This window comes from Catenulispora sp. MAP12-49, assembly GCF_041262705.1.
Taxonomy (GTDB): domain Bacteria; phylum Actinomycetota; class Actinomycetes; order Streptomycetales; family Catenulisporaceae; genus Catenulispora.
The window spans coordinates 112406-224948 of the sequence record NZ_JBGCCP010000018.1 but is presented as its reverse complement, the minus strand read 5'-3'; the positions used below and the strand labels follow the sequence as shown (position 1 = coordinate 224948).

At 70.9% G+C, this 112543-nt stretch carries 100 protein-coding genes and 1 pseudogene (2 of these 101 cut by a window edge); 60 read left to right on the top strand and 41 right to left on the bottom strand.

Going from position 1 to position 112543, the window contains the following annotated elements; all coding sequences use genetic code 11:
- From ABIA35_RS29620 to ABIA35_RS29605, 4 genes are all read left to right on the top strand, one after another.
- A protein-coding gene (locus ABIA35_RS29620) for a sugar ABC transporter permease (protein ID WP_370342144.1) crosses the window boundary here: on the top strand, positions 1 to 662 show its 3' portion. It extends 265 nt beyond the left edge of the window; only the last 662 of its 927 coding nucleotides appear in the window; its start codon lies off the left edge, out of view; the stop codon is at positions 660 to 662.
- A gap of 73 nt (positions 663 to 735) precedes the next feature.
- A complete protein-coding gene (locus tag ABIA35_RS29615) occupies positions 736 to 2394 on the top strand; it encodes a glycoside hydrolase family 13 protein (RefSeq protein ID WP_370342145.1) in 1659 nt (552 codons plus the stop codon).
- A 26-nt stretch (positions 2395 to 2420) separates the two neighbouring features.
- Positions 2421 to 3473 (top strand): LacI family DNA-binding transcriptional regulator, encoded by a 1053-nt coding sequence (locus ABIA35_RS29610; protein ID WP_370342147.1) that lies wholly within the window; start codon positions 2421 to 2423, stop codon positions 3471 to 3473.
- Positions 3474 to 3542: 69 nt separating this feature from the next.
- The gene (locus tag ABIA35_RS29605) at positions 3543 to 4430 is read left to right on the top strand and encodes a carbohydrate kinase family protein (protein WP_370342149.1); all 888 of its coding nucleotides are present in this window, start codon (positions 3543 to 3545) and stop codon (positions 4428 to 4430) included.
- Positions 4431 to 4509: 79 nt separating this feature from the next.
- On the opposite strand, the gene ABIA35_RS29600 is transcribed toward ABIA35_RS29605, so the two are convergent.
- Positions 4510 to 5355: an SDR family NAD(P)-dependent oxidoreductase gene (locus ABIA35_RS29600; RefSeq protein ID WP_370342150.1), complete on the bottom strand. Its 846-nt coding sequence runs from the start codon at positions 5353 to 5355 to the stop codon at positions 4510 to 4512.
- Positions 5356 to 5408: 53 nt separating this feature from the next.
- Between ABIA35_RS29600 and ABIA35_RS29595 the strand changes: the two genes are divergently transcribed.
- Positions 5409 to 6233 carry a LuxR C-terminal-related transcriptional regulator gene (locus ABIA35_RS29595; protein ID WP_370342151.1) on the top strand — a complete coding sequence of 275 codons (825 nt, stop codon included), beginning with the start codon at positions 5409 to 5411 and terminating at the stop codon, positions 6231 to 6233.
- 82 nt (positions 6234 to 6315) lie between these two features.
- Positions 6316 to 6708, top strand: coding sequence for an SCO5389 family protein (locus ABIA35_RS29590; protein ID WP_370342152.1), 393 nt, complete (start codon positions 6316 to 6318; stop codon positions 6706 to 6708).
- Positions 6709 to 6738: 30 nt separating this feature from the next.
- Here the strand turns inward: ABIA35_RS29590 and ABIA35_RS29585 are convergent, their stop codons facing one another.
- The 3 genes from ABIA35_RS29585 to ABIA35_RS29575 form a co-directional block, all read right to left on the bottom strand.
- Positions 6739 to 6996 carry a hypothetical protein gene (locus tag ABIA35_RS29585; RefSeq protein ID WP_370342154.1) on the bottom strand — a complete coding sequence of 86 codons (258 nt, stop codon included), beginning with the start codon at positions 6994 to 6996 and terminating at the stop codon, positions 6739 to 6741.
- A gap of 174 nt (positions 6997 to 7170) precedes the next feature.
- Complete coding sequence (locus ABIA35_RS29580) at positions 7171 to 8925, bottom strand: NAD-binding protein (RefSeq protein WP_370342155.1); 1755 nt, start codon at positions 8923 to 8925, stop codon at positions 7171 to 7173.
- Positions 8926 to 8954: 29 nt separating this feature from the next.
- Entirely contained in the window at positions 8955 to 10712 is a 1758-nt protein-coding gene (locus ABIA35_RS29575; protein WP_370342156.1) for an acyl-CoA dehydrogenase family protein, read from the bottom strand.
- A gap of 115 nt (positions 10713 to 10827) precedes the next feature.
- Between ABIA35_RS29575 and ABIA35_RS29570 the strand changes: the two genes are divergently transcribed.
- Together ABIA35_RS29570 and ABIA35_RS29565 are read left to right on the top strand one after the other, a co-directional pair.
- Positions 10828 to 11115 carry a hypothetical protein gene (locus tag ABIA35_RS29570; protein WP_370342158.1) on the top strand — a complete coding sequence of 96 codons (288 nt, stop codon included), beginning with the start codon at positions 10828 to 10830 and terminating at the stop codon, positions 11113 to 11115.
- The gene (locus ABIA35_RS29565) at positions 11112 to 11366 is read left to right on the top strand and encodes a hypothetical protein (RefSeq protein WP_370342159.1); all 255 of its coding nucleotides are present in this window, start codon (positions 11112 to 11114) and stop codon (positions 11364 to 11366) included. Before ABIA35_RS29570 ends, ABIA35_RS29565 begins: the two co-directional genes overlap by 4 nt.
- A 58-nt stretch (positions 11367 to 11424) precedes the next feature.
- Here the strand turns inward: ABIA35_RS29565 and ABIA35_RS29560 are convergent, their stop codons facing one another.
- The 4 genes from ABIA35_RS29560 to ABIA35_RS29545 all read right to left on the bottom strand — a co-directional run bounded on the left by ABIA35_RS29560 (position 11425) and on the right by ABIA35_RS29545 (position 15647).
- Positions 11425 to 12225, bottom strand: a complete 801-nt coding sequence (locus ABIA35_RS29560) for an ABC transporter permease (protein WP_370342160.1) — start codon at positions 12223 to 12225, stop codon at positions 11425 to 11427.
- The gene (locus ABIA35_RS29555) at positions 12206 to 13147 is read right to left on the bottom strand and encodes a 2-aminoethylphosphonate ABC transporter permease subunit (protein WP_370342162.1); all 942 of its coding nucleotides are present in this window, start codon (positions 13145 to 13147) and stop codon (positions 12206 to 12208) included. The genes ABIA35_RS29560 and ABIA35_RS29555 overlap by 20 nt, the downstream gene beginning before the upstream one ends.
- Positions 13144 to 14370 (bottom strand): ABC transporter ATP-binding protein, encoded by a 1227-nt coding sequence (locus ABIA35_RS29550; protein ID WP_370342163.1) that lies wholly within the window; start codon positions 14368 to 14370, stop codon positions 13144 to 13146. The genes ABIA35_RS29555 and ABIA35_RS29550 overlap by 4 nt, the downstream gene beginning before the upstream one ends.
- Before the next feature lie 74 nt (positions 14371 to 14444).
- Positions 14445 to 15647, bottom strand: coding sequence for a 2-aminoethylphosphonate ABC transporter substrate-binding protein (locus ABIA35_RS29545; RefSeq protein WP_370342164.1), 1203 nt, complete (start codon positions 15645 to 15647; stop codon positions 14445 to 14447).
- 339 nt (positions 15648 to 15986) lie between these two features.
- Here ABIA35_RS29545 and ABIA35_RS29540 point away from each other — a divergent pair, with 339 nt between their 5' ends.
- From ABIA35_RS29540 to ABIA35_RS29525, 4 genes are read left to right on the top strand one after another with little or no spacing between them, the layout of a single operon-like run.
- The gene (locus tag ABIA35_RS29540) at positions 15987 to 17453 is read left to right on the top strand and encodes an aldehyde dehydrogenase (RefSeq protein WP_370342165.1); all 1467 of its coding nucleotides are present in this window, start codon (positions 15987 to 15989) and stop codon (positions 17451 to 17453) included.
- Positions 17438 to 18367: a CoA transferase subunit A gene (locus tag ABIA35_RS29535; RefSeq protein ID WP_370342166.1), complete on the top strand. Its 930-nt coding sequence runs from the start codon at positions 17438 to 17440 to the stop codon at positions 18365 to 18367. Before ABIA35_RS29540 ends, ABIA35_RS29535 begins: the two co-directional genes overlap by 16 nt.
- A 14-nt stretch (positions 18368 to 18381) precedes the next feature.
- The gene (locus ABIA35_RS29530) at positions 18382 to 19344 is read left to right on the top strand and encodes a CoA-transferase subunit beta (RefSeq protein WP_370342168.1); all 963 of its coding nucleotides are present in this window, start codon (positions 18382 to 18384) and stop codon (positions 19342 to 19344) included.
- Positions 19337 to 20170 carry a citrate/2-methylcitrate synthase gene (locus ABIA35_RS29525; RefSeq protein ID WP_370342169.1) on the top strand — a complete coding sequence of 278 codons (834 nt, stop codon included), beginning with the start codon at positions 19337 to 19339 and terminating at the stop codon, positions 20168 to 20170. Before ABIA35_RS29530 ends, ABIA35_RS29525 begins: the two co-directional genes overlap by 8 nt.
- A gap of 771 nt (positions 20171 to 20941) precedes the next feature.
- On the opposite strand, the gene ABIA35_RS29520 is transcribed toward ABIA35_RS29525, so the two are convergent.
- The 3 genes from ABIA35_RS29520 to ABIA35_RS29510 all read right to left on the bottom strand — a co-directional run bounded on the left by ABIA35_RS29520 (position 20942) and on the right by ABIA35_RS29510 (position 23073).
- Positions 20942 to 21151: a cold-shock protein gene (locus ABIA35_RS29520; RefSeq protein ID WP_012786341.1), complete on the bottom strand. Its 210-nt coding sequence runs from the start codon at positions 21149 to 21151 to the stop codon at positions 20942 to 20944.
- Between the two features lie 330 nt (positions 21152 to 21481).
- Complete coding sequence (locus ABIA35_RS29515; RefSeq protein WP_370342170.1) at positions 21482 to 22009, bottom strand: NUDIX domain-containing protein; 528 nt, start codon at positions 22007 to 22009, stop codon at positions 21482 to 21484.
- A gap of 59 nt (positions 22010 to 22068) precedes the next feature.
- Positions 22069 to 23073 (bottom strand): MBL fold metallo-hydrolase, encoded by a 1005-nt coding sequence (locus ABIA35_RS29510; protein WP_370342172.1) that lies wholly within the window; start codon positions 23071 to 23073, stop codon positions 22069 to 22071.
- Positions 23074 to 23273: 200 nt separating this feature from the next.
- Here ABIA35_RS29510 and ABIA35_RS29505 point away from each other — a divergent pair, with 200 nt between their 5' ends.
- From ABIA35_RS29505 to ABIA35_RS29490, 4 genes are all read left to right on the top strand, one after another.
- Positions 23274 to 24740, top strand: coding sequence for an aldehyde dehydrogenase (locus tag ABIA35_RS29505; RefSeq protein WP_370342173.1), 1467 nt, complete (start codon positions 23274 to 23276; stop codon positions 24738 to 24740).
- A gap of 3 nt (positions 24741 to 24743) precedes the next feature.
- Entirely contained in the window at positions 24744 to 24998 is a 255-nt protein-coding gene (locus tag ABIA35_RS29500) for a ferredoxin (RefSeq protein ID WP_370342174.1), read from the top strand.
- 94 nt (positions 24999 to 25092) lie between these two features.
- On the top strand, positions 25093 to 26034 hold the full coding sequence (locus tag ABIA35_RS29495; RefSeq protein WP_370342175.1) for a GNAT family N-acetyltransferase: 942 nt from the start codon (positions 25093 to 25095) through the stop codon (positions 26032 to 26034).
- A gap of 97 nt (positions 26035 to 26131) precedes the next feature.
- Positions 26132 to 27115: a small ribosomal subunit Rsm22 family protein gene (locus ABIA35_RS29490; protein ID WP_370360000.1), complete on the top strand. Its 984-nt coding sequence runs from the start codon at positions 26132 to 26134 to the stop codon at positions 27113 to 27115.
- Positions 27116 to 27153: 38 nt separating this feature from the next.
- Here ABIA35_RS29490 and ABIA35_RS29485 read toward each other — a convergent pair whose 3' ends face one another.
- The gene (locus ABIA35_RS29485) at positions 27154 to 27792 is read right to left on the bottom strand and encodes a TetR family transcriptional regulator (protein WP_370359999.1); all 639 of its coding nucleotides are present in this window, start codon (positions 27790 to 27792) and stop codon (positions 27154 to 27156) included.
- A gap of 258 nt (positions 27793 to 28050) precedes the next feature.
- Here ABIA35_RS29485 and ABIA35_RS29480 point away from each other — a divergent pair, with 258 nt between their 5' ends.
- From ABIA35_RS29480 to ABIA35_RS29470, 3 genes are read left to right on the top strand one after another with little or no spacing between them, the layout of a single operon-like run.
- Positions 28051 to 29373, top strand: a complete 1323-nt coding sequence (locus ABIA35_RS29480) for a glycosyltransferase family 4 protein (protein ID WP_370342376.1) — start codon at positions 28051 to 28053, stop codon at positions 29371 to 29373.
- Between the two features lies 1 nt (position 29374).
- A complete protein-coding gene (locus ABIA35_RS29475; RefSeq protein ID WP_370342179.1) occupies positions 29375 to 30088 on the top strand; it encodes a class I SAM-dependent methyltransferase in 714 nt (237 codons plus the stop codon).
- The gene (locus tag ABIA35_RS29470) at positions 30085 to 31227 is read left to right on the top strand and encodes a prenyltransferase (protein ID WP_370359997.1); all 1143 of its coding nucleotides are present in this window, start codon (positions 30085 to 30087) and stop codon (positions 31225 to 31227) included. The genes ABIA35_RS29475 and ABIA35_RS29470 overlap by 4 nt, the downstream gene beginning before the upstream one ends.
- Positions 31228 to 31326: 99 nt before the next feature.
- Here the strand turns inward: ABIA35_RS29470 and ABIA35_RS29465 are convergent, their stop codons facing one another.
- A complete protein-coding gene (locus ABIA35_RS29465; protein WP_370342182.1) occupies positions 31327 to 32922 on the bottom strand; it encodes a serine/threonine-protein kinase in 1596 nt (531 codons plus the stop codon).
- 112 nt (positions 32923 to 33034) lie between these two features.
- Between ABIA35_RS29465 and ABIA35_RS29460 the strand changes: the two genes are divergently transcribed.
- Positions 33035 to 33514, top strand: a complete 480-nt coding sequence (locus tag ABIA35_RS29460) for a cupin domain-containing protein (protein WP_370359996.1) — start codon at positions 33035 to 33037, stop codon at positions 33512 to 33514.
- A gap of 69 nt (positions 33515 to 33583) precedes the next feature.
- On the opposite strand, the gene ABIA35_RS29455 is transcribed toward ABIA35_RS29460, so the two are convergent.
- Complete coding sequence (locus ABIA35_RS29455) at positions 33584 to 34039, bottom strand: lectin (RefSeq protein WP_370342185.1); 456 nt, start codon at positions 34037 to 34039, stop codon at positions 33584 to 33586.
- Between the two features lie 148 nt (positions 34040 to 34187).
- Positions 34188 to 34943: a DUF899 family protein gene (locus tag ABIA35_RS29450; RefSeq protein WP_370342186.1), complete on the bottom strand. Its 756-nt coding sequence runs from the start codon at positions 34941 to 34943 to the stop codon at positions 34188 to 34190.
- Positions 34944 to 35113: 170 nt separating this feature from the next.
- On the opposite strand from ABIA35_RS29450, the gene ABIA35_RS29445 reads away from it, so the two are divergent.
- Complete coding sequence (locus ABIA35_RS29445; protein ID WP_370342187.1) at positions 35114 to 35533, top strand: YciI family protein; 420 nt, start codon at positions 35114 to 35116, stop codon at positions 35531 to 35533.
- 82 nt (positions 35534 to 35615) lie between these two features.
- On the top strand, positions 35616 to 36956 hold the full coding sequence (locus ABIA35_RS29440) for an RNA polymerase sigma factor (protein WP_370359995.1): 1341 nt from the start codon (positions 35616 to 35618) through the stop codon (positions 36954 to 36956).
- A 4-nt stretch (positions 36957 to 36960) separates the two neighbouring features.
- Here ABIA35_RS29440 and ABIA35_RS29435 read toward each other — a convergent pair whose 3' ends face one another.
- Positions 36961 to 37581, bottom strand: a complete 621-nt coding sequence (locus ABIA35_RS29435; protein WP_370342190.1) for a class I SAM-dependent methyltransferase — start codon at positions 37579 to 37581, stop codon at positions 36961 to 36963.
- A gap of 50 nt (positions 37582 to 37631) precedes the next feature.
- Between ABIA35_RS29435 and ABIA35_RS29430 the strand changes: the two genes are divergently transcribed.
- Both ABIA35_RS29430 and ABIA35_RS29425 read left to right on the top strand, forming a co-directional pair.
- Positions 37632 to 39878 (top strand): acyl-CoA dehydrogenase, encoded by a 2247-nt coding sequence (locus ABIA35_RS29430; protein ID WP_370359994.1) that lies wholly within the window; start codon positions 37632 to 37634, stop codon positions 39876 to 39878.
- A 62-nt stretch (positions 39879 to 39940) separates the two neighbouring features.
- Positions 39941 to 41134 carry a lipid-transfer protein gene (locus ABIA35_RS29425; RefSeq protein ID WP_370342191.1) on the top strand — a complete coding sequence of 398 codons (1194 nt, stop codon included), beginning with the start codon at positions 39941 to 39943 and terminating at the stop codon, positions 41132 to 41134.
- 16 nt (positions 41135 to 41150) lie between these two features.
- Here ABIA35_RS29425 and ABIA35_RS29420 read toward each other — a convergent pair whose 3' ends face one another.
- A complete protein-coding gene (locus ABIA35_RS29420; protein WP_370342193.1) occupies positions 41151 to 42338 on the bottom strand; it encodes an ROK family protein in 1188 nt (395 codons plus the stop codon).
- A gap of 212 nt (positions 42339 to 42550) precedes the next feature.
- Between ABIA35_RS29420 and ABIA35_RS29415 the strand changes: the two genes are divergently transcribed.
- The 6 genes from ABIA35_RS29415 (at position 42551) to ABIA35_RS29390 (ending at position 53640) form a co-directional block, all read left to right on the top strand.
- Entirely contained in the window at positions 42551 to 43951 is a 1401-nt protein-coding gene (locus ABIA35_RS29415) for an ABC transporter substrate-binding protein (protein ID WP_370359993.1), read from the top strand.
- Between the two features lie 2 nt (positions 43952 to 43953).
- Positions 43954 to 45393, top strand: a complete 1440-nt coding sequence (locus ABIA35_RS29410) for an ABC transporter permease subunit (protein ID WP_370342196.1) — start codon at positions 43954 to 43956, stop codon at positions 45391 to 45393.
- Positions 45390 to 46277 (top strand): carbohydrate ABC transporter permease, encoded by an 888-nt coding sequence (locus ABIA35_RS29405; RefSeq protein WP_370342197.1) that lies wholly within the window; start codon positions 45390 to 45392, stop codon positions 46275 to 46277. The genes ABIA35_RS29410 and ABIA35_RS29405 overlap by 4 nt, the downstream gene beginning before the upstream one ends.
- A gap of 63 nt (positions 46278 to 46340) precedes the next feature.
- A complete protein-coding gene (locus ABIA35_RS29400) occupies positions 46341 to 47426 on the top strand; it encodes an ABC transporter ATP-binding protein (RefSeq protein WP_370342199.1) in 1086 nt (361 codons plus the stop codon).
- A gap of 89 nt (positions 47427 to 47515) precedes the next feature.
- Positions 47516 to 50818: an FtsX-like permease family protein gene (locus ABIA35_RS29395; RefSeq protein ID WP_370359992.1), complete on the top strand. Its 3303-nt coding sequence runs from the start codon at positions 47516 to 47518 to the stop codon at positions 50816 to 50818.
- Positions 50818 to 53640 carry a hypothetical protein gene (locus ABIA35_RS29390; RefSeq protein WP_370359991.1) on the top strand — a complete coding sequence of 941 codons (2823 nt, stop codon included), beginning with the start codon at positions 50818 to 50820 and terminating at the stop codon, positions 53638 to 53640. Before ABIA35_RS29395 ends, ABIA35_RS29390 begins: the two co-directional genes overlap by 1 nt.
- Before the next feature lie 145 nt (positions 53641 to 53785).
- Here the strand turns inward: ABIA35_RS29390 and ABIA35_RS29385 are convergent, their stop codons facing one another.
- The 3 genes from ABIA35_RS29385 to ABIA35_RS29375 form a co-directional block, all read right to left on the bottom strand.
- Positions 53786 to 54493, bottom strand: coding sequence for an HAD family hydrolase (locus ABIA35_RS29385; protein ID WP_370342203.1), 708 nt, complete (start codon positions 54491 to 54493; stop codon positions 53786 to 53788).
- Between the two features lie 213 nt (positions 54494 to 54706).
- Complete coding sequence (locus ABIA35_RS29380; RefSeq protein ID WP_370342205.1) at positions 54707 to 56581, bottom strand: glycoside hydrolase family 15 protein; 1875 nt, start codon at positions 56579 to 56581, stop codon at positions 54707 to 54709.
- Positions 56582 to 56696: 115 nt separating this feature from the next.
- Positions 56697 to 57950 carry an Ig-like domain-containing protein gene (locus ABIA35_RS29375; RefSeq protein ID WP_370359990.1) on the bottom strand — a complete coding sequence of 418 codons (1254 nt, stop codon included), beginning with the start codon at positions 57948 to 57950 and terminating at the stop codon, positions 56697 to 56699.
- A 152-nt stretch (positions 57951 to 58102) separates the two neighbouring features.
- On the opposite strand from ABIA35_RS29375, the gene ABIA35_RS29370 reads away from it, so the two are divergent.
- The 8 genes from ABIA35_RS29370 to ABIA35_RS29335 all read left to right on the top strand — a co-directional run bounded on the left by ABIA35_RS29370 (position 58103) and on the right by ABIA35_RS29335 (position 68771).
- Positions 58103 to 59488 carry a hypothetical protein gene (locus ABIA35_RS29370; RefSeq protein WP_370342207.1) on the top strand — a complete coding sequence of 462 codons (1386 nt, stop codon included), beginning with the start codon at positions 58103 to 58105 and terminating at the stop codon, positions 59486 to 59488.
- Between the two features lie 10 nt (positions 59489 to 59498).
- Complete coding sequence (locus tag ABIA35_RS29365) at positions 59499 to 60578, top strand: glutamate ABC transporter substrate-binding protein (protein ID WP_370359989.1); 1080 nt, start codon at positions 59499 to 59501, stop codon at positions 60576 to 60578.
- A 120-nt stretch (positions 60579 to 60698) separates the two neighbouring features.
- Complete coding sequence (locus tag ABIA35_RS29360; protein ID WP_370342210.1) at positions 60699 to 61949, top strand: hypothetical protein; 1251 nt, start codon at positions 60699 to 60701, stop codon at positions 61947 to 61949.
- 41 nt (positions 61950 to 61990) lie between these two features.
- Positions 61991 to 64279 carry a tetratricopeptide repeat protein gene (locus ABIA35_RS29355; RefSeq protein ID WP_370359987.1) on the top strand — a complete coding sequence of 763 codons (2289 nt, stop codon included), beginning with the start codon at positions 61991 to 61993 and terminating at the stop codon, positions 64277 to 64279.
- Positions 64276 to 65655, top strand: a complete 1380-nt coding sequence (locus ABIA35_RS29350) for a PP2C family serine/threonine-protein phosphatase (RefSeq protein WP_370359986.1) — start codon at positions 64276 to 64278, stop codon at positions 65653 to 65655. Before ABIA35_RS29355 ends, ABIA35_RS29350 begins: the two co-directional genes overlap by 4 nt.
- 19 nt (positions 65656 to 65674) lie before the next feature.
- Positions 65675 to 66994, top strand: a complete 1320-nt coding sequence (locus tag ABIA35_RS29345; RefSeq protein ID WP_370342214.1) for a VWA domain-containing protein — start codon at positions 65675 to 65677, stop codon at positions 66992 to 66994.
- An 80-nt stretch (positions 66995 to 67074) separates the two neighbouring features.
- A complete protein-coding gene (locus tag ABIA35_RS29340) occupies positions 67075 to 68061 on the top strand; it encodes an FHA domain-containing protein (RefSeq protein ID WP_370359985.1) in 987 nt (328 codons plus the stop codon).
- A gap of 110 nt (positions 68062 to 68171) precedes the next feature.
- Positions 68172 to 68771 carry a hypothetical protein gene (locus ABIA35_RS29335; RefSeq protein ID WP_370342217.1) on the top strand — a complete coding sequence of 200 codons (600 nt, stop codon included), beginning with the start codon at positions 68172 to 68174 and terminating at the stop codon, positions 68769 to 68771.
- Positions 68772 to 68954: 183 nt separating this feature from the next.
- Here the strand turns inward: ABIA35_RS29335 and ABIA35_RS29330 are convergent, their stop codons facing one another.
- From ABIA35_RS29330 to ABIA35_RS29320, 3 genes are all read right to left on the bottom strand, one after another.
- Positions 68955 to 70802 carry a phosphodiester glycosidase family protein gene (locus ABIA35_RS29330; protein WP_370359984.1) on the bottom strand — a complete coding sequence of 616 codons (1848 nt, stop codon included), beginning with the start codon at positions 70800 to 70802 and terminating at the stop codon, positions 68955 to 68957.
- A 149-nt stretch (positions 70803 to 70951) separates the two neighbouring features.
- Positions 70952 to 71860 (bottom strand): GlxA family transcriptional regulator, encoded by a 909-nt coding sequence (locus ABIA35_RS29325; RefSeq protein ID WP_370342379.1) that lies wholly within the window; start codon positions 71858 to 71860, stop codon positions 70952 to 70954.
- A 4-nt stretch (positions 71861 to 71864) separates the two neighbouring features.
- Complete coding sequence (locus tag ABIA35_RS29320; RefSeq protein WP_370342219.1) at positions 71865 to 72482, bottom strand: isochorismatase family protein; 618 nt, start codon at positions 72480 to 72482, stop codon at positions 71865 to 71867.
- A gap of 346 nt (positions 72483 to 72828) precedes the next feature.
- Between ABIA35_RS29320 and ABIA35_RS29315 the strand changes: the two genes are divergently transcribed.
- From ABIA35_RS29315 to ABIA35_RS29295, 5 genes are all read left to right on the top strand, one after another.
- Positions 72829 to 74115, top strand: a complete 1287-nt coding sequence (locus ABIA35_RS29315) for an extracellular solute-binding protein (protein ID WP_370342220.1) — start codon at positions 72829 to 72831, stop codon at positions 74113 to 74115.
- A gap of 22 nt (positions 74116 to 74137) precedes the next feature.
- Entirely contained in the window at positions 74138 to 75076 is a 939-nt protein-coding gene (locus tag ABIA35_RS29310; RefSeq protein ID WP_370359983.1) for a carbohydrate ABC transporter permease, read from the top strand.
- Positions 75073 to 75966, top strand: a complete 894-nt coding sequence (locus ABIA35_RS29305) for a carbohydrate ABC transporter permease (RefSeq protein WP_370342223.1) — start codon at positions 75073 to 75075, stop codon at positions 75964 to 75966. Before ABIA35_RS29310 ends, ABIA35_RS29305 begins: the two co-directional genes overlap by 4 nt.
- An 81-nt stretch (positions 75967 to 76047) precedes the next feature.
- Positions 76048 to 76368, top strand: a complete 321-nt coding sequence (locus ABIA35_RS29300) for a Crp/Fnr family transcriptional regulator (RefSeq protein ID WP_370342224.1) — start codon at positions 76048 to 76050, stop codon at positions 76366 to 76368.
- Positions 76369 to 76413: 45 nt separating this feature from the next.
- The gene (locus ABIA35_RS29295) at positions 76414 to 76620 is read left to right on the top strand and encodes a hypothetical protein (RefSeq protein ID WP_370342226.1); all 207 of its coding nucleotides are present in this window, start codon (positions 76414 to 76416) and stop codon (positions 76618 to 76620) included.
- A gap of 573 nt (positions 76621 to 77193) precedes the next feature.
- Here ABIA35_RS29295 and ABIA35_RS29290 read toward each other — a convergent pair.
- The 4 genes from ABIA35_RS29290 to ABIA35_RS29275 all read right to left on the bottom strand — a co-directional run bounded on the left by ABIA35_RS29290 (position 77194) and on the right by ABIA35_RS29275 (position 82354).
- On the bottom strand, positions 77194 to 78174 hold the full coding sequence (locus ABIA35_RS29290; RefSeq protein WP_370342228.1) for an acyl-ACP desaturase: 981 nt from the start codon (positions 78172 to 78174) through the stop codon (positions 77194 to 77196).
- A 183-nt stretch (positions 78175 to 78357) separates the two neighbouring features.
- Positions 78358 to 79980, bottom strand: a complete 1623-nt coding sequence (locus tag ABIA35_RS29285) for an acyl-CoA synthetase (RefSeq protein ID WP_370342229.1) — start codon at positions 79978 to 79980, stop codon at positions 78358 to 78360.
- Positions 79981 to 79989: 9 nt separating this feature from the next.
- Positions 79990 to 81111, bottom strand: coding sequence for an acyl-CoA dehydrogenase family protein (locus ABIA35_RS29280; protein ID WP_370359982.1), 1122 nt, complete (start codon positions 81109 to 81111; stop codon positions 79990 to 79992).
- Positions 81112 to 81163: 52 nt separating this feature from the next.
- Positions 81164 to 82354, bottom strand: coding sequence for an acyl-CoA dehydrogenase family protein (locus tag ABIA35_RS29275; protein WP_370342232.1), 1191 nt, complete (start codon positions 82352 to 82354; stop codon positions 81164 to 81166).
- Between the two features lie 163 nt (positions 82355 to 82517).
- Between ABIA35_RS29275 and ABIA35_RS29270 the strand changes: the two genes are divergently transcribed.
- A complete protein-coding gene (locus ABIA35_RS29270) occupies positions 82518 to 83195 on the top strand; it encodes a DUF5336 domain-containing protein (RefSeq protein WP_370359981.1) in 678 nt (225 codons plus the stop codon).
- Between the two features lie 21 nt (positions 83196 to 83216).
- On the opposite strand, the gene ABIA35_RS29265 is transcribed toward ABIA35_RS29270, so the two are convergent.
- Positions 83217 to 83672 carry a pyridoxamine 5'-phosphate oxidase family protein gene (locus ABIA35_RS29265; protein ID WP_370342235.1) on the bottom strand — a complete coding sequence of 152 codons (456 nt, stop codon included), beginning with the start codon at positions 83670 to 83672 and terminating at the stop codon, positions 83217 to 83219.
- A gap of 27 nt (positions 83673 to 83699) precedes the next feature.
- Between ABIA35_RS29265 and ABIA35_RS29260 the strand changes: the two genes are divergently transcribed.
- On the top strand, positions 83700 to 84638 hold the full coding sequence (locus tag ABIA35_RS29260; RefSeq protein WP_370342236.1) for an oxygenase MpaB family protein: 939 nt from the start codon (positions 83700 to 83702) through the stop codon (positions 84636 to 84638).
- 184 nt (positions 84639 to 84822) lie between these two features.
- Positions 84823 to 85158, top strand: a complete 336-nt coding sequence (locus ABIA35_RS29255) for a luciferase family protein (RefSeq protein ID WP_370359980.1) — start codon at positions 84823 to 84825, stop codon at positions 85156 to 85158.
- Here the strand turns inward: ABIA35_RS29255 and ABIA35_RS29250 are convergent.
- Complete coding sequence (locus ABIA35_RS29250) at positions 85155 to 86159, bottom strand: sigma-70 family RNA polymerase sigma factor (RefSeq protein WP_370360003.1); 1005 nt, start codon at positions 86157 to 86159, stop codon at positions 85155 to 85157. The two genes, ABIA35_RS29255 and ABIA35_RS29250, sit on opposite strands and share 4 nt — an antisense overlap.
- Positions 86160 to 86339: 180 nt before the next feature.
- On the opposite strand from ABIA35_RS29250, the gene ABIA35_RS29245 reads away from it, so the two are divergent.
- Positions 86340 to 87059, top strand: a complete 720-nt coding sequence (locus ABIA35_RS29245; protein WP_370359979.1) for an SDR family NAD(P)-dependent oxidoreductase — start codon at positions 86340 to 86342, stop codon at positions 87057 to 87059.
- Between the two features lie 121 nt (positions 87060 to 87180).
- Here the strand turns inward: ABIA35_RS29245 and ABIA35_RS29240 are convergent, their stop codons facing one another.
- Positions 87181 to 88065 carry a TIGR03619 family F420-dependent LLM class oxidoreductase gene (locus ABIA35_RS29240; RefSeq protein ID WP_370359978.1) on the bottom strand — a complete coding sequence of 295 codons (885 nt, stop codon included), beginning with the start codon at positions 88063 to 88065 and terminating at the stop codon, positions 87181 to 87183.
- 122 nt (positions 88066 to 88187) lie between these two features.
- On the bottom strand, positions 88188 to 89819 hold the full coding sequence (locus ABIA35_RS29235) for a Rieske 2Fe-2S domain-containing protein (protein ID WP_370342241.1): 1632 nt from the start codon (positions 89817 to 89819) through the stop codon (positions 88188 to 88190).
- A gap of 94 nt (positions 89820 to 89913) precedes the next feature.
- Between ABIA35_RS29235 and ABIA35_RS29230 the strand changes: the two genes are divergently transcribed.
- The 3 genes from ABIA35_RS29230 to ABIA35_RS29220 all read left to right on the top strand — a co-directional run bounded on the left by ABIA35_RS29230 (position 89914) and on the right by ABIA35_RS29220 (position 93795).
- Positions 89914 to 90987, top strand: a complete 1074-nt coding sequence (locus ABIA35_RS29230) for an LLM class F420-dependent oxidoreductase (protein ID WP_370359977.1) — start codon at positions 89914 to 89916, stop codon at positions 90985 to 90987.
- A 79-nt stretch (positions 90988 to 91066) separates the two neighbouring features.
- Positions 91067 to 92623: an acyl-CoA carboxylase subunit beta gene (locus ABIA35_RS29225; RefSeq protein ID WP_370342244.1), complete on the top strand. Its 1557-nt coding sequence runs from the start codon at positions 91067 to 91069 to the stop codon at positions 92621 to 92623.
- Between the two features lie 14 nt (positions 92624 to 92637).
- A complete protein-coding gene (locus tag ABIA35_RS29220) occupies positions 92638 to 93795 on the top strand; it encodes an acyl-CoA dehydrogenase family protein (protein WP_370342245.1) in 1158 nt (385 codons plus the stop codon).
- A gap of 73 nt (positions 93796 to 93868) precedes the next feature.
- Here the strand turns inward: ABIA35_RS29220 and ABIA35_RS29215 are convergent, their stop codons facing one another.
- Complete coding sequence (locus tag ABIA35_RS29215; RefSeq protein ID WP_370359976.1) at positions 93869 to 95098, bottom strand: serine hydrolase domain-containing protein; 1230 nt, start codon at positions 95096 to 95098, stop codon at positions 93869 to 93871.
- Between the two features lie 101 nt (positions 95099 to 95199).
- On the opposite strand from ABIA35_RS29215, the gene ABIA35_RS29210 reads away from it, so the two are divergent.
- Entirely contained in the window at positions 95200 to 96348 is a 1149-nt protein-coding gene (locus ABIA35_RS29210; RefSeq protein WP_370359975.1) for a damage-control phosphatase ARMT1 family protein, read from the top strand.
- Between the two features lie 96 nt (positions 96349 to 96444).
- On the opposite strand, the gene ABIA35_RS29205 is transcribed toward ABIA35_RS29210, so the two are convergent.
- A complete protein-coding gene (locus ABIA35_RS29205; RefSeq protein WP_370342249.1) occupies positions 96445 to 97014 on the bottom strand; it encodes an NADPH-dependent FMN reductase in 570 nt (189 codons plus the stop codon).
- A 207-nt stretch (positions 97015 to 97221) separates the two neighbouring features.
- On the opposite strand from ABIA35_RS29205, the gene ABIA35_RS29200 reads away from it, so the two are divergent.
- The 3 genes from ABIA35_RS29200 (at position 97222) to ABIA35_RS29190 (ending at position 100016) form a co-directional block, all read left to right on the top strand.
- Positions 97222 to 97626 (top strand): winged helix-turn-helix transcriptional regulator, encoded by a 405-nt coding sequence (locus ABIA35_RS29200; protein ID WP_370342250.1) that lies wholly within the window; start codon positions 97222 to 97224, stop codon positions 97624 to 97626.
- A 72-nt stretch (positions 97627 to 97698) separates the two neighbouring features.
- Complete coding sequence (locus ABIA35_RS29195; protein WP_370359974.1) at positions 97699 to 99699, top strand: acetoacetate--CoA ligase; 2001 nt, start codon at positions 97699 to 97701, stop codon at positions 99697 to 99699.
- A gap of 47 nt (positions 99700 to 99746) precedes the next feature.
- Positions 99747 to 100016: a hypothetical protein gene (locus tag ABIA35_RS29190; RefSeq protein WP_370342252.1), complete on the top strand. Its 270-nt coding sequence runs from the start codon at positions 99747 to 99749 to the stop codon at positions 100014 to 100016.
- 48 nt (positions 100017 to 100064) lie between these two features.
- On the opposite strand, the gene ABIA35_RS29185 is transcribed toward ABIA35_RS29190, so the two are convergent.
- Both ABIA35_RS29185 and ABIA35_RS29180 read right to left on the bottom strand, forming a co-directional pair.
- Positions 100065 to 100274 (bottom strand): hypothetical protein, encoded by a 210-nt coding sequence (locus ABIA35_RS29185; RefSeq protein WP_370342253.1) that lies wholly within the window; start codon positions 100272 to 100274, stop codon positions 100065 to 100067.
- Positions 100275 to 100345: 71 nt separating this feature from the next.
- Positions 100346 to 101125, bottom strand: coding sequence for an HAD-IIA family hydrolase (locus ABIA35_RS29180; protein WP_370342254.1), 780 nt, complete (start codon positions 101123 to 101125; stop codon positions 100346 to 100348).
- Positions 101126 to 101514: 389 nt separating this feature from the next.
- Here ABIA35_RS29180 and ABIA35_RS29175 point away from each other — a divergent pair, with 389 nt between their 5' ends.
- Positions 101515 to 101742: a hypothetical protein gene (locus ABIA35_RS29175; protein ID WP_370342256.1), complete on the top strand. Its 228-nt coding sequence runs from the start codon at positions 101515 to 101517 to the stop codon at positions 101740 to 101742.
- Positions 101743 to 101842: 100 nt separating this feature from the next.
- Here ABIA35_RS29175 and ABIA35_RS29170 read toward each other — a convergent pair whose 3' ends face one another.
- A complete protein-coding gene (locus ABIA35_RS29170; protein WP_370342257.1) occupies positions 101843 to 102580 on the bottom strand; it encodes an MgtC/SapB family protein in 738 nt (245 codons plus the stop codon).
- A 164-nt stretch (positions 102581 to 102744) separates the two neighbouring features.
- Here ABIA35_RS29170 and ABIA35_RS29165 point away from each other — a divergent pair, with 164 nt between their 5' ends.
- Positions 102745 to 103407: an acyltransferase gene (locus ABIA35_RS29165; RefSeq protein WP_370342258.1), complete on the top strand. Its 663-nt coding sequence runs from the start codon at positions 102745 to 102747 to the stop codon at positions 103405 to 103407.
- Between the two features lie 194 nt (positions 103408 to 103601).
- Here ABIA35_RS29165 and ABIA35_RS29160 read toward each other — a convergent pair.
- The 3 genes and pseudogenes from ABIA35_RS29160 to ABIA35_RS29150 form a co-directional block, all read right to left on the bottom strand.
- A pseudogene (locus ABIA35_RS29160) lies at positions 103602 to 104405 on the bottom strand (glycosyltransferase 87 family protein); the annotation flags it as partial.
- A 156-nt stretch (positions 104406 to 104561) separates the two neighbouring features.
- On the bottom strand, positions 104562 to 106313 hold the full coding sequence (locus ABIA35_RS29155; protein WP_370359973.1) for a GMC oxidoreductase: 1752 nt from the start codon (positions 106311 to 106313) through the stop codon (positions 104562 to 104564).
- A gap of 76 nt (positions 106314 to 106389) precedes the next feature.
- Positions 106390 to 106914 (bottom strand): hypothetical protein, encoded by a 525-nt coding sequence (locus ABIA35_RS29150; protein ID WP_370359972.1) that lies wholly within the window; start codon positions 106912 to 106914, stop codon positions 106390 to 106392.
- On the opposite strand from ABIA35_RS29150, the gene ABIA35_RS29145 reads away from it, so the two are divergent.
- Together ABIA35_RS29145 and ABIA35_RS29140 are read left to right on the top strand one after the other, a co-directional pair.
- Positions 106913 to 107236: a L,D-transpeptidase gene (locus ABIA35_RS29145; protein ID WP_370359970.1), complete on the top strand. Its 324-nt coding sequence runs from the start codon at positions 106913 to 106915 to the stop codon at positions 107234 to 107236. The two genes, ABIA35_RS29150 and ABIA35_RS29145, sit on opposite strands and share 2 nt — an antisense overlap.
- Positions 107237 to 107379: 143 nt before the next feature.
- Positions 107380 to 108816, top strand: coding sequence for a GuaB1 family IMP dehydrogenase-related protein (locus ABIA35_RS29140; protein ID WP_370342381.1), 1437 nt, complete (start codon positions 107380 to 107382; stop codon positions 108814 to 108816).
- Between the two features lie 81 nt (positions 108817 to 108897).
- On the opposite strand, the gene ABIA35_RS29135 is transcribed toward ABIA35_RS29140, so the two are convergent.
- The gene (locus ABIA35_RS29135) at positions 108898 to 110652 is read right to left on the bottom strand and encodes a YibE/F family protein (RefSeq protein WP_370359969.1); all 1755 of its coding nucleotides are present in this window, start codon (positions 110650 to 110652) and stop codon (positions 108898 to 108900) included.
- A gap of 307 nt (positions 110653 to 110959) precedes the next feature.
- On the opposite strand from ABIA35_RS29135, the gene ABIA35_RS29130 reads away from it, so the two are divergent.
- Both ABIA35_RS29130 and ABIA35_RS29125 read left to right on the top strand, forming a co-directional pair.
- Positions 110960 to 111292, top strand: coding sequence for a YnfA family protein (locus tag ABIA35_RS29130; protein ID WP_370342262.1), 333 nt, complete (start codon positions 110960 to 110962; stop codon positions 111290 to 111292).
- A 23-nt stretch (positions 111293 to 111315) separates the two neighbouring features.
- Positions 111316 to 112056, top strand: a complete 741-nt coding sequence (locus tag ABIA35_RS29125; protein WP_370342263.1) for an MBL fold metallo-hydrolase — start codon at positions 111316 to 111318, stop codon at positions 112054 to 112056.
- Between the two features lie 17 nt (positions 112057 to 112073).
- Here the strand turns inward: ABIA35_RS29125 and ABIA35_RS29120 are convergent, their stop codons facing one another.
- On the bottom strand, positions 112074 to 112543 hold the 3' portion of the coding sequence (locus ABIA35_RS29120) for an Ig-like domain-containing protein (protein WP_370359968.1). Its footprint extends 415 nt past the window's final position; only the last 470 of its 885 coding nucleotides appear in the window; its start codon lies beyond the right edge, outside the window — the gene reads right to left on this strand; the stop codon is at positions 112074 to 112076.

Genomic DNA, 112543 nt, shown 5'->3' with positions numbered 1-112543 from the left:
ACACCCAGGTGCTGAACGACACCGACTTCCTCACCTGGTTCCGCAACTCGCTGATCATCTCGCTGGGCACCATGGTCCTGGGCGTGTTCATCGCGGCCACGTGCGGCTACGCCGTCTCCCGCATGCGCTTCCCGGGCTTCCGCGCCACGATGTGGCTGCTGCTGGTGGTCCAGATGTTCCCGGTCGCGGTGCTGATCGTGCCGCTGTACAACATCATGTCCAAGCTGCACCTGGTGAACTCCTTCGCCGGGCTGATCCTCGTGTACTGCACCACCGCGGTGCCGTACTGCGCGTGGATGCTCAAGGGCTACTTCGACACCATCCCGATCGACATCGACGAGGCCGGCAAGGTCGACGGGCTCTCGCCGTTCGGCACCTTCTGGCGCCTGGTGCTCCCGCTGGCCCGGCCGGGGCTGGCCGTCGTCGCCTTCTACTCCTTCCTCACCGCGTGGGCCGAGGTGGCCTTCGCCAACACGTTCATGCAGAGCACGGACAAGTACACGCTGGCCGTGGGCCTGCGGACCTTCGTCTCGCAGTACACCGACCAATGGGGCCTGATGACCGCGGCGTCGGTGCTGATCGCGATCCCGGCCGGCGTGATGTTCCTGCTCGTCCAGCGCAACCTGGTGGCCGGCCTGACCTCCGGCAGCGCCAAGGGCTGATGCGCGCACACCGTTCGACTATCTCTGCGTTCGACTATCTCTGCGTTCGACAAAATCTGGGGCACGTGAGTTCATGACAACCGAGACACTCGCCGTCGAAGCCGGCAGGCCGGCCGAATCCGGCGCCCGGCGCACGGACTGGTGGCGCGACGCGGTGATCTACCAGGTCTACATCCGCTCGTTCGCCGACTCCAACGGGGACGGGGTCGGCGACCTGCCGGGCATCCGCTCCCGGCTGCCGTACCTGGCCGACCTCGGCGTGGACGCGCTGTGGATCACGCCGTTCTTCTCCTCGCCGATGGCCGACTTCGGGTACGACGTCGCCGACTACCGCGCCGTGGACCCGGTCTTCGGGAACCTGGGCGACTTCAAGGACCTGCTGACCGACGCGCACGCCCGGGGCCTGCGCATCATCGTCGACCTGGTCCCCAACCACACCTCGGACCGGCACGCCTGGTTCGTGGAAGCACTGGCGGCGCCGGAGGGGAGCGCCGCCCGCGACCGCTACATCTTCCGCGAGGGCCGCGGCGAGCACGGCGAACTCCCGCCGAACGACTGGGAGTCGGTCTTCGGCGGCCCGGCCTGGACCCGGACCGTGAACCCCGACGGCACGCCGGGCCAGTGGTACCTGCACCTGTTCGCCCCCGCGCAGCCGGACCTGAACTGGGACCTGGACGAGGTGCGCTCGGAGTTCCTGGACGTCCTGCGCTTCTGGCTGGACCTGGGCGTCGACGGCTTCCGCATCGACGTCGCGCACGGCATGGTCAAGGCGCCGGGCCTGCCGGACGTCGGGCACGCCGACCACGTCGAGATGATCGGCAACGCGGTCCTGCCGTTCTTCGACCAGGACGGCGTGCACGAGATCTACCGCTCCTGGCGGCTGCTGCTGGACTCCTACGACGGCGAGCGCATCGGCGTGGCCGAGGCGTGGGCCCCGACCCCGGAGCGGCTGGCGAACTACGTCCGGCCGGACGAGCTGCACCAGGCCTTCAACTTCGACTTCCTGGGCCGGCCCTTCGAGGCCGCCTCCCTGCGGACCGCCATCGACCACTCGCTGGCCACCGCCGGCTCGGTCGGCGCGCCCTCGACGTGGGTGTTGTCGAACCATGACATGAAGCGGCACGTCACCCGCTATGGCGGCGGCGCCGTGGGCCTGGCGCGGGCCCGGGCCGCGGCGCTGCTGATTCTGGCGCTGCCGGGATCGGCGTACATGTACCAGGGCGAGGAGCTCGGGCTGCCGGAGGTGCTCGACATCCCGGTCGAGTTCCTGGTGGACCCGCAGGGCATCCAGTCCGGCGACCCCTCGAAGGGCCGGGACGGCTGCCGCGTGCCGCTGCCGTGGACCGGCGAGGCGCCGACCTACGGCTTCGGGCCCCGGGGCTCGACGGCCTCGTGGCTGCCGGCGCCGGCGTCCTGGGGCGAGCTGTCCGCCGAAGCAGAGTCCGGCGATCCCGCCTCGATGCTGGAGCTGTACCGCTCGGCGCTCGAGCTGCGCCGCCGGCTGCCGGAGCTCGGGGCCGAGACCGACGACACGACCCTGGTGTGGCTGCCCGCGCCCGACGGCGTGCTGATGTTCCGGCGCGGAGACGGGTTCGTCTGCACGGTGAACACCGGATCCGTGCCGGCGACGCTGCCCGTTCCGGGCACGTTGCTCCTGGCTTCCACCGAAGTGCCGGCCGCCGCCGGCAGCACGACATTGCCCGCCGACTCGGCCGCCTGGTGGCGGATCTAGCATTTTCCAGGACGGGGAGCGAAAGAATGGGCGCCATGACGGACAACGCCGCACTGCCTTCCACCGCACGACTCGCGGACATCGCCGCGCAGGCGAAGGTGAGCGAGGCGACGGTGAGCCGCGTGCTGAACGGCAAACCGGGGGTGGCCGCGGCCACCCGGCAGGCGGTGTTGGCGGCGCTGGACGTCATGGGCTACGAGCGGCCGACCCGGCTGCGCCAGCGGACCGCGGCGCTCATCGGGCTGATCATCCCGGAGCTGGACAACCCCATCTTCCCGGCGATGGCCCAGGCCGTGGAGCGGGCCCTGACCCACCACGGCTACACGCCGGTGCTGGCGACGGTCTCGCCCGGCGGCGCCACCGAGGACGACCTGGTGGAGCTCTTGATCGAGCACGGCGTGGCCGGCATCGTGTTCGCCTCCGGCCTGCACGCCGACACCACCGCCTCGCGCGACCGGTACCACCGGCTGTCGGACCGGGGCGTGCCGTTCGTCCTGATCAACGGATTCGCCGAGGGCATCGCGGCGCCCTTCATCTCCCCGGACGACGCCCTGGCGGCCCGGCTGTCGGTGAACCACCTGGCCGACCTGGGCCACGAGCGCATCGGCCTGGCGGTCGGCCCGAAGCGCTACGTCCCGGTGATCCGCAAGATAGAGGGATTCACGGCGGCGCTGCGCGACACGCTGGGGGTTTCGAACCCCGAGGAGTTCGTGGAGTACTCGCTGTACGGCTTCGAGGGCGGCCGCGCGGCGGCGGCGAAGCTGCTGGACAAGGGCTGCACCGGGATCGTCTGCGCCTCGGACATGATGGCCCTCGGCGCCATCGCCGAGGTGCGCGCCCGCGGCATGGCCGTCCCCGGCGACATCTCGGTGGTCGGGTACGACGACTCGCCGCTGATCCCGTACACCGACCCACCGCTGACCACGGTGCGCCAGCCGGTCGCCGCCATGGGCGCGGCCGCGGTGCGGGCGCTGCTGGAGGAGGTCGGCGGCGGCCACGCGCCGCACACGGAGTTCGTGTTCGCGCCGGAGTTGGTGGTGCGCGGATCGACGGGGTCGGGGCCGCGGGTGCGGCGGTAGGCAGGTCACTCAGGTCACTGAGGTCACTGAGGTCACTGAGGCCAACCACCGAGGGCGGGGTGCTTCGCGATGTCACAGGATGCTGAGTTCGATGTCATGGTGGTCGGCGGCGCGGGGATCGACACGATCGTCCGCGTCCCGGACCTGCCGCTGCCGTACGCGGACTCGCTGATGGTGGACCCGATCGAGTCCTACGTCGCGCACACCGGGACGGCCGTGGCGCTCGGAACAAGAGCGTTGGGCCTGCGGGTGAAGTTCGTGGACTTCCTCGGCGAGGACACCTTCGGCGATCTGGTGCGGCGCCGCTTCGACGAGGAGAAGCTGGACTTCTCCTGGCTCCCGTCGGCCGCCGGCACCACCCGCGCGGTGAACCTGGTGTCGGCCGACGGACGGCGCATGTCGTTCTATGACCCGCGCGGCGTGCCGGGGCAGCGGCTGCCGGAGGACTTCTACGAGGGCTGGCTCGCCCGGACGCGGCATGTGCACGTCTGCATCACCGGTCACGCGCGGCACGTCCTGCCAGTGGCCCTGCGCCACACGGCGACGATCTCCACGGACCTGCACGACTGGGACGGCGTCGCCGACCACCACAAGGACTTCGCCTACGCGGCCGACCACGTCTTCATGAGCGCCGCGAACCTCGGCGAGCGCCGCGACGCGGTGCTGACCGAGGTGCTGGCCCGTGGCCGCGCCCGGACCGTCGTCGCCACCGACGGCGCGCGCGGTGCGTACCTGGCGTTGCCGGACGGGATCCGGCACTTCCCGGCCGTCACCCCGCCGGCCCCCGTTGTGGACAGCAACGGAGCCGGGGACGCGTTCGTGAGCGGGTTCATGTCCGGGGTGCTGCGCGGGGTGCCGGTGGAGGAGTGCATGCGGCGCGGGCTGCTGGCCGGGGCCTTCGCCTGCACAGTCCACGGGACGGCGGAGCGGTTCGCGACTGAGACCGATCTGTGTTGATGCAGATCAGTGCTGAAGCAGAACTGTGCTGATACAAATTCAGTGCTGATGCAGATCTGACCTGAGACAGAACCCTGCCTCACGCCGTCATGGCCCGCCCGAGGTGCTCGGTCGCGTCCAGATCGGCGCCGACCGCCGCCAGCTTCCCGCGGATCGCGTCCACCGCGTCGTTCCCCAGCGCGAGGCGCAGCGGCGGCTCCTTCCACTCCAGCACGTCCAGCACCGCCGCGGCGGCCTTCGCCGGGTCGCCTTCCTGCGCGCCGTGGCTGGTCGGCAGGCCGTCGCGCGTCGCGCCGGCGGTGGGGTCGTAGTCCGCGATGCGCGCGTCCACCGCCTGGAGAGCGGCCGGGGCGGCGAAGCCGGTGCGGAAGGCGCCCGGTTCGACGATCAGGACCTTGATCCCCAGCGGCGCCACCTCGGCGGCCAGGGCCTCGCTGGCCAGTTCCAGGGCGCCCTTCGCGGCGCTGTAGGCGCCGACGCCGGGGAAGGAGAGCATGCCGCCCATGCTGGTCAGCTGGACGACAGTGCCGCTGCGGCGGGCCCGCATCTGCGGCAGGACCAGGCGGGTCAGTTCGAGCGGGGCGAAGAACATCACTTCCATGGTGTTGCGGAGTTCGGCCTCGCTGGTCTCCTCGATGGCGCCGACGATGCCGAAGCCGGCGTTGTTCACCAGGACGTCGACGCGGCCCGCGGCTTCCACGGCGGCGGCGAGGTGCTCGTGCTTGCTCACATCGAGTTCGACCACTGATACGCGTCCGGCGGAGGCCGCCGCCAGCTCGGCCATCGTCTCCGGGCGTCGGACGGCGGCGACCACCTCGTCGCCGGCGGCCAGGGCGGCGTGGACCAGGGCGAAGCCGAAACCGCTGTTGGCTCCGGTGATGAACCAGCGGCGGGGGGTGCGGATTGCGTCTGTCATGGTGTCCATCTTGGGACGGCCCGGGTGGCCGCGGTATGGCCCGAAGGTGGAACATCGGAAGCGTGACCATCGCGCTGCCCGGCCCCGCGCCGCGTCCCCGTCCCCTGCCCACCGCGGAGCCGCTCAGCCCGGAGGACTACCGGCGGGTGGTCGGGGTGGTGGAGGCCGTGGACCGCGCCGGGGATCTGGCCGAGTTCCGGGAGCGGCTGGTCACGGCGTTGCAGAGCTGGTTCGGCTACAACGGCGTGACGGTGTTGCACGGCGACACCGCGGCCGAGGCCGTCGAGAGCGGCTGCGGGGTGCTGGCCGGCTATTCGGCCGAGTTCCTGCGCACGTATGACGCCGAGGGCTGGGAGCGGCGCGACCCGTTCCGCGACGAGGGCTTCCTGCGGCGGCTGGGCGAGATCGGCGTGGTGCGGCTGACCGATGTCGCCGAGGGCTCCCGCTTCCGGGACGAGTTCCTGCTGCCGCGCGGGATCGCCGACAAGGCCGCGATGCTCATCGACGCCGCGCCGTCCGGGGTGCTCTGGGTCGGCCTCGCCGTGCCGGTGCCGGCGCCGGTACAGGCGGCGGGGGCGGCCCGCGTCCCCGACCGCGATCTCGCCGTGCTCCACGTGCTGCGCCGGCATCTGGCCCCGCTGGCCGCCGAGCAGCTGGCGCGGCACCGGGCGCGCGAGGCGACGCGGGGCGACTGGGACCTGACGCCCCGGGAGTGGGACGTCGCGGACCTCGCCGCGCAGGGGCTGACCAACCGGCAGATCGCCGCGCGGCTGTTCATCGGCGTGGACACCGTGAAGAAGCACCTGACGCGCGTCCTGGCCGCCACCTCTTGCGGCAGCCGGACCCAGCTCGCGGTGCTGTTCACCGCGCGCGACACGCCGAGCTGACGAAAGCGCGGGCCCCGGTTCCCGGCCCCGGTCTATCCTTCTTTTGAAAACGACATTCATTTTCGAGAGAGGAAGCCCCAGCATGTCCCTGGACGTCGCACCCCGCCTGCTCGAGCAGGCCGAGGCCGGAGAGGTGGACCAGACCGCGTTCGCCGACACCGTCGCGGCCTCGCTCCCGTACGCCCACACCATGGTCGAGAAGCTCGCCGCGGAACTGCACGCCGACCCCGCCAAGCAGTTCGCGGACAACCAGATCGCCCCGTCCGAGGCCGAGCGCGGCCAACTCCTGCGCGCTCTCGCCTCCGATTCCATCCGCGGCAGCCTGGAACGGCGCTTCGCGGTGAAGCTCGCCTTCCAGAACTGCCACCGCGTCGCGGTGTTCCGTCCGGAGGCCGCCGACTCGGAGGCGTACCGGCGTTTCACGTCGGAGCGGTCGCAGATCCTGAACCAGTCGCCGGAGTTCCGGGACTGCTGAGGACCGACGCCTCGGGGATGGCCGAACGGGTCAGGCGATGAGGGTGGCCAGGATGACCGCCAACATGACCCAGATCGCCGCGGTGAGCAGAGAGCACACCAGGCCGGCGACGGCCATCCCCGTACCGGTCCAGCCGGGCTTGGAACCCTGCGATATCCCGGTCAGGCTGAAGACGATCCCCAGGATCGCGAGCAACGGCGCCAGCAGCGACGCCCAGAACAGCAGCAGGCTGAGAATCCCGAGCACCATGCCGGTGACCGCGAGACCGCTGGTCTGCTTCCGAAGCATCGGCGGCCCGTAGTAGCCGCTGGTACAGCTGGGATACACGGGATACATCTGCTGAACCGAGCGCCCTACGGGAGCGAAACCACCGTCCGGCGGGGCGAACCCCTCAACGCCGGAATCCGTTCCGCCTCCCAGGCTCTCGCTCACAGTCGTGTTCCTTCCTTGTCAGCCTCAGCCTCAGTCTCCTGATTCCTGCTCCGCTTCCGTATTCCCCTCATTCCCGTCTCCGACGCGCCCTGCCAGAGCGCCGAAACCGGCCCGCGTGGCCGCCAGGATCAGCCGGTCGCCGGCCGCGAGCTTGCGGCCGCGGTCGGCCCCCGACCAGTCGAACGTCGTGCTCCCGGCCCGCCGCACCGCCAGGACCCGCGTCAGGCCCGGCTTGTCCAGGCCGCGCTGCTCCTGCCCGGCCAGTTCGGAGGCGGCCTCGACCGCGACCTCGGCGATCAGCAGGACCTTGCGATACACCGACAGCGTCCCCAGTACCTCGCGCCCCATCATCGCGGCGGCGAAGGCCGGGGCGGCGAGGTAGGACACCGAGCGGGAGGCGGTGTTGCCGAACTCCTTGTAGACGTGCGAGGCGAAGTCGTCGTCGAACAGCCGCACCACCACCCGCACCTCGGGGTTGATGGCCCGGGCCTCCAGCGCCGCCTCCAGGTTGGTCACGTCGTCGCCGGTGACCGCCACGACCGCGCGGGCCCGGCCGATCTGGGCGCGGCGCAGGGCGTCGTCGATCGGCCGGTCGCCGACCACCGCCGGGACGTCCAGACCGCGCGCCGCCGCGATCCCGCGGGCGTCGGCGTCGCGCTCGATGCCCACCACCGGCACGCCGAGCTCGCGGAACAGCGCCGTGACCCGGGTTCCGGCGTTGCCCAGGCCCACCACCACCACGTGCCCGCGAAGGCCGGTGCTCGGCTGCCGGGTGCGCACGTTGCGCCGGGTCGCGGTGCTCTCCACGAACACCGCGGTCACCACCGGCATCAGGACGATGCCGGACAGCGTGATCGCCACCTGGAACAACCGCTGGAGGTTCCCGCCGACCGAGCTCGGCTGGCCGTAGGTGTCCGGGACCGCGGACCCGGCGACGTCGAGCAGGGACTCGTACAAAGCCCAGCCGAACGGCCGCGCCAGCAGCCAGATCCCGGTGAACGACACCGCCAGCGTGGCCACCGCGGCCATCAGGATGGTGCGCAGCTTGGCGCTGGTGAAGAACTTCAGCGTGTCCGACGCGCGCCACAGCAGCCGCGCCGCAGGTGAAGCTTTGTATACGTTCCCTTGCACGACCATGTCGGTGACGTCCAGGAACTGCAACGCCGCGTGCCGGGGCGAGCGCTCCTGCAGCAGCATCCACTCCTGGGTGCGGCTGCGCGCCGCCGCCACCGGCAGCACCTCGATCTCGGACTGCCGGTCCCGGTCTATGCCGTCGGCGATCAGGAACGGCGTCTGCCGCATGTCGATGTCCGCGCCGATGGCCACCCGCAGCGCCCGGCCCCCGGCGCTGACCGACTGCGGGCGCTGCAGGGCCGCGTTGACGAACGCCGGCGCGGCGGTGGCCGAGGCCGACAGCACCGTGCAGTTGTCCACCAGCTGCGCGATGTGGACGCCGAGCCGCTGGTTGAACATCCGGATCACGACCCTGATACCGGGGCGCAGGGCCGCGGCGCGCATGGCGGCGTGGATGTTGGTCCGGTCGTCGCCGTCGACGAACGCGATGGCCTGCGCCTGGTCGATCCCGGCCTGGCGCAGGGCCTCCTCGGACACGTAGGCGTCGGCGATCGTGTTCTCCGCGCCGAGCACCTTGGCTATCTGGATGGTGTACGGCGTCTCCTGGGCGGGCACGATGGCCGCCGTCCGGACGCCGTACTGCCTGGTCAACTCGACGGTGAGCCGGTTGGCGAGAGCGTTGCCCCCTACCACGATGAACAAGTCCCCCATGCGGGGATGGTAGAGGGCTCCGGTGAACTTTAGGGGCGCATCTCGTAAGCGCCGGACAAAGCCGCCACCCGGTCCCACATCCGGCCGAACCGCGCCTCGTCCACCACCGGCTTGCGCACTGCGCCCAGCGCCCACGCCTGCTGCTCGGGCGTCGAGGACGCCTTGCCGTGCAGGGCGACGGCGTACTCGGAGAAGTCGCGGACCAGGAAGTCGAAGATCTGGTCCACGACCTCCTCCTCCAGCCCGGTCAGCCGCGCCTGCTCCAGCACCAGCTGGCCGTAGACCACGAGCGTGAACAGGTGCCCGACGTTGAGCAGGAAGTCCAGGTCCTTCTGCTGCGCGTCGTCCGGCGGGCAGGTCGCCAGGAACTGCGTCAGCGCCTCGGCCTGCTCGGTGAACCGCGCGACGTTCGGCACGCCGGCCGCCTCGCGGTACGCGGCACGCCAGTCGTGGAAGCGCACCTTGCCCAGCCCGCGCGCCGGACCCTGCTGGAACAGGAAGGAGTCGTCGGCGGCGTCGGAGCGCGTCGGGACCTCGGGGTAGTCCTGCGGCGCGCTGTGCTCAATGCCGTCAAAGACGCGTAGATAGTTCGGCATGAACTTCAGCACCAGCGCGAGGTTCACGTGCACCGTGCCCTCCAGCTTCGGCAGGGCCCTGATGTAGTGCGTGGCGCCGTTGAAGTAGGTGTCCTTCTCGAACCCGCGGGCCGCGATCACGTCCCAGAGCAGGTCCACGACGCGCTCGCCCTCGGAGGTCACCTTCATCTTGGTGATCGGGTTGAACAGCAGGTAGCGCCGGTCCTCGGCGTTCGCGGTCCGGAAGTAGTCGACCGCGCGGGCGCTGAACAGCTTCATGGCGACCAGGCGCGCGTAGGCGTCGGCGAAGGAGGCGCGCACGTGGCCGAAGTCGGTGACCGGGTGGCCGTACAGGATGCGGTTGTGGGCGTGCGTGATGGCCTCGTAGAACGAGTGCTCCGCGATGCCCACCGAGGCCGTGCACAGGTTGAACTTGCCGACGTTGACGGTGTTCAGCGCGGCGCTGAACGCGTCGGCGCCGGCGTGCAGGATGTCGGCCTCGGTGACCGGGTACCCGTGCAGCTTGAACTCGCTGACGAACATCTGCGAGTCGACGACGTTCTGCACCAGCTCGAACTTCTCGTGCCGGCTGTCCACGGCGAAGAAGACGTAGCCGTCGGGCCCCTCGACGTCGGCCCGGCGCCCGAAGACGGAGACCAGCCCGGCCACGTTGCCGTTGCCGATGTAGTACTTGCCGCCGGTGGCGGTGTAGCCGCCGTCCCCGTCCGGGGTGAGGATCATGTCGGTCGAGTAGACGTCGGCCCCGTGCTCCTTCTCCGACAGGCCGAACGCGAAGACATGGCCCTCGTCGAGCAGCCGCGCGGCCCGCTCACGCGCGGCGGCGTTCTCCGACATCCACACCGGCCCGAGGCCCAGCACGGTGACCTGCCAGGTGTACCAGTACGGCAGCCCGTAGAACCCGAGGATCTCGCTCAGCGCGGCATTGCGCGCGGTGTCCCACCGCTGCGCCGGTGCGGCCGGGCCGAAGGCGTCGGTCGCGGGGGTCTGGAAGGTCGCGAAGAGCTTCTCCTTCGCGGCGAACTCCAGGAAGTCGGCGTACCAGACCCGGTCCAGGTCCTCGGCGAGCAGGCGCCGCTTGCCGCGCCCCTCGAACCAGTCGACGACGGCCGTGAGCAGCCGCTGGGTCTCCTCGTCGAAGCGCGAGAAGTCGAGGGTGCGCGGGTTGAACAGCGCGGCCGGGTCTGAAGTCATGAGGGAATGCTACCAGCGGGTAACTTTCCTGGTGCGGTGCCGCATGAGGGCGACACGGGGGTGTTGCGGGTGTCACAGTGGAGGTGGCTGCGGATCGGCAAGAAAGGGAAGAAAGATGGCTCAGTACACGGTCCGTCTACCCCGCACGATCGCGGCGGTCCGAGAGGCCCTGCCGGAGGATGAGGTCGCCGAGTTCAACGCGGCCATCGAGGCGGCCCTCATCGACGAACTTCCGGAGACGTTCAAATACTGGTTCATGATCGCCGTCCTGAACAAGGCGGGCCGGCTAGAGGATTTCCGGTCGAACCGGAGCCTCGCAACCGGTCACGGCATCCCCGTCGATGAAGCGTTCCCCGGCTTGCGGGAGCGCTGGGAGCGGGAGCGGCACCAACAAGCAGCATGAGGTACAGCCTGGTCTTCGAGATGGTGGCGACTGAGATCATCGCCACATTGCCCGAGGTTCCGCATGAACTGTTCACGTTGGCGTGTTTCGACATCGTCGATGCCCCGTACGGGCAGGGCGGCGTCCCCAAGCAAACATCTGATGGAGTCATCAGGCGCGCTTGGGCGGTTGGCGACATAGGGCTCATCGAATATCAGATCGATGAGAAAGCCCGCGTAGTCACGATCATCAGCGTTACGTACGTGCAGTAGCAGGAAGGAGCTCCGAGGGCCCGGTGGCGACCCGGGCCCTCGGTTCCTTCCGCCGAAGTCACCGATAGTTCGCGCGTGTCCGAATCCGCGAGAACACCAGCAGCACCGCCAAGGTGATCGTCATCATCACCGCGGTCACCGCTGCCGCGACGAACTGGTGCCCGCGGTCGTCCAGCGCGTAGATGCGCAGCGGCAGCGTCGTCCAGTCGGCCGAGTACACCATCGCCGTGGCGCCGAGTTCGCCCATCGACAGCGCGAAGCACAGCGCCAGCGAGCCGGTCAGCGCCGGCAGCAGCAGCGGCAGCTTCACCCGCAGCAGCGTGTAGTACGGCCGCGCGCCGAGCGAGGCCGCTGCTTGTTCGAACGCCGGGTCCAGGCGCGTCACCGCCGCCGAGACCTGCTGGAAGGCGTAGGCCGTCACCAGGATCGCGTGCGCCATCACCACGATGGTGTTGGTGCCGTTCAGCAGCACCGGACCCTGCGAGAACGCGACCAGCAGCGCCAGGCCGACGACGACCGACGGGACCGCGATCGGCAGCATGAACACCGTCTGGACCAGCGTCTTGCCGACGCGGTTGTGGACCGCGTTCAGGGCCAGGGCCGCCCACGTCCCGACCACCAGCGCGATCACGCTGGACAGCAGCGCGGTGATCAGCGAGGTCTCCAGGCCGTCGAGCGGGTCGGTGTGGAAGGCCGCGGTGATGTTGGAGAACGTGTAGGAGGAGGGGAAGGCGCCGTTCCACTGCCGGGTGAAGGCCGCCAGGACCAGCACGCCGAACGGCAGCCCGAACAGCAGCAGGAAGAAGAACCCGAAGACCGCCCAGGCGATCCTCTGCGATCTACGCGTGTACAGCAGCACGGCGGCCTCCAGACATCCGGGCGAGCAGGACGCGGTAGCCGGTGAACAGCGCCAGCGACAGCACGATGTTGATGACGGCCAGGGCGCACGCCCCGGCGTAGTTGGTCTGCTCCTTGGCGAAGTTCTCGATCAGCACCGGGAGCGTCTGGTACTTGGCGCCGGTGAAGGAGACGATGCCGTACTCGTTCATCGTCAGCATCAGCACCAGCGAGCCGCCGGCGAACAGCGCGGGCAGCGCCTCGGGCAGGATCACCTGCACGACGACGCGGCCGGCCCGGGCCCCGAGCGAGGCGGCGACCTCCAGCTGCCCGGTGTCGATCTGCGAGAACGAGGTCAGCAGCGGCCGCATCACGAACGGCGTGAAGTAGATCAGCTCTGCCAGCCAGATGCCCCACGGCGAGTACTCGACGAAGTTGATCGGGGTGTCGTGCCGCCCGCCGGTCAGCGAGGCGGCGATGTGGTTCACCATGCCGACCCGGCCGTACAGGAACATGATCGACACGGTGATCAGGAACGACGGGAACGACAGGAACACGTCGATGAAGCGCGACACCGCCTTCGCGCCGGGGAACGGCACGAACGCGATGATCAGCGCGAGCAGGAAGCCCAGGACGAGGCAGCCGGCCGTGGAGTAGACGGCCATCTGGATCGTGTTCTTGATGACGGTCCGAGTTCCCGGGTCCTTCAGGGTGTCGGAGAAGGACGTGGTCACCTTGAAGGGATTGCTCGGATCCGGCGGGCTGCCCTCGATCGCCTGCTTGACCACGAGGTAGAGCGGATACAGGAAAGCCGCGCCGAGCAACAGGACCGGGGGAGTGGACCAGAGCCAGGCGGCGGAGCGGCGGGGCTTGTTGGCGAGCGCCGCGCCGCGGTTGCCGGGCGTCACCGGCGAGGCGGGAGGGAGTTCGGTGACGGCGGTCATCGGGCGCCGCCATCGGCCGGAGCGGGGACTGGAGCGGCGTCGGCCGGTCCGCCGGCGTTCGAGGCCGGAGCGGCGCTCGGCGAGCCGGTCGCGCCAGCCGGAATCAGCACCGCGTCCTCGGCCGAGAAGTGCAACCACACCTCGTCACCGATCACCGGCGGATTCCGCAGCTCGTTGGTGTCCAAACGCACCTCGTGGCCGTGCACGTCGGTGAAGATCCGGTGCGCCGAGCCTCGCCACTGCACCTCGGTCACCGTCCCGCTGAACGCGTTGTCGTGGTGCTCGGCGGCGGCCAGGCCCAGGAAATGCGGCCGCAGACACAGCGTTCGCTGCTCCCCGGCCCCCGCCGGCTCGGCGCAGGTGGCCAGTACCGGATCCGTCCCCTCTGCGATCCGTACGCTGGCCCGGAACGAACCGTCCTCGTGCGGCGCACACTCCGTCACGGTCACCGGCAGCAGGTTCGAGTTGCCCACGAAGCCGGCCGCGAACTCCGTTCCGGGCCGCTTGTACAGCTCCCGGGCCGTGCCGACCTCGACCAGCCTCGCCTCGTTCATCACCGCGATGCGGTCGGCCAGGGTCAGGGCCTCGATCTGGTCGTGCGTGACATACAGGATGCTGACATCCGGCAGTTCGCGGTGCAGGCGCGCCAGTTCCGCGAGCATTCCGCTGCGCAGCTGTGCGTCCAGCGCCGACAGCGGCTCGTCCAGCAGCAGGACCGAGGGTTCGATGGCCAACGCCCGCGCGATCGCCACGCGCTGCTGCTGACCGCCGGACAGCTCGCGCGGGTAGCGCTTGGCGTACTGGGCCATGCCGGTCATGCGCAGGGCCTCGGCCACGCGGCCGGGGATCTCAGACTTGGAGACTTTCTGTGCCTTCAGCCCGAAGGCGACGTTCTGCTCCACGCGCATGTGCGGGAACAGCGCGTACTGCTGCACCACCATGCCCAGGCCGCGCTTGTACGGCGGCAGGTCGGTGACGTCGCGGCCGCCGGCGTGCACGCGGCCGGACACGGGCCGGACGAAGCCCGCGACCGCCCGCAGCGCGGTGGTCTTGCCCGAGCCCGAAGGCCCGAGCAGCGCGACCACCTCGCCGGGGGCGACGTCCAGCGTGAAGGAGTCGAGCACGACGGTTCCGTTGTAGGCGACTGTCACGTCGTCGAAGCGGATGCCTCCGGATCTGGGTGCTGATCGTCGGGCCGATGGGTCGGCTTCGGTGGCGGCCATGCTGACTCCTGCTCAAGAAAAACAGTCGAGAAATACAGTCGAGAAAAGCAGTGCGGAAACGGTTGCTGGCGCGCTCAGCTCGGGGTGCCGGTCGCGGCGTCCCAGGCCTTCACGTCGCTGTTGTAGTTCTGCGCGACCTGGTTCCAGTCCACCGGGAACACGGTCACGCCCTGCATCAGCGTGTTCAGGGCGGTGTAGTGGTCGTCGGTGGGCTTGATGTCGGTGCGGGCCGGGAAGCCGTAGGCCACCTTGGAGGCGTCCAGCTGCGCGGTCTCCGAGAGCAGGAAGTCGATCAGCTTCTTGCCGTTGCCGGCGTTCGGCGCGCCCTTGACCAGGCCGGCCATGTAGGGCAGGGAGAAGGTGCTGGGCTTGCCGTCGTTGCCGGCCGGGAAGAAGATCTTGTTGTTCGGGTACTGCGTCGTGCTGTCGACGTAGTTCATCTGTACGTCGCCGTTGGCCACCAGCAGGTCGCCGGTGTTGACCTTGCTCTCCAGGGCGCCGGTGGACTTGGACGGGCCGACGTTGTTGGACTGGAGCTTCTTGAAGAAGTCCCACGCCGAGTCGCGGTCGTCGCCGAAGGCGTGGATCGCCGCGATCATCACCGCGGTGCCGTCGCCGGCCACGCCGGGCGTGGAGTACTGGAGCTTCTTGGCGAACTTCGGGTCCAGCAGGTCGTTCCAGGTCTTGGGCGGGCCGTCCGGCAGCGCCTTGGTGTTGTAGATGAAGGACAGGTAGTTGCCCATCACCGCCTCCCACTCGCCGTTCTTGTCCACCAGCGAGGGGTCGACCTTGTCGACGCACGCCGGGGCGTAGGGCTGGAGCAGGCCGGAGGCCTCGGCCTTCTGGATGAAGGGCGGCAGGGTGACGATGACGTCGGCCTTCGGGTTCGACTTCTCGGAGTCGACCTTGGTCTCCACGCCGCCGGAGCCGTCCTCGGAGTAGTTCACGTGGATGCCGGTCAGGGCTGTGAACTTCTTGAATTCCTGGTTGTACCAGTTGTTGTCGTCCTTGGTGTCGTACAGACCGTCGGCGCTGTAGATGGTCACCTGCCCGCCGGAGCCGTCGGCCTTGGCCGGTGCGGTGGGCGCGGCGGCGCCGAGCGCCGGGCAGGAGGTGGCCGCGGCCGCGGCGGAGGTGGCGGTGCTGCCGCCGGTGGCAGCAGCCGCGGAGGAGCTCTTGGAGGAGGCACAGGCCGTCAGCCCGGTCAGTGCCAGGCCGCCGACGGCGATCAGGGCGCCGGCGCGGCGGATGCGCGGGCGGGACAGTACGTGCGACATTGACGAACCCTTCTAGGGGAATCTCCATGGACAGCGTGACCCAGAGCCAAGGTCTGCAAGTGACCGAAAGGTGATTTCCGAGTGGTCGTCGCAGGTGCTCCGTGAACCGCAGTTTTCCCTCGCGCACATAAGCCGCCAACCGCCGTACCGGCTATGGCGGCTATAGCGGAAGGCCTTGCCGCAGGCAGGTACGACAGGTCACCCCGGGGTTAACGCACTGTTCATCCAATTGCTCGCTGATGTGCTTCGATGCGTTCGCCGCCGCATAGCGTGCCGCTATCACTTCCATGCGGAAGAGCGGTCTTGGCGGATGCCCGCGCCTATCCCAAGGTAGGAACCATGGTTGATCATCTCCCTGTCCGCCCCGACCACCTCGGCAATTTCGTCGGCGGGGTCTGGGGCCCGGCCGCGGCCGGCGGCACCCGGGCCGACGTGAGTCCCGGCGACACCTCCGACGTGCTCGGCCGCTTCGCCGACTCCACGGCCGCCGACGCGGTGCGCGCGGTGGACGCCGCCGAGGCCGCCCTGCCGGCCTGGCGGGCCCTCGGGCCGATCAAGCGCGCCGAGTACGTGCGCAAGGCGGAGCGGATCATCGGCGAGCGCGAGGACGAGTTCGCCCGGGCGATCAGCCGGGAGCAGGGCAAGCTCTACAAGGAGGCGCTGGGCGAGGTCCGGCGCGGGATGGCGATCCTGGACTTCACCGCCGGCGAGGGCCGCCGGCTCAACGGGTACACCACGCCGGCCGAGGAGCCGCGGACCGTCGCGATGACGTTCCGGCAGCCGATCGGCGTGGTCGGGCTGATCACGCCGTGGAACTTCCCGCTGACCATCCCGATCTGGAAGGTCGCGCCGGCGCTGGTGGCCGGATGCACCAGCGTCCTGAAGCCCTCGCCGTTCACCCCCTACTCCGCGGCGCTGCTGGTGCAGGCCTTCGCCGACGCCGGGGTCCCCGACGGCGTGCTGAACCTGGTGCAGGGCGACCGGGAGCCGGGCGAGGCGCTGACGAACGACCCGCGCGTGGCCGGCATCTCCTTCACCGGCTCGCTGCCGGTGGGGCGCGCGATCCACATCGCCGGCGCCGGCCGGCTGATGAAGACGCAGCTGGAGCTCGGCGGCAAGAACGCGGTGCTGGTGCTGGCCGACGCCGATCTGGACAAGGCCGCCGCGGCGATCGTGTTCGGGGCGTTCGGGCAGGCCGGGCAGCGGTGCTCGGCGACCTCCCGGGTGGTGGTCGACGTCGCGGTGAAGGAGGCCTTGCTGGAGAAGGTCGTCGCGAAGGTGGCGGCCCTGAAGGTGGGGAGCCCCTTCGATCCGGACGCGGACGTCTGCCCGGTCGTCAACGAGGACCGGATGACCGCCTGCCTGGACGCGATCACCAAGGCCCAGGAAGTCGGGGCGAAGGTCGCGGTCGGCGGTCGCCGGCACACCGACGGCGTCCCGGAGGGCTACTACGTCCAGCCGACGGTGCTGCGCGACGTCCCGTGGGACTGCGAGATCGCGCAGGAGGAGATCTTCGGGCCGGTGCTGTCGGTCATCGACTGCGACGGCTTCGAGGACGCCATGCGCATCTCCAACTCCGTGAAGTACGGCATGTCCGGCACCATCTTCACGCAGAATCCGGCGCACATCTTCGAGGCCTTGGAGCGCTTCGAGGCCGGCATGCTGCACGTCAACCGCCCCGGCGTCGGCGCGTACGCGCACCTGCCGCACATGGGGGCCAAGCAGTCGCACTACGGCGCGCCGGAGTGCTCGCCGGAGGTCTGGGACTTCTACACCGAATGGCGGTCGGCGTGCATCAGCTTCTGAGTCCGCTGGGCCAGGCGCGGGTGATGAGCGCCGCCGAGGCGGTGCAGGCCTTCGTCGAGCCCGGCGCGGTGCTGGGCCTGGGCGGGCAGAACATCAACCGCTGCCCGATGGCGCTGGTGCACGAGGTGGTGCGGCAGGACATCGGCGACCTGACGGTCGTCGGCTGCAACCTCTCGCTGCCGCTGGACCACCTGGTCGCCGCCGGGCTCGTGGCCCGCACCGAGCAGGGCAGCGGCAACCTGGAGAAGTTCGGCACGCTGTTCAGCTGGCGGCGGGCCGTGGAGGCGAACCGGATCGAGGTGCGCGACTACTCGCATCTGTCGATGGCCTCCCGGTTCCTGGCCGGCGCGATGGGGCTGCCGTTCATGCCGGTGCGCTCGCTGCTGGGCTCCTCGGTGCTCGAGCGCCTCGTCGCCGAACAGGACGCGGTGGTCACCGCCGATCCGTGGAGCGGCGAGCCGGTGGTCCTGGTGCGCGCCTGCACCCCGGACGTGTCGCTGATCCACGCCAACGCCGCCGACGCCGACGGCAACGTGGTCATCGACGGCGTGACGAGCCACGAGGTGGACATGGTGCGGGCCTCGCGGCACGTGATCGTGTCGGTGGAGGAGGCGCTGCCGGCCGGGGCGTTCGACGACCAGCCCGAGCGCGTCACCATCTCCGGCGCGTATGTCAGCGCGGTCGTGGAGCAGCCCTGGGGCGCCTGGCCGACCAGCGTCTATCGCAAGTACGACTACTACGAATCCGAGATCGACGGCTACCAGAAGAGCGCCAAGGCCGGCGACGAGGGCCCGCGGGCGTTCCTCGCCGAAAACGTCGCGGCGCACGCCGATTTCGACGCCTATCTGGCCGCCGCCGACCCGGGCGGGTCGGCGCGGGCCGCGATGGCCGAGCAGATGCGGAGCCTGTTGTGACCGTGACCGGACCTGTGAGCGCCATCGGAGGCGACGCCGGCCGCGACGTTGGCCGGGACGTCGGCGGCGATGTCGGCGGCGGCATCGGCCGGGACGTCAGCGGCGATGTCGGCCGGGACGTCAGCGGCGATGTCTGCGCGCTGCCGCGCGAACTGCTGGTGTTCGAGGGCGCGCGGCAGATCGCCGACGGCGACTGCGTGATCGCCGGCACCGGGCTGCCGCTGCTGGCCGGCCTGGTGGCGCAGCGCACGCACGCGCCCAGCGCGCGGCTGCTGATCGAATCAGGGGTCGTGTTCCCGAAGGTGGTGCCCACACCGTTGTCGGTGGTGGACCCGCGGATCATGCACGCGCCGAGCAAGCTGGGCTCGCTGATCGAGTCGCTCGGCGGCTTCGTGCAGCGCGGCCTGGTGGCCACCGGGTTCCTGGGCGGCGCGCAGATCGACGCGCGCGCGAACATCAACTCCACCTGGATCGAGCGCGGCAGCGGCCGGGTGCGGCTGCCCGGCAGCGGCGGGGCCAACGACATCGCGTCCCACTGCGCCACGATCGTGGTGCTCACCAGCCACGAGAAGCGCCGCTTCCCGGAACGCTGCGACTACGTCACCTCGCCCGGCTTCCTGGACGGTCCCGGCGCCCGACGGCGGGCCGGGCTGAACCCGGTGCGGGTCAAGGTGGTCACCGACCTGTGCGTGCTGGAGGGCGACGACACGGTCGGCGAGCTGACCGTCACCGCGCTGATGCCCGGCGCCACGGTCGAGGACGTGCTGGCGAACACCGGCTTCACGCCGCGGGTGGCCGACCAGCTGGCGGTGGTCGCCGCCCCCTCCTTCGAGCACCTGGCGCTGCTGCGCGAGGTGCTCGATCCCGAAGCCCGCTATTTCCCTGAGCGACACAGCCCTGAGCGACACAGCCCAGAGCGGCACAGCCCAGAACGACACAGCCCAGAGCGACTGAAGAACGGAAACATCGATGGCTGAGAAGACCCCCTTCCACTGGAAGTCCAACATCGCGTGGAAGAACCGCGACCGGATCGTGGTCCGCGGCTACGACGTCAACGAGCTCACCGGCAACCTGGACTTCGGCCAGATGCTGTTCCTGGTGCTCAAGGGCGAGCTGCCGACCGAGGCGCAGGCGAAGATCACCAACGCCATGATGGTCTCGCTGGCCGAGCACGCGATGTCGCCCTCGTCGGCGACCGTCCGCTTCGCCACCTCCGGCGGCGCCGAACTCAACGGAGCGGTCTCCGCCGGCGTCGCGGCGATCGGCCGCCTGCACGGCACCGCCGACCGCCCGGCGAACATGTACATCGGGGTGGAGAAGCGCGCCGAGGACGAGGGCATCTCGATCGAGCAGGCGGCCGCGCTGACCGTCCAGGAGATGCGCGCCCGCCGCGAGAACATGCCCGGCTACCACCACGCGCAGCACATCCGCGACCCGCGCACCGTGCGCCTGCTGGAGCTGAGCGACAAGTGGGGCATCAGCGGGAAGTACGTGGCCATCGCGCGGGCCATGGAGGACGCCACCGAGCCCGTCTTCGGACGCCGCCTGTGGATCAACGGCCCCGGCGCGATGGGCTGCATCGGCCTGGACGCCGGCTACTCGCCGCTGGAGATGAAGGCCATGTTCATCACCGCGCGCTCCCTGTCCCTGTGCGCGCACTCGATCGAGGAGTCCACGCGCGAGAAGGGCTGGCGCGCCTCGGAGAACTCCGACATGGTGCAGCCGCTGTCGCTGCAGATGCAGGGGCCGGACTGGTACGACGGTCCGGCGGACCGGGGGCTGCCGGTGGGGTTTGGGGAGTAGGGGGCGGCTGGTCGGGTGGTTGCGGCCGATCTATTGCTTGCTTGGTGGCATTAGCAGCAGCAGCAGCAGTAGCAGCGTGGGCGTGGGCGTGGGCGTGTGCTCACGCTGATGGCAAGCAGGCAGCGTGGGGTGTGGAGCCTGCGCTCACGCTGCTGGTGCGCGCCGTGAGGGCCGGTCTCGGTTGGGCTGAGGCTCATAGGCATTTTCCTACGGCTTCGCGCATGGTTTACGGGATCCGCTGGTGGCGCAGTTCGGCTGAGCCACTTGTTTTGCGCTGGCGGCCGGCGGTTCGCGTATCCAAGACCGCGCGTCGGTCCGAGTCACTGCGCACGCGTCATGCGGGCGGCCGTCTGCCGCGTTTGGTGGGTGCCTAAGATCAAAGGCGGGTGCCTCCGGCGGGTGCTCTACAGCGGGGGGCGCCCCCTGCGGACCTGCTGAAACCGGCGGCCCGCGACTGTTCGGCTTTGTTTTCGTGCGTGGTGGCGCTGTGTGGTGCGGTGGCGGTGCTGCTTGTGGTCGCCATGTTCCGGGTCCCCCGCCGCATCGCCGCCTGACGGAAGCAGGCCGGTCCGGTGGTGTAAAGCCGGATCACACGCTGCTTGTGGTTGCGAAACGCCCGGCTTGACACCACCGGACCGGCCAGCTTGGCTTCGCCCGTCGACGCGGCGGGGGACCCGGAACACAACCCCTCCTGTGGGTGTGGACACCTGTCTAGCCAGAGAAGCCCCCGCGACCGAGGTCGCGGGGGCCACTGTGAGTGATTGGGTCGGGTTACTGGGCGAGGGCCCGAACCTTCTCCGCCTGCGGGCCCTTCGGGCCCTGGGTGATCTCGAACTCGACCGGCTGGTTCTCCTCGAGGTTCCGGTAACCGGAGCCCTCGATGGCCGAGAAGTGGACGAAGACGTCCGGGCCGCCGCCGTCCTGAGCGATGAAGCCGTAGCCCTTCTCGCCGTTGAACCACTTGACCGTGCCAGTTGCCATGCTGCGTTCTACCTCGGAAATCACTCCCGCTGTGAGCGGGACCGGTGGTGGGTACCTGCGCCTGTCGCGCGGATACCGGTCGAGCTTGGAGTGAGTCCGGATGTGCTTCATGAACCGACTGCCCAGTGCGACCGAGCGTCACGGTAGCACTACCAGCTCCGTGACGATAGGTGAAACGGCAAGGTGGGAGTCGTGTCGTCACTCTCGTGGCGGACGGATCCACTCGGTCGGGCGGGGTTCCGGCAGTGGTCGGCGGGGGTTCGGGGTGGCTCCGGGCGTGGTCGGCGGGGGTGTCGGGGGCCGCGGTTCGGGGGTAACCCGCATGGCGGGTCAGGCCAGAGCGGCGAAGAATCGATCGCTCATCTCGGTGTGCAGCGGGAAGGCCAAGGGCTGCGCGTGGTCGACGACGATCAGTTCCTGGGTCTCGCCGTTGGACAGCGCCTGCACGCGCTCGGGGGTCAGGCCCGCCAGGTCCTCGATGGGGCGCGGCTTGACCCGGCCGAAGACCAGGATCACGAAGTGCGGGGCGCTGAGCACGTCGGCGAGCTCGACCTCCTCCACCTCGGCGCGCAGGCCGGTCTCCTCCCACAGCTCGCGGACGGCCGCCTGCTGCCAGCTCTCGCCCTCCTCGATGAAGCCGCCGGGCAGGCCGATCTGGCCCAGCTGCGGCTCGATGCCGCGCCGCACCGTGAGCAGGCCGGTCCGGCCGTCGGTGCCGATGATCGGCATCATCACCAGGGCCACCGGGAGCGGGTTGAGCCAGGTGGTCTCGCCGCAGTTCGCGCAGGCTCGCGGCCAGGCGGCGTCGGCGGCGAAGGCGGTGCCGCAGTAGGAGCAGTGCGAGTTGTGGACCGGCATGGTTCATCAGCGTACGCCGACGCTTCACGGGGTGAAGCGTCGCCTCCCCCGCGAGCGCCTCAGCCGGCGAGCGAGAACTCGATGGGCTCGGTGGAGGCCAGCCGGACGCGCCCGGTCAGCACCAGGTGCCGCAGGTGCGAACCGGCCTCGCCGAGGGCGAGATGCCGCGCGAAGGTGTCCAGGCGCTCCCAGCCCTTGTTCCACTCCATGCCCTCGGTGATGCTCCACAGCGTCTTCGGCCCGGCGGCCAGCTGGCCCTCGATCTGCTCCAGGCGGCGGACGTGGTGCTCGGCGATCTCCGCGGCGCGGCCGGCGACGTCGTCGAAGGGCGCGCGGTGCGCGGGCAGGGCGCGCGTGGTCGACAGCCGCGAGACCTTCCGCAGCGAGGCCAGGAAGTCGCCCAGGGGGTCGGAGGTGCCGACCACGTGGTCGTCGTAGACGGTGACCACCGGGGTGATGCCGGGCAGGACGTGGTCGCCGGTCAGCAGCGCCCCGCTGTCCTCCAAGTGGAAGCAGGTGTGCCCGGGGGAGTGGCCGGGCGTCCAGACGGCGCGCAGCGTGCGTCCGGGGACGTCCATCAGCGCGCCGTCCTCGATCAGCACGTCCGGCACGGCCGGCTTGGCCCCGGAGGGGATCGCGGCCGCCGCGCTCGCCACGGCCTCCGCCGGGGCCCCGCACAGCTCCAGCAAAGCCTTGTAGCGCTTGGTCCAGGGCTCGCGGTCGGCGGTGCGGACCATGTCGACGACCTTCGCGTCCTCCTCGTGCAGCGCCACCCAGCAGCCGCTGAGCTCCCTGATCCGCCCGGCCAGGCCGTGGTGGTCGGGGTGGTGGTGGGTGACCAGCACGCCGCGCACGTCCGACACCGAGCTGCCGACGGCCTCCAGGCCGCGCTCCAGGGCCGCCAGCGAGACCGGGTCGTCCCAGCCCGCGTCGACCAGTACGGGGCCGCCAGCGGTCGTCTCCAGGGCGTAGACGAGCGTGTAACCCAGGGGGTTGTCGGGGAACGGGACGCGGATCGACCAGACGCCGGGGGCCTCGGCGGTGGCGGGTGCGGCGTCCGTCATGGCGGTGCTCCTTCGGGTCAACGATGGTGGGAACACGTTCTCATGACTAGTTAGCCAGGCGAAAGGTTCGCTCGGGCGGGGCCGGGTCAGCGTGGGTTCCCTGGGCGACCAGACGGTCATTGAGCCTGCATCTCGGAACTGGTATCTGTTCTAACAGACCGCCTTCTGACGGCCTGTCAGTATCACGGAGAGGCACTCCCATGGGCACCGTGACCGAGCACGGGAAGCTGTTCATCGGCGGTTCCTACGTCGACCCGGCGACCGACGCGAAGCTGGAGATGATCTCGCCGGTCACCGAGGAGGTGCACGGCCGCACCCCCGAGGCGTCGCCGGCGGACATGGACCGCGCCGTCGGCGCCGCCCGCCGCGCCTTCGACGAGGGCCCGTGGCCGCGGATGAGCGTGGCCGAGCGCGTGGAGATCCTGCGCGGGCTCCGGAACCGGTACGAGGCGCGCGCCGACGAGCTGGCCAAGCTGATCAGCTCCGAGACCGGCTCGCCCTACTCCTGGTCGATCCTGGCGCAGGTGTGGGCGCCGATCATGATCTGGGACTACTACCTGGGCATGGCGGCCGGCTATCCCTGGGAGGAGCTGCGCCAGGGCCTGCTGGGGCCGACGGTGGTGCGCAGCGAGCCGGTGGGCGTGGCGGCCGGGATCGTGGCGTGGAACGTGCCGCAGTTCATCACGGTCAGCAAGATCGCCCCGGCGCTCGTGACCGGCTGCGCGGTGGTGGTGAAGCCCTCGCCCGAGACGGCCCTGGACGCGTATCTGCTGGCTGATATGGCCATCGAGGCCGGGCTGCCGGAGGGCGTGCTGAACATCGTCCCGGCGGGCCGGGAGAACAGCGCGTATCTGGCCGCGCATCCCGGGCTGGACAAGGTCGCCTTCACCGGGTCCACGGCCGGCGGCAAGGCGGTCATGGCGGCGGCCACGCCGAACCTGACGCGGGTGACGCTGGAACTCGGCGGCAAGTCCGCGGCGATCATCCTGCCGGACGCGGATCTGGATACTGCGATCCCCGGGCTGCTGCCGAACTCGTACATGAACAACGGGCAGGCGTGCGTGGCGCAGACGCGGGTGCTGGTGCATCGCGACCGGTACGCCGAGACCGTCGACGCCATGGCGGAGGCTGTCAGGGGCCTGAAGACCGGTGATCCGCTGGATCCCGAGACGCAGATCGGTCCGCTGGTCGCCGAGCGGCAGCGCGATCGCGTGGAGTCGTATATCGCCAAGGGCGTCGGCGAGGGCGCGCGGGTGGTCGTCGGCGGCGGGCGTCCGGCGGGGATCGCAAAGGGCTGGTTCGTCGAGCCGACACTGTTCGCGGACGTCGACAACCGGATGGTGATCGCGCAGGAGGAGATCTTCGGGCCGGTCGTCGCGATGATCCCGTATGAGGACGAGGCCGACGCGGTGCGGATCGCCAACGACTCGGACTACGGGCTCTCGGGGTCGGTGTGGTCCGCGGATGTGGAACACGGACTTTCTGTGGCGCGGCGGGTGCGGACCGGGAATTATGGCGTGAACACCTTCGGGATGGAGTTCAACTCCCCGTTCGGTGGGTTCAAGCAGTCGGGGATCGGCCGGGAGTTCGGGCCCGAGGGCTTGAGGGCATATCTGGAGACGAAGACCGTGCACTTGCCGAATGGATATACCCCTGAAGGGTTTTGATGTATGTCAGAGATTGATGCGGCGGCACAGACCAAGTGGCGTGTGACTGTCGATGCTGATTTGTGCATCGGCTCCGGGGGCTGCGTGCTGCGCTCGCCCGAGGCGTTCGAGCTGGACGTGGCGCGGCAGGCTTGTCCGCGGCACGAGGTGCTGGGGGCCTCCGACGAGGTGCTGGACGCCGCGGAGAACTGCCCGGTGGAGGCGATCACGATCGTGGAGGAGGGGAGCGGGCTGGCGGTCTTCCCGCCGGCGGACTGAGCGGTCCCGAGCGGTCCTGAGCTGTGTGTGGGCGCGCGAAACTGTTTGACTGAGTCATTGACTCAGTCAAACGATGCTGCCTAGCATGGGTGGCATGGTGGATCTCGCGCCCGCGGTGGCGGCCGTCCGTTCGTTCAACCGGAGCTACACGAAGGTCATCGGCGTCCTGGAGGAAGGGCTGTTGAAGAGCCCTTACACCCTGACCGAGGTCCGGGTCCTCTTCGAGATCGCGCACGCCGGGCCCGAGGGCGCCACCGTCGCCCGGATCCGGGAGGACCTCGGTCTGGACGCCGGCTACCTGAGCCGCATCCTGGCCCGCTTCGACACCGAGGGACTGGTGCTCAAACGGCGGGCCGCGGCCGACGCGCGCCGCGGCACCGTGGAGCTCACCGAGCGCGGGCACGGGATCTTCTCAGGGCTCGACGAACGCTCCAGCGAGCAGGTCGGGGCCTGGCTCTCGCGCCTGGGCGCGGGCGACCGGGCGCGGATGGTCGAGGCCATGGGGCAGATCGGCGCGCTGCTGGATTTCCAGACGCCGGCCGGGCCCGTGACGCTGCGCGCGCCGCAGCCCGGCGACTACGGCTGGGTGGTGGAGCGCCACGGGACCCTGTACGCGACCGAGCGAGCCTTCGACGAGACCTTCGAGGCCGACGTCGCCCGCATCGTCGCGGACTACGCGAGCTCGCACGACGAGGAGCGCGAGGCGTTCTGGGTCGCCGAGGTGTCCGGCCGGCGCGTGGGCTGCGTGGCCTGCGTGCGCCGGCCCACCGACGACGGCGTGGACACCGCGCAACTCAGGATCCTGCTGGTCGACCCCGCGGCCCGGGGCCTGGGCGTCGGACGGCGGCTGGCCGAGGAGTGCGTGGAGTTCGCGCGCAAGGCCGGATACCGGCGGATGACGCTGTACACGGTGGACGGCCTGACGGCGGCGCACCGGATCTACCGGTCGCTGGGCTTCGAGATCGTGCACCAGGCGGCGGTCCAGATGTGGGGGCACCACTTGGTGGAGCAGGAGTGGGTGCTGGAGTTGGGGTAGTCGCCGGGCCGGCTGCTAACCGCCCGCCGGCCTCCGGCGCGCGCTGTCGCCGGCGATGCGTGGAGCAGCATTCGCCGGATGGCAGGATGGACCCGCCATGGACCTCGCCGCCGATCTCCCCGCCGATCTCGCCGCAGCGCTCGACGCCGCCACCGCCGACATCCCGTTGCGGGAGCTGGAGGCGTCGGTCGACCGCTTGATCGCCCGCTACCGGACGCCGGGGCGTGCCGACCGTCCCATCCTCGCCGGCCGGATTGACGCCGCCGCGTACGCCGCCTACCGGATGCCGGCGACATGGGGCGCGGTGCGTGCGGCGCTGGCCGCCGCGGCGGCGCGGGTGCCGGATCTGGCACCGCAGAGCTTGGTGGACGTCGGCGGCGGCACCGGTGCCGCGGCATGGGCGGCCGCGGCGGTGTTCGGCGAGTCGCTGAAGGACATCACCGTCCTGGATCAAGTACCCGAGGCGCTCGAGTTGGGCCGGGGACTGGCCCGTGACGCGTTCTCGGGCGCGCTGCGGCACGCGGAATGGCGGCAGGTGCGCTTCCCGGCGGAGGTTCCCGGTGCGGATCTGGTGACCGTGTCGTACGTCCTCAGCGAGCTCGCGCCGGACGCCCAGCAGGCGCTGGTCGGCACTTCCGCCAAGAATGCCCAGACCATCGCCGTGATCGAGCCCGGGACGCCCGACGGCTACCAGCGGATCATGGCCGCGCGCGACGTGTTGGTCGGCATGGGACTGCACGTCGCGGCCCCGTGTCCGCACTCGGATGCCTGCCCGTTGCTGGGAACGCGCGACTGGTGCCACTTCGCCTCGCGCATCCACCGCTCGCCGCTGCACCGCCGTCTCAAGGGCGCGGATCTCCAGTACGAGGACGAGAAGTTCGCCTACGTGGTGGCCACGCGCCTGCCGGTCGCGGAAGCACAGGCGCAGGCGCGCATCCTGCGGCATCCGCAGATCCGCAAGGGGCTGGTCATGATGCAGCTTTGCCGGCCCGACGGGACGGTCGCTCAGGAACTCGTCTCCAAGCGCCAGGGCGACACGTATCGGGCCGCGCGCGACGCGGACTGGGGCGACAGCTGGTAGTCAGGCCGGTCAGTCGGCCAGCCAGGCCATTCAGGCCCTCACTCGGCCGCGGCCGCCTGCGAGACCAGCGTGCACGCCGTGTCGATGTCCGCCTTCACCTGCGAGATCGACGCGCGTCCCGACAGCCAGGTGATCAGCGTCGAGTGCCAGGTGTGGGTCACCACGCGCACCGCGGCGAGCTCGGCGCGGGTCAGCGGCCGGCCGGAGTGGATGGCGTCGGCGATGACGTCGGTGATCAGCCGGTTCACCGAGTCCACCTCGGCCGAGACCGAGCGGTCGGCGAAGGTCAGGGCCCGCATCATGGCCTCGGCCAGGTGCGGCTCGCGCTGCAGCGCCTTGAAGGTGCGCATCAGGGTCTCGGCCACGCGCTCGCCCGGGTCGGCGCTGACCGGGGGCTTGCGGCGCAGCTGGTCGTGCAGCTGCTCCAGCTGGTCCTGCATGGTGGCCACGAGCAGGTGGATCTTCGAGGGGAAGTAGCGGTAGAGGGTGCCCAGGGCCACCTCCGACAGCTCGGCGACCTCGCGCATCTGCACCGCGTCGAAGCCGCCGCGGGCGGCGAGCTGCTGGGTGGCGCGCAGGATGCGCTGGCGGCGGGCTTCCTGACGCTCCGTCAGGGCCGGGACCGGCGACGGCGCCGAAGCGGGGGTGCCGGCCGTTGCCGACGCGTCAACCGTCATGGGCTTTCCTCAACCTCGATCAATTCTGGGCACTCGGTTCCGCACCTGGTCAGGGTTGGTTCACGGACGGTGTTCGCGGTGGTGGCCGGATGTGAACCGTCTGTGAACTGTGTCACGCACCAACTCTGCCACCTGCGGCGCGGGGCTAGTAGGAACTTGTTCTAGATTAGCGCCACGGATTATGCTCCGTTGACCCGCTCGTGACGCCGTCTAAGCCGTGAAGGCGGGACACGGACTTACGGAGCGAGGTGAATGAGCATGGCAGACAAGGCGCTGCGCATAGCCTTGCTCGCGTACAAAGGAAACCCCTTCTGCGGAGGCCAGGGCGTCTACGTCCGGCACCTCTCCCGCGAACTCGCCAAGCTCGGCCACAGTGTCGAGGTCCTCGCCGGCCAGCCGTATCCGGTGCTCGATCCTGAGCCCGGTGTCAAGCTGACCGAGATATCCAGCCTCGACCTGTACCGCCAGCCCGACCCCTTTCGCACCCCCAAGCGCGGCGAGTACCGCGACTGGGTGGACCTGCTGGAGGTCGGGACGATGTGGACCGCCGGGTTCCCCGAGCCGCTCACCTTCTCGCTGCGCGCGCTGCGCCACCTGTCCGGCCGCAAGGGCGAGTTCGACGTGGTCCACGACAACCAGTGCCTGGGCTACGGCCTGCTGGGCATGCCGCGCCTGGGCTTCCCGACGCTGGCCACCGTCCACCACCCGATCCAGGTGGACCGCGAGCTGGAACTGGCCGCCGCGCCGACCAACGGCAAGCGCGCCTCGGTGCGCCGCTGGTACGCCTTCACCGCGATGCAGACCCGCGTCGCGCGGCGCCTGCCGGAGATCATCACGGTCTCGTCCTCCTCCGCCGCGCAGATCGAGGAGTACCTCGGTGTCCCGCAGCGGCGCATCAGCACCATCCCGATCGGCGCCGACACCGACACCTTCTCCCCGGACGCCTCGGTGGCCAAGGTCCCCGGGCGGATCGTCACCACGGCCAGTGCGGACGTGCCGCTGAAGGGCCTGCTGCCGCTGGTCGAGGCGCTGGCGAAGGTCCGGGTCGAGGCCGAGCACGCGCATCTGGTGGTCGTCGGCAAGGCCAAGGAGGACGGCGTCGTCGCCAAGGCGATCGAGCGGCTGGGCCTGGGCGGCTCGGTGCGCTTCGTGCACGGCATCTCCGACGCCGAACTCGTCGATCTGATCCGCTCGGCCGAAGTGGCCTGCGTGCCCTCGCTCTACGAGGGTTTCTCGCTGCCCGCCGTCGAGGCGATGTCCTGCGGCGCCGCGCTGGTGTCCACCACCGGCGGCGCGATCCCCGAGGTGGCCGGCCGGGACGGCGAGACCACGCTCGCGGTGCCGCCGGGCGACCCCTCGGCGCTGGCCGTCGCGCTGACCCGGGTGCTGGGGGACGCGGAGCTGCGGGCCCGCCTGGGTGCCGCGGCGCGTGAGCGGGTCCTGGAGAAGTTCACGTGGCGCGCCGCCGCGATCGCCACCGCCGAGCGCTACCGGGCGCTCATCGAGGCCGGCCGTGACCCGGTCGACTGGGACCGCATGGCCGCCGACAGGCTCCGTCGTGGAAGAAAGGCAGGGGTCTGACGTGCTCACCGTGGACTTCGAGAAGTTCCCGATCACCAAGGGCGAGAAGGTCCTGGACATGGGCTGCGGCTTCGGCCGGCACGCGTTCGCGCTGCTGCGTCAGGGGGCTGACGTGGTCGCCCTGGACTACAGCCAGGACGAGGTCGCCGAGGTGACCAAGTGGTTCGCGGCGATGCAGGCGGCCGGCGAGGTGCCGGCCGGGGCCGGCGGGATCGCGGTGCGCGGCACCGCCTACGGCCTGCCGTTCGCCGACGGCACCTTCGACGCGATCGTCGCCGCCGAGGTCCTGGAACACCTGCCCGACGACCGGCTGGCGATGTCCGAACTGGTCCGGGTCCTCAAACCCGGCGGCCGGCTGGCGATCACGGTGCCCCGGTGGTTCCCGGAGAAGGTGTGCTGGGCCCTGTCCGACGCCTACCACGAGGTCGAGGGCGGCCACATCCGGATCTACAAGCGGCGCGAGATGGTCGGCAAGCTGCGGGACGCCGGCGTGGTCCCCCGCGAGCTGCACCACGCGCACGCGCTGCACGCGCCGTACTGGTGGCTGAAGTGCGCGGTCGGGGTCGACAACGAGAACGCCCCGGTGAAGGCGTACAAGAAGCTCCTGGAATGGGACATCATCAAGGCCCCGGCCCTCACCCGCGCCAGCGAGGCGCTGCTGAACCCGGTGCTCGGCAAGAGCCTGGTCGTCTACGCGGACAAGCCGGCCGCATGACGCCGGTGCCCGCACCGACGGCCGAAGGGCTCGCCGCCGCGGCCGGACTGCTGGCCTGCGAAGGGGTGCTCAGCGCCGCGCAGGTCCGCACCACCGCCGAGGCGATAGCCGCGCTCCAGCGGCCCGACGGCGCCATCCCCTGGTTCCACGGCGGCCACCTGGACCCCTGGGACCACATCGAGGCGGCGATGGCGCTGGACGTGGCCGGGTTCCCCGACCGCGCCGCGGCCGCCTACCGCTGGCTGGTGGCGTCGCAGAACACTGACGGCTCCTGGTACGCGGCGTACGCCGACGCCCCGGAGGGCATCGCCGAGCCGGCCAACCGGTTGTGCGAGACCAACTTCACCGCCTACATAGCGGTCGGCGTCTGGCACCACTGGCTGGCCACCGGCGACGAGGACTTCCTGGCCGCGATGTGGCAGCCGGTGTGCCGGGCCACGGACTTCGTCCTGAGCCTGCAGACCCCCGGCGGCGAGATCGTGTGGTGCCGTGACGAGCAGGGGCGCGAGGCTGACGAGGCGCTGCTGACCGGCTGCTCGTCGATGTACCAGGCACTGCGCTGCGCGCTGGCCGTCGCCGAGCGGCTCGGGCGCGCCCGCCCGGACTGGGAGCTGGCCTGCGGCCGCCTGGGGCACGCGCTGGCCGCGCACCCGGAGCGCTTCGCGGACAAGGGCACGTACTCGATGGACTGGTACTACCCGGTGCTCGGGACGGCGTTGCGCGGCGAGGCGGCGGACGAGCGGATCGCAGAGGGCTGGGACCGCTTCGTGGTGCCGGGCCTCGGCGTGCGCTGCGTCTCGACGAACCCGTGGGTGACCGGCGGCGAGACCTGCGAGCTGGCGCTGGCGTTGTGGGCGATCGGCGACGCGGAGCGCGCGCGGACCTTGCTGCGCGACATCCAGCATCTGCGGGACGAGGCCGACGGTCTGTACTGGACCGGCTATGCCTACGAGGCGGACAAGGACGGGAACCAGCCCGCGGTCTGGCCTCCGGAGAAGACGGCCTGGACGGCCGGCGCGCTGCTGTTGGCGCTCGCGGTGCTCGCCGAGGACAAGGCGACGGTCGCGGTGTTCGGCGGGGACGGGCTGCCCGAGGGGATGCCGGTCGCGTGCTCGGTCGCGGAGTGTGTCGCGGCCTGACGCGCGAGATGGCGTGCGTCGCCTGAGCGAGCCGGAGTGCCCGCTCAGGCCGTGCGGCGAGTCAGCTCACTCGCCGGCGACGAGGCCCGCCGCACCGCCTCAACTGTTGCAGGCCGAGTTCACCGCGTTGATGTCCTTGGTCGTCTCCGGAATCGTCTTCTGCATCCCCGCGGTGTCGTTGTTCTGATAGTCGTTCGCGAACGTGTTCCAGCTGTCCGCCTCGGCCTGGATCGCCGTCTTCACCGCCGGGTCGGTGGCCTTGGCGGCGTCGGCGGACAGCTTGTCGGCCAGGTCGTGGTCGGCCGCTATCTGGAAGTCCTTGCCGCCGTTGGCCGCCGGGTCGGCGGCGTTGAAGGCCTTGAGGTCGTCGAGGGCCTCGGTGCAGCCGGCTTTGACGCCGTCCGGACTCGGCGGGGAGCTGGTCGTGGACGTGTCCTGGGTGTCGGTGTCCGTGTCGGTGTCCGTGTCCAGGGAGTCCGGGCTGGTCGGCGTCGTCGTGTCCGTCGTCGCGGAGGAGTCCGGCGTGCCGGTGGGCGCGGTGCTGGAGGAGTCCGTCGTCGTGGTCGGCCCGGCCTGCGGCGTGCCGTGGTGTCCCAGCTGCGTGGCGCCGAGGGTCGCCAGCGCCGCCACGACCACGACCGCCGCCACCGCCAGGACGACCTTCGGCGCGTTGTTCTTCTTCGGCGGCGGGGGCGGGTTCAGGGACTGGGTGGCCAGATACGGCGGCGGCTGGTGCGGCTGCTGTGGTCCCGGCAGGTAGGGCGCGGTGCGGGCCAGGTTCGGCTGGTGCGTCAGCTCGAGCGTGGGCGGTTCCACCGGGGCGGGCGGGACCGGTGCCGCGGCCTGCGTGACGGCCGGGCCCGAGCCCTCGGCGTTCCTGTCGTTCAGCATCGCCAGCGCCGCCGGGATCGACGGCCGCTGCCCCGGCTCCTTGGCCAGCAGCGCGGCCAGCAGGCCGGTCAGGCGCCCGGCGCTCTTCGGCGGCTTGGGCTGTTCGAACAGGACCGCCGTCAGCGTCGCCGTGGGCGAGTCGCGGCGGAAAGGCGAGATGCCCTCGACCGCCTGGTACAGCGTGACGCCCAGGGAGAACAGGTCCGAGGGCGGGCCGGCCTCCTGGGCGCGGGCGCGCTCGGGCGCCAGGTACTCCGCCGAGCCGATGACCGCGCCGGTCATCGTCAGGGAGCTGTCGTCCTCGTGCTGGGCGATGCCGAAGTCGGTGAGCAGGACCCGGCCGTCGTCGGCGAGCAGCACGTTCGCCGGCTTCACGTCGCGGTGCACGATCCCGGCGGCGTGCGCGGCGGACAGGGCGCGCAGCATCGTGTCGGCCACCTTCGCGGTGTTCTCCACGCTCAGCGGGCCGTGCTCGGTCAGGTGCTCGTCCAGCGAGCGGCCGGACACCAGCTGCATCACGATCCACGGCGCGTCGTCGTCGATCACGACGTCGTGCACGGTCACGATGCCCGGCTGGTCGCGCAGCCGGACCGTGTTGCGGGCCTCGCGCTCGGCCCGGCGCAGCCGCTCGGCCAGCTGCGCGTCGGAGAGCATGAAGGGCAGCGAGACCTCCTTGACGGCCACGTCGATGCCCAGCGTCTGGTCGTGGGCCCGCCACACGCGGCCCTGACCGCCGGCGCCCAACCGGTCCACGAGGCGGTACCGGCCGCCGACCAGGCGTCCTGGTTGTGCTGCGTCAGCCATGATCTGCACTCTTCATGAAAGCCCCCGGGTCGCCTGTGATTCCGACATCGGACAGACTACGGAAGCGGCGTGTTGATCACATCCGTCGAAGTACTCAGGAAGGAATGCGTCCATGTCCTACCCGGACCCGCGTTATTTCGCCGACACCGGCGAGGTCAGTGCCACGTTCCGGCCGGCCGGCGCCGAGCCCGAGATCACCTTCGCCTCCGGCGGGACCTGCAGCCTGCTGTCGACCTCGGACAGCTCCGACGGCTTGTACGGGCTCTACCGCTGGGACTTCGCCGCGGCGCCCAGCGGCCCGGGTACGCACTTCCACAAGACGATGAGCGAGGCCTTCTTCGTCCTGAAAGGCACCGTGCGGCTGTTCAACGGTGAGAAGTGGGTGGAGGCCACACCGGGGGACTACCTGTTCGTCCCGCCCGGCGGGCTGCACGCGTTCCGCAACGAGTCCGGCGAGCCGGCCTCGATGCTGCTGATGTTCGCCCCCGGCGCGCCGCGCGAGAACTACTTCCGCGGCCTGGTCGAGGGGATGCAGAACACGATGGGTGAGGCGTTCTTCCTGGAGCACGACCAGTACAACGTGAAGGACTGAGCTCCGGCTCAGTCCTCCACGCGTCCCGGGCCGTCGGGCCAACGGGCCAACGGGCCATACCGGGGGGCCTCAGTGCTGCGTCATGGTGGCCCACAGCGGCGTGGAGCCGTCGGTGATGACCACGTTGCCGTCGTCCTGGCAGATCAGGTAGTCGTTCGGGTGGCCCGCGGTGTCCGACGTCCAGATCGGGTTCCCGGCGGCGTCGTAGATGACGGAGTTGCCGTCGGTCTGCAGCGGGACGTAGGACGCGCCGCGGCCGGCGGTGTTCGAGGCCCAGCGGGCGACGCCGGTCTCGTCGTAGTCGACGAGGTTGCCGTCGGACTGCCAGACGAAGGTGGCCTTGCCGCTGGTGCTGACGCACAGGACGGAGTCCGCCGCGCTGGCCGGCCCGGCTGTGACGGCCGGCGTCCCCGGCTGGATTTTGCCGCCGGTGTCGGCGGACGCCGGGGCCGCGGCGGCGAGCAGGGCCACGGCCGCGACGGCGAAGGCGACGCCGGCGCGGCGCTGCGCGGAGGCGATCCTCATACGATCTCCTTCTGGGAAGCCCGACTGGCGGGGACAATCCGAGGTGGAACGGTCCCTACCGGTATCGCCGGACTTCCCGGAGAACTTCAGGTGTTGCCTGTTTCTCGCCTGATCAGGAAACGGGAAACAGGGCTCTACCAGCGGAAGCTTAGAACGGGTCCTTCTTTCCGGCGCCGAGCTGCACCCACTGGGCCGTCGGCCGCCCCTCGACCCGGAACTGCTCGCCGGTGACGCCGAACCCCCGGGGCCAGCCCTCCGGCGAGTCCTCCCACGTCTCCTGCCGGCCGTAGGCGGTCTCGTCCAGGATCGCGTAGCTCGGCGCCGCGCGCTCCACGCCGCGCCCGGTGGTCCAGTAGGTCTCGAACACCTGGTCGCCCCGGCGCAGGTAGCTGACGCGCATGCCGAAGAAGCGGCCGGCCAGCAGCTGCTCGGCGGAGTCGCGCGCGGAGTACCAGGGGACGTCCCAGCCCAGGAAGTCGTGGTAGGCGCGGCTCTGCTCGTACGGGCCCTGGGAGAAGATCGCGTAGCTGACGTCGCGGGAGTGCAGGTAGGACAGCTCGCGGACCTCGGCGGTGAAGAAGGTGCAGCCCTCGCACTGGTCCTTGGTGGTGCGGTCGTCGTGCCACATGGCGTAGTACACGGTGAGCATGCGCCGGCCCTCGAACACGTCGAGCAGCGGGACCGCCCCCTTCTGGCCGACGACCGTGACCGAGGCGTCCACCTCGACCATCGGCAGCCGGCGGCGCTCGGCGGCGAGCTTGTCGCCCTCGCGGGTGTGCGCCTTCTCGCGGACGGCGAGCTCGTCGAGGCGCGCCTGCCAGCTCTGGCGGTCGGTGATCGGCGGGAGCGGGGCGTTCTGCTCGGGCTGCTCGGACTTCTCGGGCTGCTCGGACTTCTCGGTCATGGTGCCTCCGGATCGGTGCGGGGGCGGTGGTGCCCCGAAAGATGTAGACGATCGGGGGCGGCCGAATTCATCGCCTAAAGTGTGGCCAGTTGTCGATCCGCGGCACAGCCCGTTCGACCCAGGGATGAGAGCGGCCCCGACCGGGGTCCGCGAGCCGAAGGAGACCGACCATGAAGTACATGCTGATCTTCCGCGCCGACGACAAGGCCCTGGAGTCCATGGGCACCGCCGACTTCAGCGAGATGATCGCCACCGTCGGCAGGTTCAACGACGAGCTGATCCGCGCCGGCGTCCTGCTGGCCGCCGAGGGCCTGGCCGACCCGCAGGACTCGGTCGTCGTCGACTACTCCTCGGAGCCCCCGGTGGTCACCGACGGCCCCTACGGTGAGACCAAGGAGCTGTTCAACGGCTTCTACATCCTCAACGTGGCCTCCAAGCAGGAAGCGGTGGAGTGGGCCAAGCGCTCGCCGATCACCGGCCCCGGCTTCAAGACCGAGATCCGCCGGGTGACGACCATCGACGAGATGCCCCAGGACAACGAGTGGATCACGAAGGAGCGCGCGTGGCGCGAGGCCACCGGGCAGCTCTGAGCGGGGCCGGCGATCGGGCGGGCGGCGGCGAGGGCTTCGGCCCGGTCGCCGCCTCTGGTCGCAGCCGGGCGTGGGAGGTGCGATGAGCGACGGCAGCAGCACCAGCCCTGGCGCCGGCGCCAGCGCCGCCAGCGCCACCGACCCCACCGGCCGCGCCGCCGTGGCCGCCGTCTGGCACATCGAGTCGGCCCGCATCGTCGGCGCCCTGGCGCGCTACACCGGCGACTTCGCCCTCGCCGAGGACGTCGCGCAAGAGGCGCTCGCCGAGGCGCTGGTCACGTGGCCGCGCGAGGGCGTGCCGCGGCATCCGGCCGGGTGGTTGCTCACTGTCGGCCGGCGGCGTGCGATCGACCACTTCCGCCGCCATGCCGTGCAGGACCGCAAGTACGCGGTCCTGGCTCAGGAGCTCGGCGAGGGTGGTGTGGCCACCGGTGGGGAGCCGCTCGATCCGGTGCGCGCCGGCGAGGCTGTGCAGTGGGATCCGGACCAGATCGACGACGACCTGCTCGCCCTGATGTTCGTCTCCTGCCATCCGGTGCTCTCGCGCGAGGCCCGCATCGCGCTCACGCTGCGCGTGGTCGGCGGTCTGACCAGCGACGAGATCGCGAAGGCCTTCCTCGTGCCGACCGCGACGGTTCAGGCGCGCATCACCCGCGCGAAGAAGGCGCTGGCCGCGGCCGGGGTGCCCTTCGAGGTGCCGCCGCCGGAGCAGCGGGCCGAGCGGTTGGGGTCGGTGCTCAGCGTGGTCTACCTGATCTTCACCGAGGGCTCGTCGGCCAGTGCCGGCGACGCGCTGATGCGCCTGGACCTGGCCGGCGAGGGGCAGCGGCTGGCGCGCATCCTGACCCGCCTGATGCCGGACGAGCCGGAGGTCCACGGGCTGCTGGCGCTGACGGAGCTGACCGCCGCGCGCTTCCCGGCCCGCGTCGGTCCGGACGGCGAGCCGGTGCTGCTGGCCGACCAGGACCGGAGCCGGTGGGACCAGGCCGCGATCCGGCGCGGCCGCGCCGCGCTGGCCCGGGCTCAGCAGGGCGGCCGGGGCGTGGGCGCGTACGGGCTGCAGGCGATGATCGCCGAGTGCCACGCCGTCGCCGGCTCGGTCAAGACCACCGACTGGGAGCGCATCGTCGCCCTCTACGACGCGCTGAGCCGCCTGGCACCTTCGCCGGTGGTCGACCTCAACCGCGCGGTCGCGGTCTCCATGGCCGGCGGTCCCGCCGCCGCGCTGGATTTCGTGGACGCTTTGGTGGAGGACGGCGCGTTGGCGAACTCGTACTTGCTGCCGAGCGTGCGCGGCGAGCTGCTGATCCAGCTGGCACGCCTCGACGAAGCGCGGGTGGAGCTGGAGCACGCGATCAAGCTCTGCGGCAACGAGCGCGAGCAGGCCGTGCTGCGCGGCAAACTCGCCGAGCTGGGGGAGTAGGCGACTACTCCACCCGTCGCAGCACCCTGAGCGACCCGGTGACCGACTCCTCGACGAAGTCGCCCGACTCCAGCGCCCGCAGGTAGATCCGGTACGGTGCCTGGCCCCCGTCCTCGGGGTTCGGGAACACGTCGTGGATGACCAGCAGGCCGTCCGGGGCGACGTGGTGCGCCCAGCCCTCGTAGTCGCCCCGCGCGTGCTCGTCGGTGTGGCCGCCGTCGATGAAGCACAGGCCGACCGGGGTGTTCCAGAGCCGGGCCACGGCCGGGGAGCGGCCGACGACCGCGATCACGCGGTCCTCGACGCCGGCCGCGTGCAGGGTGCGGCGCATCGCCGGCAGCGTGTCCATCAGGCCGACTTCCGGGTCCACCAGCGTCGGGTCGTGGTACTCCCAGCCCGGCTGCTGCTCCTCGGAGCCGCGGTGGTGGTCGACGGTGACCACCACGCGGTCGGCGGTGGCGGCCGCCGCGGCCAGGTAGATGGTCGACTTGCCGCAGTACGTCCCGATCTCCAGCAGGTCGCCGACCTTCGCGGCACGCTCGGCCGCCTCGTACAGGGCCAGGCCCTCGTCGGCGGGCATGAAGCCCGGGGCGGCCTCGGCGGCGGCGCGCAGCTGTTGATCCATGGCGCCACTCTATCTTCCGGATAACTGAAACGTGTTCTACTATCCGCCACGTGGCTTCAGTGACCGCCGGAATCGGCTCCATAGGGATCACCAGTGAGCACCGCGACCTCGCCGAGGCGGTCAGGGGGTGGCTGGCGCGGGCCGTGCCGCCGTCCGCCGTACGCGCCGCGCTGGACGCCGAGCAGGAGGAACGCCCAGCGTTCTGGGGCGATCTGGCGAAGCAGGGACTGCTCTACGGAGACGAGCTCTCCGAGGCGGACGACGGCGGTGACGACGGCGACAGCGGCGACGACGCCCACCTCGGCGGCCTGCTGCCCCTGGCGGTGACGCTGGAGGAGACCGGCCGCGCCGCGACGCCCGGGCCCCTGCTGCCGACCGTCACCGCCGCGGTGTTCCTGCACGCCGCGGGCGGCCCCGGCACCGCCGACATCCTCGCGGCGCTCGCCGACGGCAGCGCCACCGCCGCCCTCGCGCTCCATCCGGGCACCATCGCCGCCGAGCCCATCGAAGGCGGATACCTGCTCGCCGGAGAGGTAGAACCGGTTATCGGCGCGGCGCTCGCCGACTGGCTGCTGCTGACCGCCCGCCGCTCCGACGGCTCCGAGATCCAGGCGCTCGTCCCCGCCGCCGACCTGGCCATCAGCCCTCTGATCTCCCTGGACCGGACCCGGCGGGTGGCGAAGGTCAGCGTCGGCCGCGTCTTCGTGCCCCGCACCCAGGTGATCGTCGGCGCCACCGCGCTGCTCGACCGGATCGCCGCGCTCCTGGCGTCCGCCGAAGCGGTCGGCATCGCCGACTGGTGCACGCGCACCGCTGCCGAGTACGCGAAGGTCCGCGTCCAGTTCGGCAAGCCGATCGGCCAGTTCCAAGGCGTCAAGCATCGCTGTGCCGCCATGGTCGCTCGCATGGAACAGGCGCGCAGCGCGGTCTGGGACGCCGCCTACGTCGCCGGGTCCGGAGCCGGGGTGGCTGCCGAGGACGCGGAGGTGCCGATCGCCATCGCCGCGGCGCTCGCTTTGGACGCCGCGGTGGAATGCGCGAAGGACTGTGTCCAGGTGCTCGGCGGGATCGGCTTCACCTGGGAACACGACGCGCACGTCTACCTTCGCCGAGCCCTGAGCCTGCGGCAGATCCACGGTCCGACCAGCCGCTGGCGTGCCCGCGTCGCCGACCTCACGGCCGCCGGCCGCCGCCGGGAGCTCCAGGTCGAACTCCCCGAGGAGGCCGACGCCTACCGGGAAGCGGCCCGTGAGGCCTTCGCGGGAGTCAAAGACCTGACTCCGCCCGAGCAGCGCAAGGCACTCGCCGCCACCGGCTACGCCGCTCCCTACCTCACCAAGCCCTACGGCCTCTCGGCCGGGCCGGTCGAGCAGATCGTCATCGCGCAGGAGATGGCGGCCGCCAAGGTGCGGCTGCCCGACATCATCATCGGCAACTGGGTGGTCCCGACACTGGTCAAGTACGGCACCGACGCGCAGCGCGAGCGCTTCGTGATGCCGACCCTGCGCGGCGAGGTCATCTGGTGCCAGCTTTTCAGCGAGCCCGGCGCCGGGTCCGACCTCGCCGCGCTGACCACTCGGGCCACGCGCGTCGAGGGCGGCTGGCGGCTGGACGGCCAGAAGGTGTGGACGTCGGTCGCGAACTTCGCGCAGTGGGCGATCTGCATCGCGCGGACGAGCCCTGACAAGCCCAAGCACGAGGGCATCACGTACTTCCTGGTCGACATGAAGTCCTCCGGCGTGGACGTCCGGCCGCTGCGGGAGATCACCGGCGCGTCGATGTTCAACGAGGTGTTCCTCGACGGCGTGTTCGTGCCCGACGAGCTGGTGGTCGGCGAGGTGGACGGCGGCTGGCCGCTGGCGCGCAACACCCTCGGGAACGAGCGGGTGTCGCTGGCCTCCGGGCCGGTCCTCGGCGGTTCGCTGGAAGGGCTGCTCAGCTCGGTGGCCTCGCGCGAGGCGATCGATCCGGTGGTGGCGCAGCGGCTCGGCGAGCTGGTCTGCCAGGGGCAGTCCGCGGCGCTGCTGGGCTTGCGGACCACGCTGCGCCAGCTGTCCGGGATGGAGCAGGGGCCCGAGGCGAGCATCAGAAAGCTGATCTCGATGAAGCTCGCGCAGGACGTGGCCGAGCTCGGGCTGGACCTGCTCGGCGGGGCGGGCGCGACCGAGGAGGCGGGGTCGGCCGCCGGGTGGACGCAGGCGTTCCTGTCCAGCCGCTGCCTGACCATCGCCGGCGGGACCACCGAGGTGCAGCTGAACGTGATCGGGGAGCGGATCCTCGGGCTGCCCCGCGACTAGCGCGTGTCTTGGAACCAGCGCTGAACTGTAGGAATCCGGACTCTGACACAAGGGATGCGGCAGTGAACAAGGTCTACGTCGTCGGCGTCGGCATGACGAAGTTCGAGAAGCCCGAGACGCGCCAGTGGCGGTACTTCGACATGGCGCGCGAAGCCGGCACCGCGGCACTGGAGGATGCCGGCGTGCGCTACGAGCAGGTCGAGCAGGTGGCCGCCGGCTACGTCTTCGGCCCCTCGACCTGCGGCCAGCGCGCCGCCTACGAGCTGGGGCTGACCGGCGTGCCGGTCTACAACGTCAACAACAACTGCGCCACCGGCTCGACCGCGCTGATGATGGCCGCGCAGTGGGTCCGCGGCGGCCTCAACGAGTGCGTGCTGGCCCTGGGTTTCGAGCAGATGAAGAAGGGCGCCCTCGGCGGCGGCATGAACAACGACGACTTCGCCGCCTCCCCGCTGGCCCGCCACTACACGCTGATGGCCGAGCTGCACTCCTTCGAGGCCACCCCGCCGACGGCGCAGATCTTCGGCGGCGCCGCGCGCGAGCACATGGAGAAGTACGGCACCACCGCCGAGCAGCTGGCGATGGTCGCCGCCAAGAACCACCGCCACTCGGTCCACAACCCCAACGCCCAGTTCCAGGACGAGTACTCGGTCCAGGACATCCTGGACTCCCGCGAGATCCACCGCCCGCTGACCAAGCTCCAGTGCTCGCCGACCTCCGACGGCGCCGGCGCGGCGGTGGTGGCGAGCGAGCGCTTCGTGGACGAGCACGGCCTGGCCGATCAGGCCATCGAGATCGTCGCCCAGGCGATGGCCACCGACACCGCGGAAGCATTCGACACCCGGACCTGCATCGACGTCGTCGGCCGCCCGATGAGCCGCGACGCGGCCCGCAAGGTGTACGACGCCGCGGGCCTGGGACCGGAGGACCTCGACGTGATCGAGCTCCACGACTGCTTCTCGATCAACGAGCTGATCACCTACGAGGCCCTCGGCCTGTGCGGCGAGGGCGAAGGCGGCAAACTGGTCCAGGACGGCGCCACGACCTACGGCGGCCGCTGGGTCGTGAACCCCTCCGGCGGCCTGATCTCGAAGGGCCACCCCCTGGGTGCGACGGGACTGGCGCAGTGCGCCGAGATCTCCTGGCACCTGCGGGGGCTGGCCGGACCACGGCAGGTCGAAGGCGCGCGGGTCGGGCTGGCGCACAACATCGGGCTCGGCGGGGCCGCGGTGGTGACGTTGCTGCGGAAAGCCTGAGGCGGTTGATGGCGGCCTAAGACCCTAAGGCCGCCATCAGTTTCTGATCCGTCTCGCCCAGCACCATCGCCACCGCCCCGAGCGCGCAGGCCTGCGGCCCCAGCGCGCCGACCTGGATCGTCATCGCGTCCCCGGCCAGGGGCAGTGAAGCCGCTGCCGCGGCCTCGCGCAGGGGGCCCATCAGCAGCTCGCCGGCGGCGGACAGGGCGCCGCCGATGATCACGCTCTGCGGGTTCAGGATGTTGCCGAGCATGCCCACCGCGCGGCCGGCCATCGTGCCGGCGTCCGACAGGGCCCTGATGCAGCCGCGGTCGCCCTGCCAGGCCATGGTGATGACGTTGCGTAGGGTGAGGCGGTCGCCGTAGGCGGGTTCCAGGGCGCGCATCACCACCGGCAGGCCGACGAAGGTCTCCAGGCAGCCGCGGTTGCCGCAGCGGCACAGGGGTCCGGTGGCGTCCACCACCAGGTGGCCGATCTCGCCGGCGCCGCCGTTCACGCCGCGGGCCAGTCGGCCGTTGGAGACGAACGCTCCGCCGACGCCGCCGTGCAGCTTCATGTAGACGAACTCGTCGCACCCCCGGGCCGCGCCCCAGCGGCGTTCGGCCAGGGCGCCCAGGCGGGTGTCGCCGTCGGCCAGGACCGGGAGGTTCAGGCGGGCGCCCAGTTCGGCGGCGATGGGGATGCCGGCCCAGCGGGAGGGCATGCCGGAGCTGGGGACGCCGCGGTCGGTGTCGAAGGGCCCCGGCACGCTCACCCCCACGCCCAGGATCCGGCTGGGGTCGGTGCCGGCCTCGTCGATGGCGGTGCGGACCAGGTCCGCCGCGGTGTCGAAGCCCTGGGCCGGGTCGTAGCCGACCGGGAGGCGGACCGACTTGGCGATGCGGACGGCGTGCGCGACGTTGGCGATGATCACGTGGACGTGGCGGTAGCCGAAGTCGACGCCGATCGCCTCGCCGCTGGCCGGGTTGAGCATCACCGCGGCCCCGGGGCGGCCGGCGCCGCCGCCGGCCGGGGCGAGTTTCGCGTCCAGCTCCACCACCAGGTCGTCGGCGACCAGGGCGGCGATGATGCCGGAGACCGTGGAGCGGGACAGTCCGACCGAGCGGGCTATGTCGGCGCGGCTCATGGTCCCGCGCTCGCGCAGCAGCCGTACGACGGCCAGTCGGCTGCGCTCGGCACGGGACTCCGTGGGTGGCGTCCTCATGACAGCGAGGATGCTGCGATGGGGCGCCATTAGTCAAGGATCAAACAAATACAGGGGTTGAAGCCCCGGTTAGTTCGGTCGAATTTGTTCGACCATCACAGAATCGCAACACGCTTGACGCCTTCATTTCGTCACCTTTACGTTTCCGGCATCGCCGCCCCACTTCGCAAGACGACAGTTCCCTCACTCGAGTTGACGAAAGAAGGCTGATCATGGGCGCTCGCTCCCACCGGTCCGTCACGGTTGTCATGGCCGTCGGACTGGCCTCCGGCCTGGCACTGGCCGGCTGCTCCTCCAGCTCCTCCAAGCCCTCGGCGGCCGGTTCGACCTCGTCGGCCTCCTCCTCGGCGGGCTCCTCGTCGTCCTCCTCGGCGGCCGGCGGCGCCGCGTCCGGCCCCGCGCTGCCGGACCTTTCCGGCAAGTCGATCCAGGTGCTCGCCGAGTGGTCCGGGCAGGAGCAGCAGGACTTCCAGAAGGTGATCGACGCCTTCACGGCCAAGACCCACGCCAAGGTCAGCTACCAGGGCGCCGGCGACCAGACGCCGACCGTCCTGCGCAGCAAGCTGGCCGGCGGCGGCGCCCCCGACGTGGCGCTGCTGGCCCAGCCCGGCGCGATCGCGGAGTTCGCCAAGGCCGGGCAGATCAAGCCGCTGGCCGCGAACGTGCTCTCGGAGATCGACGCGAACTACGACCCGAGCTGGAAGACGCTCGGCACGGTCAACGGCCAGGTCTACTCGATCATGTTCAAGGCCGCGAACAAGTCGACGTTCTGGTACAACACCGCGCAGTTCTCGCAGGCCGGCATCACCCCGCCGAAGACCTGGGCCGACTTCCTGAAGGACTGCCAGACGCTCTCCGACGCCGGCATCACCCCGGTCTCGGTCGGCGGCGCGGACGGCTGGACGCTCACCGACTGGTTCGAGAACGTCTACCTGTCCGAGGCGGGCCCGGACAACTACGACAAGCTCGCGCACCACCAGATCCCCTGGACCGACCCCTCGGTCATCCAGGCGCTGACCACGCTGAAGCAGCTGTTCGGCAACGACCAGTTCATGGCCGGCGGCAAGTCCGGGGCGCTCCAGACCTCGTTCAACGACTCGGTCACCCAGACCTTCAAGAGCCCGCCGAAGGCCGCCATGGTTTACGAGGGCGACTTCTCCGGCTCGGTCATCACCTCGACGACCCAGGCCAAGCTCGGCACCGACGCCAAGTTCTTCGCCTTCCCGGCGGCCGGCTCGCTGACCGACTTCGTCGTCGGCGGCGGCGACGCCGCGCTGGCCACCAACGACAACCCGGCGACGATGGCGTTCATCCAGTTCCTGGCCTCGCCGGAGGCGGCCGAGGCGTGGGCGTCGGCCGGCGGCTTCGTCTCGCCGAACAAGAGCGTGCCGATGTCGTCCTACCCCGACGACACCACCCGCGCCGAGGCGCAGATGCTGGTCAGCGCCGGCAGCGGCTTCCGGTTCGACATGTCCGACCAGGCCCCGGTCGGCTTCGGCGGCACCAAGGGCGCCGGGGAGTGGAAGGACCTGCAGGACTTCCTGAGCAACGGCGACATCAACGGCACCGCCGCGCAGCTGGAGAAGGACGCGGCGAAGGAGACCTGGCAGTAGCCATGGACGAGCCCCTGTCCGCGGTGCCCGCCGCCGGGTCCATCCCGGCGGCGGGACCGCCTTCCCCCAGCGCCCCCGGCCCCGGGCCCGGGTCGCACCCGCATCCGCATCCGCTGGCCGAACACGGTCGCAGTCCCCTGCGAATACCTGTCCGGGTCCGGGCCGGCTTCCTGATCCCGGCCGCGGTCATCCTGGCGGCCATCATCATCTGGCCGGCGATCGACTCGGTCTGGCTCAGCCTGCACAACGCCGACGGCTCCAAGTGGGTGGGGCTGCACAACTACCACACCCTGTTCACGGACTCGGCGACGCTGACCGCGTTGAAGAACAACGTCATCTGGGTCGTCTGCGCGCCGACCGTGGCCTGCGCGCTGGGCCTGATGTTCGCGCTGATGGCCGAGAAGATCCGCTGGTCCACCGCGTTCAAGGCGGTCATCTTCATGCCGATGGCCATCTCCTTCCTGGCCGCCGGCGTCATCTTCGAGCTGGTCTACCAGCAGGACCCGCACCAGGGCGTGGCCAACGCGGTGGCCGTCGGGGTGCACGACACCTTCGCGCCCTCGTCGAAGTACCCCGGCGCGCGGCCCCGTCCGGTCACCGCCAAGCCCGGCACGGCCGGATCGTTCACCTCGGTGCAGACCTTCCAGGCCGGCTCGGTCGCGCAGCTGCCGCTGGTCGGCATCCAGGCGGCGAACCTGCCCGGCAAGGCGGCGCAGGCCGCGGCCCCGAGCGCGGCCCCGGCCGCGGACCAGATCGAGGGCACGGTCTGGCTGGACATCATCTACGGCGGCGGGGGCACGCCGAACCACCTGGACGCCGGCAAGAAGGGCATGCCGGGGATCTCGGTCAAGGCGATCGACGCCGCGACCGGCAAGAGCGCCGGATCGGCCTCGGCGCACAACGACGGCACGTTCACCATCAAGGGGCTGAAACCCGGTGATAGCTACAGACTAGAACTGCCAGGCGGCAACTTCGCTCAGCCGTACCGGGGCATCCAATGGCTCGGACCGTCTCTGGTGACACCGGCGATCATCGCCTCCTATCTGTGGATCTGGGCCGGCTTCGCGATGGTGCTGATCGCCGCCGGGCTCGCCTCGATCCCGCGTGAGCTGCAAGAGGCCGCGCGCGTGGACGGGGCCAATGACAGACAGGTGTTCTGGCGCATCACCGTGCCGCTGCTGGCGCCGGTGCTGCTGGTGGTGATGGTCACCCAGATCATCAATGTCCTGAAGGTCTTCGACCTGGTGTACGTCATCGCCCCCGGATCCACGCTGCCGAATGCGAACGTGCTGGCCGTGCAGATGTGGAACGTCTCGTTCGGCGGCGGCGCGGACCAGGGCCTGGGCAGCGCGATCGGGGTGTTCCTGTACGTGCTGGTGCTGCCGGCCATGTACTTCAACATCCGCCGCCTGCGCAACGAACGGAAGGAGGGCGGGCGATGAGTGTCACGCGTCCTGTCGCAGTGCCCGGCCACGTCCCGGTCGGCACCCGCGTCGCCAAGCGGCTCAGCGGCGGCGCGATCTACCTGATCGTGCTGGCGGTCGGCGTCGTCTGGCTGATCCCGACGCTCGGGCTGTTCATCAGCTCGCTGCGCAAGGCCTCCGACATCAGCGACAGCGGCTGGTGGACGGTCTTCTCGCACCCGGCGCAGCTCACCTTCAAGGACTACACCACCCTGTTCGCCAACCACGGCATCATCCAGTCGCTGTGGAACACGGTCCTGATCACCGTGCCGGCCACCGCCCTGGTGGTGTTCCTCGGCGCGCTCGCGGCCTACGCCTTCGCCTGGATCGACTTCCGGGGCCGGGACTGGCTGTTCGTGGTGGTGGTCGGCCTGATGGTGGTGCCGATCCAGGTGGCGCTGCTGCCGGTGGCCTCGCTGTACCGCAACCTGCACATCTTCGGCACGATCCTGGGCGTGGTCCTGTTCCACGTCGGCTTCGGCCTGCCGTTCGCCATCTACCTCCTGCGCAACTTCTTCGCGGCGATCCCGCGCGAGCTGCTGGAGGCCACCCGGATGGAGGGCGGCAGCGAATGGACGATCTTCCGCAAGGTGATCGTCCCGCTGGGCCTGCCGGCCATCGCCTCGCTGGCCATCTTCCAGTTCCTGTGGGTCTGGAACGACCTGCTGGTGGCGCTGGTCTTCTCCAACGCGAAGACGCAGCCGCTGACCGTGGCGCTGCAGTCCAACATGCGCCAGTTCGGCAGCAACATCGACATCCTGGCGCCCGGCGCCTTCCTGTCGCTGTCCGTGCCCCTCGTGGTCTTCTTCGCTTTCCAGAGATACTTCGTCCAAGGACTCATGGCCGGCTCGGTCAAGGGCTAGCAGCGAACCAGGCTGACCAGGCCGGAACCACAGCGACGAACGAAGGCAGGAGAGCGCACGACCGTGGCGGACGTCCGTTTCCTCGGCGCCACGAGGGTGTTCCACGGGGCGTGGCGGCCCGCCGTCGACGGCGTCAGCATCGACGTCCGAGACGGCGAGCTCCTCGTCCTGACCGGCCCCTCCGGCAGCGGCAAGAGCACCCTGCTGCGCATGCTGGCGGGGCTGGAGCCGATGGACCGGGGCACGGTGCTGATCGGCGGCAAGGACGTCGGCCGCACCGCCCCGGACAAGCGCGGCGTCTCGATGATCTTCCAGGGCTTCGCCCTGTTCCCGAACCAGACCATCCGGGAGAACATCGCGCTGCCGCTGACCATGCGCAAGAGCTCGGTGAAGTCCGCGGCGGCCCGGGTCCAGCAGGTCGCGGAGCTCTGCGGCGTCGCGGACCACCTGAACAGCAAGCCCGACGCGGTGGGCTACGACGTGCGCCAGCGCACCACGATGGCGCGGGCGATCGTCCGCCGTCCGGACGTGGTCTGCCTGGACGAGCCGCTCGCGGGCTCCGGCGTCCCGCTGATGATGCGCGGGCGCTCGCCGATCGCGGCCCTGCAGCGCGAGCTGGGCATCACCACGCTGTACGCGACGTGCAGCTCGGTCGACGCCTGGTCGATCGCGGACCGGATCGCCGTCCTGGACACCGGCCGGGTCCAGCAGGTCGGCACCCCGGCGGAGGTCTTCAGCAAGCCGGCCACCATCGCGGTGGCGCAGTTCCTCGGCGAGCCGGGCATGAACCTGGCGACCGCGATCGCCGCCGACGGCGTGGCACGCCTCGGCGGACTGGCCGTCGCGCTCACCTCAACGCAAACCTCAGCTTTGACCGGCAACCGGGTGGTGATCGGCGTCCGCCCGGAGGACCTGTCGATCGGCGCCGAGGCCGAGGGCATCCGCGCGACCGCCGTGCTGGTGCGCGACACCGGCCGCGACTACCTGGTGACGGCGCGGACCATGGTCGACGGCGAGGAGAGCGACCTGGTGGTGCGGCACACGAACGGTCCGGTGCCGGCGAAGGGGGAGAGCGTGGTGCTCGGCGTGCGGGCCGGGGCGGCGCTGCATTTGTTCGACGCCGGGAGCGGGGCGCGGCTGCCGGATTGAGGCGCTGGTGCCGCGTATGAGGCCCCTGCCTTGATCACCGTTCGGTAACACCCGCAACGACCCGCGGGCCCTTCCCCGTCCTAACCCGCATGACCGCACCCCGCCTCCTGCTCCGCCGGGCCGTGCACCAGCGCGCCATGCTCGCTGCCGCTGTGGCGGTGCTCCTGCCGGCGCTGGTGCTGGTCACCCTCATCGGGATGCACGCTTCGGCGGTGCGCGCCGCGTCGGTGCGCACCGCGCTCAAGGCGATGGCGCCGGATACGCGGACGGTCCGCGTGGTCTACGGATCCGGGACACAGTGGGAGGCGACGCCCGATCAGCGCGCCGCCTTCTTCGCGCAGCTGCGTCAGCACGTCGCCGCCGCGTTCGCCGGCGTCGGTTCGGAAGTGGACACCACGGTGGTGTCAGGGCCCTACGTTCTCCTCAACTCCAGCATCTCCAGCACCGACGCCGTCGCGTTCTGGTCCAGCGGAGCTCTGAAGGACAAGGCGCGGCTGCTTCAGGGGACGTGGCCGACCGCCGCACCCACGACCGCGAATACGGCCGCCACGACAGCCTTCTCGGCCGTCGTCTCCGAGTCGGCCCTCACTCTCCATCACTGGCACGTCGGCGACACCGTGGCCACCCGGTCCGGCTGGGACTCCTCCAGCGCCCTCACCTTCCGCATCACCGGCGTCTACCAGCCTGTGGATCCCGCCGACCGCTTCTGGCTGCACGACGGCGACGAGGCGCCGGTCCTGGTCGACGCGTCCGTCACCGCGCGGCCCGACATCCTGCTGACGCAGGCCGCCGTCTCGGCGACGCCCGATCCCGCGGGCTTCCCGGCCGGCCGGCTGCCGCTGTTCGCCGCCCAGCTCGCCGCCTTCGACGCGTGGGTGCCGAGCACCTCCTCGCCGGACGGCGACTTCACCGCCGCCCTGAACGACCAGCTGGCGCCGCGCATGGCCGCGCTGGTCGGGGTGACGGCGGTCAGCGTGCGCCTGGAGTGGCTGGTGGCCGCCGAGCTGGGGGTGCTGTCCGCGGCCGCGCTGGCGCAGATCGCGCGGGCCCTGGCCGACCGCCGCCACGCCATGGACGGCCTGCTGCGCGCCCGGGGTTCCTCCGTCCGCGAGCTGGGCCGCGTGCAGATCGGCGAAGGGCTCGCACTCGCGCTGCCCTGCGCCGCGCTGGCGCCGTGGGCGGCGCGGTGGCTGGAGCAGCGCATCGGCGCGGCGTGGGCGCACGGGGACTCCGGTGTCGCAGGGGTCGTGGACGGTGCCGACCACATCGAGACCGCGCAATGGGTGGTCGCGCTGATCGGCGCGGTCTTGGCCGCGGTCCTGCTCGGCGCGGTCGGCACCCGCTCCGCGCTCGGATACAGCACCGTCGCCCGGGTCCGCCGCCGGTCCACGCTGCGCACCGCCTTGCAGCGCGCGACCATCGATCTGGCGGTCCTGGCCTTCGGCCTGGCCGCCCTCTGGGAGCTGTTCCAGGCCGGCGACGACACGGCGCGCACCGGCGCGCTGCCCTGGCCGCAGGTGGTGGCGCCCGCGGTGCTGCTGTTCGCCGGGGCGCTGATCGTCCTGCGGCTCCTGCCGTTCGCGGCGGCGCCGGCCGGCCGGTTCGCCGCGCACGGCAAGGGCACGCTCGCGGCGTTGGTCGGCTGGCGTCTGGGCCGGGCCGCCCGCACCCAGGCCCTGCCGATGGCGCTCCTGGTGCTCGCTGTCGCCATCGGCGTGCAGGCCGGCGTCCTGCTCTCCTCGGCCGCCCGCTCGGACGCCGACCAGGCCGGTTTCGCGGTCGGAGCGCAGGTGCGCGTCGCGGGCCTGGTGTCCACCGGGCCCGAGACCGTCCACGCGCTCGCGGCCACGCCCGGCACCGGCGCCGGCTTCGTCGCCCTGCGCGCGCCCTACCGCATGGTCCGTGCCGACCAGGCCGCGACGTCCCAGGGGCTCGACGAGACCACGCCGACGGCCGCCGTGATCGGCCTGGATCCGGCCCGCTCCAACGGAGTCCTCGACCTCCGTCAAGATCTGGCCGGCGGGAGGAGCTGGCCGAATGTTAGTGCCCTGCTGGCCAAGGACGGCTGGGACGCGCACGGCGCTGTCGCGATCCCGCTGCCCGGCGCGCCGAGCCGCCTGAGCGCCGACCTCGCCTACAGCCCGAAAGCGAACAGCACCTGTGATCCGGGCCCTCTGAAGGTCACCGCACAGTTCACCGACGCCTACGGCTACCCCGGCGAAGCGGTTCTCGGCACCATCGACACTCCCGACAATGCAACGCACACGCTGACCGGAACACTCGTCGACAGCGGCAAGAACATCGCCTACCCGATCAGCATCAGTGCCCTGTCAGAGGCGTCGACGGCTCCGGCCTGTCCCATCGGCACGCTGAAAGTCGCCGGACTCCGCGCCGACGAGAACCCGGTGACCATCCCCGCCGGCATGGCGTTCACCGCACCGGCCGTCGCCTCCGTGGTCTCCGATTCCACCGCCCCGGCGAAGCCCGGTACCGCATCGGCTCCGGTCCAGGTCCTACAGCTCACCAAGGCCGGGAACAGCGGGAGCAACGGGAACAGCGGGAACGGCGGCCCCCTGATCGTCCCGGCGATCGCCACCCAGCACCTGCTGGCCGCCCTGGACAAGCACGTCGGCGACACCTTCGCCACCGGCGCCTTCTCCCAGCCGGTGACCCTGCGCTTCGTGGCCGCGATCGCCGCCGCGCCCGGATCCGGGGCCGACGGCCAGGACGCGCTCATCGTCCCGATCGGCCTGCTGGACCGCGAGGCGGAGCGGGCCTCGGCCGGCCCGGGGGCCGCCGGGCAGCAGCTCGCACCGCTGACCGGCGAATGGTGGGCCGACACCGGCGGCGGGACCGATGCCTCGGACCTCGCCGGCCGCTATCGCAATACCCTGACCGCTGCCCACCTCTCCCAGCCCGCGACGGTCGACGACCGCGCCACCGAGGAGAAGGCGCTGCGCGACTACCCGTTCGCGGCGGGCTTCAGCCTGACCCTGAAACTCGGCACGCTGGCCGCGCTCGCCTTCGTCCTGCTCGGTCTGGCCCTGCACACCGTCTCCACGCTGCGCGAGCGGGCCCGGGAACTCGCGGTGCTGGCCGCGCTCGGGCTGACCCGCCGCCGCGCGGCCGTCCTGCTGCTGGCCGAACAGGCCGGCGTCGCGCTGCTCGGCGCCCTGGCCGGCCTCGGCCTGGGCGCCCTGGCCCTGCGATCGGAGTTCAAGCTGATGGTGTTCACGCCCTCCGGGGCACCGCCGATCCCGCCGCCGGTCCGGGTCTACGACTGGCCCGCGCTCGGCCTGGCCGGGGCCGTGGCTGCGGTGTTCGGCGCGGTGGCGATCCTGGTCGCTTTTGCGTTCAGCGTGCGCGCCTCGATGCGTGCGGAGGTGGGCTGATGCACCGGCCGCGGTGGTGGGGCGAGGCGGCGCGGGTGCGCGGAACGCTGGTCCTGCTCGCGCTGTTCGCCGGGGCGACGGCGGCCACCGCCGCCGCGGTCCCGTACCAGATCAGCCGCTCGGACCGGGCGATCGTCGACGACGCCGTCGGCGGGGCGGGCAGCCTGGACCGGGACGTGACCCTGACCGCGCCCAGCGATCAGCAGTACAGCAACGCCTTCATGGAGTCCGTGGCGGCCGCGTCGCGGGCCGCCATGCCGCCGCAGTTGTCGGGGCTGGTGAGCGCCACCGATATCAGTGTCGTGAGCTCCGGCGAGTTCCCGATCATGCATCTGGCGGGGCCGAAGGGCATGCCCGTGCACCTCCAGGGCGCCGCGCTGCCCGGCTACGAGAGCCGCGTCCGCTTCGTCCAGGGCGTTGCCCCGTCTGCCCAGAGCTCCATCCACGACGTCAACGGCTACCCGCCGCAGGCCACCATCACGACGTCGGCGGCGATCAGCAAGACCGCCGCCGACGCCCTGGGCCTGCACGTCGGGTCGGTGCTGAAGACGGCCGGCAGGTACGCCGGCGGCCGGGAGGACATCACCTACACCATCACCGGGCTCTACGCCGCCGACGATCCCGGCGACGCCGTGTTCTGGCGGTACGCCCCCGACGCCCAAGGCCTGGGCCTGGGCACCATCTGCGGGTACGACGACCCCGTCGAGGGCTACTACGTCAACGATCCTTCGTGCGCCCAGCCCCAGAGCGTCTGGCGGGTGGACCTGCTGCTGCCCTCGGTCGCCGACGTGGACGCCATGAGCCTGGTGCCCGGGACCGGCCGCAGCAGCACGACCATCGAGTTCGCCGTGGATCCGTCGCGGGTCCACGTCTCGGCCCTGGCCGCGCTGTCCGACGCGGTGCACCGCACGATCGTCGGCGGGCAGGGGCTGGCGTTGCAGGACCCCGGCGGCCATCCGTTCCCGGTGGAGGCCAAGACCCGGCTCGACGTCCTCGTCGGGAACGCGCTCTCCGTCGAGCGGCAGGCGCGGATGCTGGACTACGTCGTGCTCGGCGCGACGCTGGCCGGGGCGCTCGCGGCGTCCTTCCTGATGCTGCGGACCGTCGTCACCCGGCGCGCGTCCGAGATCGTGCTGTGCAAAGCGCGCGGAGCGGCGCCGGGACGGCTTGCGCTGCGGTTCGCGGCGCAGTCGGGGCTCGTCGTCGCGTTCGGTGCGGCGGCGGGGGTCCTGGGCGCCACGGTGGCGGGCGTCGCCGCGGCCGGGACCGTCCGCGCTTGGCCGGGCGCGGTGCTGGTGACGCTGGCCGGGGTGGCCTCGGTCTTCGGCCGGGTCGCGGCCCATCCCGATCAGCCCGGTGCGGCGCGCCGCGAGCCGGCCGATGGCGGTGCCGGTGCTGGTCCCGGCGCCGATGCCGCCGCGCGGATCCCCCGGCTGGTCCGCGACATCGCGGTGCCGCTCGGCGCCGCGGCGGCCGTCGGCGTGCTGCGCAGCCGCGGCACGCAGAGTGGATCAGGGTCCTTCGACTGGCTGGCGATCGCGGCTCCGGCGCTGCTGGCGTTCGCCGCGGCGCTGGTGGTGGTGCGCCTGGTCCCCGTGCTGTGGTCGGTGCCGTTCGCGGTCGCCAGGCGGCGGCGCGGGGCGCTGTCGTTCGTCGCGGCCGCGCTGGCCGGCCGGCGGGTCCGCGTGCTGGCCGCGCCGCTGGCCGGTCTGGTCGTGGCCACGGCGGCCGCGACCTTCGCCGCGCGCCTGGATTCCGCGGTGACCCAGGGCGTGCGGGACGACGCGCTGTACGCGGTCGGCGCCGGCGCCCGGGTCGAGGCGATCCCCGATCCCTCGGCGATCGCGCTGAACGGCGGCGCCACGGTGTCCCTGCCCGCCGGGTTCGCCGCCAAGGCCGCCGCTGTCCCGGGGGCGGGGCAGGTGCTGACCGCGTTCGTGGGCGCGGCGGGGATCTCGGGCGTGGCCTCGGCGCCGGCGAACGTCGCGGTCCTGGCGGCCGACTCCGGCGGACTGCGGGCCCTGACCCGGCGCGCCGCGAGCGAGTCCGGAGGGCGGTCCGGCCAGGTGCCCGCCGACTGGCCGATGCGGCCCAGCCGGCCCGGCACGGTGACCGCGCTTGTCTCGCCGGGCCTGGCGGGCCTGGTCGGGACGCACGCCACGCTGGCGCTGCCCGCCGAGACCGTCGAGGTGGACTTCGTGGCCGCCGCCGACCTGCCGACCGCCTCGGTGATCGCCGGTGAATACGGGCCCGGATACGTGGTGCTGCCCGCCGATCAGATGGGCGCCAAGGCAGTGAAGCCGGACGCGGTCTGGGTGACGGGGCATCCTGATATCAAAGCCCTGCGTGCGTTGCCGGGGGTCCAGTCCTATTTCCCGTCCGGCTCCTACGCGCAGGCCTCCGCCGCAGGTTACGCGGACGGCCGCACCACCGCCGCCCACGCCGTGCTGCGCATGGCCGAGCTGCTGTCGGTCGGTTTCGGTCTGCTGTGCCTGGCGCAGACGATGGCGGGAAGTCGTTCTGCGGCTCGTGACAGTGCTCTGCTACTTCGAGTCCTAGGTCTTTCCGAAAGCGGGGGGCGGCTGCTCGGTCCCGCTACTACGCTGCCGCTGTTGGCCCTGGCGACAGCCGGCGGCCTGGCGATGGGAGCGTCGTTCGCGCCGCTGCTTGGTGCCCAGGTTCCGGGCGTGCCGAGGGACGGGTGGCTGGTACCCGTCATCGGCGTGGTCGCCGTCTGCACTGTCGGCGGGGTCGTGCTGGAAGCCGCGCTGCGGCGCCGAGAGCGGGCCTCGGTGCGTTTGCGCGCAGCCGAGTTCGAATGACGGGCCGTCGGGGGGAAGGAGTTGGCGATGATTTTCTTGTGAAGGGGAACTCTGCGATGAGCGCCGTCCGCTAGCGGCGGTGCGAGTCCCGGCGCCGGTGCCCCTCAGGCCGGCGCCGGGACCGGAGGGCCCGTGCGGACCGCCGTCAGACCTCGTCGGCGAGCATCCCCGGCAACTGGTCCAGGGCGGTCAGGTAGAAGTCCGTCTTGGCCACCAGATCCGGGTGGTCGCCGTAAACCGTGCCCCACGGACCGCGGCGGATGAAGGCGGTGCGCAGTCCCGCGCCCCAGGCCGGACGCAGGTCGTTGTCGAGGCGGTCGCCGACGTACAGGACGCGGCCGGCGTCGACGAGGGCGCCGCGGCCCTCGGCCCGCGAGACCTCGTCACAGACCTCGACGACCTTGGCGAAGAACGCCGGGTCGGGCTTCTCCAGACCGCCCCACATGCCGGAGGTGGTCACCAGGTGCACCGGCAGGCCGAGCGACTCCAGGATGTGGTGCGAGGCCGTGGTCTGGTTGGCGGCTATCAGGACCAGATAGCCGGCTTCCTTCAGGGCGGCCAGGGTGGGGCGCGCGTCGGGGTACAGATCGCGCTCCCCGTAGCCCTCGGGCCGTCCGGCGACGGTCCGCGCCCGGCGCTCGGCCTCCAGATCGAAGCCCGGCCGGAAGTACTCGAAGGCCTCCAGGTGCGAGCGCCCCGAGGCGATGACCGCCCCGAAGACGGCCGAGAAGGTGTGGCGCGGGACGCCCAGCCAGTCGGCCCAGTTGTGGTACTCGATGCTCTCGTCCACGAGCGTCTCCCCGACGTCGAAGACGACCGCGTCTATGGTGCGTGACTTGCCCGGGATGTGCATGCTCTGGGTTCCTCTCACGGGACGCTGCGACAGCGTCAGACAGCTCCCCATTCCAAGCAGTGCCCGAGGGACGGCGATGGCAGTGACGATCGCGATTGTAGGGAAGAGTTCTCTGGAACGAGGTATCGCCATCGGAAACTCATGCCAACGGGTTACGGCGTGGGGGTGGCGTGAACGGGACGGCCGGGACGAACGCCGTCGTCACGCCCCGCGCTACACCGCCCCGACGCGCTCCGCGGCGGCGGCCATCGCCGCCTCCGGAATCCGGTCCAGAGCCCGGTCCAGGGCCAGCGCGGCCCAGATCACGCCGAGGTGCGTGAAGGCCTGCGGGTAGTTGCCCAGCTGCTCGCCGCGCGGTGTCAGCTCCTCGGCGAACAGGCCGGTGGGGCCGGCGTGCCCGAGGAAGACCTCGAACAGTTTCTGCGCCTGCTCGACTGCGCCGCTCTGGGCGAGCGCCACGAAGTACAGGACCGTGCACAAGTCGAAGCTCGCCTCCTCGCCTTCGAGGCCGTCGCTGTACTCGGCCAGGCTGTAGCGGTGGCACAGGCCGTCGTGGACCAGGCCGCGTTCGATCGCGGACAGGGTGGCGGCCCAGCGCTCGTCCTCCGGGGCGAGGAAGCCCACGACCGGCATGAACAGGATCGAGGCGTCCAGGGCGGTGTCGCCGTAGCTCTGGACGTAGGCGCGCTGCTGCTCGTCCCAGCCCTTGTCGCGGATCTCGGAGGCGATCGAGTGCGCCATCACGGCCCACATGCCGGCGTTCTCGTGGGTCGGGGCGATGCGCAGGCCGTGCTCGAAGGCGGTCCAGCACATCAGGCGGCTGTAGGTGAAGTCGCGGCGTCCGCCCCGGGTCTCCCAGATGCCCTCGTCGGGCCGGGCCCAGTTCTCCACCAGCCAGTCCAGGAGCCCGGCGACCGCCGCCTTGCCCTCGGGGCTGTGCAGGTGCTCGGTGTCGGACAGGGAGTAGAGGAACTCGCCGTAGACGTCGAGCTGGAGCTGCTCGGCCGCGCCGTTGCCGATGCGCACCGGCGCCGAGCGGCGGTAGCCCTCCCAGTGCGGCAGCTCCTCCTCGACCAGGTCCGAGGTGCCGTCGACGCGGTACATGATGTCCAGCGGCTCGCCCAGCGGGTTCGGGCCCTCGGCCAGGCGGTCGGTGACCCAGCGGGCGAAGGCCTCGGCCTCCTGGTGGAAGCCCAGATCGGACAGCGCGCGGGCGCTGAAGGAGCCGTCGCGGATCCAGGTGTAGCGGTAGTCCCAGTTGCGGGGGCCGCCGACCTCCTCCGGCAGGGCCGTGGTGGCCGCCGCGAGGAACGCGCCGGTGGGCGCGTATGTCAGAAGCTTGAGGGTGATCGCCGAGCGGTGCACGGCGTCCGTCCAGCGGCCCCGGTACGTGCTCTGCGACAGCCAGCCGTGCCAGAAGATGAGCGCCTCCTCCAGGGCGCGCTCGACCTCGGCGGCGACGTCGGGCTGCCAGCCCGGGGCCTCGGCGAGATCGGCGGCCAGGATGAAGGCCGCGGCCTCGCCGGCCCCCAGCAGCACCTCGGCGGTCGCGCTGCCGGTCTCGGGGTCCAGGGCCAGGGGAGCGGTCGAGAACAGCGTGACCGCGCTGTCCGGTCCGGAGAAGGCCACCGCCGTGCCGCCGCCGTGCTGCACCAGCCGGGCGAGGTCGGCGGTCGAGCGGCCGTAGTCGAAGCGCGGCCGGCAGTCCACGGAGAACTGGACGTCGCCGGCCACCGCGCGCACGATCCGGTAGATGACCGTCGCACCGGGCGCCGCCGCGGTGCGGGCCTCCTGCGGCACCATGAAGTCGACGATCTCGCCGACGCCGCCCTCGGCGGTCTCGAAGCGCGTCACCAGCACCGCGCTGCGCGGCACGTAGGACTGGCGCGAGGACGCCCCCTTGACCCGGATCCGGAACGCCCCGCCCCGCTCGTGGTCCAGCACCGCGCCGAACACGCTCGGCGCGTCGAACCGCCCCGGACAGAACCAATCCACGGTGCCGTCACCGGCCACGAGGGCACAAGTGCGCAGGTCACCGATTAGTCCGTGATCGTCGATCGCGGGGTAGGGGTGCGTGCTCGAGCTCATGCGCAGACCTTACATTCCCGGGCGCCCCGTTCTGGACCATTCCGGGGCGCCCATGAATGTGCCCGTGAATGCGCCCATGAGCGCGCCCCGGAGTGCGTCCTCGACCGGGCTCTTCTCAGTGCGCCAGCGCGCTGCCGGCGACCCAGTCGGACCAGCTCAGGTTCCAGTCCCCGAAGCCGTTGTCGGCACGCACCGTGTCCTTGGAGTTCACGACAGTGACCGGATCGCCGGGGATCACCTGGTTGAAGAACCACTCCGCGTCGGAGGTCGACATGCCGATGCAGCCGTGGCTGCCGTTGACGTTGCCGAACTTGCCGGCGTTCCACGGCGCGGCGTGCACGAAGGTCCCCGAGGGCGTCAGCCGTACGTCCCAGTACACGTTCGGGATGTCATAGGCGTTCACGCCGAAGATGCCCACGGTGTCGGAGTTCATGCTGATGTCCTGGTCCTTCTCCAGGACCACCATCGTGCCGTTCCAGGTCTCGAAGCCGGGCTTGCCGGAGCTGGTGAGCAGCGTCGTGGTCTTGCCGCCGGTGGTCACCGTCATCCGGTGGGTCCTGGCGTCCATGGTGGCCACCAGCGAGCGCCCGATGGTGAAGGTGACGTCCCGGTCCTGCTTGCCGTACAGGCCGCCGCTCTTCACGCCGTCCAGGCGCATGTGCAGCGTCACCTTGGTCCCCGGCGCCCAGTACTGCTGCGGGCGGAAGTCCACGCGCTGCGAGCCGAACCAGTGCCAGGAGCCGGTCACCGGCGGGTCGGAGGTCACCGTCAGCTGCTTCTCGACCGCGGCCTTGTCCGGGATCGGCTTGTCGAACGTTATGGACACCGGCTGCGCGATGCCGTAGGTCGTGCCCGGGTCCGGGGTGTACGTGCCCGCATAGGTGTCGCCCGGCGTGCCGGTGGTGAACTGCGACGTCGCCGTCTGCTGCTTCCCGTCGTCGCCCATGGCGACCGCCGTCACCTTGTAGGTGTGCCCGATGCCGACCGGGTCCGCCGACGTCCAGGACGCGCCCGAGGGGTCCAGCGTGCCGTCCACCGCGCTGCCGCCGGACAGCTGCGCGGTGACCGACGTCAGCTTCCCGTTCGCAACACTCACCGCGATCGGCGAGGAGGGGTCCACATCGGAGGCGTTCGCGGCGGGTTTGATCACCACGAGGGCCGGGGAGGTGTCCGCCGAGGCCGAGCTCGACGGGGTGCTCGGCGCAGAGCTCTGCGACGTGCCACCGGGCGAAGACCCAGTTGAAGAGGACGAAGACCCCACGGCGACCGGGGCCACAGCCGCCGACTTCGGTGAGTTCCCGCCCCCGCCACAAGCGGCGGTCAGGCCGATGACGGCCATCGCGACGGCGAGCTTGTGCACTCTGCGCATAATCGCCTCCCGTGCTCGATCGTATAACTGGCTGGTACCAATGGCACCGCAGCCTGATGGTGAACCGTTAGATTTTTCTTAACCAGAGCAAAGGCAGCAGGAGCAGGCACAGCCGACTGCCTGTCGGGCACGATCCAAAGGGGGGCTCCTGGATGACGACAGCCAGCGCACAAGCGCAGACCCAGGTATTGGCCGCGCAGAAGGCGGCGGTACCGGCCGCACGGGCAGGTTCGACGAAACCGCCTGGGCTGCGCACGGACCGCAGACTGGTCCGGCTGCGTGCCGCGCTGGCCGCCGGCGCGCTCCTGTTCGGCGTGGTGGGGATCATCGGGACGCAGGTCCGTGCCGACGGGGCCGACGACACCAAGTCGCACAGCGGAGTCCTGATCCAGCAGGCCGAGCAGCTCTACCACAGCCTGTCGGACGCCGACGCCACCTCCACCACCATCTACCTGCACGTCGGCGAGGCGCCGCCGGACCTGCTGGCCACGTACAACTCCGACCTGCAGAAGGCCCAGGCGGCGCTGCTGGCGGCCACCAACGAGGCCGGCGACGACACCGCCGCCAAGGACGCGCTCGGCGCGGTCGCCTCGCAGCTGCCGCAGTACGTGAAGCTGAACGCCACCGCGGCGGCGAACAACCTGCTCGGCTACCCGGTCGGCTTCCGCTACCTGACTCAGGCCTCGAGCCTGATGCAGGGCACGATCTTGCCGGCGGCGCAGAAGCTGACCGACACCGAGGCGAAGAACCTGGCCTCCGCGGAGAACACGGCCAAGCAGTTCCCGTGGCTGATGATCGCCGTCGGCGTGGTGCTGCTGATCGTGCTGCTGGTGGTACAGGTCCGGGAGTCGCGGCGGACGAACCGGGCGTTCAACGTGGGGCTGCTGGGCGCCACGGCCGGGCTCGTGCTGTCGCTGGTCTGGGCCGGGGCCGACATGACCGTCCAGAACAGCCATGAGGACGCCGCCGCCAAGCGCGGTTCGAACCAGGTCAGCGCGCTGGCCACGGCCCGCATCCTGTCCCTGCAGGCGCGCACCGACGAGATGCTGACGCTGGTCGGCCGCGGCACCGCGGACGACAAGGAGACCGACTACGCCGGCGTCACCGCGCCGGACGGGGCGCACACCCCGGGCACCGAGGAGCTGCTGGTCCAGGAGCTGCAGAACGCCGGCGAGCTGGCCACCGACGACAGCGGCAAGAACCTGGCCCGGGCCGCGGCCACGGACGAGGCCGCCTGGCACAAGCAGCACCAGGACCTGCGCGCCTTCGACCAGCAGAACCAGTACGAGAAGGCGGTCGACTCGGCGCTGGGCCAGCACGACTTCGCCGCCCCGCAGGCCAGCGCGGCCAAGTCGTTCACCGCGCTGCAGTCCGACCTGGACCAGGCCATCAAGCACGCCGAGGCCTCCTTCACCTCCGAGGCCTCCGACGGCGCCGGGGCGCTGGCCGGACTTCAGATCGGGCTCGGGGTGCTGGCTCTGCTGATGGCCGCCGCGGCGGCCCAGGGCCTGGGCCGCCGGATCGCGGAATACCACTGAGGGGGCGGGGATGACCACCATGGACAGCAGGCAGCACAAGCACATCAGGACACGGATCTTGGGCGCCGTGGCGCTCGTGGCGGCGGTCGGGCTCACCGCGGCGTGCAGCGCCGCCGAGAACAAGGGTGCCTCTTCCGGTGCCATCGAGCCCCGAGCGGGCCAGGGCATCGGCCCGGGCGCCCTGCCCAACGCGCCGAAGGCGCCGCCGACGAAGTGCGGGCCGGAGGCCACCTCCGCGGCCTGGAACGGCTCGCTGCCGGGGCCCAACGACCCGGTGACGCCCGGCGGCACGCTGGACAAGATCCGCAAGCGCGGCTTCCTGATCGCCGGCATCGACCTGAACACCGAGCTGTTCGGCTACGACCCGCAGCACGACAACAACCCGCAGGGGTTCGACGTCGACATCGCCCGGGCCATGGCGCGCGCCATCTTCGGCTCCGACGGCCACATCCAGTTCCGCGTGGTCACCCTGGCCGACCCCAAGACCGGCGAGTACGCGCAGCTGCACTCCGGCAACGTGGACCTGGTGGTGCAGACCACGACGATCACCTGCGCGCGGATGGAGGGGGCGCAGCGCATGAGCTTCTCCAACCCCTACTACACCGCCGAGCTGAAGCTGCTGATGGCGCGCGGCGACGACGGCAAGCCGCGCAGCACGTCCCTGGCCCAGCTGAAGGGCACGGACACCAAGGTCTGCGCGACGCTGAACTCCACCCCGGTCGCCGAGATCAAGAAGACCCTCGGCGACGCGGCGGCCTTCCAAGTACCCAACGCCCTGGACTGCCTCGCAGACTTGCAACAAGACGAGGTCGGCGCGGTCTACACCGACGACGCCCTTCTGCGTGGCATGGAGAGCCAGGACCCGCACGTCGCGATCACCACCGCGCCGGCCGGGGAGTCCCAGCCCTACGGCATCGTCACCAACTACACCAGCCCCGCGAACGACCTCACGCCGTTCGTCAACACCGCCCTGGCGAACCTGATCCAGGACACCGGTCCGAACGGCTGGCGCTCACTGTTTGCAACTGATTTGCATTCACAGCCCGCATCCCTTCCGGAGATCCCCGCGCAGTACCCTCTGGGTGGCTGAGTTGGGCCCCTGCCCTGCCTCCGGCCGAAAGGTCCGCAGGGCCTGGGCCGCAGGTGGGGTAGGGATGGGACGGGCAAGGGATTCCAGGCAGACGGGCACGGGGGGAGCAAGAGCACGGCCGTGACGACCATGTGGACCCGGCAGGCGATCGACGCCGCGATCGACCGCCGCGCCCAGGAGCGCTCGGGGGTTTCGGCGGGTCTGCTGGAACTGGACGACCACCCGGGCCGGCGGCTGCTGGACGGCGCGCAGCTGTCCGGCGCCACCGCCCAGGCCTGGTCCCAGGCCTCGGCCGAGCTGGCGGGGCTGTGGACCGTCTTCGAGGCCTACCAGCAGGTGCTCGACCGGGTCGCCGCGATGCGCGGCGGCCCCAAGACGCGGCTGGGGGACCGGGAGCTGGCGGCCATGGCCGACCTGCTCACCGGCCGCTCGGTGGCGCTGCCCCGGCAGGCTGTGCCGTTCGAGCGGCGCGGGCTGCTTGACCCCTCCAGCACCCAGGACCTGCTGACCCTGGACGAGGCCGTGGCGTCCATGACCCGGACCTACGACGTGGTCAAGCGGGTCGCGGTCGACGCCGAGAACGCGTGGAACCGGCTGCTGGAGCCGCTGGACGAGCTCCAGGCCCGGGGCCGGGCCGCGCGCGGCACCGCCGACCGGGTCGGACCGGGTTCGGATCCGGTGTTCGACCGGCTGGCCGGGATCGAGGCCCAGACCGCTGACCTGCGGCGGCGCGCGCTGTCCGACCCGCTCGGCATGGTGGCCGGCGGCGGCGCGGGCACCCCGGGATCCGGGACCCCGCCCCACGTCGCCCGGCTGCTCGCCGAGCTGGCCGGGGTGCAGGCCGAGCTGGACCAGGCGCTGGCCGCCCGGACCGAGTTCGACCACCGGCTGGCCGGCGTGCAGGACGTCATAGCGCTGATCGCGGCGGCCGAGGCCGAGGCCGAGCAGGTGCGGGCCGAAGTGCGCCAGAAGATCGCCGCACCCCGGCTGCCGCCGGCCTCGGCGGCCGCGGCGCACCTGCGCGGCAAGGTTGACGAGCTGCGGCGGGAACGTTCCGGGCAGTCCTGGACGTTGCTCGGCCGGAACCTGTCGGCTCTGGAGAAGAACAGCCGCGTGATCCTGGAGAACGCCCAGAAGCGGGTCGGGCAGATCCGGGCGCCGCTGGACCGGCGCGACGAGCTGCGCGGGCTGCTGGAGGCCTACCGGGCGCGCGCCGCCCGGCACGGGATCGCCGAGACCCCGGCCCTGACCGCCGCGCACAGGCTGGCGCGGGACCTGCTGTGGTCCGCGCCGTGCGACCTGGCCGGCGCCGAGGCCGCCGTCCGCCACTACCAGGCCGCCGTGGGGGCGGCGCTGCCGAGCATGTCATAGGTCTGATTACAAAGAGCATCACAGGGGAGAGGGAAAGACCAGTGACCGCCTGTCTTGAGCCGGGCTGCGACGGAACCATCGACGCCGACGGCTACTGCGACACCTGCGGCACCGCCGCCGCTCCGGCGGCGGCGCGGCAGGGAGCACCGCGCGTCGGGGCCGGCCAGGCCTCGTCGCGCACCGCGAACTCCACGCGCACCAGCGCCACGCGTTCCACGTCCACGTCGGCCTCCAGCCGCAACTCCGCCTCGGTGTCCAGCCGCACCCGCGGCTCGCGCGGCGGCAGCACCGGCCGCTCGCGCCGCGGCAACCTGGGCGCCGGGCTGATCGAGGTGCCGCCGGTCCCGGCCAAGGACCCGATGACCGAGATCATGGTCAACCCGCAGGTGCCGGAGGGGAAGCGGTTCTGCTCCAACTGCTCGGCGCCGGTGGGCCGGGGCCGGGACGGCAACCCGGGGCGCACCGAGGGCTTCTGCCGCAAGTGCCGGACCGCGTTCTCCTTCGAGCCCAAGCTCAAGGCCGGCGACAAGGTCGGGCAGTACGCGATCCTGGGCTGCATCGCGCACGGCGGTCTGGGCTGGATCTACCTGGCCAAGGACGAGAACGTCTCCGACCGCTGGGTGGTCCTCAAGGGCCTGCTGGACTCCGGCGACGCCGACGCGATGGCCGCCGCGGCCGCCGAGCGCCGGTTCCTGGCCGAGGTGAAGCACCCCTCGATCGTGCAGATCCTGAACTTCGTGCAGCACCCGGACGCCGCCACCGGCGCCCCGGTGGGCTACATCGTCATGGAGTACGTCGGCGGCAGCTCCCTGAAGCAGATCCGGGCCGACTACCGCGACCCGGCCGGGCAGGGCGGCCCGCTGCCGGTGGCGCAGGCCATCGCCTACGCGATCGAGATCCTGCCCGCCTTCGGCTACCTGCACGGCCTGGGCCTGGTCTACAACGACTTCAAGCCGGACAACATCATCCAGGACGAGGAGCAGCTCAAGCTCATCGACATGGGCGGCGTGATCCGGATGGACGACGAGGACTCCGCGATCTACGGCACCAAGGGCTACCAGGCCCCGGAGATCGCCGAGGAGGGCCCGTCGGTCGAGTCCGACCTGTACACCGTCGGCCGCACGCTCGCCGTGCTGACCTCCCTGGACTCCCGGACCTACCAGACCACGTACCTGAACGGCCTGCCCTCGCCGAACGAGGTGCCGCTGTTCGGCCGGCACGAGTCGTTCTACAAGCTGCTGCAGCGCGCCACCGACCAGGACCCGGCCATGCGCTTCGGGTCCGCCGAGCAGATGGCGCAGCAGCTGACCGCCGTGCTGCGCGAGGTGCTCTCGCTGGAGGAGGACAAGCCGCACCCCGGCGCCTCGGTGATGTTCGGGCCCGAGGTCCGGGTGCCGAGCACCACCGCCTCGGTCCCGGACCTGCGCGAAGTGGTGCGCGCGCTGCCGGTCCCGCTGGTGGACCGTGAGGACGCCGGCGCGCAGCTGCTGGCGGGGCTGGGCGCGGTGGACCTGGTCGAGCAGCGCTCGGCGCTGGAGAACTCGCCGCTGTCGGCCACCTCCCAGGAGATCCAGCTGCGCCTGGTGCTGGTCGCCACGGCGGAGGGCGACTTCACCGTGGCCACCTCGCGGCTCGACGACTTCGAGAACGCCAACGGCGGCGACTGGCGCACCTTCTGGTACCGCGGCCTGATCCAGCTCGCCGCCGGCCGGATCGGCGAGGCCGCGCGCATGTTCATGGCCGTCTACGACGCGCTGCCCGGCGAGGCGGCGCCGAAGCTGGCCCTGGCCGCCTGCGCCGAGCTGCAGCAGGACGACGCCACCGCCAGCCGCTACTACGACATGGTCTGGCGCACCGACCCCGGCTACGTCAGCGCCGCCTTCGGCCTGGCCCGCGCGCTGCTGCGCACCGGGCAGCGGGAGGCGGCGGTGCGCGCCTTCGGCGCGGTGCCGCAGACCTCCACCCACCACACCGCCGCCGCCGAGGCGGCGCTCCGGGCCCTGCTGGTGGACCGGGACCGGGACCTGACCGGCGCCGACCTGGCCGACATCGACGTCCGCTACGCCTGGCTGGCCGCCCGGCTGGACCCCGAGCACGCGAACTGGCTGGCGCTGGACGTCTTCACCGCCGCCGGGACCCGTCTGAGCGTCCAGAAACCGGCCGACCTGCGCTCCGGACAGAAGCTGATCGACCGCGACGTCGACGACCGCTCGCTGCGCCTGGGCATGGAGCACGCCTACCGTTCGCTGGCCCGGCTGGCCACCGATCGCGCCAAGCGCGTCGAGCTGGTCGACCAGGCGAACGCCGTGCGGCCCAGGACCCTGATATGACCGAGACCGCCGCCGAGTCCGCTGCCGGGACCGCCGGCCGGCCCGCCCTGGGGAGTCTCCCGGGCGTGCCGGCGGACTCCGGCCGGCCCAGCGAGCCCGGCGAGCCCAGTGAGCCCAGAGAGGCGGACCCCGCCATGCCGTTGCAGCTGACGTGTCCCAATTGCGGGGCCACGGACCTGGTGATGGAGCAGGGGGCGCGGTTCTGCGAGGAGTGCGGCTACGGCGTGGACGAGCCGCGCACCGGGGACGAGGAGCCCTCGGAGTACCAGGAGCCCAAGCCGTGCGTGTCCTGCGGCGGCACCGAGATCGACGCCGAGGGCTACTGCACCGACTGCGGCGACCTGCAGCCCCGGCGCCGCGACCGGATGGAGGTGGACCTGGCCGTGGTGGCCGGCGTCAGCGACCGGGGCCTTCGCCACCACCGCAACGAGGACTCGATGGCGCTGCGCCCGGTCCTCGGGCTGGACGGCGAGAACCTGGTGGTCGCCGTGGTCTGCGACGGGGTGTCCACCTCCGAGCGGCCCGACGAGGCCTCGGCCGCGGCGGTCTCGGCCGCCGCCAAGCTGCTGCTGACCGCGATCGCGGCCGGCCGGCCGGAGCCCGCCGGGAAGCCGGCCGGGAAGTCGGTCGAGTCGGCCGAGCCGGTTGAGCCGGTTGAGCCGGCCGAGGCGTCCGGCCCGCGGTACCCGCACACCGAACCGGTCGAGACCGCGGTGATGGCCACGGTGCCGGCGACAGTGTCGGCCACAGTGCAGGCCATGGCGCCGCAGGTCCCGGCCGACGACGCCGCCGCCGAGGGCGCTGACGGCACCGCTGACACCGAAGGCGCCGCCGGCCCGGCGGCCGCTTCCGGAGCCCTGCCCGCGGACCTGCGCCTGATCTCCCGCTACGCCGTCGCCGACGCCGACCGCGCGGTCTCCGACCTCGCCCGCGACGCCGACCACGGCAACCCGCCGGCCTGCACCTACGTCTCGGCGATCGTCGGGCAGGAGGTGACGGTGGCCTGGCTCGGCGACAGCCGCGCCTACTGGCTCGACGAGCGCGGCACCGCCCGGGCGCTGACCAAGGACGACGCCGAGGAGGGCTCGCACGCCATCGAGGCCTGGCTGGGCGCCGACTCCGGCGCCCCCGAGCCGCATCTGGCGCGGTTCACGCCGGACGGGCCCGGCGTGGTCCTGGTGTGCAGCGACGGCCTGTGGAACTACGTGGAGAAGGCCGCGGACCTGGCCGCGCTCGCGCTGCCCCAGGCGCTGACGGACCCGTTCGGGGCGGCGGGGCGGCTGGTCAAGAAGGCCCTGGACTCCGGCGGCCACGACAACATCACCGCCGTGCTCGTTCCCTATCCGGTTCAGGCACCCGCCGAACCGTCCGCATGACAGGAGCAAGTCAGTAGCCATGAGCCAGTACCCAGACTTCGCTTTCGAGATCAACCAGAACGAGTTCCTGGCCGCCGGCGCGCGTGAGGTGCACGCGGTGGTCACGCTGACCGCGACGGCCGCGGTCGGCGGCGCGCCGGCCCCGGCCCAGTACGGGACCCCGGCCTCGGCGGAGAACGTCGAGGTCATCATCATCGACTGCTCGGGGTCCATGGACTACCCGCGCACCAAGATGATGGCGGCCAAGGAGGCCACCAAGGTCGCCATCGACACGCTGACCGACGGCGCCTACTTCGCGGTGGTGGCCGGCACCGAGGGCGCGCGCGTGGTCTACCCGACCGGCGGGCAGCTGCTGCGTGCCGACTACCAGAGCCGCGCCGCCGCCAAGGACGCGGTCGGGCGCCTGCACGCCAACGGCGGCACCGCGATGGGCCGCTGGCTGGCCCAGGCCGGCCGGATCTTCGACACCCACCCGCACGCCATCAAGCACGCGATCCTGCTCACCGACGGCAAGGACGAGTCGGAGACCCCGGCGGACCTGGCGCGCGCGATCTCCTCCAGCGTCGGCAACTTCACCGCCGACTGCCGCGGCATCGGCGAGGACTGGGAGCCCAAGGAGCTGCGCAAGATCGCCGACGCGCTGCTGGGCACCGTGGGCATCATCCGCGAGCCGGCCAAGCTGGCCGACGACTTCCGCGAGATGATGGTCAACTCCATGGGCAAGGAGGTCGCCGACGTCGCGCTGCGGCTGTGGGCGCCCAAGGGCGCGACCATCCGCTACGTCAAGCAGGTCAGCCCGAACCTGGCCGACCTGTCCGGGATGCGCGTGCCCGGCGACAACCCGCTCACCGGCGACTACCCGACCGGCGCGTGGGGCGCGGAGTCCCGCGAGTACCACGTCTGCGTCGAGGTCGAGCCGGGCAACATCGGCCAGGAGAAGCTGGCCGGCCGGGTGCAGCTGGTGGCCAAGGACGCGGCCGGGGCCACGCTGCTGGGCGAGGGCAAGATCCGCGCGGTGTGGACCGAGGACACGGACCTGTCCACCCGGATCAACGGCCGGGTGGCGCACTACACCGGCCAGGCCGAGATGGCCGCGGCGATCCAGGAGGGCCTGGACGCCCAGGCCGCCGGGGACCTGGACACCGCCACCGCGCGCCTGGGCCGCGCCATGGACCTGGCGGTGGAGTCCGGGCACGAGGACACCGTGAAGATGCTGCGCAAGGTGACCGAGGTCGACCCCGCGACGTCCAAGGTGCGGGCCAAGGCCAAGGTGGACAAGGGCGACGCGATGGAGCTCGAGGTGGACTCCACCAAGACCGTGCGCGCCAAGCGGAACTGAGATCTGGCGGGGGTGCTGAGGATGGCGACGGTGGACAAGCCGCGGCGGGGTGCCGCGGCCGGCGTTGAGGCGGGTGGACGATGATGGCCCAGTGTCCGGACGGACACCAGTCGGTCGCGACCGACTATTGCGACGAGTGCGGCCTGTCGATCGGCACGCCGGCGCACGCGACCGGGGGCGGCGCGTCCCCCGGTGGCGGCGCGGCCCCGGGCGGCGGCGGGGCCCCGAACTACGGCTCGGCCGGCGAGCCGTGCCCGAACTGCCTGCTGCCGCGGCAGGCCGGCGACACCTTCTGCGAGGGCTGCGGGTTCAACTTCGCCGACGAGCAGACCGGCAAGACGGTCGACCAGCCGCAGCTGGACATCGAGGCCGAGCTGCGCAAGGCGGAGAAGGCGCAGCGGGAGGCGGAGCAGCGCGAGGCCGAGGTGCGCGGCAGCGGTTCGGGGCAGACCGGCTCAGGCCAGAGTGGTTCGGGGTCAACCGGTTCGGGCCAGACCGGTTCGGTCCTGGCCAGCTCGGGCCTGGCCGGCGGTCCGGCGAATCAGGGCCCGCAGTCGATCTCGGACCCGGACTCGGACCCGCTGGCCCGGACCGTCACCTCTGATCCGACGAGCACCGGCGGCAGCACCGGCAGCACCGGCAGTTCGAGTGGCTCCGGCGGCACCGTGCAATGGATCGCGATCGCCAGCGCCGACCGCGCCTACTACGACGCGGTGGTCGCCGAGGGCGAGATCGACGCAAACGCCTACCCGTTCCCGCCGTACTGCCCGGAGCGCCAGTACGAGCTCAAGGGCGAAACGGTGCGCATCGGCCGCTCGGGCAAGCGCGGGAACGTGGACATCGACCTGACCGGCCCGCCGACCGACCCGGGTGTGTCGCACCTGCACGCGGTGCTCCAGGCGCGTCCGGACGGCGGCTGGCAGGTGGTGGACCTGGAGTCGATGAACGGCACCGTGCTCAACGACGACACCGCCCCGATCCCGGCGAACCAGGCGTTCCCGGTCGAGGCCGGCTACCGGATCCATGTCGGGGTGTGGACCACGCTGACGCTGATCCAGCTGGGCTGAAGCAGAGGGCCCGCTCGCGCGGGGAGGGAACCCGGCCGAACCAAGACGGCCTCCGATACGTGCCAAAAGTGGAGGTTCGAGACCTCCGCCAGCCGTAAGGAGGCACGATCATGGTCAAGCCGGGTATCCCTTCCACCGCGCGCGTCGCCGGGGCGGTGTCGGCGGTGGCGCTGTTGGCACTGGCTGCGGCCTGCTCGTCGTCGTCCGGCAAGAGTTCCTCGGCGTCGAGCACCCCGGCCGCCCCACCGAGCATGGCCAGCACCACGGGCACCACGGTGAACAGCGCCTCGGTCGGCATCAGCGGGACGCAGACCGTGGTGCTCACCGGACCGGACGGCCACACGCTCTACTACTTCACCCCGGACACCGCCGCCGGCAAGCCGACCTGCACGGGCAGCTGCGCCGCGGTCTGGCCGGCGCTGACCGGCTCCAACCCCAGCGCGGCCACCACCGTCACCGGGAAGATGACGGTCGTGAACGGCCAGGTCGTCTACAACGGCCACCCGCTGTACGAGTACACCGGTGACAGCGCCGCCGGACAGGCGAACGGCGAAGGCAGCGGCGGCACCTGGTACGTCGCCACCCCGACCCTGGCCGTCGGGGCCGGAGCGCCGGGCTCGATGCCGTCGAACCCGAGCAGTCCGTCCACCAGTCCGTCCACCGGTCCGTCCACGAGTCCTTCCACCTCAAGCGGTGGCGGCGGGTACTGAATCGCGGCTGACTACTGCTTGTCGCGCTTGCGGATGGTGTCGACCCACAGGGCGGCCCCTCCGGCCGCTGCGAGCACGATCAGGATGATCCCGAAAACGGTCCCGTTCATGGATAACAGCGCTCCCCTCTCGCTACCGAACCAAGGTAGCGACAGGGGAGCGTGAGAGCGAGAGAGCTTTCGGTTAACGGCTGTATACGGCCACGAAGTCGCGTTCCTCGGTGGAGAAGTACCGCTGCCCGGTCCGGGCGAAATCAAGCAGTTTCGTCGGGACGGGACTGGCCGGGTCCTTGCTGCCGTCGTAGGTCATGTACGACACCCACTCGGGGTTGATGTCCAGCTCCATGCCGCGGACCGCGCCGGCCCGCTGCAGCAGCTCGGCCAGGGTCGGCACCGACAGCGCCGGGCCCATCGCGTAGACGATGTCGCCGTTGGCGGTGATGCCTATGCCGGAGCGCCACACGAAGTAGGCGTTCTTGATGGTCACGCCCCACAGCTTCTTGTCGTCGCTGTTCACCTGCGGGTTGATCTGGCCGTTGTCCACCAGCAGCTGCAGGTTCTGCCGGACGCCGACCACGTTCGGGGCCATCTGGAAGCCCGCGCCGGAGTTCCAGGACCCGACGTTCATCGTGCCGTCCTTGTAGAACACCTCGGAGGCTGCGCCCGGCACCAGCGTGCCGTAGGTCTTGCCGTTGAGGTAGAAGCCGCCGTGCGCGTCGTTCGGGTTCAGCAGGAAGGCGCCGTTCCAGGTCGCGATCAGGTTCTTGAACTGGTCGCCGGACAGGTGGTCGGTCTGGTTGTAGCCGGCCGTGCCGGGCTGCTGGGAGCCGGGGTGCAGGACGAAGCTGGCGTGCTTCTGGTCCATCCACGCCACCGCCGACAGGTACTCCAGGTGCTGGGGGTCCGAGCGCAGCTTCGCGATCTGGATCACCGGGTCGCCGTTCACCACGACCGCCGGCTGCCAGGAGCCCTCCCCGGGCGCCGGGTTCGGCACGAACGGCTTCATCGGCGGCAGCAGGGGATCGTTCTTGGCCAGGGTCGGCGTCGACGACGGCGGGGCCAGGTCGGCCAGCTGCTGCGGCGACAGGCCGCCGCCGGTCTTGGGCTTGTTGTTCTGGTACTGCTGGTTCTCCATCCAGGACACGGCGAAACCCGCGCCGTGCCCGCGGGCCCACTCGGCGATCCGTGCCTGGTTGCTCATGTTGCCCGGGGCGCTCAGCGCGCCGTAGAGCGAGTAGCTGGTCAGGAACAGGAATATGGCCAGGACGCCGGCGACGCTCCGGAATATGATCTTCCGGCGCCGGCGCTGGACCGGGGTGAGCCGGTCCTTGCGGCGCGAGCCGGCCCGCCGGCGGCCGCGGCCGTCGCGCTCGCCGGACTCCAGGAGGTCGTTCTCGTCCGCGCCGTCCTCGCTGTATCCGTCCTCGCCATAGCCCTCTTCGCCGTAGCCGCTCTGATGGCTCGAGGCGGGACGAAGATCCTCGGGATGACGGAGTTCCTCAGGGTTTTGAGGGACCCGGCGCCGGGTGCCGCGCGGAATGTGCGTCTCGTCGACAGAGCGCATGCCCTGGGCCGCGCGGTCCACGCGCTGGTAGCTCGGGTTCTGCTGATAGCCCGGGTTCTGCTGGTGGCTCGGCGCCTGCTGCCCATAGCCGGCCTGCTGACGGCCCGGGGTCTGCTGCTGGCCCGGCTGCTGCGGATGACCGCCGTTGCGCGGATACTCAGGCCGCTGCTGGTAGCTCGGGTCGCGAGGATCCCGAGGATCGCGCGGCTGGTAGCTCGGATCACGCGGATCGCGCTGCTGTTGCCCGGCCCGGGGATCGCGGCCCTGGGGGTACTGCGGCGGCTGGTTCTGGTTGTAGTCGTCCCACGGCGTCCGCGGCTCGGCCGGGGGCCCCTGGCGCGGGTCCTGAGGGGGCCGAGGACGCGGTACCTCACGGCTGCGGGGCGGCCCCTGCGGCCGGTCCGGCCGCGGAGGTACCCCGCGTCCCGGATAGCCGTCGCCGGTCCTTCCCGTCGGTGCCGGTGTCATCCACAATCCTCTCGCTCCGGTCCCCGATCCAGCCTCAGAGTATGGCCATTCATTGATGGCCACCGCCAGCTTGCTGGAATTCCCCGCCGGTCCTCAGACGCTTACACCGGGGTACGCGGTTGCGAAGAAAATGGGTGAAACGGCGTGTCCTACATCACGCGCGAACGGAGTCGGCGCAGCATACGGGCATCGGAGAAGCCCACGGCGTGCGCGGCCGCCTCGACGGTCGCGCCGTGCCCGATCAGATTTTCCGCACGTTCCACTCGCAATGTCTGCTGGTAACGCAACGGAGTCATCCCTGTGCTCTCCACGAATTGTCGCGTCAGAGTGCGTTCGCTGACGCCTCCGGCGCGCGCCAGATCGGCCAGCCGCAAGGGCTCGGCGTAGGCCGCGTCGATCCGGTCCTGCGCGCGGTGCACCGCGTCGCGCAGATGCCAGCGGTGCCTCAGCATCGCGCTGTCCTGAGACTCCTCGCCCGAGCGGCGCGCGTAGACCACCATCTCGCGCGCGATCCGCGCCGCGGCGGCCGGGCCGTGGCGCTCGGCCACCAGGTGCAGCGCCAGATCGATGCCGCTGGCGATGCCGGCCGAGGTCACCACCCGGCGGTCGGTCACGTAGACCACGTCGCGCTCGACCCGGGCCCGCGGGTAGCGGGCGGCGAGTTCGTCCTGCAGATCGTGGTGGGTGGTGCAGCGCCGGTCGTCCAGCAGCCCGGCCTGGCCCAGCACCTCGGCGCCGGAGCAGACGCTGGCCACAGTGCCGCCGGCGGCGTGGTGCCGGACCAGCCGGTCGAGCAGCTCCCGGCCCGGGCGCGGACTGCCCTTGAGCGTGGGCGAGCGCCAGCCCGGGACCACCACGAGGTCCTGCGGGCCGGTGCCGGGCCACTCGGTCTCGGCGCGCAGCCGGACGCCCTGCGCGCTGACGATGTCCTCCTGCTCGGCGAAGTACCGCAGCTCGTACCGGTAGCCGTAATCGTCCGCGGTGGAGAAGGCCTGCGCCGGACCCGACAGGTCCAGCAGGTGCAGGCGCGGGATGAGCAGGAAGACGACCCTCACAATCCGGTCAGCCTACCGGCATCGCCGCCGGGGCGCCCGCGCCGACCACGTCGTCCACCGTCGCGATGGTCGCGAACCGGTGCGCCAGGGCGAAGACGGTGCGCTCCACGACCGCCGCGGCCGGCAGCGCGCGCGGGTCGGCCTCCAGCTCCTCGGGGGTCGGGTCCTGCGGCGCGTCCGGGTGCGGGATGGGGTTGGTCGCGGTGGCGTCCACCACGAACGTCACCTGGTAGCCCAGGTCGGAGCCGACCCGGGCGGTGGTCTCGCAGCACTGCTCGGTCCGGATGCCGCAGATCGCCAGCTCGGTGACGCCGTGCTCGGTGAGGCGCTGCTGCAGGTTGGTGGTGGTGAACGCGTTGTGCGAGGTCTTGCGGACCTGGATGTCGTCTGCGGCCGGGGCGCGCAGGCCGTCCAGGTAGCGGACGTGGCCGGAGGCCGGGTCGAAGCTGTTCCCGGTGCCGGGCTCCTCGTGCAGGACCCACACGACCAGGTCGTCGTTCGCGCGGGCGTGGTCCACCAGGCGGTTGACGTCGTCGGCGATGTCCGGGTTGTCGATCAGCCGCCAGAGCGGGCGGGCGCGGAAGGACTCCTGGACGTCGATGATGATGAGGGCTCGCTGTGTCATGTCTTCATGGTCGCCGCCCCGGCCGGGTCGGGGGCAGGGCTGTTCCGGCCTCGATGCGGAACGATCCGGTCAACCCCCGCGAGTGCCCTCGACGGCGCGCGAGGTCCCGCCGCCGCGCGAGGTCAACATCTGCGGCTCAACAGAGGTTCATCGTGAAGACGCTTTCAACGCCTTGATTACGCCCGAATATGTCCGCTTTTGATGGCATTCCGAGATGACGGTTCGATAACTGGTCTATACCTGAGGGTTCTCTGGTCTATACCGCCGGGCCAAACCTGATTAGCGTGTCCCAGCGTCACGACCTGAAGTCCCCAACCCTCACCCTTCCAATAAAGGTGGATCCCAGGTGAAGCGTCTCGTCACTATCGCCGCTACCGGTCTGGCCGCGGCTCTGGCTCTGTCGGCCTGCTCCTCGAGTAAGTCCTCCGGTTCGTCCTCGTCCTCCGGCGGCTCCTCCAAGCCGGTGACCATCTCGCTGCTCGCGCCGAACTACGGCAGCACCGACAAGGACGACACCAAGCTGTACTGGCAGCAGATCATCAACGACTTCCAGGCCAAGTACCCGAACGTCAAGGTCGACCTGCAGATGGCGACCTGGGACAACCTGGCCACCAAGCTGACCACGGCGGTCCAGAACAACGACGCCCCGGACCTGTTCGAGGGCGGCGGCTACGCCGACGTGGCGGCCCAGGGCCTGCTGTACAAGGCCTCGGACATCGTCTCCCCGCAGACCGTGAGCAACCTGATCCCGCACGTGGCCCAGCTCGGCCAGACCAAGGGCCAGGACGGCAGCCAGGCGCAGTACGGCATCCCGTTCACCACCTCGACCCGCGCGCTGTTCTACAACACCGCGCTGTTCCAGCAGGCCGGTATCGCCGCCGCCCCGCAGACCTGGGCCGACGTGGCCGCCGACGCCGCCAAGATCAAGGCGCTCGGCAAGACCGGCTTCGGCCTGCCGCTGGGCTCGGAGGAGGCGCAGGCCGAGACCTACCTGTGGACGCTGGGCAACGGCGGCGGCTACAAGGACGCCTCGGGCAAGTGGGCGATCAACTCCCCGCAGAACATCGAGACCTTCCAGTGGCTGACCGACAACCTGGTCAAGCCGGGCCTGACCGAGCCCGACCCGGCCACCAAGAAGCGCACCGACCTGTGGAAGGACTTCGCGGCCGGCAACATCGGCATGATCAACGGCTCCCCGTCGCTGCTGCCGATCCTGCAGGAGGGCAGCATCGGCAGCAACTGGAAGGCCGCGCCGATCGCCGGCAAGACCGGCCCGCTGAGCTCGCCGCTGGGCGTCGCGGACTTCATCGAGGCCTTCAACACCCACCCGGACCACAAGGCCGCGGTCGGTGAGTTCCTCGACTTCGCGCTGCAGAAAAAGTACCAGGAGCAGTTCGACAACGAGTACGACCTGCTGCCGGCCACCCAGGACGCGGCCACGGACCTGTCGACCCAGAACCCGGCCCTGAAGCCGTTCATCGACGCGCTGCCCAACGCCGCCTGGTACCCGAGCTCGGACCCGAACTGGGACCCGGCCTCGCAGAAGGTCAAGGACATCGTCGGCAAGGCCGTGACCTCGGACCCGAAGGGCGTCCTGGACCAGATCCAGGCCGTCGCGACGGCCAGTAACTAAGGCTGTACGGGACGTCCCAGCGATGACGACGCACACAGAGCGGGGCCGGCTCGGCCGGCCCCGCCCCGCCCGCGCCAGGTCGGTGTTCTCCGGCCTGGCCCCGCTGGCCTGGATCGGCCCGGCGATCGCGCTGATCGCCTTCGCCGTGCTGTGGCCGGTGGTGAAGATGGTCCAGTCCTCGACCACGCACTGGTCCCGCTACGGCGTGAACCTGGGCTCCAACGGGACGGACGACTACAACAAGCTGTTCAAGGAGCAGGACCTGAACGGTGTGCTGGAGCGCACCGGGATCTGGGTGGTCGTGGTCGTCACCTGCACGGTGCTGATCTCGCTGTGCGTCGCGCAGCTGTTCAACCAGAAGTTCCCGGGGCGCACGGTCGCGCGCTGGGCGCTGATCGCGCCGTGGGCCGCCTCGGTGATGATGACCTCGATCATCTTCAAGTGGATGCTCTACCCCGGCTACGGGTTCATCAACATCATCCTGAACGACCTGGGCCTGGTGGACCGCAACAGCTCCACCGCGGACTGGCTGGGGCACTCCACCTCCGGGTTCATCTGGGAGATGGTGGTCGCGGTGTTCGTTTCGGTCCCGTTCACCAGCTACACGGTGATCGCCGGCCTGCAGACCGTCCCCGGTGAGGTGTACGAGGCGGCCCGGGTGGACGGCGCGAGCAAGGTGCGCACGTACTTCTCGATCACGCTGCCGCTGCTGAAGCCGGCGCTGCTGGTGGCCGCGGTCATCAACGTGATGAACGTGTTCAACAGCTTCCCGATCATCTGGGAGATGACGCACGGCGGACCGGGGTACGACACCTCGACCACCACGGTCTTCATGTGGATCCTCAAGCGTCAGAACATCGGTGAGTCCGCCGCCCTGTCGGTGGTGAACTTCGTGCTGGTGATCGTGATCGTCTTCGCCTTCCTGAAGGTGAGCAAGTGGAACAGTGAGGGCGAGGCATGACAGCCGTGACGACCTCCTCGCCGACCGCGCGCCAGGACCGGGTGCCCTCGGCGCCCAAGCCGCCGCGCGGTCTGCCGGGCGTGAAGAAGATCGCGCTGATCGGCAGCGCGTACCTGATCGCGCTGATCTTCATCACCCCGTACATCGAGATGTTCCTGACCGCGCTGCGGCCGGTGAACGAGACCGCCGACCCGACGATCATCCCGAAGCACCTGGAATGGTCGAACTTCACCTCGGTGTTCTCCGGCGACTCCAGCTTCGGCACCAACATGCGCATCACCCTGGAGGTCGCCTGCGGCGCCACCTTCCTGGTGCTGCTGGTGGCGCTGCCGGCGGCGTACTACACGGCCCGCAAGCGGTTCCGCGGCCGCAAGGCGTTCCTGCTGCTGGTCCTGGTCACGCAGATGTTCCAGCCCACCGCGATGGTGGTCGGCATCTACGGCGAGATGCGCGACCTGGGCGGGATCAACTCGGTCTGGGCCCTGATCATCGTGGACGCGGGTTTCAACCTGGCCTTCGCGGTGTGGATCCTGTCGGCCTACTTCGCGGCCATCCCGGCCGAGCTGGAGCAGGCCGCGATGATCGACGGGGCGACCCGCTTCGGCGCGTTCCGGCGGGTGACGATCCCGCTGGCGATGCCGGGCATCGTGACGGCGCTGATCTTCACGTTCATCGCCGCCTGGAACGAGTTCATCGTGGCCCTGACCCTGACGACGAGTCCTGACAAGGCCCCGTTGTCGGTGGCGGTGGACAACTACATCGGCCAGTACACCGTCGACTACGGGCACCTGTTCGCCTCGACGGTCATCGCGACCATCCCGGTGATCGTGCTGTTCGGCCTGATCGAGCGCAAGGTCGTCGACGGCCTGACCGCCGGTTCCATCAAGTAGGCCCCGGTTTCCCTGCCGGCCTCGAGCCCGCCGACGCGTCCCTGAGCTGCGTCGGCGGGCACCTACCGCGCGCGGCTGACTTTGCAGATCTCCGACCTGGCCATTCAGGCCCTGGAACCGACGCGGTACCTCGCCATGCCGGCCGGCGCGCTGGCCGCCCTCGCCGAGCGCCACGCGGGCTGGCGCGACCTCACGGCACGCCTGACCGAGCACAAGTTCATCACCGCGGAACTCCGCAACCGCACTCTGCTGCTGGACGACGCCGCCGAGCGTTACCGGACCTACCTCGCCGACTTCGCCACCATCGCCGCGCGCGTCCCGCTGTCCCAGGTCGCGGCCTACATCGGCGTGACGCCCGAGGCTCTGAGCCGCATCCGCCGCAGACTTCTGGTGACCGCTTGATCCAGGTCAAGGCGCCCCGGCCGGGCCGCCCGTAGCTTCGGGGCCATGACGACGATGAACGCCATGGCGGTCCACGCTTTCGGGCCGGCCGAGAACCTGATCCCCACGAAGCTCGACGTCCGCGACCCCGCCCCCGGCGAAGTCCTGATCCGCGTGAAGGCCGCGGCGGTGAACCCCGCCGACCTCGGCATGCGCGACGGACGCTACGCCTGGCCGGACCCGGTCCGCATGCCGGTGGTCCTGCTGCCCTGACTCCCTGATTCCCGCACGGGAGGCGCACACGGGGCGGCGCACACGGGTCGGCATCCGCGAAACCAGCGATGGCCTGCGGGTGCTGATACCGCAGGCCACCACGGGTCGCAACCGGCCCCCGACAGGCCGGGGGGCAACCTGCCGGGGACCTGCTACCAGGAGGCAGGTCCGGCGGCGGCGCGCTCGCGGAGGGCAGGGACGCGAGCTACGCCGGGGCCGGGCCGCTTACTAGATGTATCGGCACGCCCACCGGGGAACTTTAGGGTTCTGTCTTACTTTTTTTCGAGGCGTGCCGAGCATGCCGCTCTGCCGGCGGCCGAGTCAGCCTATTGATGAAAGAGACGGCCGCGGCCATGTGTGGGTGAGTTCTTTGTGCGGGTGCAGCGGGGGAGGCTTCTGGCGGCGCCTGCGCACCGCCCCGCGAAACCAGCGGATCCCATAGACCATGCGCGAAGCCGTCAAAGCCAGCCGGCGCGGCCACCCGCACATGAGCCGGCGCACATGAAAGACCGCGGCGCTCATGGCGCCGCGGTCTCAATGCCCTGTGCTGGGCCCTATGCTCCAAGCCCCGTATCAGGCGTTCCGGCGTGCCGCCTGCCGGGCCAGCAGCGCCTCGCGCTTCTCGCAGAAGCGCGTCGCCGCGGTGTCCAGGCCGTCCAGGAAGGCCATCAGCTCCTCGCGGGCGATCTCGCCGTCGGCGCCGAGGTCGGTGCGCTCCAGGGCGTTGGTCTGGCGCAGGATCGGCATCACGACCTCGTCGTGGTGGATCCGCAGGTCGTAGATGCCGGCCTTGGCGATCATCACCGACTTGCGGCCGAAGTCCTGCAGGCCCGAGCCCGGCATCTGGAACTGCTGGACCACGTTGGCCACCGCGCGCATGGCCTGGTCCGGGTCGAGCTCGAATGCGGCGCCCAGAAGGTTGCGGTAGAAGAGCATGTGCAGGTTCTCGTCCTGCGCCACGCGGGCCAGCAGGCGCTCGCAGTCCGGGTCCCCGGAGACCTTGCCGGTGTTGCGGTGCGCGATGCGGGTCGCCAGTTCCTGGAAGCTCACGTAGGCGATCGAGTGCAGGGCGTCGTACGCGTCGGGCTGGGAGTAGCCGTTGGACATGTGCGTCATGCGCTCGCGCTCCAGCGCGACCGGGTCGACGGCGCGGGTGGTCAGCAGGTAGTCGCGGATCGCGATGCCGTGCCGGCCCTCCTCGGCGGTCCAGCGGTGCACCCAGGTGCCCCAGGCGCCGTCCTGGCCGAACTGCACCGCGATGGCGCGGTGGTAGCTGGGCAGGTTGTCCTCGGTCATCAGGTTCAGGATCAGGCTGGTGCGCGCGATCTCCGGGATGCGGGACTGCTCCGGGCTCCAGGGCTTGCCGCCCAGGACGCCGTCGAAGGTCTCGCCCTCGCTCCACGGCACGTACTCGTGCGGGAACCACTCCTTGGCGCAGTCCAGGTGCCGGTTCAGGTTGGCCTCCACGACCTGCTCCAGCTCGCTGAGCAGGGCCGCCTCGGGCATCGCGGCTGTCGGGCGGGCGCCCTGCCGGGGCAGGTCGGTGACGGTCATGGGGTCGGCTCCTACACGCTCAGGCCTGGGGAAGTAGGCCTTGGGGGACGGACCTACGCTCCCGAAACTTACGGGTTCGTAGGTTACGTTAGCGTAAGTCACCGTGTCGGCAAAGGTCCAGTGGTGAGAGCGTCGGACTGTCAACTCATTTCCGCGCCGGGAGGGCTTTTTGTGACCCAGATCTCACTCCGGGTGCCGGGACGCCTCGGTGACCAGCTCTTTCGCCCAAGGGTAGTCGGGTTTGCCGCTCGGTGAGCGGCGGATATGCGACACCCGCACGAGCAGCCGGGGCACCTTGTACCCCGACAGCCGGCCCCGGCAGTACTCCTCCAGCTCGCCGTCCGTGGGGGTGCCCGCGCCCTGCTCGCGGGGCTGGATGACGGCGGCCACCCGGTGGCCGAACCGCTCGTCCGGCGCGCCGGCGACGATCGCGTCGAACACCCCGGGATGCGACTTCAGGACCGCCTCGACCTCCTCGGGGAAGACCTTCTCGCCGCCGGTGTTGATGCACTGCGAGCCGCGCCCGAGCACCGCCACCGAGCCGTCCGCCTCCAGCGTGCCCAGGTCGCCGAGCAGCACCCAGCGCCGGCCGTCGTGCTCGAAGAACGTCTCGGCGGTCTTCACCGGGTCGTTGTAGTAGCCCAGCGGCACGTTCCCGTGCTGGGCCACCCGCCCGACCCGGCCGTCGCCGGGCGTGGCCGGCCGGTGCTCCTCGTCCAGGTAGACCGTGGTGCGCTCGTTGACGGTGAACCGCATGCCGCCGGCCGGACCGCTGCCGGGGGCGGCGTCGCCGTTGAACCCGCTCTCGGTGGAGCCGAAGTTGTCGCGGATCAGCACGTTCGGCATCTGCGCCTGGAGCTGCTCGCGCACCGCCTCGGACAGGATCGCCCCGGCTGAGCTCACCACGAACAGGCTGCTCACGTCGGTCCCGGCCAGCGGCCCGGCCAGCGCCTCGGCCAGCGGCCGGCCCATGGCGTCGCCGACCATGGAGATGACGTTCGCCTTCTCCTGCTCGACGGTGCGCAGCACCTCGTGCGCGTCGAACTTCCGGTTCAGGACCACCTTCTGGCCCATGTTGAAGCTGATGAAGGTGGCGAGCTGCGCGGCGCCGTGCATCAGCGGCGCGACAGGGAAGGTCGCCATCTGGCCGGCAGCGGGGTCGATACCGTCGGCGACCTCTGAGGGATCCTTCATCGGCTCCCCATAAGGGCGCCCGCCTGCCATCCCCGCGTAGAAGATGTCTTCATGGCGCCACATGACGCCCTTGGGCATCCCCGTGGTCCCGCCGGTGTAGATGATGTAGAGGTCGTCGGCCGAACGGTCGCCGTGAGGGAGTAGTCCGTCGCGCTCCTCCGACTGCCCACGGACCGCGTCCGCATACGTCACAGAGGGCAGATCCGCTATAGCGTCGCCGACGGAGACGATCGTTTTGAGCTTCGTTGAGTCCTCGAAGATCTCGCGCACTCTGTCGCCGAACTCCGCGTCCACTACTACGGCGACCAGATCCGCGTCCGTATAGAGGTAACGCAGTTCGTCGGCCACATAGCGGTAGTTGATGTTGATGGGTACCGCACGGATCTTCAGGCACGCCAACACGGCGACCACGTACTCCGACCCGTTGTACATGTGCATCCCGACGTGGTCCCGCACTCCCACTCCGCGTGCCAGCAGGAAGTGCGCCAGTCGGTTCGCCTCGCGGTCCAGCTCCTTGTACGTCCATCGCTTCACGCCCGGGACGACCAGAGCCTCCTTCTCGGGGATCTTGTCGACGACGCTCTCGAACAGGTCCGCGAGGTTGAACTGCATGGGGAGTCCTTAGTCTGCGAGGTGTGCGCCGATGCGGAGGAGCTGCCGGGTGGCGGTGCCGAGGGTCTGCTCGATCTGCTGGCCCCGGACGAAGTAGCGGTGCAGCGGGTAGTCGGTGTCCACGCCGATCCCGCCGTGCAGATGCTGCGCGGCGTGCAGGACGCGCGATCCGGCGTCCCCCGCGTGGAACTTCGCTATGGCGACGTCGGCGGAGATGTCCGCGGAGGAGGCGGAGTGGCCGCCGCGCGCGGCGTCGTCCATCAGCCAGGCCGCGTGCAGCACGCACAGGCGCAGGGCCTCGGCACTGATGAAGGCGTCGGCGGCGCGCTGGGCCACGGCCTGGAACGAGGCGATCGGCTCGCCGAACTGCTTGCGGGTGCTGGTGTAGCGCGCGGTCATGGCGACCGCCTCGGTGCACACGCCGGAGGCCTCGGCCGCATAGGCGACGGTGCCCAGGTCGCGCAGCCAGTCCACCGCGTCGCCGCCGCGGGCGAGCAGCGCCTCGGCCGGGACGCTCACCGCGTCCAGGTCCAGGTCGGCGTACGGCTGCCGCCCGGTGGCCAGCAGCGGGGTCACCTTCAGCGCCGAGCGCGGAACGACGAACAGCGCCGGCGTGTCCTCCAGAAGGGCGGGGATCAGGACGGCGTCGGCCAGATCGCCGTACGGGACCATGACCTTGGCACCGTCCAGAACGAAGGTGCCGCCTTCGCCGTGCCGCGCGGTGGTGATCAGGGATTCGGGCTCTCCGGGCTCCTCCAAGGCGGCGGTGACCAGCTTGGCCCCGGAGGCGATGCCGGCGAGCAGGTCCTCGTGGCCGCCGAAACGGGCCAGGGGCAGCGCGCCGAGGGCGATCGCCGCCACCACCGGGACGTAGGCGGTGCGCTTCCCGGCGGCCTCGGCCAGCAGGGCCAGGCCCATGACGCCCAGGTCGCCGTCGTCGGGGAGCAGCGCGGAGACGGCTCCGGCGCCGGCCAGCGCGCGCCAGGCCTGCGCGTCGTGCACGGAGCCGTTGCCGCTGCCGCGTGCCTCCTTCTCCAGCTCGGCCAGACGCTCGTTGCCGCAGTGGTCGGCGAGGATCTGGTCGACGAGGTCGACCAGCGCCCGCTGGTCCTCGGTCAGCTCGAAATCCATGGCGGGCTCCTGGGCTCTAGTGGTTCTGATGGCTCTAGTGGTTCTGACGGCTCTAGTGGCGGGGGATGCGCGGCATGTTCAGCCCGAACAAGGCGATCAGGTCGCGCTGGATCTCGTTGGTGCCGCCGCCGAAGGTGAGGATCAGCACCCCGCGGTAGGCGCGCTCGACCCGGCCGGCGAGCAGGGCGCCGGGGGAGTCCTTCTTCAGCGCGCCGGCCGCGCCGAGCACCTCCAGCAGCAGGCCGTACGCCTCGCAGTAGAGCTCGGTGCCCCAGACCTTGGTGGCCGAGGCGTCGGCGACGTCGAGTTCGGCGGAGGCGGCGACCTTCCAGTTGAACAGCCGCAGCGCCGAGAGCTTGGCCTGGATGCGCGCCAGGTGCACCCGGACCCACTCGCGGTCGATGACCCGGGTGCCGTCGGCCAGCTTGGTCTGCCGGGCCCACTCGACCACCTCGGTGAACGGCCGCTCCAGCGACCCCGACGAGCACAGCGCCACCCGCTCGTGGTTGAGCTGCGTGGTGATCACGCGCCAGCCCTCGCCGGGCTCGCCGATGATGTTCTCGGCCGGGACCCGGATGTCGGTGTAGTAGGTGGCGTACGTGGAGGCCTCGCCGATGGTGTGGATCGGCGTGTGGGTGAAGCCCGGATCCGAGGTCGGGACCATCAGGATCGAGATGCCCTTGTGCTTCTTGCCGGTCCGCTGCGGGGCCTCGGGGTCGGTGCGGCAGGCCAGCCAGACGTAGTCGGCGTGGTCGGACAGCGAGGTGAAGATCTTCTGCCCGTTGACCAGGTAGTGCCCGCCGTCAGGCTCCAGCACGGCGCGCGTCTTCAGGCTGGCCAGGTCGGTCCCGGACTCCGGCTCGGAGTATCCGATGGCGAACATGCACTCCCCGGCCAGGATGCGCGGGAGGAGTTCGGACTTCTGCTTCGCGGTGCCGAAGCGCATGATCGCCGGCCCGACCGCGTTGATGGTCAGGAAGGGCACCGGCGCCCCGGCCCGCTGGGCCTCGTCGAAGAACACGAACTGCTCGACGGGCGTGAACCCCTGTCCGCCGTACTCCTCGGGCCAGCCCACGCCCAGCCAGCCGTCACGGCCCATCTGCCGCACCGCCTCCCGGCTGCGCGGCCCGCCGAACTCGCCGGTGGACATCTCCTCGGCGACCTCGGGGGTGACCAGCTCGGTGAAGTAGGCGCGGAGAGTGTCGCGCAGCTGCGCCTGCGCCTCGGTGTACGCGATCCGCATGAGGTGAATTAGAACGTGTTCCATCTGCGATGGCAAGGGTTTCTGATGGATCATCAGATCCGTGCGCCGGGTCGCCCGAACGGGTTCGAGCAAGGGCGATCAAGGGTCGGGGCTGGTCGGCTGGCGGGACGGGCATGCCGCCGATCCGGGGAACGGAGCGCTGATGAGCACGCAGAGCGGAGCGAACGGAGATCCGGTGCCGCGGCCGGAAGGGGAGGGGTCGAGCCAGACGCCACCGGTGGGGAGTCAGCCGCCGAGCCAGCCGCCGAGCCAGCCGCCGAGCCAGCCGGCAGTCGGCCAACCGCACCCGCCGCCGACTCAGCCGGCAGTCGGCCAACCGCACCCGCCGCAGCCCGAGTATCAGGGCCCGCCGCACTTCACCACGCCGCCGCCCGGCGCGCAGCCGCACCATGCCCCGCCGCCGCACGCGCCGAACCACCAGCCCCCGCGGCCGGCCGTCACCGTCCCGCTGGGCAAGATGCTCTACCTCTGCGTCGCGGCCCTCGGCGTGATCAACCTGTTCCTCGGCTACGTCAGCACCGGCGACGGCGACTCCATGAACCTCTACAAGGCCGCCGTCGCCATCTACACCCTGGCCCCGACCATGTTCTTCCTGGCCGGCCTGGTCGCGGTGCGCGAGTTCCTGCCGCGCGAGCGGGCGCCGGGCGCGCTGCCGGCGATGATCACCACCGCGATCTTCGTCACCCTCGTGCTCTCGGCGATCAGCTCCGACGGGGCCGGTGACCTGCAGACGCTCTTCCTCGTCTTCGGCGCCATCCAGTTCCTGCTGTCCTGGCTGGCATACCTGTTCGACTCCGGCATCTTCGCCGCGCGCCGATAGCCCGCTGTTGCCGCTCCCGGGTCACATCTTCGAGTGGTCCCACGACGCGGTCCGCTTGGCCCGCACCCGCGCCACCACGCGCTTGTGCGCCTGCTGCTCGACGAAGGGGCGCATCGCCTCGGCGTCGGCGCCGAAGACCTCGGGGTAGCGCGCGGTCAGGGCCATGCCGAAGGCGAGGACCCGGTCGTAGTCCTCGATCAGGTCCACCTCGCCGTACACGGTGACGCCGCGCAGCTCGTTGTAGGCGATGCCGTCTTCGAGCAGGCACGTGATCCGCGGATCACGCCGCAGGTTCACCGCCTTCTGGGACTTGCCGTACGTCCAGAAGGCCAGGTCGCCGTCGAGCAGCGCGTAGTACATGGTGACCAGGTGCGGCGTGCCGTCGGCGTTCGCCGAGGCGATCTGGAGCTTGCGCCCCGCGGCGAAAAAGGTTTCGATCTCATCATCGGACATCCGGATGCGGTCCCGCTGGCTCATGGCGAAAAGTAGAACAGGTTTCGATCGATGACGGCAAGGCTGAAGGCGTACGTCCGGCGCGAGCTGAACGCCAGCGTGCACGGCTCCGGCGGGCTGCGCCTGAAGGAGCGCTACTCCAGCCCGCCCGGCGACCCCGGTCTGTTCGGGCCCGGCGCGGTGACCTGGCGCGTGCACTCCGACGCCCCGGGCATGCTCATGGGCGGCTTCGCCTCGCTGATGCTCCAGTCGCTGCACCCGCTGGCGATGGCCGGCGTCGATCAGCACTCCGACTTCCGCACCGACCCGCTCACCCGGCTGAACCGGACCGTCGCCTACGTCCTGTCGACGACCTTCGGCTCCACCGAGGTCGCCGAGGCCGCGGTCGCGCACGTCCGCGAGCGCGTCCACCCGCACATCAACGGCAACGCCCCCGACGGCCGCCCCTACAGCGCCGAGGACCCGCACCTGCTGACCTGGGTCCACGTCGCCGAGGTGCGCTGCTTCCTGGCCGGCTACGAGCGCTTCGGCGCGCCGCCCCTCACCGCCGCCGAACGCGACCAGTACTACCGCGAGGTCGCGGTCCCGGCGCGGATGCTGGGCGCGCGCGACGTCCCCGAGTCGGCCGCCGAGGTCGCGAGCTACCTGCGGGACATGCAGCCCGAGCTCCAGGCCACCGAGGCGGCGATCGAGGGCATCCACTTCATCCGGAAGTTCGGCGCCGACCCCCGGGAGCGCGCCGCCGTCCGGGTCCTGATGAACGGCGCCTCGGCGCTGCTCCCGGACTGGGCCCGCGACCCGCTCCAGCTGGGGCGCTCCGACGCGGTCCGGCTGTTCGTCGACCGCCCGCTGGCCCAGGCCGCGGGGCGCACGCTGCGCTGGGCGATGGAGCCCTCGGAGATCGTCGGGACCGCCTACGCGCGCATGGGGCTGACGCCGCCCCGCCGGCACCTCGGCTGGCGGACGGCGCCGGGCGCTTCGCAGGGCTAGCCGTCCCGTCGAAATCTCGAAGCTCGTGCGATGCGGCTTGGGCTAACGTCCGATGCGTGCATGACCAGCCGCGCCCAGGAACCCGTCCTGCCACATCCGATCAGGGCCCGCATCGCCAACTGGACCAGAACGCCGGCCCCGCGCTGTGGGGCGAGCTGGTCGCGCGGACCTTCGCCTCCCGGGCGTGGTCGAAGGCCACAGCCAGGTGTCGCCGGCCGACTCCAGAGCGGTGTTCCTGGCCGACCAGCCCGCGGAACGTTCGCCCGAGACGTCTCTGGCGCCGGGCAAGCGGCTGGAACCGGTCCACGTGCATGGCGTCACCGACACCAGCGTCCACCTGGTGCTTCCCGCCGGCCGAGGCGCACGGCTGGTGGAGCTGGGCTGGGCCGAACCTCACCAGTTCGGTGATTTCGGCACCGAGTACATGGCCTACGGGCCGCGAACCGAGGCCGAGGTGGCGATCGTGCTCTCGATCATCCAGGAGAGCCTGGCGTTCGCTCGCTCGGCGCCGGCCGACTAGCCGTCCCCCAGCACCCGCGGCAGCCCGAAGGAGGCCGCCACCCCCGCCTCGAAGTGCGTCAGCTCGTCGACCCGGTCCCCGGAGTAGCGCGCCACCAGCATCCCGACGCAGTGCAGCTTGTCGGTCACCCGGTCCAGCGCGTACTCGCCCCACGCCGGCTGCCCGTTGGCGCGCGTCGGCACCAGGCGGCAGATCGCGCGGCGGTGCGCCTCGATGGCCGTGAAGAAGCCGCGGACGTTCTCCGTCCCCTGGTACTCGAACGGCATCGGAGGCATCCGGATCCAGATGTCGTCGGTCATCAGCGCCAGGAGGGCGTCGATGTCGTGCGAGGTGAACGCCGCGACGAACCGCTCGGTCAGCTCGCGCTCCTGCGGACTGCCGGGCACCGGCCCCGGACGCTCCGGCCCCCGCGCCGTCGCGTCCAGGGTGGCGCGCGCCCGCTTCAGAGCGCTCGTCACCGCGCTCTCCGTCAGGTCCAACAGCTCGGCGGCCTCGGCGGCGCGGTAGCCGAGCACGTCCCGCAGCAGCAACACCGCACGCTGGTTCGGCGGCAGCAGCTGCAACGCGGTCAGGAACGCCAACGAGATCGCCTCGGCCGTCTCGTACCTGGCCTCCGGCCCGGGCTCCCCATCGGGTAGCCGATCGAGCAACAGGTCCGGATACGGCTGGAGCCACAGCACCTCGTTGTGCGCCGAGGGCTCCGGCACCGGCGCCGGGAAGGCCGCCGCGGGCTGCGGACGCCGGCCTGCCGAGCGCAGCGTGTTCAGACACCGGTTCGTGGTGATGCGGTGCAGCCACGTCCGCAGCGAGGAGCGCTCCTCGAACCCGGCCAGCCCGAGCCACGCCGCCAGCAGCACCTCCTGCAGGGTGTCCTCGGCGTCCTGGAAGGACCCGAGCATCCGGTAGCAGAGCAGGTGCAGCTCGCCCCGGTACGGCCCGACCAGTTCGGCGAAGGCCTCCCGGTCGCCGGACCGGGCGCGGTGCAGCAGCTCGGCCGACATCTCCACGGTGTCCACCACCTCTCCTCGTTCTCACAACCCATGCACAACCCATGGGAGCGCTCACCTGTCCAGACACCAGGAGGGGCGGAAAGTGGGCGCTCCTCGGCCACCCAGTTTCCGATCGCGGCCGGGTCAGTGGAGGTGTCAGCGAAAAACCGCCTCCGATCGGAGTGAGCCACCATGGCGAACGACTTCCTCACCGGCAAGACCGTCCTGGTCACCGGATCCAGCCGGGGACTGGGCCGCGCGCTCGTCGACGCGGCCCTGGACCAGGGCGCGCAGCGGGTCTACGCCGGGGCCCGCAACCCGGCCGCCCATCCCGACGCGCGCGTCGTCCCGCTCCGGCTGGACATCACCGACGTCGACCAGATCGAGCTCGCGGCGAAGGCCGTCGAGGAGCTGGACGTCCTGGTCAACAACGCCGGGGCGGCCTCCTACGCGGAGATCGACGACCGCGAGGAGCTGGACCGGATGCTCGCGGTCAACCTCTACGGGCCCTACGACGTCTCGCACGCCTTCCGGCACCACCTCACCGCCTCGCGGGGGACGCTGGTGAACGTGCTGTCCACCACCTCGGTCGCCGCGGTGCCGGTCTTGCCCGCCTACTCGATCTCGAAGGCGGCGGCGTACTCCTTCACCCAGGTGCTGCGGGCGCTGCTGGCGCCCAAGGGGGTGAAGGTGCACGCGGTCCTGGCCGGGCCGCTGGACACCGACATGTCGCAGGACCTGGACATCCCCAAGACCGCGCCGGACGCGGTGGCGGCGGAGATCCTCGCGGCGGTGGCCGCCGGGACCGAGGACGTCTTCCCGGACCCGTTCGCCGCGGCGCTGGCGGCGGGCTGGGCGGACGCCCCGGTCACGCTCATGCAGCGGGCGGCGGCCGAGATGGTCGCGGCCTGAGCGGATCCATCAGGCAGCCGCCGCCCCCGGCCTCATCAGGGCCGAGGGCGGCGGCGCGCCGTCGTCAAGCGATCAGGCGAATCAGGCGGTCAGGCGGTAAGTCGGTAAGTCGGTCAGAAGATCAGACCGCGGTGGGCGCCGCGAACGACCCCCAGGCGGCCGCCACCACCGCGAGCTGCCGCCAGGCGTCCTCCGGACGCTCCAGCTCCGCCGGGTCGCCGTGGTACGGGTCCAGCACCGTGATCTCCGACCCCAGCGCGCGCAGCCGGTCCAGGTCGTCCAGGACCTGCTCCAGCGTGCCGATGCCGGCCTGGCGGTCCGGGTCGGTGACCGGCTCGGGCGTCAGCCGCAGCTTGATCCGCGGCGCCAGCGTCGGCACCTCGCGCCCGGCCTCGTCGGCGAACGCCTTCAGCCGCCCGACCGCGTCCTGGATCCAGTCCATGGTGAAGCCCAGCGGGTGCCAGCCGTTGCCGGACACCACCGCGCGCCGGATGCCCGCGTCGCTGTTGCCGCCGATCCACACCGGCGGCCCCGGCAGCTCGTCGGGGGCCAGCGCCGGCGCCACGCCCTCGACGCCGCCGCCCCAGATCTGGTGCATCTCGTCCAGGTGCTCGTCGGTCAGCGCGCCGCGGCGGTTGAACGGGACCTCCAGGGCCGCGAACTCCTGACGCGCCCAGCCGACCCCGACACCGAGCACGAAGCGCCCGCGCGAGAGCCGGTGCAGGCTCGCCGCCATCTGCGCGGTCAGCGCCGGCTGGCGGTAGGGCATGATCAGGACCGTGGTGCCCAGGCGGATGCGCTCGGTGCGTCCGGCCAGCCAGGCCAGGGTCGTGAAGGGGTCGTGGAACGGTCCCGGATAGGTCTTCGCCACGTCCTCGGTGACCAGCACGTGGTCGGACATCATCAGCAGGTCGAAGCCCAGGCCCTCGGCGACGTGCGCCCAGCGTTCCAGCACGTCCACCGACGTGGCGGCCCCGAAATTCGGGACGTTGACCCCCAGCCGCACGGGCCTGTTCCTTCCGCTCGCCTCCGGCCCGCACCGGACCGGTCACCCCGAAAAACTACCGCGCCGGGGACGTCTGTTCCCGGCGCGGCTCCTCAGTTGTGCTCGATGCTCGGCAGTCGCGCTCAGCGCCCCGCGGCCGGAGCCGGGCTCCCAGCAGGAATCTCCGGCAGCTCCCCGTCCTCGGCGGTCAGCGGCCGCGCCACCAGCTTGCGGTCGTCGCTGGTCAGGCAGCGGCCGGAGGCCAGGTCGAACTGCCAGCCGTGCATCGAGCAGGTCAGCACCCCGTCGGCGACCGTCCCGAAGCGGGTCAGGTCGGCCTTCAGGTGCGGGCAGTGCCGCTGCACCGCGAAGCCCTCGGCCTTGGCCAGGTCGGTGACGTCGCTGGACTCCGCGTAGTAGCCCTCGACGTACGTCATGTGCTCTTCGGACAGCGACTTGAAGAACGTGTAGATGTACTCGTTGTAGGGGCCCTTGCGCGAGGCCTGGAACCGGCAGGACAGGAACAGCTCGTTCACCCAGTCCGGGGTCCGGGTCCGCACCAGGTGCTCGATCAGCGGCCGGTCGGTGCGGAACCGGTAGCGGCACTCGGCCTCGCCGTCCCAGGTGCCGATCGTGCGGGTCAGGAAGTCGAAGACGATCTGGTCGTCGACCTCGCCGCTGCCGGGGTCCACGGTCTCCAGCAGGATCCGGCCGTTCAGCCCGGCGCAGGTGTGGTCGGCCCAGGCCAGCAGCGGCTCGACCCACTCCTTGAGCTGGCCGACCAGGTCGGACTTGTCCTGCGGCAGCCCGGCGTGCATCGCGTCGATCTGCGGCTGCGCGCGCTTCTGGTACTCCGTGAGGTAGGTACGGCGCCGGCCGTAGATCTCGTCGATCTGCGCCTGCGGGACCTGCTCGATCTCGCACTTGCCGTCCGCGCCCAGGACCACGGTGGTGCCGGGGACGAACAGGTGGCCGTTGTCGTGGCCCTGCTCGCGCATGAACTCCAGGAACGCCAGCTGGCTCGGGAAGACGTTCGTGGGGTCGTCGTCGAAGTCGTTGATCGCGAACAGGCCGTCGCGCTCGTCCAGGAAGCAGGGCGGGCCGGCGAACGGGAACACCTGCTTGGCCTGGTACTGGTCGACGTAGCGCAGCGCGCGGGCCATGCCGTTCTCGCGCTTGCGGCGGCCGACCGTGGCCTTCATCCGGTCCGGGAAGTCATAGACCATCGGGTACCAGATGGCGCCGGAGTACTGAAGGAAATGCGCGTCGTACGGGCCGAAGGCACCGACCGGGCCGTCCTCGACCGGGCGGGCGTCGTTCTGGTTGAAGATGCGCACCTCGCCGTCGTCGATCGCGATGCCGCTGTCGCCCAGCGGGCCGTCGGTCGGCGTGATCAGCGCGTCGATGAGGATTCTCAAGCCCCCGGGGAGCTCGGTGACCTCCCGGTTGCGGGTCTGCACGAAGTTCCGGAAGCCCAGCTTCTCCAACTCGTCGCGCAGGTCCGGGACCTGGTAGTCGGGGAGCAGGACGGTGGTGTCCTTCGACATGTTCTCCGCCAGCCAGTGCGGGTCGAAGTGGTCGTGGTGCAGGTGGGAGACGAACAGATACTCGGCGTCGCGGATCCCGGCCGGGTCGGCGGCGGAGCCGAAGGCCGAGTTGTCCGGGAAGGGGAACCAGGACGCGAAGTACGCCGGGGTGAACCACGGGTCGCAGACGATCCGGCCGGCGGCGGTCTCCACCAGCATGCCGGCGTGACCAATCGACGTGATGCGCATCGATCCAACGTATCGCACCGCGAGACCCCCGAACGGTACTCTGCCACCGGGGAGGATCACAGCTGGTTTTTCCCGAGGGCGACACCAGGGGGCAGTGAGTCAAGTGATCGTGGACGGGGTTCTTCTCGGCAACCGCACGGACAGCGACCCGGCGCTGACCGTACGGCTGGCGTGCCTCGCCGACGAACTCGGCTATGAGGAGATCTGGCTGGGGGAGTCGACCGGGCACGACGCCTTCGCGCTCGCCGTGGCCGTGGCCGCGGCGGCCGGGGAGCTGCCCTCGGGGTCCGCCGATCCTGATGCCAAGGCCCGGGCCGCCGGCGCCAGCCCGGCCACCGCCGGCGAACTGCAGCGCAATAGCCCGGCCCGGCCCCGCGCCGCCCTCACCCTCGGCCCGCTCCCGGCCGCCGTCCGGGACCCGGTCACCGCGGCCCGCGGTGCCGCCAGCGTGGCCGCGCTCACCGGCCGGGACATCGGCCTGGCCCTGACCGCCTCCACCGGCCTGGTGGTCGTGGACTGGCACGGCCGGCCGCGCACCGACCCGGCCACCGCGCTGGCCGAGAGCCTGTCCGTGCTGGGCCCGCTGACCCGCAACGAGCCGGTCAGCTTCCAGGGCGTCTCGGTCCGCTCGCGCGGCTTCCGTTCGCGGCTGGAGCCCTCCCACGCCTCGCTGACCGTCCTGGCCTTCGGACTGGAGGCCTGCGAGGTCGCCGTGGGCCGCGCGGACCGGGTCGCGGTGCCGCTGGCGACCGTCGAGCATGCCGCGCGCATCAAGGCCCGGCTGGCTCTGACCTCCGACCGGATGAACCGCGCGGTGCCCCGTTTAGCCGTCTTCCTGCCGACGGTCGTCGACCCGAACGCCGAATCCCTGGACTGGATCCGGCGTTCGCTGTTGCCGTACCTGGACGCCGACGGCTTCGGCCGGATGTTCGCCGAGGCCGGGCACGGCGAGCTGATCGACCTGGCGCGCGGCGGGGCGCACGAGCGCTCGCTGCTGGCCGCGATGCCCCTGGACGTGCTGCGCTCCATAGCCGCGGTCGGCGACCTCAACCAGGTCTGCTCGGCGTTCGAGGACTACCGGCAGGCCGGGGTCGACGAGATCGTGATGCTGCCGGAGTCGCACGACGCCGGTGTGATTGAGCACACCATCCGGGCACTAGCGAAGTAGTGGCGCGCTGGCAGAATCTTTGATGCGAGCGTGTCCTAGCGCACACGCGAGAATAATCGCAACAAAGGAGTTGCCACATATGACGGAACCAGGCGTGCCACCGCACACCCTTCCGCACCATGACCTGCCCGAGCTGACTGCGGAGATCCTGCGCGGCGGGGCGGAGAAGTACCACGCGGCCAATGAGAAGAAGGGCAAGCTGTTCGCCCGCGAGCGGGTCGAGCTGCTGGTCGACGAGGGGTCGTTCGTCGAGGACGGCCGGTTCGCCAACGCCATGGCCGGCGACCTGCCCGCCGACGGCGTGGTCACCGGCACCGCCCGGATCGCCGGCCGCCCGGTGTGCCTGATGGCCAACGACTCGACCGTCAAGGCCGGGTCCTGGGGCGCGCGGACCGTCGAGAAGATCATCCGGATCATCGAGACCGCCTACCGCACCGGCGTGCCGATGGTCTATCTGGTGGACTCCGCCGGCGCGCGCATCACCGACCAGGTGGACCTGTTCCCGGGCCGGCGCGGCGCGGGCAAGATCTTCCACACCCAGGTCCGGGCCTCCGGCTCGATCCCGCAGGTCTGCGCCCTGTTCGGGCCCTCCGCCGCGGGCGGGGCGTACATCCCGGCGTTCTGCGACGTGGTGATCATGGTCGAGGGCAACGCCTCGATGTACCTGGGCAGCGACCGGATGGTCGAGATGGTCACCGGGGAGAAGACCACGCTGGAGGCCATGGGCGGCGCGCGGGTGCACTGCGCCGAGTCCGGCGTCGGGCACTTCCTGGTCAAGACCGAGCAGGACGCGCTGGACACGGTCAAGCAGTACCTGTCCTACCTGCCCTCCAACTGGCAGCAGGACGCCCCCGCGGCCGAGGCCGCGGACTCCCCGGCGAACATCGATCTCGCGGCCCTGGTTCCGGTCAGCGAGCGCCAGGCGTTCGACATGCGCCGCTTCATCAAGGGCCTGGTCGACACCGACTCGTTCTTCGAGATCCACGCGCTGTGGGCCCGGGAGCTGACCGTCGGTTTCGCCCGGCTGGACGGCAAGCCGGTCGGCATCGTGGCGAACAACCCGATGTTCAAGGGCGGCGTGCTCTTCGTCGACTCCGCCGACAAGGCCACGCGCTTCATCCAGCTCTGCGACGCGTTCAACGTGCCGCTGCTGTTCCTGTCCGACGTGCCCGGGTTCATGGTCGGCACGGCCGTGGAGAAGCAGGGCATCATCCGGCACGGCGCCAAGATGATCACCGCGGTCTCCGAGGCCACGGTCCCGAAGATGTGCGTGGTGGTCCGCAAGGCCTACGGCGCCGGCCTGTACGCCATGGCCGGCCCCGGCTTCGAGCCGGACGCCACCATCGCCCTGCCCACCGCCAAGATCGCGGTGATGGGCGCCGAGGCGGCGGTGAACGCCGTGTACGCGAACAAGATCGCGGCCATCGAGGACGACGCCGAGCGCGCGGCCTTCGTCGCCGACAAGCGGGCCGAGTACGAGACCGACATCGACTTCGTGCGCCTGGCCAGCGAGCTGGTGATCGACGACATCGTCGAGCCGGCCGACCTTCGGACTTCCCTGATCGCCCGCTACCGCGCGGCTGAGGGCAAGGACCGTTTCTTCTCCCGGCGCCGCCACGGCGTCACCCCGGTCTGAGCGGAGGACCTCCCATGGATCACCGGTTGAGTGAAGACTACGAAACCCTGCGCGCCACCGTGGAGGAGTTCGCCCACGACGTCGTCGCCCCCAAGATCGGGGCGTTCTACGAGCGCGAGGAGTTCCCCTACGAGATCGTGGCCCAGATGGGCCGCATGGGCCTGTTCGGCCTGCCCTTCCCCGAGGAGTACGGCGGCATGGGCGGCGACTACTTCGCCCTGTGCCTGGCCCTGGAGGAGCTGGCCCGCGTCGACTCCTCGGTCGCCATCACCCTGGAGGCGGGCGTCTCCCTGGGCGCCATGCCGGTCTACCGCTTCGGCACCGAGGAGCAGAAGCAGCAGTGGCTGCCCAAGCTCTGCTCCGGCGAGATGCTCGGCGCCTTCGGCCTGACCGAACCCGGCGGCGGCTCCGACGCCGGCGCCACCCGCACCACGGCGGTCCTGGAGAACGGCGAGTGGGTGATCAACGGCACGAAGTGCTTCATCACCAACTCCGGCACCGACATCACCGGCCTGATCACCGTCACGGCGGTCACCGGCACGAAGGAAAGCGGCGCCAAGGAGATCAGCACCATCATGGTCCCGGCCGGCACCCCCGGCCTGACCGTCGCGCCGAAGTACAGCAAGGTCGGCTGGAACGCCTCGGACACCCGCGAACTGTCCTTCGCGGACGTCCGCGTCCCGGAGGCGAACCTCCTGGGCGAGATCGGCCGCGGCTACGCGAACTTCCTCCGCACCCTGGACGAAGGCCGCATCGCCATCGCCGCCCTGTCCACCGGCCTGTCCCAGGGCTGCGTCGACGAATCGGTGAAGTACGCCCACGAACGCGAGGCCTTCGGCCGCCCCATCGGGGCCAACCAGGCCATCCAGTTCAAGCTGGCGGACATGCGCCTGCGCGCCCACACCTCCCGCCTGGCGTACTACGACGCCGCCAGCCGCATGCTCGCCGGCGAGCCCTTCAAGGCCGAGGCCGCGATGGCGAAGCTGTACTGCTCGGAGTCCGCGGTGACCAACGCGCGCGAGGCGACGCAGATCCACGGCGGCTACGGGTTCATGAACGAGTTCCCGGTCGCGCGCATGTGGCGGGACTCGAAGATCCTGGAGATCGGCGAGGGGACCTCTGAGGTCCAGCGCATGCTGATCGCGCGGGACATGGGGCTGCCGAACGCGTGACGTCCGGCGGCTCCGGTTCGTCCAGTTCGTCCGGGGCGGCGTCAGCAGACTGCTGACGCCGCCCCGCGGTCGTTCAGGACAGCGGGTACTGCGGCGCCAGGGCGGCGGCGATGTCGGTGGCGACCGTATCGGCGTAGTTGACGTTCGGGGTGCTGGAGGGGCCGTCGGTGGTGCTGACCGCGATGGACAGGTCCTGGGACGGCAGATAGGCCTGGATGGCGAAGTAGCCCGAGAAGGACGGGTTCTGCACGACCCAGGTGTTGATCACCTGCACGCCGAAGCCGTAGTGCGCGGCCTCGGTGTTCAGGCGGCAGATGCCCGGAGGGCACTTGCTCGCGTCACCCAGCCCCACCGTCCCCGGATTGAGCTGGAACTGGAACCACGCGGGGGAGAGCAGTTGGCCGGAGCCGATGGCCCGCGCGGAGGTGGCCAGGTCGCAGACGTTCTGGGTGAGGATCGCGCCATGGGCCGTGGTCCAGGACGGGTTCCAGAAGGTGGACTCCTCGTAGGTGCCGCGCTCTGAGGTGAACGCGTGTACGGGGTCTGGGATCGGGGGCTTGGCGTTGATGAACGTGTTGTCCAGACCCAGCGGCTCCAGGACGCGCTTCTTCAGGAGCTGGTCGAGCGGGACGCCGGTGATCTTCTCCAGGGCCTCGCCCTCGAGGACGAAGTTGGCGTGCGAGTAGCTCCAGTTGGTGCCTGGCGCGTACCAGAGGTCGTGGTGGAACGGGTAGGCGAGGACGTCGTCCTCGGTCCAGTACCGGAACGGGTGGGACTCGACCTCGTTGAGGAAGTCCGGGTCGACGACGTAGTCGTGCAGCCCTGAGCTGGAGTTGCCGAGCTGCCGCAGGGTGATCTTGTCCGCACCCTTGACCTGCAGGATCTTCGGCACATAGCGCGCGGCCGGGGCGTCGATGTCGACGACGCCCTGCTGCGCCAGCTGGAGCAGGATAGTGGCCATGTAGGCGATGCCCACGGAGCCGGTCCGGAACTGCATGTCCGTGTCGGCGGGGATGCCCGTCATCGACTCGCCCAGGGCGTTGGTCAGTAGGTTCTGCCGGCCGCGGGTGACCTTGAGGATGACGGAGTTGAGGCCGAACTTCGCCTTGTCGGCCTTGGCGATGTTCTGGATCTGGAGCCCGGCGCCGCGTGCGGGCTCCGGCGAGCTTTCACACGTGCTCCTGTTCGAGGTGCCGGCCAGGGCGGGTGCCGAGGTGGCCGGGATGAGTGCGGCGGTGACCAGGGTGGCGGCGCCCAACAGGGCCGCGGTCCGGTTCTTCCGGGATGTCCGTGACAGTGACATGTCGCCTAGTAAAGACATTGATTGAACCCCCGGGCGGGTAACACGCCGGTCGCTACGCCGAAGGCGTTTCTCGCCGCTCGCGCCGGGGGAGGCGGCTGCGTATGGATGAGATCGTTTCGGACCAGCCGCAGTCCTTCGCCTGGGGCGTGTGGAACAAGCGCCATCCGATCCTGATCAAGCAGATCCAGGACTCCTTCCCCTACCCGGCCGAGATCCGCCGGGCCCTGGACGCGCTCCTGGAGGAGACGGTCTCCGGAGACATCCAGCAGCTCCCGTCCGACGCCCACGACGCCGCGCTCTGGCACCTGTGGGACCGGGGCTGGTACGGCCGGCCGTGGCTCAGCGCGCCCTTCCTCTGGGCCGAGTCGTTCTTCTATCGCAGGCTGCTGGAGGCGGTCGGCTACTTCCGGCCGGGCCCGTGGCAGGGCGTCGACCTGTTCGGCCCTGCGAAGGCGGCCGAGCTGGCCACGCCGGCCGTCGCCGCGGAGCTGGCCGCGCTGCACGACGTCGCGGGCGAGCCCATCGCCGCCCAGCGGCGCGCGCTCCTGGAGGCGTCGCTGTGGGGCAACCGGGCCGATCTCGGGTTCCGCATCACCGCGGCCGCCGAGGGTGCCACGACCGATCTGGTCGCCGATGACAGTGTGGCGCTCTGGTCGATCCTGGACGCCGCGCCGAACCCGGTCGTGCACCTGGTCGCCGACAACGCCGGGCGCGAGCTGCTGGCCGACCTGATTCTCGTCGACCAGATGCTGGCCACAGGCGCTGCCGCCCGCGTGGTGATGCATGTGAAGCCGCAGCCGTACTACGTGTCCGACGCCACCGGCGCCGACGTGGTCGCCGTCCTGCGCCGCATCGGCGAGGGCCCCGGCACCGCCGCCAAGACCGCCCAGCGGCTCTGGAACGCGCTGTCCGACGGCACGGTCGGCTTGCGCACGCACCCCTTCTGGTGCGCGCCGCTCCCGTACCGCGACCTTCCCTACGAGCTCGCCGACGACCTGTCCCGCGCGACCTTGGTCATCCTGAAGGGCGACCTCAACTACCGCCGCCTCGTCGGCGACCGTGCCTGGCCGCCCACCACGCCCTTCGCGGAGCTGACCGCCTACTTCCCGGCGCCGGTGGCGACGCTGCGCACGCTGAAGTCCGACGTCGCGGTCGGGCTCACGGCGCAGACCGTCGCGAAGCTCGACGCCACCGGGACCGCGTGGCGGACCAGCGGCGAGTACGCGTTGATCCAAGTGCACAGCAAGTGAGCCCCGCCGCATCCGCGACGGGGCCCACCTCAAAACCTCAGTGTCCGGACGACATCAGTGTCAGGACGTACCTCGGCGCCAGGACGTACCTCGGGGTCAGGCGTTGGCCTTGACCTTCTGGGTCTCCTCGATCAGAACCACCAGGGCCGCGATCAGGCCGGCGACCAGGTTGCGGGAGGTCTCGTCGACCAGGTTGCCCTCGCCGTCGAAGCGCTCCCAGTTGTTGCCCACGTGGACCTCGGGCTTGGTGACGACCTTGGCGTCGAGCCAGTGGAACACGTCGCGCAGGTGGTTCTGGGCGCGGACGGTGCCGAAGCCGCTGCCGGAGGCGCCCATGACGGCGACCGGCTTGCCGGTCAGGACCGACTCGCCGTAGGGGCGGGAGGCCCAGTCCAGGGCGTTCTTCAGGACGCCGGGGATCGAGTAGTTGTACTCGGGGCTGGCGATCAGGACGCCGTCGGCGGCGGCGATCTTGGCGCGGAACTCGGCCACGTTCGCCGGGACGTCGGACTCCAGGTCCTGGTCGAAGAAGGGCAGCTGGCCGATGCCGTCGTAGATCTCGATCTCCACGCCCTCGGGGGCGAGCTGCTTGGCCGCGCGGACCAGGGCGGTGTTGGTGGACGCCTTACGGAGGGCGCCGGAGAAGGCGAGGATCTTGGTGGTCACTTCTGAGCTCCCGGGGTCTGGGGGTTCTGCTGGTTCTGGGGGGGTCTTGCCTGGTCGTGCCTGGTGTAGCCCGCCGTGGCGCGGACCGGGACGGGTCTGCGTCGGGCGTAGTCGGTAACGCTGCGTGAGCTGGTTACCTTTCGTAAGGATGAAGGTAGGCGTCGTGCTTACGGTTGTCAAGTCGCCTACGGAAGGTAAGCTAGGTCCATGGCCGACAACACCGCGACGCAGCACGAGGAGCACCTGAGCTCCTTCTGTCCGCGCTTCCACACCGCGGTGGAGATCATCGGGCGGCGCTGGTCCGGGGCGATCCTCCGGGCGATGCTCGCCGGCTCCACCCGCTACACCGACATCGCCTGCTCCGTCCCCAAGCTCTCCGACCGCCTGCTCTCCGAACGTCTGAAGGAGTTCGAACAGGTGGGCCTGGTCGAGCGCGTCGTGATTCCCGAGACCCCGGTGCGCGTGGAGTACCACCTCACCCAGAAGGGTGCCGAGCTGGAACCGGCGTTCCAGCAGCTCGCCGAGTGGGCCGAGAAGTGGATCGAGCTCCCGCCGCTGCCGGAGGGCGTGGAGTGCCAGGAGTCGTTTTTGGAGCCCGGCGAGGGACGCTAATCTGACGCTTGTCAGGCGTGATCACGGCCACGAGCCAGCGGCACGCAGCCACCGCGAAGTTGGGGGACGACGATGTCCGCAGCCGACCAGCCCGCCGCGTTCGGGGAACTCCTCTGGACGCCGACCGACGCGCAGGCTCTTGGCTCGCCGCTGCAGCGCTACCTGGACTGGCTCCCCAAGCAGGGCGTCGGGCCGTTCCCGGCCTACGCCGACGCCTGGCAGTGGTCCGTGGACCACCCCGCGGAGTTCTGGGAAAGCCTCTGGCGCTACTTCGAGGTGCAGTCCGCGACCCCGTTCGAGGCCGTCCTCCCCGACGCCGGGATGCCCGGCGCGCGCTGGTTCCCCGGCGCCACCCTGAACTTCGCCGAGCACGTCTTCCGCGCCGCCTCCGAGGACCGCCCGGCCCTGCTGTTCGTGGAGGAGGGCGCCGAGCCTGTCGAGGTCTCCTGGGCCGAGCTGCGCCGCCAGGTGGCCGGTCTGGCCGCCACGCTGCGCTCCTGGGGCGTCGGCGTCGGCGACACCGTCGCGGCCTTCCTGCCCAACACCCCGCACGCGATCATCGCCCAGCTGGCCGTGGCCTCGCTCGGCGCGGTGTGGTCCGCCTGCGGCCCCGACTTCGGCACCCAGGGCGTCCTGGACCGCTTCGCGCAGATCGAGCCGAAGGTGTTCATCGGCGTCGACGGCTACCGCTACGGCGGCAAGCGCATCGACCGCCGCGCCGAGTGCATGGAGACCCGCGACGCGCTGCCGACGGTCGAGCACACCGTCTGGGTCGACTACCAGTTCCCGGACGGCCCGGCGTGCGCCGAGAGCATCCGCTGGGCCGAGGCGGTCGCGGGCCCGGAAGGGGCCGAGCCGGCCCTGGTCTTCGAGGCCGTGCCCTTCGACCACCCGCTGTGGATCCTGTACTCCTCGGGCACCACCGGCCTGCCCAAGGGCATCGTCCACGGCCACGGCGGCATCCTGCTGGAGCACTACAAGGCCATCGCCTTCCACATGGGCGTCCAGGAGGGCGACCGCTTCTTCTGGTACTCCTCCACCAGCTGGATGATGTGGAACGTGGTCCTGGGCTCGCTGCTGCTCGGCGCGACCGCCGTGCTCTACGACGGCAGCCCGGCCTTCCCGGACGTCAGCGGCCTGTGGCAGCTCGCGGAGAAGACCGGCGCGACGATGCTCGGCACCAGCGCCGGCTATCTGATGGCCTCGCAGAAGGCTGATCTGCACCCCGGCCGCGACCTGGACCTGTCGGCCCTGCGCGCGATCGGCTCCACCGGCTCCCCGCTGCCCCCGACGGGTTTCCGCTGGGTCTACGACGCGGTGGGCTCGGACATCTGGCTGAACTCGCTGTCCGGCGGCACCGACGTGTGCACCGCCTTCGTCGCCGGCAACCCGCTGCTGCCGGTCTACTCCGGCGAGATCCAGTGCCGCGCCCTGGGCTGCCGCGTGGAGTCCTGGGACGCCGCGGGCCACCCGCACCTCGGCGAGGTCGGCGAACTGGTCCTGACCGCGCCGACACCGTCGATGCCGGTGAAGTTCTGGAACGACCCCGACGGCCACAAGTACCACGACGCCTACTTCGACGTCTTCCCCGGCGTCTGGCGGCACGGCGACTGGTGCACCATCACCGAGCGCGGCGGCGTCATCATCCACGGCCGCTCGGACTCCACGCTGAACAAGCAGGGCGTCCGCATGGGCTCGGCGGACATCTACGAAGTCGTGGAGAAGCTCCCGGAGATCCGCGAATCACTGGTGATCGGCGTGGAACTGCCCGACGGCGGCTACTGGATGCCGCTGTTCGTGCACCTCGCGCCCGACGCGGTCCTGGACGACGACCTCAAGAAGCGCGTGGCCGCCGCGATCCGCGCCGAACTCACCCCCCGCCACGTCCCCGACGAACTCGTCGAGATCCCCGGCGTCCCCCACACCCGCACCGGCAAGCGCCTGGAGATCCCGGTGAAGCGCCTGCTGACCGGCGCCGACCCGGCGAAGGCGGTGAACCTCGGGACCGTGGACGATCCGGCGCTGATCGAGTGGTTCATCGAGTACGCGCGGCGCCGCGACTCAGAGAACTGAGTATCTGAGCGGATGTCCCCGCGGCCGAGCGGGGACATCCTTGGCAGGTGTCGATTTCCGGTGCGATCATTTATGGCGTCGCGGCCTTTGTGGGCATCGCTGTGCTGGCCCGCGCGGCCAGGCCCAAGCGGCGGCCCGTGCCGCCGCCGAGATCCACGGAGCGGCACGGCTTCCGGCGCGAGCATCCGTGGGCCACGCTCGGGATCGTTCTCGGGGCCGTCGCGGCCGTCCTGGTGTTCGTGGCCGGTGTGATCGCGTTCCACTACGCCTTGATCATCGGCGTGTGGTGGTACGCCTGCCGGGGCGGCGCGTGCTGAGTCCGCCGCCGGACCCGTGAAAGGCGCGGCGGCCGGCCAGTCAGCCTGCTACAGCCCGCCCTGCCCCGGGGGCAGCCCGAACCGGTCGGAGCGCACCGACAGTTCGGCGAACCGCGGCGCCGGCTGCGGGGACCACGGGTCCCCGGGCACCGTGCGGAAGTTGGCCCGGAACTCGACGACCAGCGCGTCGAAGACCGGGGTGCCGCTCATGGATCCGGCGGCCGCCATGCGGGAGCCGCCCCTGCTGTTCTCATACATTGTCAAACCACTGTCTTCCGGCCGACGCGCGGCGGGAACGAAGGTGTTCACCGTCCGGACCTGCTTCTGACTCAGACCACGTCGACCAGGTCGGCGATCGACTTCACGATCCGGGAGGGCCGGAAGGGGAAGCGGTCGATCTCGTCGGCCTGGGTCACGCCGGACAGCACCAGGAAGGTCTCCAGGCCCGCCTCGATGCCGCACAGCACATCGGTGTCCATGCGGTCACCGATCATCGCGGTCACTTCCGAGTGCGCCTCGATCTTGTTCAGACCCTCGCGCATCATCAGTGGGTTCGGCTTACCCACGAAGTAGGGCTCCACACCGGTGGCCTTCGTGATGAGCGCCGCGACGGCGCCGCAGGCCGGCTGCGGGCCCTCCGGGGTCGGGCCGGTGGCATCGGGGTTGGTGGCGATGAAGCGCGCGCCGCTGGACACCAGGCGGATGGCGCGGGTGATGGCGTCGATGCTGTAGGCGCGGGTCTCGCCCAGGACCACGTAGTCCGGGGACGCCTCGGACAGGGTGTATCCGACGTCGTACAACGCCGTCGTGAGCCCGGCTTCCCCTATGACGTAGGCGGTTCCGTTGGGCCGCTGGCCGTCCAGGAACTGCGCGGTGGCCAGCGCCGAGGTCCAGATGTGCTCCTCGGGCAGCGGGATGCCCAGGTTCGTCAGACGCGCCGACAGGTCGTGCGGGGTATAGATCGAGTTGTTGGTCAGGACCAGGAACGGCCGGTCCTTGCTCCGAAGCCGGCGGATGAACTCGTCCGCGCCGGGGATCATGTGTCCCTCGCGGATCAGGACGCCGTCCATGTCGGTCATCCAGCATTCGACTGGCTTGCGGTCATGCACTTCGATCTGCTCCTGGAATGGAAGGGAACATTGCGATGGTGGCGACCATCATTCCAGAAGTGAAAAGTTTTAGCGCCGGTGCGCGTGTCGCCTCGCGGCGGAAAGCTCGCCGCGGCTCCAGCCGAACGGTATTCCACGACGGCGTAAATTGAGGCCCGGGGACATCTTCTACGCACCGGCGTCCCCGAGGGTAGCACGAACGATCAGTATATTGTCCAAAGCCCCTGGTCAAACGGTTGCGCAGAGAGCCTCGGCAGCGCCTCCGGGCCGGGTGCGGACGGTCTGTGATCAACCGAACAGCGCAGAACCGTTCGCGCCCCCAGTGGATCTTCGCCGAACCTGCTTGAGGGTTCCGCGCATCCGCGGGCCGTATCAGGAGGAGTTGGACCATGAAGAGCCGTACGCTCAAGCTCACCGCGACCGCGAGCGCCACCGTGCTGCTCGCCGGCTTCGGGGCCGTCGCCGCCACGTCTGCTTCCGCCGCGACCGCGCCGGCCGCCGCCGTCACGCACACGGCCGCCGTGCCGATGGGCGCTCCGGTATCGGCTCACCACCCGGCCTGGTGGCCCTGGTGCGAGATCGACCTGCTCGGCCCGGTGCTGTGCATCAACCTTTGACGGTCCGCGCCCACGGATGACCGACGGGGCCGGACGACTTCGCAGTCGTCCGGCCCCGCCGTTGTCTCAGAACCCTGTTTTTCTCGGAACCCTGTCTTCCTCACTGCTTCCCGGCCGGCGCCGCCACGGCGCTGCCCTCGGGCAGCACGCCGGCGTCGGCCACCGCCGGCACGTCGGGGGTGACGGTCGCCGCGGTGGCCGCGGCCGCCTGCTGCGCGGCGATCACCGGGTTGATCAGCACCACCGCGTCGCTGTCCGCGGTGTCGGCGGTGGCCACCCGGGCCTCGACCATCTGCCCCGGGATCGCCGTGCCGCGCTTGAAGAAGTGCGAGTGCACGTGCTCGTCGTGGTGGACCAGACCGTCCCAGCGGCGCGCGTCGAGCGTGCGGATCAGCGGGATGTGGCGCAGTTCCAGGGTGAGCAGCGTCGCCACGGTCGCCGCGATCGACTCCTTCACCAGGCCCAGGCCGCAGGCCGCGCCGATCGCCGAGCAGGCGAAGATGCTCGCCGCGGTCGTGATGCCGTGCAGCACCTCGTGCTCCTGGACGGTCTGCCGGAAGCACAGGCCGCCGCCGATGAAGCCGATACCGGTCACCGCGCCGGCCAGGATCGTGCTCGCGCCGTTGCCGGCCAGCACGCCGATCAGCGCGGTGGCCGCGCCCAGCAGCGAGAAGGTCCGGTCGCCGGCCATCGCGCCGCGGATCTGCCGCTCGAAGCCCAGGGCGAAGGTCAGGCCCCAGGCCAGGGCGATGCGGCCGACGGCGTCCCAGTGGGTCGGGACGTGGATGTTGTCGGCCGAGGGTATGGCTGCCAGTAGGACGGCCCCCACTGAGTGCATGTCTGTGGTCCTCCCCTGATGTCCTCTGCGAATCCAACGGAACGATAGAGGTACGGGGGGCGGGGCCGGTACTCGAAGGCTGAACACCTCACGGCCGTGATCGAACAGTTATGCAACGCCGATACCCCTCTGGAAGATCACGCGCAGGGGGTACCGTATCGCCCATGGTGTCAGCGCTGGGCAACCGGCTGGCCGCCGGCCTGTGGGGCTGGCTGGCCAAGGCCGGGAAGGTGCACGCGGGCTCGCCGGCCGCCCGCCGTTTCGCCGCGTTCGGCGAGGGGTCCACTATGGCCTTCCCGCCCGGCACGGTCTTCGGGGAACGCTATATATCCGTGGGCGCGCACGTGCTCATCGGCGCCGGCGTCACCATCTCCGCCGGTTTCATCCCGGGCCTGGATCTCGGCCCGGACACCCTGGTGCGGATCGGCGACGGCGTGGTGCTCGGCAGGGGCAGCCACGTGGTCGGCCACCGCTCGATCGACATCGGCGACGACGTGTACACCGGCCCCAACGTCTACATCACCGACCAGAACCACGGCTACGACGACCCCGACGTCCCGATCGGCAAACAGTGGCCCAGCGAGGCCCCGGTGCGGATCGGGTCGGGCTGCTGGATCGGCACCAACGCGGTGATCCTGCCGGGCACGGTCCTGGGCCGCAACGTGGTCGTGGCGGCCGGCAGCGTGGTCCGCGGGGAGTTCCCGGATCACTGCGTGGTCGGCGGTGTCCCGGCCAAGATGCTGCGCCGGTATGAGGCCTCGACCGGCTGGGCCCGGGTGGATTCCCTCCAGCCCCAGACGAGGAAAGCCAGTCCGGCCAACGGATAGAGCGAACTGAGCAGCATCTGCAGCGGGTTCAGGTCCGGGGAGGGGCCGATCACCTTGTGCGGCACAGCCCAGATCAGGAACGACAGGAACACCGCGCACCACGCCGCCGCGGCCCTCGGCTCCCGCACGGCCAGCAGCATCACCGCCGGAACGGCCCACACCCAGTGGTGCGACCAGCTGATCGGCGAAATCAGCAGGCCGGTGACGGCGCAGGTGATCGCGCCGAGTGCGGTGTCCCCGCGCTTGGAGCTCTGAGCCGCCACCCACAAACCCGCTGCCAGGACGACGACCGCCGCGACCGCCCACAGCGCCTTGGGATCGTCGATGTGCGTGACCCGCGCGATCATCCCGGACAGCGACTGGTTGTCGGTGATGTAGGTCTTGCCGACCTTGCTGGTGTCCCAGACCTCGTGCAGCCAGAACTTCACCGATGCGTGGGGGAGCACGGCGAACCCGACGACCATCGTCCCGACCGCACCGGCCGCCGAGACGACGGCCTCCCGCCGCCGGCCCGCCAGCAGGAACCACAGGATGAAGACGCCCGGGGTCAGCTTGATGCCGGTCGCCAGCCCGATGCCCAGGCCCCGCGGCCACTTGCTCGCCGCCGGCCGGGTGAGGTCGAAGAGGATCAGCGCGACCAGCGCCAGGTTGATCTGGCCGTAGCGCAGCGTGGTCCACACCGGCTCGAACCACAGCCCGAGCCCGGCGATCGCGGCGACCAGGGCCCACCGCTCGGCGAACGCCGGCCGGTCCATCCAGCCCCCGACGAGCTTCGCCGCCAGGTGCACGACCGTTACCAGCAACGCGATGTTGGCGGCGGTCACCACGACCTTCAGCACGCCGACCGGCATCCAGCTGATCGCCGCGAAGAGCATCGCCGCGAAGGGCGGGTAGGTCGCCGGCAGTTGGTTGCCGCCGGCGGTGCCGACGCTGACCCCGGCGCCATACAGGTCGTGGCCGTGCAGGACCGCCAGGCCCTCTTGCCGGTAGACGACCATGTCGATCATGGTCGGGTGCGCGAGCGTGCGGATGACCAGGTAGCCGGCCAGGCTCAGGGCGCCGAAGACGCCGAGCGGGACGGTGAGGCTGCGTCGGTCGGCAAGGCTTAGTCGGTCGGGGAGGCGCACCACCCAGGAGACCTTACGGGATCCTCCCTAGCGGATCTCCACGATCGGCAGCCGCAGCGCTCCCGGAGCGGCTTCCGGGACCGCCGGCTTCGTCGGCCGCACATAGGGAATCCGCTTGTACGGTTCCCCTATAGCGGGCCGCGTGTCTGTTTCGCCCTTGTTCGGCCAGAAAGCCGCCGCGCGCTCGGCCATCGCCGTGATCGTCAGCGACGGGTTCACGCCGAGGTTCGCCGAGACCGTGGAGCCGTCGGCGATGTACAGGCCCGGGTGGCCGAACACGCGGTGGTACGGGTCCACCACGCCGTGGTCCCGGTCCCGGCCGATGACGCAGCCGCCGATGATGTGCGCGGTCATCGGGATGTTGAACAGGTCGCCGACGGTGCCGCCGGGGATGCCGTTGATGCGGGCCGCGGTGCGGGTCACCGCCTCGTTGCCGGCCGGGATCCAGGTGGGGTTCGGCAGGCCGTGGCCCTGGCGGGTGGTGAGCTTGTTCTTGCCGAACAGGCCCCGCTTGCGGGAGACGGTCAGCGAGTTGTCGAGGGCCTGCATCACCAGCAGGATGATCGAGCGCTCCGCGAACTTGCGGCTGGGCAGCATGCGCGGAACCCAGCTCGGGTGCTTGACGCCGATGCCGAGCAGCTTGATCCAGCGCGGGGTGCGGCCCTGGCCGTCGGTCAGGCCGGTCTTCAGCAGCCCCATGGCGCCGCTGCCGCGGCCGTAGCGCACCGGCTCGATGTGGGTGTGCTCGTCGGGGTGGAAGGAGGAGGTGATGGCCACCCCTTCCGTGAAGTCGTACTGCCGGGGCTTCTTGGCCATCGCGCCGAGGAGCGATTCGGAGTTCGTGCGGGTCAGCTCGCCCAGGCGCGGGGACAGCGCCGGCAGCGATCCGTCGCCGGCCAGCTTGTGCAGCAGCCGCTGGGTTCCCAGGGCGCCGGCGCTGAAGACGACGTGCTCGGCGGTCAGGGCGCGCCGCCCCTTGGCGAGCCACTTGCCGGTCGAGGACACGGTCACGCGGTAGCCGCCGCCGTCCGGCAGCGGTGTCACGTTCTCGACGGTGGTCAGCGGGTGCACCTCGGCGCCCAGCTTCTCGGCCAGGTAGAGGTAGTTCTTGACGAGCGTGTTCTTCGCATTGTGGCGGCACCCGGTCATGCACGCGCCGCACTGTAGGCACGGGTTGCGGTCCGGTCCCGCGCCGCCGAAGAAGGGGTCGGAGACAGCGGTGCCCTGGCCCTGACTCTGCTTGGCGTTCGGCGCGGCGTTCGGCTTGGCGTCCGGGTCGCCGAAGAAGACCCCGACCGGAGTCAGGTGGAAGGTGTCCCCGACACCCATCTCCTCGGCGACCGCCTTCATCTGGAAGTCCGCCGGCGTCATCGTCGGGTTCTGCACCACGCCCAGCATCCGCTTGGCCTGGTCGTAGAACGGCGCGAGCTCCTTGCGCCAGTCGGCGACGTCCCGCCAGTGCGGGTCGTCGTAGAACGGGTCCAGCGGCTCGTACAGGGTGTTCGCGTACACCAGCGATCCGCCGCCGACGCCGGCTCCGGCGAGCACCACGACGTCCTTGAGGCGGTGGATGCGCTGGATGCCCTTGCAGCCCAGCTTCGGGGCCCACAGGAAGGAGCGCAGCCGCCAGGAGGTCTTGGGGAAGTCGCCGTCGGCGAACCGGCGCCCGGCTTCCAGCACGCCGACCTTGTAGCCCTTCTCGGTGAGCCGCAGCGCGGTCACCGAACCGCCGAAGCCCGAGCCGATGACCAGCACGTCGTAGTCCACCGCTGCTCCCATGGCGCGTAGAGTAGCCCTTATTCGACAGGCAATCCAGTAATTGCCGCACGCTTCTGTAACAACTCGATTTCGCCGCTCACGGACGCAACGAGAGCCCGCCCTTGGGCGTCGATAGGAGCATGAGGACTTCTGGGGCGGGGAAGGGCGGCGCTTTGATCGCCGTCGCCGGCGCGGTGGCGCTGGGCGTGACAGGGTGCTCGTCGGGCTCGGGCGGGACCAAGACGACCTCGGCGGACGCGGTGCAGCAGGCGGCGGCGGGGGTGAGCACCTCGTCGAGCGCGTCGGCCCCCTCGTCGAGCGCGCCGGCCCCGACGCCGACCTCGCTGCCGACCAGCAGCGCGATCGCGCCGACGAGCAGCGCGGCGTCGTCGAGCTCGTCCTCGGCCCCGAGCTCCAGCTCGAAGCCGAGCACCAGCCCGACCACGACGGCGCCGTCGACGCACCCGACCACGCCGACGCCGGCCAAGACCACCACCAAGCCCAGCACGCCGCCCAAGACCAACAGCGGCTCGGGCTGGCTGGCCGGGGTGCCGATCGGCAGCAACAAGCCCGGCGCGCTGGACCCGCGCTGCATGACCGGCCGCGTGATCTGCATCGACATGAGCACCCACACGCTGCTGTGGGTCATCGACGGCAAGCCGCAGTACGGGATGGACGTGCGCTTCGGCGACGAGAACAACCCGACGCGCAAGGGCAAGTTCGACATCTACATGAAGATGGAGCACTGCATCTCGACGATCTACCACACGTCGATGCCCGACGCGATGTTCTTCAGCGGCGGCGAGGCGGTGCACTTCTCCATCGACTTCGCGACCTACGGCTACGCGCACCACTCGCACGGCTGCGTGAACGTGCGCGACCGGGCCGCCGTGGCCCGGCTGTTCGCGGACACCAAGGTCGGGGACAGCGTGGTCGTGTACTGAGCCCGTCGTGTACCGGGCCCGTCGTCTACTGGGCCCGTCGGGTACTGAGCCTGGTCCGCCTCCTCCGGGCGCCTTTCCGCTGATCGTGACCCTGGTCACCAGCTGGGGAGGCGCCCATGACCGTTTTGATACAGTCTTACTACGTGCGTTTCCTCAATCAGTACTCCCCGCCGTACGACCTCACATACGACGACGTCTTCATGGTCCCCGCCCGATCCCAGGTCGGTTCCCGCCTGGCCGTGGACCTGAGTTCCTCCGACGGCACCGGGACCACGATCCCGCTGGTCGTGGCCAACATGACCGCCGTCGCCGGCCGCCGGATGGCCGAGACGGTCGCCCGCCGCGGCGGCCTGACGATCATCCCCCAGGACATCCCTCTCGACGTGGTCGCCGACGTGATCGGCTGGGTCAAGGACCGCAGCCCGGTCTACGACACCCCGGTCACCCTGGCCGCCACCAGCACCGTCGGCGAGGCGCTGGCGCTGCTGCCCAAGCGCGCCCACGGCGCCCTGGTCGTGGTGGACGGCGAGGGCCGCCCGGCCGGCATCGTCACCGAGGCCGACTGCGCCGGCGTCGACCGGTTCACCAGCGTCGGCGACATCATGTCCCGCGACCTGCTGACCGTCCCGGACGGCACCACCGCCGAAGCGGCCTTCGACGCCCTGAACGGCAAGCACCGCCTGGCCCCGGTCGTGGACTCCGCCGGCCGCCTCACCGGCCTGTGGACCCGCAAGGGCGCCCTGCGCTCGGCGCTGTACAAGCCGGCGGTCGACGACGGCGGCCGGCTCCGCGTCGGCGCCGCGGTCGGCATCAACGGCGACGTGGCGGCGCGCGCCAAGGAACTCCTCGCCGCCGGCGCCGACGTCCTGGTCATCGACACCGCCCACGGCCACCAGGACAAGATGTTCGAAGCCCTGGCCGCGGTCCGCGCGCTCAACCCGCCGGTCCCGCTGGTGGCCGGCAACGTGGTCAGTCCCGAGGGCACCCGCGACCTGATCGAAGCCGGCGCGGACATCGTCAAGGTGGGCGTCGGCCCCGGCGCGATGTGCACCACCCGCATGATGACCGGCGTCGGCCGCCCGCAGTTCTCGGCCGTCTACGAATGCGCGGCCGAGGCCCACCGCCTCGGCAAGCACGTCTGGGCCGACGGCGGCGTCCGCCACCCCCGCGACGTGGCGCTCGCCCTGGCCGCCGGCGCCTCCAACGTGATGATCGGCTCCTGGTTCGCCGGCACCTACGAGTCCCCCGGCGACGCGGTCCGCGACAGCGACGGGAAGCTCTACAAGGAGAACTTCGGCATGGCCTCCGCACGCGCGGTCCGCCTGCGCACCGCCGAGGACTCCGCCTTCGACCGCGCCCGCAAGGCGCTGTTCGAGGAGGGCATCTCAAGCTCGCGCATGTACCTGGACCGCGACCGGCCCGGCGTGGAGGACCTGATCGACGCCATCACGGCCGGCGTCCGCAGCTCGTGCACCTACGCCGGTGCCAAGGACCTGGCCCAGTTCCACGAGCGCGCCGTGGTCGGCGTGCAGAGCGCCGCCGGGTTCGCCGAAGGGAAGCCGCTGCACAGCAGCTGGTAAGAATCAGCAGTTCGTAAGAGACAGCAGCTGATAAGAGCTGGAGCGAGGCGCGTATGGGTTCTCCCATACGCGCCTCGGCGTCTATCCGTAGTAGGACGGCGGGTTCTGCTGCCCGCCATAGGGATCTGAACCGTAGGGATCGGAACCATAGGGATCAGACCCATAAGGGTTGTTCCCATAGGAGTCGCTCCCATAAGGGTTCTGACCGTAGGGATCAACAGCCGGCTGCGCCTGCGGCTGGGGTTGGGCTTGGGGTGGGGCCTGAGGCTGTGGCTGCGGTGCCGACGCGGGATAAGGCGCCGGGCGCGGCATCCGGTGCGGGCCGCTGCCCCCGCCGTTCCCGGCCCGCGTTCCGTCCAGGTTCCATTCGCCGCTGCGGCGGCTCTCCGGCATGCGCGCGACCGGCGTCGCGCGCCCCGGGGCACCGCTCTGGCGGCCCGGGCGCGTGCCGATGGCGGTGTCCTCGGCGGTCAGCGGGTCCTCGTCGTTCAGGTCGTCGATCACGCTGCGCCGGCCACGGCGCTCGCGCAGGTCCGTGTACTCCAGGCCGGAGCTGTGCGCCGCCAGGCTGTCGCCCTCGCCGGAGGCGAAGTAGGCCGCCAGGGCCGTGGTGATCGGGACGGCCGCGGCCAGGCCGATCGAGCCCACCAGGGTGCGCACGATCTCCTCGGCCACCACCTCGGCGCCGGCCGCGCCGCTCCAGCCCTGGCTGGACGTGGTCATCAGGACGAACAGCGGCAGGCTGCCGCCGGCGTACGCCAGGACCAAGGTGTTCACGGTGGAGCCGATGTGGTCCCGGCCGATGCGCATGCCGACGCGGAACAGGTCGGCGGCGCTCATCGTCGGGTCGGCCGCCTTCAGCTCCCAGACCGAGGAGACCTGCGTGGCGGTGACGTCGTTGAGCACGCCGAGCGCGCCGATGATGATCCCGGCCAGCAGCAGGCCCTGGACGTCGACCTTGTGGAAGTAGCCCGCGACGGTCGCGGCGTTGTCGTCGCCGAGGCCAGTCAGGTGCGCCAGCTTGGTGCCGGCCTCGCCGAGGGCCCCGATCAGGCCCAGGCTCAGCGCGGTGCCCAGGACCGCCACCGAGGTCCGCACCGACACCCCGTGCGTCGCGTACAGCGCGGCGAACAGGATGATGCCCGCCGTCACGGCCGCCACCTCGATGGAGTTCTCACCCCCGACGATCGCCGGCAGCGTGAACTTCACCAGCACCGCGAACGACACGGCCAGCGCCGCGATCGCCCCGGCCCCGCGCCAGCGGCCGATCACCAGGACGAACAGCGCGAACGCGATCGCCAGGCTCATCAGCGGCGGCCCGCGCTGGAAGTCCTTGATGTCGTACTGGCTGCCCGCGGGCTGGCTCTTGTCGTAGGTCAGGACCAGGTCGTCACCGACGGCGTACTTCGGCGTGGTGGGGTCCACGCCCACCGTCACGGTGGCGCTCGAGCCCTTGGTCGGTCCGCTGGTGATCTGCAGGGTGAGCTGGTCGTTGGTGGTGTCCAGCCCGCCGGGGGCGGTGGACCCGCCCGGCGCGGTACTGCCGTCGTTCGGACCGGACTGCACCAGCGCCGAGGCCGTCACCGTCCCCTGCACCCACACCTGCGGCGGGATCGGCGACTTCGCCGCCGACGGCCACAACAGCACCAGCCCGGCCACCGCAGCGGCTGCCACCGGCAGCAGCAGCGCGGTGATCAGGGTCCGCAACCGGGTCGAGGCCGGTGTGGCCGGTCCGTGGCCGTGCGAGTGGCCGTGCGAGTGCCCGTGGGAGTGTCCTTGTCCGGACCCGCTCCGGCCGGAACGGTCCTGCGCAGACCTCGAACGTCGGCTGCTCACGGCCATCGGCTCTCCGTGGGTCGGTGGTGCTGGGACGGAGCTCAGGCCCGCGTCGTGGGTGGGCCCGGGCTGCCGCCACACGATAGCGGCTGAAGGTTAGAACGACGCCAGGCCGTGAACATCTTTGCGGATATTTGACTGGTGTCGATGTTGGTCGGGCCGGCCGGAGCCGGACCGGAATCCGGGACGAGTTAACGGTTTTGTGATGATATCGATCGGTACGGCACGGCCATCGTGGCGGCCGACGCCCTAAGCTGGCGCGCGGTGGCGGTCCGCCGGGAGCGCCTGAGCCGGGAGGTCGGGTGCAGTGGTGGTCGCGCGGTCCGTCGCATTGTTCGTGGTCGCGGCGGTCCTGGAGATCGGCGGCGCCTGGCTGATCTGGCAGGGCGTGCGCGAACACCGCGGATGGGGATGGACGGCGTGCGGCGCGGTGAGTCTGGCGCTCTACGGGTTCATCGCGACGCTGCAACCCTCGGCGGACTTCGGGCGGGTCCTGGCCGCGTACGGCGGGGTGTTCGTGGCGGGCTCCCTCCTGTGGGCGTGGGTGGCCGACGGTTACCGGCCGGACCGCTTCGACGTGATCGGCGCGGCGGTCTGTCTGATCGGGATGGCGGTCATCATGTACGCGCCGCGGCGCTGAGACATCTGAGGCATCATCGGCACATGCGGGTGACGGTGTTGGGTGGCAGCGGCGCATGGCCGACGGCTGACGAGCCGTGCAGCGGTTTTCTTCTACGCCACGAGGGCTTCTCCCTTATGATCGACGCGGGCTATGCGGTGCTGCCGCGCCTGCTGGAACTGATGCCGGCGGAGCAGCTGGACGCCGTCTACATCAGCCACGGACATCCCGACCACTGCGCTGATCTCAATCCCCTGCTCCGGGCCCGGGCCCTGGGCGGGGCCGCCCCGGAACCGCTGCCGGTGTACGCGCCGCCCGGGGCCTTGGACGCGGTGCTGGCCCTGGACCGGCCGGGGATGCTCGACGAGGCGCTGGCGCGCCACGACTTCGAGCCGGGGGCGGGATTCTCGGTCGGACCGTTCGACCTGCGCACCGCGCTGCTGCCGCACTGGGTACCCAACGCGGCGGTGCGGGTCGCGGCCGGCGGCCGATCCGTCGTCTACACCGGGGACGGCGGTCCGGACCCCGCGCTCGTCGAGTTGGCGCGGGGCGCGGACACGCTCATCGCGGAGGCCACGTATCCGGAAGTGATGGCCGCCGGCGATGTCCCCTATCTGTCGACCGCCCGGCAGGCGGCACGGCAGGCTGCGGAAGCCGGTGTGGGCAAGCTCGTGCTGACGCACCTGTGGGCGGGCTCAGAGCCGGGGGAGTACCTCGACGCCGCGGCCGAGCAGTACGACGGCCGCACCTGCGTGGCCACCGCGGGTCTGTCCTTCGACGTCTAGCCGGCCGGCCGCCGAGCTCATTCCGCTCCCACGCTCACCGGCTCGGAATCGCTCGGCATGTGCTCGTCGTCGCCGCTGTACGCCGCGGTGACGGTGTGCTCGCCCGGGCCGACCTCGGCCTGCACCATCGCGCGGCCCCCGGTCAGCGGGATCGGGCCGGACGAGGCGCCGTCCACCGTGAACACCACGCTGCCGGTCACCGCGGAGGCGCCGACGGTGCGGTGCGCCGGCGACACACGCGCCGACATCGTCAGGATGCCGTCATCCGTGGTGCTCCGGGAAACGGAGAGCTTGGTGACCGTCGCGCCCTGGTCGGCGGCCGAGGTCTTCGCGCTGGCTGCCTTCGCCCGCGTCGCCGATCCGGTCCGCTGCGCTGTGCCGCCGGCCTGGTCTGCTGCGCCGCCGGTCCGATGCGATGCCGTGCTCGTGCGATGTACCGGCGGCTTCGCACCGTGGGCGCCGGCCCGGCTCCCGGTCGCCGGGTGTC

Excerpts from the sequence above, each read along its gene's own strand:
- ABIA35_RS29380 (WP_370342205.1), bottom strand. The coding sequence starts at position 56,581 with ATGAGCTCGAGCACGCACCCCTACCCCGCGATCGACGATCACGGACTA.
- ABIA35_RS29165 (WP_370342258.1), top strand. The coding sequence starts at position 102,745 with ATGGTGTCAGCGCTGGGCAACCGGCTGGCCGCCGGCCTGTGGGGCTGG.
- ABIA35_RS29285 (WP_370342229.1), bottom strand. The coding sequence starts at position 79,980 with ATGCAGTTCAACCTCGCGGACCTGTTCGAGAGCGTCGTCGACAAGATC.
- ABIA35_RS29245 (WP_370359979.1), top strand. The coding sequence starts at position 86,340 with ATGGCGAACGACTTCCTCACCGGCAAGACCGTCCTGGTCACCGGATCC.
- ABIA35_RS29435 (WP_370342190.1), bottom strand. The coding sequence starts at position 37,581 with ATGGATCAACAGCTGCGCGCCGCCGCCGAGGCCGCCCCGGGCTTCATG.
- ABIA35_RS29330 (WP_370359984.1), bottom strand. The coding sequence starts at position 70,802 with ATGACACCGGCACCGACGGGAAGGACCGGCGACGGCTATCCGGGACGC.
- ABIA35_RS29185 (WP_370342253.1), bottom strand. The coding sequence starts at position 100,274 with ATGTATGAGAACAGCAGGGGCGGCTCCCGCATGGCGGCCGCCGGATCC.
- ABIA35_RS29540 (WP_370342165.1), top strand. The coding sequence starts at position 15,987 with ATGGTTGATCATCTCCCTGTCCGCCCCGACCACCTCGGCAATTTCGTC.
- ABIA35_RS29580 (WP_370342155.1), bottom strand. The coding sequence starts at position 8,925 with ATGGGGGACTTGTTCATCGTGGTAGGGGGCAACGCTCTCGCCAACCGG.
- ABIA35_RS29525 (WP_370342169.1), top strand. The coding sequence starts at position 19,337 with ATGGCTGAGAAGACCCCCTTCCACTGGAAGTCCAACATCGCGTGGAAG.
- ABIA35_RS29590 (WP_370342152.1), top strand. The coding sequence starts at position 6,316 with ATGTCCCTGGACGTCGCACCCCGCCTGCTCGAGCAGGCCGAGGCCGGA.
- ABIA35_RS29440 (WP_370359995.1), top strand. The coding sequence starts at position 35,616 with ATGAGCGACGGCAGCAGCACCAGCCCTGGCGCCGGCGCCAGCGCCGCC.
- ABIA35_RS29170 (WP_370342257.1), bottom strand. The coding sequence starts at position 102,580 with ATGCACTCAGTGGGGGCCGTCCTACTGGCAGCCATACCCTCGGCCGAC.
- ABIA35_RS29320 (WP_370342219.1), bottom strand. The coding sequence starts at position 72,482 with ATGACACAGCGAGCCCTCATCATCATCGACGTCCAGGAGTCCTTCCGC.
- ABIA35_RS29415 (WP_370359993.1), top strand. The coding sequence starts at position 42,551 with ATGGGCGCTCGCTCCCACCGGTCCGTCACGGTTGTCATGGCCGTCGGA.
- ABIA35_RS29275 (WP_370342232.1), bottom strand. The coding sequence starts at position 82,354 with ATGCGGATCGCGTACACCGAGGCGCAGGCGCAGCTGCGCGACACTCTC.
- ABIA35_RS29340 (WP_370359985.1), top strand. The coding sequence starts at position 67,075 with ATGATGGCCCAGTGTCCGGACGGACACCAGTCGGTCGCGACCGACTAT.
- ABIA35_RS29370 (WP_370342207.1), top strand. The coding sequence starts at position 58,103 with ATGACGACAGCCAGCGCACAAGCGCAGACCCAGGTATTGGCCGCGCAG.
- ABIA35_RS29235 (WP_370342241.1), bottom strand. The coding sequence starts at position 89,819 with ATGCGCATCACGTCGATTGGTCACGCCGGCATGCTGGTGGAGACCGCC.
- ABIA35_RS29410 (WP_370342196.1), top strand. The coding sequence starts at position 43,954 with ATGGACGAGCCCCTGTCCGCGGTGCCCGCCGCCGGGTCCATCCCGGCG.
- ABIA35_RS29390 (WP_370359991.1), top strand. The coding sequence starts at position 50,818 with ATGCACCGGCCGCGGTGGTGGGGCGAGGCGGCGCGGGTGCGCGGAACG.
- ABIA35_RS29470 (WP_370359997.1), top strand. The coding sequence starts at position 30,085 with ATGACGCCGGTGCCCGCACCGACGGCCGAAGGGCTCGCCGCCGCGGCC.
- ABIA35_RS29375 (WP_370359990.1), bottom strand. The coding sequence starts at position 57,950 with ATGCGCAGAGTGCACAAGCTCGCCGTCGCGATGGCCGTCATCGGCCTG.
- ABIA35_RS29150 (WP_370359972.1), bottom strand. The coding sequence starts at position 106,914 with ATGTCGATGCAGATCACGCGGCCGGTCATGCAGCGCGGGTCCAGCGCG.
- ABIA35_RS29565 (WP_370342159.1), top strand. The coding sequence starts at position 11,112 with ATGAGGTACAGCCTGGTCTTCGAGATGGTGGCGACTGAGATCATCGCC.
- ABIA35_RS29365 (WP_370359989.1), top strand. The coding sequence starts at position 59,499 with ATGACCACCATGGACAGCAGGCAGCACAAGCACATCAGGACACGGATC.
- ABIA35_RS29405 (WP_370342197.1), top strand. The coding sequence starts at position 45,390 with ATGAGTGTCACGCGTCCTGTCGCAGTGCCCGGCCACGTCCCGGTCGGC.
- ABIA35_RS29520 (WP_012786341.1), bottom strand. The coding sequence starts at position 21,151 with ATGGCAACTGGCACGGTCAAGTGGTTCAACGGCGAGAAGGGCTACGGC.
- ABIA35_RS29450 (WP_370342186.1), bottom strand. The coding sequence starts at position 34,943 with ATGACCGAGAAGTCCGAGCAGCCCGAGAAGTCCGAGCAGCCCGAGCAG.
- ABIA35_RS29305 (WP_370342223.1), top strand. The coding sequence starts at position 75,073 with ATGACAGCCGTGACGACCTCCTCGCCGACCGCGCGCCAGGACCGGGTG.
- ABIA35_RS29195 (WP_370359974.1), top strand. The coding sequence starts at position 97,699 with ATGTCCGCAGCCGACCAGCCCGCCGCGTTCGGGGAACTCCTCTGGACG.
- ABIA35_RS29550 (WP_370342163.1), bottom strand. The coding sequence starts at position 14,370 with ATGGCCGCCACCGAAGCCGACCCATCGGCCCGACGATCAGCACCCAGA.
- ABIA35_RS29290 (WP_370342228.1), bottom strand. The coding sequence starts at position 78,174 with ATGACCGTCACCGACCTGCCCCGGCAGGGCGCCCGCCCGACAGCCGCG.
- ABIA35_RS29420 (WP_370342193.1), bottom strand. The coding sequence starts at position 42,338 with ATGAGGACGCCACCCACGGAGTCCCGTGCCGAGCGCAGCCGACTGGCC.
- ABIA35_RS29545 (WP_370342164.1), bottom strand. The coding sequence starts at position 15,647 with ATGTCGCACGTACTGTCCCGCCCGCGCATCCGCCGCGCCGGCGCCCTG.
- ABIA35_RS29515 (WP_370342170.1), bottom strand. The coding sequence starts at position 22,009 with ATGCCGGTCCACAACTCGCACTGCTCCTACTGCGGCACCGCCTTCGCC.
- ABIA35_RS29485 (WP_370359999.1), bottom strand. The coding sequence starts at position 27,792 with ATGACGGTTGACGCGTCGGCAACGGCCGGCACCCCCGCTTCGGCGCCG.
- ABIA35_RS29605 (WP_370342149.1), top strand. The coding sequence starts at position 3,543 with ATGTCACAGGATGCTGAGTTCGATGTCATGGTGGTCGGCGGCGCGGGG.
- ABIA35_RS29510 (WP_370342172.1), bottom strand. The coding sequence starts at position 23,073 with ATGACGGACGCCGCACCCGCCACCGCCGAGGCCCCCGGCGTCTGGTCG.
- ABIA35_RS29270 (WP_370359981.1), top strand. The coding sequence starts at position 82,518 with ATGAGCACGCAGAGCGGAGCGAACGGAGATCCGGTGCCGCGGCCGGAA.
- ABIA35_RS29570 (WP_370342158.1), top strand. The coding sequence starts at position 10,828 with ATGGCTCAGTACACGGTCCGTCTACCCCGCACGATCGCGGCGGTCCGA.
- ABIA35_RS29615 (WP_370342145.1), top strand. The coding sequence starts at position 736 with ATGACAACCGAGACACTCGCCGTCGAAGCCGGCAGGCCGGCCGAATCC.
- ABIA35_RS29350 (WP_370359986.1), top strand. The coding sequence starts at position 64,276 with ATGACCGAGACCGCCGCCGAGTCCGCTGCCGGGACCGCCGGCCGGCCC.
- ABIA35_RS29125 (WP_370342263.1), top strand. The coding sequence starts at position 111,316 with ATGCGGGTGACGGTGTTGGGTGGCAGCGGCGCATGGCCGACGGCTGAC.
- ABIA35_RS29225 (WP_370342244.1), top strand. The coding sequence starts at position 91,067 with ATGACGGAACCAGGCGTGCCACCGCACACCCTTCCGCACCATGACCTG.
- ABIA35_RS29600 (WP_370342150.1), bottom strand. The coding sequence starts at position 5,355 with ATGGACACCATGACAGACGCAATCCGCACCCCCCGCCGCTGGTTCATC.
- ABIA35_RS29280 (WP_370359982.1), bottom strand. The coding sequence starts at position 81,111 with ATGGATTTCGAGCTGACCGAGGACCAGCGGGCGCTGGTCGACCTCGTC.
- ABIA35_RS29460 (WP_370359996.1), top strand. The coding sequence starts at position 33,035 with ATGTCCTACCCGGACCCGCGTTATTTCGCCGACACCGGCGAGGTCAGT.
- ABIA35_RS29610 (WP_370342147.1), top strand. The coding sequence starts at position 2,421 with ATGGGCGCCATGACGGACAACGCCGCACTGCCTTCCACCGCACGACTC.
- ABIA35_RS29220 (WP_370342245.1), top strand. The coding sequence starts at position 92,638 with ATGGATCACCGGTTGAGTGAAGACTACGAAACCCTGCGCGCCACCGTG.
- ABIA35_RS29295 (WP_370342226.1), top strand. The coding sequence starts at position 76,414 with ATGACGACGATGAACGCCATGGCGGTCCACGCTTTCGGGCCGGCCGAG.
- ABIA35_RS29310 (WP_370359983.1), top strand. The coding sequence starts at position 74,138 with ATGACGACGCACACAGAGCGGGGCCGGCTCGGCCGGCCCCGCCCCGCC.
- ABIA35_RS29480 (WP_370342376.1), top strand. The coding sequence starts at position 28,051 with ATGGCAGACAAGGCGCTGCGCATAGCCTTGCTCGCGTACAAAGGAAAC.
- ABIA35_RS29575 (WP_370342156.1), bottom strand. The coding sequence starts at position 10,712 with ATGACTTCAGACCCGGCCGCGCTGTTCAACCCGCGCACCCTCGACTTC.
- ABIA35_RS29250 (WP_370360003.1), bottom strand. The coding sequence starts at position 86,159 with ATGTCGGCCGAGCTGCTGCACCGCGCCCGGTCCGGCGACCGGGAGGCC.
- ABIA35_RS29335 (WP_370342217.1), top strand. The coding sequence starts at position 68,172 with ATGGTCAAGCCGGGTATCCCTTCCACCGCGCGCGTCGCCGGGGCGGTG.
- ABIA35_RS29145 (WP_370359970.1), top strand. The coding sequence starts at position 106,913 with ATGAGCACCCACACGCTGCTGTGGGTCATCGACGGCAAGCCGCAGTAC.
- ABIA35_RS29555 (WP_370342162.1), bottom strand. The coding sequence starts at position 13,147 with ATGACCGCCGTCACCGAACTCCCTCCCGCCTCGCCGGTGACGCCCGGC.
- ABIA35_RS29155 (WP_370359973.1), bottom strand. The coding sequence starts at position 106,313 with ATGGGAGCAGCGGTGGACTACGACGTGCTGGTCATCGGCTCGGGCTTC.
- ABIA35_RS29505 (WP_370342173.1), top strand. The coding sequence starts at position 23,274 with ATGGGCACCGTGACCGAGCACGGGAAGCTGTTCATCGGCGGTTCCTAC.
- ABIA35_RS29395 (WP_370359992.1), top strand. The coding sequence starts at position 47,516 with ATGACCGCACCCCGCCTCCTGCTCCGCCGGGCCGTGCACCAGCGCGCC.
- ABIA35_RS29495 (WP_370342175.1), top strand. The coding sequence starts at position 25,093 with ATGGTGGATCTCGCGCCCGCGGTGGCGGCCGTCCGTTCGTTCAACCGG.
- ABIA35_RS29585 (WP_370342154.1), bottom strand. The coding sequence starts at position 6,996 with ATGCTTCGGAAGCAGACCAGCGGTCTCGCGGTCACCGGCATGGTGCTC.
- ABIA35_RS29200 (WP_370342250.1), top strand. The coding sequence starts at position 97,222 with ATGGCCGACAACACCGCGACGCAGCACGAGGAGCACCTGAGCTCCTTC.
- ABIA35_RS29500 (WP_370342174.1), top strand. The coding sequence starts at position 24,744 with ATGTCAGAGATTGATGCGGCGGCACAGACCAAGTGGCGTGTGACTGTC.
- ABIA35_RS29175 (WP_370342256.1), top strand. The coding sequence starts at position 101,515 with ATGAAGAGCCGTACGCTCAAGCTCACCGCGACCGCGAGCGCCACCGTG.
- ABIA35_RS29345 (WP_370342214.1), top strand. The coding sequence starts at position 65,675 with ATGAGCCAGTACCCAGACTTCGCTTTCGAGATCAACCAGAACGAGTTC.
- ABIA35_RS29260 (WP_370342236.1), top strand. The coding sequence starts at position 83,700 with ATGACGGCAAGGCTGAAGGCGTACGTCCGGCGCGAGCTGAACGCCAGC.
- ABIA35_RS29385 (WP_370342203.1), bottom strand. The coding sequence starts at position 54,493 with ATGCACATCCCGGGCAAGTCACGCACCATAGACGCGGTCGTCTTCGAC.
- ABIA35_RS29210 (WP_370359975.1), top strand. The coding sequence starts at position 95,200 with ATGGATGAGATCGTTTCGGACCAGCCGCAGTCCTTCGCCTGGGGCGTG.
- ABIA35_RS29455 (WP_370342185.1), bottom strand. The coding sequence starts at position 34,039 with ATGAGGATCGCCTCCGCGCAGCGCCGCGCCGGCGTCGCCTTCGCCGTC.
- ABIA35_RS29445 (WP_370342187.1), top strand. The coding sequence starts at position 35,114 with ATGAAGTACATGCTGATCTTCCGCGCCGACGACAAGGCCCTGGAGTCC.
- ABIA35_RS29215 (WP_370359976.1), bottom strand. The coding sequence starts at position 95,098 with ATGTCACTGTCACGGACATCCCGGAAGAACCGGACCGCGGCCCTGTTG.
- ABIA35_RS29265 (WP_370342235.1), bottom strand. The coding sequence starts at position 83,672 with ATGAGCCAGCGGGACCGCATCCGGATGTCCGATGATGAGATCGAAACC.
- ABIA35_RS29465 (WP_370342182.1), bottom strand. The coding sequence starts at position 32,922 with ATGGCTGACGCAGCACAACCAGGACGCCTGGTCGGCGGCCGGTACCGC.
- ABIA35_RS29490 (WP_370360000.1), top strand. The coding sequence starts at position 26,132 with ATGGACCTCGCCGCCGATCTCCCCGCCGATCTCGCCGCAGCGCTCGAC.